95 protein-coding genes, 1 pseudogene and 2 riboswitches (2 of these 98 running past the window's edge) are annotated in these 113,802 nt (G+C 70.3%); of the genes and pseudogenes, 39 read left to right on the forward strand and 57 right to left on the reverse strand.

Translation table 11 applies throughout. The features are described 5' to 3' along the window. The 5 genes from TA3x_RS08190 to TA3x_RS08210 all read right to left on the reverse strand — a co-directional run. On the reverse strand, window positions 1-279 hold the 5' portion of the coding sequence (locus tag TA3x_RS08190; protein ID WP_435020084.1) for a hypothetical protein. 45 nt of this gene lie to the left of the window's left edge; the window shows 279 of its 324 coding nt (coding positions 1-279); the start codon lies at window positions 277-279; its stop codon lies off the left edge, out of view. A gap of 34 nt (window positions 280-313) precedes the next feature. Then, entirely contained in the window at window positions 314-1,324 is a 1,011-nt protein-coding gene (locus TA3x_RS08195) for an AAA family ATPase (RefSeq protein ID WP_435020086.1), read from the reverse strand. A 120-nt stretch (window positions 1,325-1,444) separates the two neighbouring features. Further along, a complete protein-coding gene (locus TA3x_RS08200) occupies window positions 1,445-2,284 on the reverse strand; it encodes a DUF4465 domain-containing protein (protein ID WP_435020088.1) in 840 nt (279 codons plus the stop codon). 338 nt (window positions 2,285-2,622) lie between these two features. Beyond that, window positions 2,623-2,824, reverse strand: a riboswitch (cobalamin riboswitch). A gap of 65 nt (window positions 2,825-2,889) precedes the next feature. Next, window positions 2,890-3,918, reverse strand: a complete 1,029-nt coding sequence (locus TA3x_RS08205) for a PEP-CTERM sorting domain-containing protein (protein ID WP_435020090.1) — start codon at window positions 3,916-3,918, stop codon at window positions 2,890-2,892. 58 nt (window positions 3,919-3,976) lie between these two features. Further along, a complete protein-coding gene (locus TA3x_RS08210; protein WP_435020092.1) occupies window positions 3,977-4,912 on the reverse strand; it encodes a DUF4465 domain-containing protein in 936 nt (311 codons plus the stop codon). A 355-nt stretch (window positions 4,913-5,267) separates the two neighbouring features. Beyond that, window positions 5,268-5,465, reverse strand: a riboswitch (cobalamin riboswitch). Between the two features lie 147 nt (window positions 5,466-5,612). Between TA3x_RS08210 and TA3x_RS08215 the strand changes: the two genes are divergently transcribed. Both TA3x_RS08215 and TA3x_RS08220 read left to right on the forward strand, forming a co-directional pair. Next, window positions 5,613-9,755, forward strand: a complete 4,143-nt coding sequence (locus tag TA3x_RS08215) for a serine/threonine-protein kinase (RefSeq protein ID WP_435020094.1) — start codon at window positions 5,613-5,615, stop codon at window positions 9,753-9,755. A gap of 10 nt (window positions 9,756-9,765) precedes the next feature. Then, on the forward strand, window positions 9,766-11,133 hold the full coding sequence (locus tag TA3x_RS08220) for a serpin family protein (protein WP_435020096.1): 1,368 nt from the start codon (window positions 9,766-9,768) through the stop codon (window positions 11,131-11,133). A gap of 57 nt (window positions 11,134-11,190) precedes the next feature. Here the strand turns inward: TA3x_RS08220 and TA3x_RS08225 are convergent, their stop codons facing one another. The 3 genes from TA3x_RS08225 to TA3x_RS08235 are packed head-to-tail and all read right to left on the reverse strand — an operon-like array spanning window position 11,191 to window position 12,373. Then, on the reverse strand, window positions 11,191-11,589 hold the full coding sequence (locus tag TA3x_RS08225; protein WP_435020098.1) for an HNH endonuclease: 399 nt from the start codon (window positions 11,587-11,589) through the stop codon (window positions 11,191-11,193). A 3-nt stretch (window positions 11,590-11,592) separates the two neighbouring features. Further along, the gene (locus TA3x_RS08230) at window positions 11,593-11,865 is read right to left on the reverse strand and encodes a hypothetical protein (protein WP_435020100.1); all 273 of its coding nucleotides are present in this window, start codon (window positions 11,863-11,865) and stop codon (window positions 11,593-11,595) included. 58 nt (window positions 11,866-11,923) lie between these two features. Beyond that, the gene (locus tag TA3x_RS08235) at window positions 11,924-12,373 is read right to left on the reverse strand and encodes a response regulator (RefSeq protein ID WP_435020102.1); all 450 of its coding nucleotides are present in this window, start codon (window positions 12,371-12,373) and stop codon (window positions 11,924-11,926) included. Window positions 12,374-12,814: 441 nt separating this feature from the next. Here TA3x_RS08235 and TA3x_RS08240 point away from each other — a divergent pair, with 441 nt between their 5' ends. Next, window positions 12,815-13,207 carry an H-X9-DG-CTERM domain-containing protein gene (locus TA3x_RS08240; protein ID WP_435020103.1) on the forward strand — a complete coding sequence of 131 codons (393 nt, stop codon included), beginning with the start codon at window positions 12,815-12,817 and terminating at the stop codon, window positions 13,205-13,207. Window positions 13,208-13,248: 41 nt separating this feature from the next. Here TA3x_RS08240 and TA3x_RS08245 read toward each other — a convergent pair whose 3' ends face one another. Further along, window positions 13,249-14,640, reverse strand: coding sequence for a sigma-54-dependent transcriptional regulator (locus TA3x_RS08245; RefSeq protein ID WP_435020105.1), 1,392 nt, complete (start codon window positions 14,638-14,640; stop codon window positions 13,249-13,251). Continuing rightward, window positions 14,637-16,046 (reverse strand): two-component system sensor histidine kinase NtrB, encoded by a 1,410-nt coding sequence (locus TA3x_RS08250; RefSeq protein WP_435020107.1) that lies wholly within the window; start codon window positions 16,044-16,046, stop codon window positions 14,637-14,639. The genes TA3x_RS08245 and TA3x_RS08250 overlap by 4 nt, the downstream gene beginning before the upstream one ends. A 497-nt stretch (window positions 16,047-16,543) precedes the next feature. On the opposite strand from TA3x_RS08250, the gene TA3x_RS08255 reads away from it, so the two are divergent. Then, on the forward strand, window positions 16,544-17,404 hold the full coding sequence (locus tag TA3x_RS08255) for a hypothetical protein (protein WP_435022319.1): 861 nt from the start codon (window positions 16,544-16,546) through the stop codon (window positions 17,402-17,404). A gap of 55 nt (window positions 17,405-17,459) precedes the next feature. Here the strand turns inward: TA3x_RS08255 and TA3x_RS08260 are convergent, their stop codons facing one another. Together TA3x_RS08260 and TA3x_RS08265 are read right to left on the reverse strand one after the other, a co-directional pair. Then, complete coding sequence (locus tag TA3x_RS08260) at window positions 17,460-18,668, reverse strand: aldo/keto reductase (RefSeq protein ID WP_435020109.1); 1,209 nt, start codon at window positions 18,666-18,668, stop codon at window positions 17,460-17,462. 100 nt (window positions 18,669-18,768) lie between these two features. Then, on the reverse strand, window positions 18,769-19,788 hold the full coding sequence (locus TA3x_RS08265) for a DUF3500 domain-containing protein (protein WP_435020111.1): 1,020 nt from the start codon (window positions 19,786-19,788) through the stop codon (window positions 18,769-18,771). Between the two features lie 255 nt (window positions 19,789-20,043). Between TA3x_RS08265 and TA3x_RS08270 the strand changes: the two genes are divergently transcribed. Then, window positions 20,044-20,463, forward strand: coding sequence for a hypothetical protein (locus tag TA3x_RS08270; protein ID WP_435020113.1), 420 nt, complete (start codon window positions 20,044-20,046; stop codon window positions 20,461-20,463). Between the two features lie 390 nt (window positions 20,464-20,853). Further along, entirely contained in the window at window positions 20,854-21,636 is a 783-nt protein-coding gene (locus tag TA3x_RS08275) for a gamma-glutamyl-gamma-aminobutyrate hydrolase family protein (protein WP_435020115.1), read from the forward strand. A gap of 62 nt (window positions 21,637-21,698) precedes the next feature. Here the strand turns inward: TA3x_RS08275 and TA3x_RS08280 are convergent, their stop codons facing one another. From TA3x_RS08280 to TA3x_RS08290, 3 genes are all read right to left on the reverse strand, one after another. Further along, entirely contained in the window at window positions 21,699-22,637 is a 939-nt protein-coding gene (locus tag TA3x_RS08280; RefSeq protein WP_435020117.1) for a hypothetical protein, read from the reverse strand. 158 nt (window positions 22,638-22,795) lie between these two features. Next, entirely contained in the window at window positions 22,796-23,287 is a 492-nt protein-coding gene (locus TA3x_RS08285) for a hypothetical protein (protein WP_435020119.1), read from the reverse strand. Between the two features lie 11 nt (window positions 23,288-23,298). After that, a complete protein-coding gene (locus TA3x_RS08290) occupies window positions 23,299-23,766 on the reverse strand; it encodes a hypothetical protein (RefSeq protein ID WP_435020121.1) in 468 nt (155 codons plus the stop codon). A gap of 218 nt (window positions 23,767-23,984) precedes the next feature. Between TA3x_RS08290 and TA3x_RS08295 the strand changes: the two genes are divergently transcribed. Both TA3x_RS08295 and TA3x_RS08300 read left to right on the forward strand, forming a co-directional pair. Further along, window positions 23,985-25,493, forward strand: coding sequence for a radical SAM protein (locus tag TA3x_RS08295; protein ID WP_435020123.1), 1,509 nt, complete (start codon window positions 23,985-23,987; stop codon window positions 25,491-25,493). Further along, a complete protein-coding gene (locus tag TA3x_RS08300; protein ID WP_435020125.1) occupies window positions 25,490-26,722 on the forward strand; it encodes an alpha/beta hydrolase family protein in 1,233 nt (410 codons plus the stop codon). Before TA3x_RS08295 ends, TA3x_RS08300 begins: the two co-directional genes overlap by 4 nt. A 45-nt stretch (window positions 26,723-26,767) precedes the next feature. Here TA3x_RS08300 and TA3x_RS08305 read toward each other — a convergent pair whose 3' ends face one another. From TA3x_RS08305 to TA3x_RS08345, 9 genes are all read right to left on the reverse strand, one after another. Further along, window positions 26,768-27,334, reverse strand: coding sequence for a hypothetical protein (locus tag TA3x_RS08305; RefSeq protein WP_435020127.1), 567 nt, complete (start codon window positions 27,332-27,334; stop codon window positions 26,768-26,770). A 229-nt stretch (window positions 27,335-27,563) separates the two neighbouring features. Further along, a complete protein-coding gene (locus tag TA3x_RS08310) occupies window positions 27,564-27,989 on the reverse strand; it encodes a hypothetical protein (protein WP_435020129.1) in 426 nt (141 codons plus the stop codon). 17 nt (window positions 27,990-28,006) lie between these two features. Continuing rightward, complete coding sequence (locus TA3x_RS08315; protein ID WP_435020131.1) at window positions 28,007-28,294, reverse strand: hypothetical protein; 288 nt, start codon at window positions 28,292-28,294, stop codon at window positions 28,007-28,009. A gap of 30 nt (window positions 28,295-28,324) precedes the next feature. Continuing rightward, complete coding sequence (locus TA3x_RS08320; protein ID WP_435020133.1) at window positions 28,325-31,300, reverse strand: PVC-type heme-binding CxxCH protein; 2,976 nt, start codon at window positions 31,298-31,300, stop codon at window positions 28,325-28,327. Continuing rightward, window positions 31,297-32,250, reverse strand: a complete 954-nt coding sequence (locus tag TA3x_RS08325) for an amidohydrolase family protein (RefSeq protein WP_435020135.1) — start codon at window positions 32,248-32,250, stop codon at window positions 31,297-31,299. Before TA3x_RS08325 ends, TA3x_RS08320 begins: the two co-directional genes overlap by 4 nt. A gap of 129 nt (window positions 32,251-32,379) precedes the next feature. Then, window positions 32,380-33,165, reverse strand: coding sequence for a choice-of-anchor M domain-containing protein (locus TA3x_RS08330; protein WP_435020137.1), 786 nt, complete (start codon window positions 33,163-33,165; stop codon window positions 32,380-32,382). A gap of 121 nt (window positions 33,166-33,286) precedes the next feature. Beyond that, window positions 33,287-33,736 (reverse strand): hypothetical protein, encoded by a 450-nt coding sequence (locus TA3x_RS08335; RefSeq protein ID WP_435020139.1) that lies wholly within the window; start codon window positions 33,734-33,736, stop codon window positions 33,287-33,289. 1 nt (window position 33,737) lies between these two features. Continuing rightward, on the reverse strand, window positions 33,738-34,853 hold the full coding sequence (locus tag TA3x_RS08340; protein WP_435020141.1) for a DUF1559 domain-containing protein: 1,116 nt from the start codon (window positions 34,851-34,853) through the stop codon (window positions 33,738-33,740). A 142-nt stretch (window positions 34,854-34,995) separates the two neighbouring features. After that, the gene (locus TA3x_RS08345; RefSeq protein WP_435020143.1) at window positions 34,996-36,378 is read right to left on the reverse strand and encodes a sulfatase-like hydrolase/transferase; all 1,383 of its coding nucleotides are present in this window, start codon (window positions 36,376-36,378) and stop codon (window positions 34,996-34,998) included. A gap of 211 nt (window positions 36,379-36,589) precedes the next feature. Between TA3x_RS08345 and TA3x_RS08350 the strand changes: the two genes are divergently transcribed. The 5 genes from TA3x_RS08350 to TA3x_RS08370 all read left to right on the forward strand — a co-directional run bounded on the left by TA3x_RS08350 (window position 36,590) and on the right by TA3x_RS08370 (window position 41,282). Beyond that, window positions 36,590-37,537 (forward strand): DUF1559 domain-containing protein, encoded by a 948-nt coding sequence (locus TA3x_RS08350; protein WP_435020145.1) that lies wholly within the window; start codon window positions 36,590-36,592, stop codon window positions 37,535-37,537. Between the two features lies 1 nt (window position 37,538). Next, complete coding sequence (locus TA3x_RS08355; protein WP_435020147.1) at window positions 37,539-37,997, forward strand: hypothetical protein; 459 nt, start codon at window positions 37,539-37,541, stop codon at window positions 37,995-37,997. 141 nt (window positions 37,998-38,138) lie between these two features. Next, entirely contained in the window at window positions 38,139-39,164 is a 1,026-nt protein-coding gene (locus TA3x_RS08360; protein WP_435020149.1) for a DUF1559 domain-containing protein, read from the forward strand. Continuing rightward, window positions 39,154-39,603 carry a hypothetical protein gene (locus TA3x_RS08365; protein ID WP_435020151.1) on the forward strand — a complete coding sequence of 150 codons (450 nt, stop codon included), beginning with the start codon at window positions 39,154-39,156 and terminating at the stop codon, window positions 39,601-39,603. Before TA3x_RS08360 ends, TA3x_RS08365 begins: the two co-directional genes overlap by 11 nt. 11 nt (window positions 39,604-39,614) lie before the next feature. Then, window positions 39,615-41,282 carry an arylsulfatase gene (locus TA3x_RS08370; RefSeq protein ID WP_435020153.1) on the forward strand — a complete coding sequence of 556 codons (1,668 nt, stop codon included), beginning with the start codon at window positions 39,615-39,617 and terminating at the stop codon, window positions 41,280-41,282. 96 nt (window positions 41,283-41,378) lie between these two features. On the opposite strand, the gene TA3x_RS08375 is transcribed toward TA3x_RS08370, so the two are convergent. Further along, window positions 41,379-41,849, reverse strand: coding sequence for a hypothetical protein (locus tag TA3x_RS08375; protein WP_435020155.1), 471 nt, complete (start codon window positions 41,847-41,849; stop codon window positions 41,379-41,381). Between the two features lie 269 nt (window positions 41,850-42,118). On the opposite strand from TA3x_RS08375, the gene TA3x_RS08380 reads away from it, so the two are divergent. The 4 genes from TA3x_RS08380 (at window position 42,119) to TA3x_RS08395 (ending at window position 44,738) form a co-directional block, all read left to right on the forward strand. Next, window positions 42,119-42,355, forward strand: coding sequence for a hypothetical protein (locus TA3x_RS08380; RefSeq protein ID WP_435020157.1), 237 nt, complete (start codon window positions 42,119-42,121; stop codon window positions 42,353-42,355). Window positions 42,356-42,446: 91 nt separating this feature from the next. Further along, window positions 42,447-42,857: an RrF2 family transcriptional regulator gene (locus tag TA3x_RS08385; protein ID WP_435020158.1), complete on the forward strand. Its 411-nt coding sequence runs from the start codon at window positions 42,447-42,449 to the stop codon at window positions 42,855-42,857. Window positions 42,858-42,944: 87 nt separating this feature from the next. Beyond that, window positions 42,945-44,105 carry a sulfite oxidase gene (locus tag TA3x_RS08390; protein ID WP_435020160.1) on the forward strand — a complete coding sequence of 387 codons (1,161 nt, stop codon included), beginning with the start codon at window positions 42,945-42,947 and terminating at the stop codon, window positions 44,103-44,105. A 3-nt stretch (window positions 44,106-44,108) separates the two neighbouring features. Then, complete coding sequence (locus TA3x_RS08395) at window positions 44,109-44,738, forward strand: c-type cytochrome (RefSeq protein WP_435020162.1); 630 nt, start codon at window positions 44,109-44,111, stop codon at window positions 44,736-44,738. A gap of 23 nt (window positions 44,739-44,761) precedes the next feature. Here TA3x_RS08395 and TA3x_RS08400 read toward each other — a convergent pair whose 3' ends face one another. The 8 genes from TA3x_RS08400 to TA3x_RS08435 form a co-directional block, all read right to left on the reverse strand. Next, window positions 44,762-46,069, reverse strand: coding sequence for a PhoPQ-activated pathogenicity-related family protein (locus TA3x_RS08400; protein ID WP_435020164.1), 1,308 nt, complete (start codon window positions 46,067-46,069; stop codon window positions 44,762-44,764). Between the two features lie 154 nt (window positions 46,070-46,223). Further along, window positions 46,224-47,267, reverse strand: a complete 1,044-nt coding sequence (locus TA3x_RS08405; RefSeq protein WP_435020166.1) for a DUF1559 domain-containing protein — start codon at window positions 47,265-47,267, stop codon at window positions 46,224-46,226. Between the two features lie 176 nt (window positions 47,268-47,443). Beyond that, the gene (sugE, locus tag TA3x_RS08410) at window positions 47,444-47,764 is read right to left on the reverse strand and encodes a quaternary ammonium compound efflux SMR transporter SugE (protein WP_435020168.1); all 321 of its coding nucleotides are present in this window, start codon (window positions 47,762-47,764) and stop codon (window positions 47,444-47,446) included. A 189-nt stretch (window positions 47,765-47,953) separates the two neighbouring features. Continuing rightward, window positions 47,954-48,685 (reverse strand): tyrosine-protein phosphatase, encoded by a 732-nt coding sequence (locus TA3x_RS08415; protein ID WP_435020170.1) that lies wholly within the window; start codon window positions 48,683-48,685, stop codon window positions 47,954-47,956. A gap of 98 nt (window positions 48,686-48,783) precedes the next feature. Beyond that, window positions 48,784-52,335: an AAA family ATPase gene (locus TA3x_RS08420; protein ID WP_435020172.1), complete on the reverse strand. Its 3,552-nt coding sequence runs from the start codon at window positions 52,333-52,335 to the stop codon at window positions 48,784-48,786. After that, complete coding sequence (locus TA3x_RS08425; RefSeq protein ID WP_435020174.1) at window positions 52,332-53,606, reverse strand: metallophosphoesterase family protein; 1,275 nt, start codon at window positions 53,604-53,606, stop codon at window positions 52,332-52,334. Before TA3x_RS08425 ends, TA3x_RS08420 begins: the two co-directional genes overlap by 4 nt. 128 nt (window positions 53,607-53,734) lie before the next feature. After that, the gene (locus TA3x_RS08430) at window positions 53,735-55,969 is read right to left on the reverse strand and encodes a hypothetical protein (protein ID WP_435020176.1); all 2,235 of its coding nucleotides are present in this window, start codon (window positions 55,967-55,969) and stop codon (window positions 53,735-53,737) included. Window positions 55,970-56,178: 209 nt separating this feature from the next. Then, a complete protein-coding gene (locus TA3x_RS08435; RefSeq protein WP_435020178.1) occupies window positions 56,179-56,904 on the reverse strand; it encodes a hypothetical protein in 726 nt (241 codons plus the stop codon). Window positions 56,905-57,426: 522 nt separating this feature from the next. Here TA3x_RS08435 and TA3x_RS08440 point away from each other — a divergent pair. Beyond that, complete coding sequence (locus tag TA3x_RS08440; RefSeq protein WP_435020180.1) at window positions 57,427-57,630, forward strand: hypothetical protein; 204 nt, start codon at window positions 57,427-57,429, stop codon at window positions 57,628-57,630. 278 nt (window positions 57,631-57,908) lie between these two features. Here the strand turns inward: TA3x_RS08440 and TA3x_RS08445 are convergent, their stop codons facing one another. Next, window positions 57,909-59,192, reverse strand: coding sequence for an AAA family ATPase (locus tag TA3x_RS08445; RefSeq protein ID WP_435020182.1), 1,284 nt, complete (start codon window positions 59,190-59,192; stop codon window positions 57,909-57,911). An 868-nt stretch (window positions 59,193-60,060) separates the two neighbouring features. Between TA3x_RS08445 and TA3x_RS08450 the strand changes: the two genes are divergently transcribed. The 3 genes from TA3x_RS08450 (at window position 60,061) to TA3x_RS08460 (ending at window position 63,255) form a co-directional block, all read left to right on the forward strand. Continuing rightward, window positions 60,061-60,900, forward strand: a complete 840-nt coding sequence (locus TA3x_RS08450; RefSeq protein WP_435020183.1) for a hypothetical protein — start codon at window positions 60,061-60,063, stop codon at window positions 60,898-60,900. A gap of 352 nt (window positions 60,901-61,252) precedes the next feature. Further along, window positions 61,253-62,308: a DUF1559 domain-containing protein gene (locus TA3x_RS08455; protein WP_435020185.1), complete on the forward strand. Its 1,056-nt coding sequence runs from the start codon at window positions 61,253-61,255 to the stop codon at window positions 62,306-62,308. 215 nt (window positions 62,309-62,523) lie between these two features. Continuing rightward, window positions 62,524-63,255, forward strand: coding sequence for an SDR family NAD(P)-dependent oxidoreductase (locus TA3x_RS08460; protein WP_435020187.1), 732 nt, complete (start codon window positions 62,524-62,526; stop codon window positions 63,253-63,255). Window positions 63,256-63,277: 22 nt separating this feature from the next. Here the strand turns inward: TA3x_RS08460 and TA3x_RS08465 are convergent, their stop codons facing one another. The 9 genes from TA3x_RS08465 to TA3x_RS08505 form a co-directional block, all read right to left on the reverse strand. Next, window positions 63,278-63,766: a methylated-DNA--[protein]-cysteine S-methyltransferase gene (locus tag TA3x_RS08465; protein WP_435020189.1), complete on the reverse strand. Its 489-nt coding sequence runs from the start codon at window positions 63,764-63,766 to the stop codon at window positions 63,278-63,280. A 47-nt stretch (window positions 63,767-63,813) separates the two neighbouring features. Next, window positions 63,814-64,230 carry a cyclic-phosphate processing receiver domain-containing protein gene (locus tag TA3x_RS08470; protein WP_435020191.1) on the reverse strand — a complete coding sequence of 139 codons (417 nt, stop codon included), beginning with the start codon at window positions 64,228-64,230 and terminating at the stop codon, window positions 63,814-63,816. A gap of 43 nt (window positions 64,231-64,273) precedes the next feature. Continuing rightward, window positions 64,274-64,816 carry a peptide chain release factor family protein gene (locus tag TA3x_RS08475; RefSeq protein WP_435020193.1) on the reverse strand — a complete coding sequence of 181 codons (543 nt, stop codon included), beginning with the start codon at window positions 64,814-64,816 and terminating at the stop codon, window positions 64,274-64,276. Then, entirely contained in the window at window positions 64,813-68,346 is a 3,534-nt protein-coding gene (locus TA3x_RS08480; protein ID WP_435020195.1) for a PVC-type heme-binding CxxCH protein, read from the reverse strand. The genes TA3x_RS08475 and TA3x_RS08480 overlap by 4 nt, the downstream gene beginning before the upstream one ends. Next, window positions 68,343-69,587 (reverse strand): SGNH/GDSL hydrolase family protein, encoded by a 1,245-nt coding sequence (locus TA3x_RS08485; protein ID WP_435020197.1) that lies wholly within the window; start codon window positions 69,585-69,587, stop codon window positions 68,343-68,345. The genes TA3x_RS08480 and TA3x_RS08485 overlap by 4 nt, the downstream gene beginning before the upstream one ends. A gap of 294 nt (window positions 69,588-69,881) precedes the next feature. Continuing rightward, entirely contained in the window at window positions 69,882-72,068 is a 2,187-nt protein-coding gene (locus TA3x_RS08490; RefSeq protein WP_435020198.1) for a DUF4041 domain-containing protein, read from the reverse strand. A gap of 185 nt (window positions 72,069-72,253) precedes the next feature. Next, window positions 72,254-72,835: a DinB family protein gene (locus TA3x_RS08495; protein WP_435020200.1), complete on the reverse strand. Its 582-nt coding sequence runs from the start codon at window positions 72,833-72,835 to the stop codon at window positions 72,254-72,256. 25 nt (window positions 72,836-72,860) lie between these two features. After that, complete coding sequence (locus TA3x_RS08500) at window positions 72,861-73,478, reverse strand: flavin reductase family protein (protein ID WP_435020202.1); 618 nt, start codon at window positions 73,476-73,478, stop codon at window positions 72,861-72,863. Next, window positions 73,435-74,721: a WD40 repeat domain-containing protein gene (locus TA3x_RS08505; RefSeq protein ID WP_435020204.1), complete on the reverse strand. Its 1,287-nt coding sequence runs from the start codon at window positions 74,719-74,721 to the stop codon at window positions 73,435-73,437. Before TA3x_RS08505 ends, TA3x_RS08500 begins: the two co-directional genes overlap by 44 nt. Window positions 74,722-75,199: 478 nt before the next feature. Here TA3x_RS08505 and TA3x_RS08510 point away from each other — a divergent pair, with 478 nt between their 5' ends. Beyond that, a complete protein-coding gene (locus TA3x_RS08510) occupies window positions 75,200-77,725 on the forward strand; it encodes a DUF6797 domain-containing protein (RefSeq protein WP_435020206.1) in 2,526 nt (841 codons plus the stop codon). 401 nt (window positions 77,726-78,126) lie between these two features. Beyond that, complete coding sequence (locus TA3x_RS08515) at window positions 78,127-80,334, forward strand: hypothetical protein (RefSeq protein WP_435020208.1); 2,208 nt, start codon at window positions 78,127-78,129, stop codon at window positions 80,332-80,334. Window positions 80,335-80,374: 40 nt separating this feature from the next. On the opposite strand, the gene TA3x_RS08520 is transcribed toward TA3x_RS08515, so the two are convergent. Both TA3x_RS08520 and TA3x_RS08525 read right to left on the reverse strand, forming a co-directional pair. Next, a complete protein-coding gene (locus TA3x_RS08520; protein WP_435020210.1) occupies window positions 80,375-81,442 on the reverse strand; it encodes an alpha/beta hydrolase in 1,068 nt (355 codons plus the stop codon). 136 nt (window positions 81,443-81,578) lie between these two features. Continuing rightward, complete coding sequence (locus TA3x_RS08525) at window positions 81,579-82,346, reverse strand: alpha/beta hydrolase family esterase (RefSeq protein WP_435020212.1); 768 nt, start codon at window positions 82,344-82,346, stop codon at window positions 81,579-81,581. Window positions 82,347-82,572: 226 nt separating this feature from the next. Between TA3x_RS08525 and TA3x_RS08530 the strand changes: the two genes are divergently transcribed. The 3 genes from TA3x_RS08530 (at window position 82,573) to TA3x_RS08540 (ending at window position 85,483) form a co-directional block, all read left to right on the forward strand. Next, window positions 82,573-83,283 (forward strand): Crp/Fnr family transcriptional regulator, encoded by a 711-nt coding sequence (locus TA3x_RS08530; protein WP_435020214.1) that lies wholly within the window; start codon window positions 82,573-82,575, stop codon window positions 83,281-83,283. Between the two features lie 500 nt (window positions 83,284-83,783). Beyond that, complete coding sequence (locus tag TA3x_RS08535) at window positions 83,784-84,512, forward strand: TIGR03067 domain-containing protein (protein WP_435020216.1); 729 nt, start codon at window positions 83,784-83,786, stop codon at window positions 84,510-84,512. Then, a complete protein-coding gene (locus tag TA3x_RS08540) occupies window positions 84,425-85,483 on the forward strand; it encodes a CBASS cGAMP-activated phospholipase (protein ID WP_435020218.1) in 1,059 nt (352 codons plus the stop codon). The genes TA3x_RS08535 and TA3x_RS08540 overlap by 88 nt, the downstream gene beginning before the upstream one ends. Before the next feature lie 55 nt (window positions 85,484-85,538). Here the strand turns inward: TA3x_RS08540 and TA3x_RS08545 are convergent, their stop codons facing one another. The 5 genes and pseudogenes from TA3x_RS08545 to TA3x_RS08565 all read right to left on the reverse strand — a co-directional run bounded on the left by TA3x_RS08545 (window position 85,539) and on the right by TA3x_RS08565 (window position 91,352). Next, window positions 85,539-86,816, reverse strand: coding sequence for a lactonase family protein (locus TA3x_RS08545; protein ID WP_435020220.1), 1,278 nt, complete (start codon window positions 86,814-86,816; stop codon window positions 85,539-85,541). A 19-nt stretch (window positions 86,817-86,835) separates the two neighbouring features. Further along, entirely contained in the window at window positions 86,836-88,119 is a 1,284-nt protein-coding gene (gene hemA / locus TA3x_RS08550; protein WP_435020222.1) for a glutamyl-tRNA reductase, read from the reverse strand. Beyond that, window positions 88,116-89,009, reverse strand: a complete 894-nt coding sequence (locus TA3x_RS08555) for a cytochrome C assembly family protein (RefSeq protein ID WP_435020224.1) — start codon at window positions 89,007-89,009, stop codon at window positions 88,116-88,118. Before TA3x_RS08555 ends, hemA begins: the two co-directional genes overlap by 4 nt. 121 nt (window positions 89,010-89,130) lie before the next feature. Beyond that, window positions 89,131-89,994: pseudogene (locus tag TA3x_RS08560) on the reverse strand (alpha/beta hydrolase); the annotation flags it as partial. Window positions 89,995-90,020: 26 nt separating this feature from the next. Beyond that, a complete protein-coding gene (locus tag TA3x_RS08565; RefSeq protein ID WP_435020226.1) occupies window positions 90,021-91,352 on the reverse strand; it encodes an FHA domain-containing protein in 1,332 nt (443 codons plus the stop codon). Between the two features lie 299 nt (window positions 91,353-91,651). On the opposite strand from TA3x_RS08565, the gene TA3x_RS08570 reads away from it, so the two are divergent. The 8 genes from TA3x_RS08570 to tssG all read left to right on the forward strand — a co-directional run bounded on the left by TA3x_RS08570 (window position 91,652) and on the right by tssG (window position 100,542). Next, window positions 91,652-92,539, forward strand: a complete 888-nt coding sequence (locus TA3x_RS08570) for a type VI secretion system accessory protein TagJ (RefSeq protein WP_435020228.1) — start codon at window positions 91,652-91,654, stop codon at window positions 92,537-92,539. Between the two features lies 1 nt (window position 92,540). Next, on the forward strand, window positions 92,541-94,385 hold the full coding sequence (gene tssA / locus TA3x_RS08575; protein ID WP_435020230.1) for a type VI secretion system protein TssA: 1,845 nt from the start codon (window positions 92,541-92,543) through the stop codon (window positions 94,383-94,385). Window positions 94,386-94,487: 102 nt separating this feature from the next. Continuing rightward, window positions 94,488-95,006 carry a type VI secretion system contractile sheath small subunit gene (tssB, locus tag TA3x_RS08580; RefSeq protein ID WP_435020232.1) on the forward strand — a complete coding sequence of 173 codons (519 nt, stop codon included), beginning with the start codon at window positions 94,488-94,490 and terminating at the stop codon, window positions 95,004-95,006. Between the two features lie 3 nt (window positions 95,007-95,009). Further along, window positions 95,010-96,515 carry a type VI secretion system contractile sheath large subunit gene (gene tssC / locus TA3x_RS08585; RefSeq protein WP_435020234.1) on the forward strand — a complete coding sequence of 502 codons (1,506 nt, stop codon included), beginning with the start codon at window positions 95,010-95,012 and terminating at the stop codon, window positions 96,513-96,515. Between the two features lie 123 nt (window positions 96,516-96,638). Then, entirely contained in the window at window positions 96,639-97,124 is a 486-nt protein-coding gene (locus TA3x_RS08590; RefSeq protein WP_435020236.1) for an Hcp family type VI secretion system effector, read from the forward strand. Window positions 97,125-97,191: 67 nt separating this feature from the next. Beyond that, window positions 97,192-97,686 (forward strand): type VI secretion system baseplate subunit TssE, encoded by a 495-nt coding sequence (gene tssE / locus TA3x_RS08595; RefSeq protein ID WP_435020238.1) that lies wholly within the window; start codon window positions 97,192-97,194, stop codon window positions 97,684-97,686. Window positions 97,687-97,690: 4 nt separating this feature from the next. After that, window positions 97,691-99,520, forward strand: a complete 1,830-nt coding sequence (tssF, locus tag TA3x_RS08600; RefSeq protein WP_435020240.1) for a type VI secretion system baseplate subunit TssF — start codon at window positions 97,691-97,693, stop codon at window positions 99,518-99,520. Further along, on the forward strand, window positions 99,484-100,542 hold the full coding sequence (gene tssG / locus TA3x_RS08605; RefSeq protein ID WP_435020242.1) for a type VI secretion system baseplate subunit TssG: 1,059 nt from the start codon (window positions 99,484-99,486) through the stop codon (window positions 100,540-100,542). Before tssF ends, tssG begins: the two co-directional genes overlap by 37 nt. Window positions 100,543-100,703: 161 nt before the next feature. Here the strand turns inward: tssG and TA3x_RS08610 are convergent, their stop codons facing one another. Beyond that, window positions 100,704-101,576 (reverse strand): hypothetical protein, encoded by an 873-nt coding sequence (locus TA3x_RS08610; protein WP_435020244.1) that lies wholly within the window; start codon window positions 101,574-101,576, stop codon window positions 100,704-100,706. Window positions 101,577-101,629: 53 nt separating this feature from the next. Next, a complete protein-coding gene (locus tag TA3x_RS08615) occupies window positions 101,630-103,081 on the reverse strand; it encodes a serine/threonine-protein kinase (protein WP_435020246.1) in 1,452 nt (483 codons plus the stop codon). 413 nt (window positions 103,082-103,494) lie between these two features. Here TA3x_RS08615 and TA3x_RS08620 point away from each other — a divergent pair, with 413 nt between their 5' ends. Continuing rightward, complete coding sequence (locus tag TA3x_RS08620; protein ID WP_435020248.1) at window positions 103,495-105,558, forward strand: prolyl oligopeptidase family serine peptidase; 2,064 nt, start codon at window positions 103,495-103,497, stop codon at window positions 105,556-105,558. A gap of 10 nt (window positions 105,559-105,568) precedes the next feature. Beyond that, complete coding sequence (locus TA3x_RS08625) at window positions 105,569-106,345, forward strand: 4'-phosphopantetheinyl transferase family protein (protein WP_435020250.1); 777 nt, start codon at window positions 105,569-105,571, stop codon at window positions 106,343-106,345. A gap of 86 nt (window positions 106,346-106,431) precedes the next feature. Here the strand turns inward: TA3x_RS08625 and TA3x_RS08630 are convergent, their stop codons facing one another. Together TA3x_RS08630 and TA3x_RS08635 are read right to left on the reverse strand one after the other, a co-directional pair. After that, window positions 106,432-107,424, reverse strand: a complete 993-nt coding sequence (locus tag TA3x_RS08630) for a PEP-CTERM sorting domain-containing protein (protein ID WP_435020252.1) — start codon at window positions 107,422-107,424, stop codon at window positions 106,432-106,434. 368 nt (window positions 107,425-107,792) lie between these two features. Further along, window positions 107,793-108,083, reverse strand: a complete 291-nt coding sequence (locus TA3x_RS08635) for a response regulator transcription factor (protein ID WP_435020254.1) — start codon at window positions 108,081-108,083, stop codon at window positions 107,793-107,795. Window positions 108,084-108,143: 60 nt separating this feature from the next. Between TA3x_RS08635 and TA3x_RS08640 the strand changes: the two genes are divergently transcribed. After that, on the forward strand, window positions 108,144-108,686 hold the full coding sequence (locus tag TA3x_RS08640) for a hypothetical protein (protein WP_435020256.1): 543 nt from the start codon (window positions 108,144-108,146) through the stop codon (window positions 108,684-108,686). 57 nt (window positions 108,687-108,743) lie between these two features. Here the strand turns inward: TA3x_RS08640 and TA3x_RS08645 are convergent, their stop codons facing one another. The 3 genes from TA3x_RS08645 to TA3x_RS08655 form a co-directional block, all read right to left on the reverse strand. Continuing rightward, window positions 108,744-109,133: a hypothetical protein gene (locus TA3x_RS08645; protein WP_435020258.1), complete on the reverse strand. Its 390-nt coding sequence runs from the start codon at window positions 109,131-109,133 to the stop codon at window positions 108,744-108,746. 94 nt (window positions 109,134-109,227) lie between these two features. Beyond that, a complete protein-coding gene (locus tag TA3x_RS08650) occupies window positions 109,228-110,556 on the reverse strand; it encodes an SGNH/GDSL hydrolase family protein (RefSeq protein WP_435020260.1) in 1,329 nt (442 codons plus the stop codon). Window positions 110,557-111,039: 483 nt separating this feature from the next. Beyond that, window positions 111,040-112,578, reverse strand: coding sequence for a hypothetical protein (locus TA3x_RS08655; RefSeq protein WP_435020262.1), 1,539 nt, complete (start codon window positions 112,576-112,578; stop codon window positions 111,040-111,042). Between the two features lie 326 nt (window positions 112,579-112,904). On the opposite strand from TA3x_RS08655, the gene TA3x_RS08660 reads away from it, so the two are divergent. Further along, the gene (locus tag TA3x_RS08660; protein ID WP_435020263.1) at window positions 112,905-113,279 is read left to right on the forward strand and encodes a hypothetical protein; all 375 of its coding nucleotides are present in this window, start codon (window positions 112,905-112,907) and stop codon (window positions 113,277-113,279) included. 78 nt (window positions 113,280-113,357) lie between these two features. Next, window positions 113,358-113,802 carry the 5' end (the start) of a serine hydrolase domain-containing protein gene (locus tag TA3x_RS08665; protein WP_435020265.1) on the forward strand. The gene runs 821 nt beyond the window's last position, so 445 of the gene's 1,266 nt are visible here — the first part of the coding sequence; it begins with the start codon at window positions 113,358-113,360; its stop codon lies beyond the right edge, outside the window.

A 113,802-nucleotide genomic window follows, 5' to 3' on the forward strand; every position in this document is an offset into this window, starting at 1 on the left:
AGATCGGGAAGATTGATCGGGAGGCAGGCCGGGGACCTCGATCGAGAAGTCGTCGACGAGTCGTTCGCCGCAGTAGACACGCATCGTGGAACCGGGCCAGGCATAGACGACGATCCGCGATCCATCCTCCACGATCTCCAACTTGCCCGGTTGCGCGGAGACGGCCACGATGCGGAGCGACTGGCCGGGGGCGAGCGGATGAGGCATGCCCCACGGCTCGAACCAAACCTCTGCGGGCTCGGGCAACGGGTTGGATATGATCTCGACCGCCTCGAACATCAGGGGCAACCTCCCGAGGAGCATGGGGGCCGGATCAGTTCTCCTTCTCGGTCTCCTCGATCAGGCGGCGGACGATGGCCTTGGCGTCGATCCCCTCCGCCTGGGCGGCGAAGGTGGTGATGACGCGGTGGGTGAGGACCGGCGCGGCGACCTCCTGGACGTCTTCGAGCCGGACCATGTAGGAGCCCAGCAGGGCGGCGCGGGCCTTGGCCCCCAGGATGAGGTACTGGACGGCGCGGGGGCCGGCCCCCCAGGAGACCAGGGGCTTGAGCCAGGCCGGGGCCGTGGCGCCGTTGGGGCGGGTCTTGCGGACCAGCCGGGCGGCGTAGGTGTAGATGTGGTCGGGCACGGGCATCCGCCGGACCAGTTCCTGGTGGCGGATGATGTCGGCCGGCGTCATGAGGTGTTCGAGCGAGGGCAGGGGGCCGCCGGTGGTGGTGCGGGCGATCCGCACTTCCTCGGCCTCGTCGGGGTAGTCCAGCTCGATCAGGAACATGAAGCGGTCGAGCTGGGCCTCGGGCAGGGGATAGGTCCCCTCCTGCTCGACCGGGTTCTGGGTGGCCAGGACCACGAACGGGGGCTCGAGCTTGAACGTCTTGCCCACGACGGTGACGTTCTGCTCCTGCATCGCCTCCAGCATCGCGGCCTGGGTCTTCGGTGGGGCGCGGTTGATCTCGTCGGCCAACACCATGTTGGCGAACACGGGGCCGTAGATGAACTGGAAGCTGCGCCGGCCGTCCATGTCATCCTGGAGGATGTCGGTCCCGGTGATGTCCATCGGCATCAGGTCGGGGGTGAACTGGATCCGGCTGAACTTCAGCGACATCGTCTCGGCGAGCTTGCCGACCAGCAGGGTCTTGGCCAGCCCCGGCACGCCCATCAGCAGGGCATGGCCCCGGGCGAACAGGCAGATCGACAGCCGCTCGATCACCTCTTCCTGGCCGACGATCACCCGGCCCAGCTCCTGGCGGAGCCGGTCATAAACCTGCCGGAGGTGGTCGATCGCCTGGACGTCATCTTCGCCGAGCGCCTCGGGCTGCGTCATCGACCCCGCTCCCTGTTGCCGATCGGGCCGGGCCGCCCTTCCGCCCGGGCGGCCCGCCGTTGATGCCTTGCATGCTCCCAGATCATGAGCGATCGGTCATGCTGATGCCAGCGAATTGTTTCAATGACCCGCCGACTTCCTCCGGGCGGCGATCGCCACGCCCGCCAACCCCGCCGCGACCAGCGCCAGGCTCGCCGGCTCGGGGACAGACTGCGGCGTCGCCACGATGACGTTGTCGACGGCGAAGTAGGCGGGGGTGTTGAGGCCGTCCCGCCCCACGTCCGACCCATAGACGTTGAAGTGGATCTGGCTGGCCCCGGCCAGCGCCGACAGGTCCATGTACCGCCAGTCCCGGACGATGTAGTCCTGCGAGCTGTCGGAGGCCCGGTAATCGGCCAGGAAGAAGTCCACCACGTTGCTGAGGAGCTGCCCGGCCGCGTCGGTGCCGTAGGCGGTGATCTTGAAGAAGTCCGGGTCGGTCCCGGAGGCCCCGCCGAACTTCTTGGCGAATTGGTCGCCGTTCAGCATCGAGAATGCGGCATAGGTCGTGTTGGTGACGAACATGCCGGCGATCGACGTGCCGGCGGCCAGGGTGATCGTCGGCAGCTGGTTCAACTGGTCCAGCGTGGTGGGCACCGCGCTCAGGTAGCCGGTGGCCACCGCATAGTTGCCCGACCCGCCGATCCCGGTGCCGGTGATGGCCGCCGTGGGGTTTTGGAAGCCGCCCTGGGTGGGGGTGTTGATGTTCGAATAAGCGAACCCGCTGTTCCAGAACTGGTCGTAGTTGTTGCTGAAGCCGACGCCCTGGCTCTGGAAGGCGCCGTTGGTGTGGGCCGAGTTGGGGGCGAGCGCCAGCTCGTCGAAGGTGACGGTGAAGTCGGCGCGGGCGGCGGCACCGGTCAGGGCGAGGGCCAGCGTCAGGATCACGAACCGGATTGCGTGGACGGGCGGGGTCTTCATCGGAAGGGCGTTTCTCTTCGCTCAAGGATGGAGGCGCGGGGCGACCCGGCCCGGGGCATCGGGCGACGGACCATCCGTCGCGGCCCGGCCGGGGTGGGGATGGCGGGAGTCGCGGCTCAGGGCGATGGGCGCACGCCGACCGGGCGTGGCCGATGCCGGCCGCGTGGGGAGCCCCGGGCTCGCCGGGATGGGGGGAAGGAGGGGGGCGGGCGGACGGGCATGGGCGCGGGCCTTCCTGCCGGGCCGGGCATGAGGGGACGCTTCGACCCCGATCCCGTGCGTGCCCGTGCAGACGACCTGCCCGTATTGCCCGCGCGGATGCTCGTGGCCGGAGCATCGCAACGAAACCTCGACGGGCAGGTCTTCTGGCTCTCGGCTCCTCCGGCCCCGGACCGCCTTCCCGCCCGAAGGCAGTGGCTGATGTGTCCGGGGGCCTGGCCGATCACAGCGGCGGCCCCGCGCCGGATTCTCACCGGCTTCCCTATTCTCCCCCCGCATCGGCCGGGCCGGCCGGGGGGCACCCATCGAGGAAGGCGATTAGAACCGCTGGGCCGGGTCCCGATCAAGGGGAATCGCGGCGCGGGGGGGGGCGGGGGCCGGATCGGTCAGCGCGGGGCGGCCGATCGCGTGCGGACGCGGCGGGACGCGAGGCCGACGGCCGCCATCCCCGCCGAGCAGAGGAGCCACGTCCCGGGCTCGGGGACCGCGTTGATGACGCCGACCGCGCCGACGTTCAGGCCCAGGTAGTCGAACCCGGCCGAGTCGTAGGTGACCCAGTTGTCCAGGATCGGGTTGCCCAGCGAGTCGCGGGCGATGCCCTGGACGGCGGCGCCGGTCGGGTCGAACAACGGTCCGCTGCCCACCACGTCGACGAGCCGGACGTACGAGATCCGCGACAGGTCGAGCAGGCCGGCCGCCACCAGCGCGTCGTTGCCCAGCTGCGACAGGTCGAAGGGGGTCCCCCAGCCGCTCGCGTGCTTGCCCGCCAGGTTGTAGACGTTGGTCATGTCGTACCCCTGGAACGCCCCGGACACGGTCGTCGGGGCGGTATTCAGCGAGATCGAGGCGAACCGGGCGAAGTCGGTCCCGTTGCTGGACACCTCCACGTAGGCCAGCTCGGCGAGCAGGCTGTTGGCCCCGCCGAAGCCGAACCCGTTCTCGAAGACGGCGAAGTCGGCGCCGGCCCCGTCGGTGATCGGGGTGTCGAAGCCCAGGGTGATCGAGCCGGGCCGGTCGATCCCGATGAACCCATAGGTGTCCGAGGTCGAGCGGATGTCGCCGCCGAATGGGCTGAAGCTGGCCGATCCGTTGTGGAACGAATTCGGCTCGGTCCCCACCGCCGGCTGATAGTTCCGGTCGAACGGGACGTTGGTCCCGTTGGGATTGAGGACGGGGCTGTAGAGTTCGCCCAGGGAGGCGAGGCCGGTGGTGGGCGATCGGAACCCGGCGCCGACGCCGGGGGCCGGATCATACGAGACGACGCGGCTCTCGAAGGCGAGGAGCTGCGACCGGGCGATCGGGTTGTCGATCGCGCCGGGGGTCACCCCGGAGATCCCCGAATAGATCCCGGCGGACGCCGGCCCGGCGAGGCCGAGGCAGAGCAGGACGAACAGGAGGCCGATCGGACGATTCATGGCGGAGGCACCCTTCGAGGATCCGAGACTGTTGAATTCGGGAGATCGAGCACACCGGTCAGCGGGTTCGCCGGCCCCGGCGCAGGGCGAAGGTCGCCGTCCCGGCGCCGGCGAGCACCAGGGCGAGGCTCGACGGCTCGGGCACGGCCTGCGGCCCCGGCGCCAGGACGATGTCGTCCACCGCGAAGTAGGCGGGGGAGTTCAGCCCATAAGGGCCGACGTCCGACGTGGAAATGTTGAAGTGGACCCGGCTGGCGCCGGCCAGCGAGGAGAGGTCCATGTACCGCCAGTCGGTGACGACGTAGTCCTGCGCGTTGTCGGCGAACCGGAAGTCGGCCAGGAAGAAGTCGACCGAGTTGGCCAGGGCCCGCCCGGCGGCGTCGGTGCCGTAGGCGGTCAGCTTGAAGAAGTCCGGGTCGTTGCCGGTGTCCCCGCCGAACTTCTTGGCGAAGCCGTCCCCTTGCAGCATCGACAGGGCCGCATACGTCGTGTTGGTCACGTACATGCCCAGGATGGCGGCCCCCGCCGGCAGGTTCATGGTCGGCAGCGCCATCAGCTCGGCGGGGTCGGTCGGGTCGAACGGGGTGGGGTCGAAGGTCGTCGGGGTCGTGTCGGCATAGCCGGACGCCACGCCGTAGTTGTCGGCCCCCGGCCCGCGCCCGGTGCCGGTGATGGCGCTGTACTGGTTCCGAAGTCCGGGCGTGGTGGTGTCGGAGGTGTTGGAAACGGCGAACCCGCCCCAGCTGCCGTAGGTCAGGTCGTAGCGATTGCCGAACGTGGCCCCGCCGCTCTGGAAACTGCCGTCCCGCACGGGCCCATAAGGGCCGGGGATGATCGGGCCGTTCGAGGTCCCCCCGTTGTAGAACGAGTTCGGGGCCAGCGGCAGGTCGTCGAAGTTGACGGTGTAGTCGGCCAGGCCGGTCCGGCCTCCGGCCAGGCAGAGGGCGAGGGACAGGGACGCAAGGCGCAGCGCGTGGAGGGGCTTGGCCGCCATGGGCGGTGTTCCTTTCGATCCAGAAATGCAGGCGCGTGGGGGCACGGCCGGGATGCATGCCGGCGGACCATCCGCCGGCCGCCCGGGCGGCCTCAAATCAACCGTCGATCATCGATCAGGGGGACCAGGCCCCGTGGCGCGGGCGCGGCGGGACGGCCCCGGCGCGTGCCGGGGCGGCGAGGCCGGGGGCCTCGGATCGCGGGCGGTGGTCGAGATGGATCGGGGAGGGGTCGGGCATGGGCGCAGACCTTCCTGCCGGGCCGGGCATGAGGGGACGCTTCGACCCCGATCCCGTGCGTGCCCGTGCAGACGACCTGCCCGTATTGCCCGCGCGGATGCTCGTGGCCGGAGCATCGCAACGAAACCTCGACGGGCAGGTCTTCTGGCTCTCGGCTCCTCCGGCCCCGGACCGCCTTCCCGCCCGAAGGCAGTGGCTGATGTGTCCGGGGGCCTGGCCGATCACAGCGGCGGCCCCGCGCCGGATTCTCACCGGCTTCCCTATTCTCCCCCTGGCCCGAGACCGGGCGGGGGCACCTGTCGAGTCCGGAGATTAGAGCAGTTCCCCGGCCTTCCTTGCAAGGCCAACCCGGCGCGGGCCGGGGCCGGCCGAGCTTGCAATGGCCGGCCGTCGCGGGTCAACTGGAGTCCGGGCTCGCCCGCCCATCCCCCGAAGGCCCATGTCCGTCCAGGAGCCGCCCCCATGTCCGAACCCTCGACGCTGCGCGAGCCGGGGGACGCCCCCGATCCGGCGACGATCGTCCGGACGCTGATGACCGAGCAGCGGTTCCTGTTCCGGGGCGGCTACGGGATCTCGGTGGAGGACTACATCGACCGGCATCCCTTCCTGGCCCAGGACCCCGGGGCGCTGCTCGACCTGGTCCGTAACGAGATCAGCCTCCGGGGCGAGGGGGGAGAACACGCGACGCTCGACGACTACCGGTCCCGCTTCCCCGGGCTCGAATCGTCGCTCAGCGACCTGTTCTCCGCCCCGGAGACGGCGCCGGGCCCGCCCGACGACCTCCCCTCGACCGACCCGGCCCCGCCCACCCGGCCGGCGACGCCCGCCCCGGCGGACCCCTGGTGGCCGGCGCTGGACGGCTACGAGGTCCGGGGCGTGCTGGGGCAGGGGGGCATGGGGATCGTCTACCTGGCACGCGACCTGCGCCGGGGCGTGGACGTCGCGGTCAAGACGATCCGCAACGTCGACGCGGCGGCGGTGTCGCGGTTCAAGCGGGAGTTCCGCTCGCTCCAGGACCTCTCGCACCCGAACCTGGTGGCGCTCCACGAGCTGATCTCCGACGGCCACACCTGGTTCATCGTGATGGAGTACGTCGCCGGCCGGACCTTCCTGGACCACATCCGCCAGGACACCGGCCCGAAGGCCCCGGCCGCGCCGATCGGGCCCGACCCGGCGACGCGGGCCCGGCTCCGGGGGGCGTTCCGCCAGCTCGCCGAGGGGCTGATGGCGGTCCACGCCCGGGGCAAGCTGCACCGCGACATCAAGCCGTCCAACGTCCTGGTGACGCCCGAGGGGCGGGTCGTGCTGATGGACTTCGGCCTGGTGACCGGCGGCGACGACGACTCGCGCAGCCGGAGCACCGGCGGAGGCGGCGTGGTGGGCACCCCCGCCTACATGGCCCCCGAGCAGGCCACCGGGGTCGGCACGACCGAGGCCAGCGACTGGTACAGCGTCGGCGTGATGCTGTACGAGGCCCTGACCGGCCGCCTCCCGTTCCTGGGCGGGATGCTCCAGATCCTGATCGACAAGCAGAGGTTCGAGCCGCCCCCGCCCCGCGAACTCGCCCCGGACCTGCCCGGCGACCTGGACGTGCTGTGCGAGGAATTGCTCCGCCGCGACCCGCACCAAAGGCCGACCGGCGCAGCGATCCTGGGCCGGCTGGGCGGGCCGAGCCCCGACTCGGGTGACGACTCCCGGCCGTCGTCGGAGCCCCGCTCGTCGCGCGGGTCGGACTCGATCTTCGTGGGCCGCGCCGCCCACCGCGCGGCCCTGGAGGACGCCTTCGCCGCCCTGGGGCGGGGCCGGCCCGTGGCGGTGTTCCTCCGGGGGACTTCCGGTGTCGGCAAGAGTTCCCTGGTCCGCCGGTTCCTGGACGGCCTGGGGGGCGACGCGCTGGCCCTGGCCGGTCGGTGCCACGAGCGCGAGTCGGTGCCGTACAAGGCCCTGGACGGCCTGATCGAGTCGCTGGCGCAGCACCTCCGGCGGCTCCCCCCCGATGAACTCCACGCCGCCCTGCCGCGCGACGTGGCCGCGCTGGCCCGGGTCTTCCCGGTCCTGCGCAGGGTCGAGGCGATCCGCAACGCCCCCGGCCGGGGGACCGACATCCCCGACCCCCAGGAACTCCGCCGGCGGTCGTACGCGGCCCTGCGCGAGATGCTGGCGCGGATCGGCGACCGGAGGCCGCTGGTCCTCTGGATCGACGACCTCCAGTGGGGCGACCCGGACAGCCTGCCGGTTCTGTCCGAGGTCCTGCGCCCGCCCGACCCGCCGGTGCTGCTCCTGCTGTGCGGGTTCCGCAGCGAGGAGGTCGAGGCCAGCCCGTTCCTCCGGGGCCTGCTGGCCGACCCGTGGGAGGGCGTCGATTGCCGGCACCTGGAGGTCGGCCCGATGGCGGCGGCCGAGGCGTCGGTGCTGGCCCGGCAGATGCTGGGCGACTCCGCCACCGAGCGGCAGGTGGCGGCCATCGCCCGCGAGTCGGGCGGCAACCCGTTCTTCGTCGCCGAATTGGCCCGGTCGCTCCAGGCCGGCGGGCCCGACCTCGCCGAGGGGGCGCCGGCCACGCCGATCACCCTGGACGACGTCCTCTGGTCCCGGATCCGCCGCCTGCCCGACGACGCCCTGCGGATGCTCCAGGCGGTGGCCGTGTCGGGCGGGCCTTTGTCGCCGTCGGTGGCCTGGCGATCATTGGGCCTGGCCGGCGACGAACGGGCGGCGCTGGCGGTCCTCCGCGCCGGGCGGATGATCCGCGCCGCCGGGGGGCCGGCATCCCCGGACGGAGAGCGGGTGGAGACCTACCACGACCGGATCCGCGAGGCCGTGGTGGCCCGGCTCGCCCCCGAGGACCTGACCGCCTGCCACCGCCGGCTGGCGCAGGCGCTGGAGGCGGTGGCCGGGTCCGACTTCGAGGCGCTGGGCGTCCACTTCCGGGGGGCCGGCGAGCCGGAGAAGGCGGGCGCCTACTTCGCCCGAGCCGCCGAGGGGGCGGCCCGCGCCCTGGCCTTCGACCGCGCCGCGAAGCTCTACCGGCTGGCCATCGAACTCCTGCCGATGGGCCGGGAGCAGGAAAGGGGCATCCGGGTGGCGCTGGGCGAGGCCCTGGCCAACGCCGGTCGCGGGGCCGACGCCGCCCGCGAGTTCCTGGCCGCGTGCGACGGGGCGACCGTGGCCGAGGCGTTGGAACTCCGCCGCAAGGCGGCCATGCAGCTCCTGATCAGCGGGCACATCGACCGGGGGCTGGAGACGCTCCGCGACGTGCTCGCGGCGGTCGGCCTGTCGCTGCCGGCCACGCCCCGGCGGTCCTTGATCTCGCTAGTGATCCATCGCGGCCTGCTGCGGCTCCGGGGGCTCCGGTTCCGCCCGCGCGACACCAGCGAGGTGGCGGCCTCGGACCTGACGCGGATCGACGTCTGCTGGTCGGCGGGCATCGGCCTGAGCAACGTCGACTGGGTGCGCGGGGCCGACTTCCAGACCCGGGGCCTTTTGCTCGCCCTCCGCGCCGGGGAGCCCCGCCGGATCGGCCGGGCCCTGTCGGTCGAGGCGGCCCAGTCGGCCACCGGCGGCCTGGCCACCCGGGCGCGGACGGCCCGGCTCCTGGCGCAGGCCGAGGCGTTGTCCGAGGGCGACAACCACCCCTACGACCCCGGCATGGTGATCCTGGCCCGGGGCGTGTCGTCCTACCTGGAGGGCCGCTGGGCCGACGCGGTCGAGCACTGCGACCGCGCCGACGCCCTGTTCCGCGACCGCTACACCGGCGTGGCCTGGGAGCGCGACACCGCCCACGCCTACGCCCTGTGGGGGCTTAGCCACCTGGGCCGCTGGGGCGAATTGTCCCGCCGCTTCCCGGTCCTGATCGCCGAGGCCCGCGAGCGAGGCGACCTGTACGCCGAGATGAACCTGAGCACCTACATCCTGGCCATCGTCCGCATCGGGGCCGACCGCCCGGGCGAGGCCCGCGAGGAGATCCGCCGGGTGATGTCGCACTGGTCCGGCGACGGCTACCACGTCCAGCACAACGACCAGGTCTGGGCCACGATCCTCCTGGACCTCTACGAGGGGGACGGCCCGTCGGCGTGGCGGGCGATCGTCGGCCACTGGCCGACCTTGTCGCGGTCGCTCTTGCTCCAGGTCCAGTTCATCCGGGTGGCCATGTACGGCCTCCGCGCCCGCTGCGCGCTGGCCGCCGCCGGCCGCGCCTCCGACCCGAACGGCGGCCCCTGGCTCCGCTCCGCCGCGCGCGACGCCGCCCGGCTCGATCGCGAGGGCACCCCCTGGGCCATCGCCCAGGCCCGCCTGGCCCGCGCCGGCATCGCCGCCCTGCGCGGCCGCGCCGACCTCGTCCCGAACCTGCTGCGCGAGGCCCGCGACCGCTTCCGCGCCGCCGACATGGAGATCTGCGCCGCCGTGGCCGACCTCCGCCTCGGCGAAACCCTCGACGACGACGCCCTCCGCCAGGAGGCCCACGCCCGCCTCGTCGACCGCTCCGCCCGCCGCCCCTCCCGCGTCGCCGACCTGTTCGCCCCGGGCTTCGGCCGGCCCGACCGGCCCGAGTTGGGGGTCATTCCGTCACCACCGAATGCCTTCGATCAAGGACCACGCGAACGGTGAGGACAGGCCCATGATCCGACCGATCTTCGCACGACGGCCACGCCCTTCGGGACTATCGGGACGATCGCTCGCCCTCCTGCTGACGGTGGCCGCGCTCGCCGGTTGCGAGCGGTCCAGGAAGCCCGTCGCGATCATCCCTCCTCCGGCCGCGCCCGCGTCGTTGCCGCTGTTCCGGCCCGCGATCGAGGCGCGAGAGGATCTGCCTGCGATCGTCCGGGCGAACAACGCCTTCGCCGTGTCGCTCTATCAGAAGCTGAGGGATCGCCCCGGCAACCTCCTCGTCTCGCCCGCTTGCCTCTCGGCCGGGCTGGCCTTGCTCCATGCCGGGGCCCGGGGCGAGACGGCCGAGCAGATCGCCCGCGTGCTCCACCTGCCTGGCAACCTCGCACACCCCGACCGGGCCCATGCCGCATTGATCCGGGCCCTCAACGCCGACGCCGAGGATCGTTCCTATCAGATCCGCCTGGCCAACGCCGCCTGGATCCAGGAGGGGCAGCCCCTGCTCGACTCCTATCGATCGACGGTCGAGGATGTCTTCGCGGCCGGATGCGACCGCGTCGACTTCACCGGCCATCCCGCCGAGGCCTGCCGCACCATCAATGCCTGGACGGAATCGCGGACCGGCGGGAAGCTCGCCGGGATGCTCCGGCCCGCCGACCTGCCATCACGCACCCGGCTGGTCCTGACGACCGGCCTCTTCCTGCGGGCCAACTGGAGAAGGCAGTTCCACCGGGAAAGCACGAGGCCGGAATCCTTCCGCGTGTCGGCTGCCGAGTCGATCGACGCCCCCATGATGCACGATCATTCTTATTCATCGATCCAGGGATACTTCGACGGCGGGACATTCCAGGCTTTGGACCTGCCCTGCGGGACTCGCGGCGAATTCGCGATGACGGTGCTCCTCCCCCGGGAGGTCGACGGGTTGGCCGACCTCGAAGCCTCGCTCACGCCGGAGGCCCTGGCGTCGTGGTGGCCCCGGTTCCGTCGGCCCGAGGAGATCATCATCGCCCTGCCGAAGTACCGGATCCGCGCGGACCTGATGCTCGCCCCTTTGCTTTCAGCCCTGGGGATGCCCGCGGCGTTCGCCGAGGGCCGGGCCGACTTCTCGGGCATCGACGGCAAGGGTAGCGACCTGTACCTCGCCGCGGCGAGGCATGCGACTTTGCTCGACGTCAACGAAGAAGGGATCGAGGCGGCGGCGGTCACTCACTTCATCAACCCCGATGCCTTCGGGGAGGAGCCGCCGGTCATCCGCGCCGACCACCCGTTCCTGTTCCTGATCCGCGACACCCGGTCGGGGTGCGTCATCTTCCTCGGCCGGGTCGCGAACCCGCTGGATCAGGGAGGCACGGGAGCGGGATCAGAGGAAGGGCCATAAGCAATTCGCCCCGTGCCGCCGCGCGATACGACCGCTCCGACTCGGCAGGCAGACGGATCAGAGGCTCTCGCCCGCGGCGATCAGCAGGGCGCGGAGTTCGAGTCGCCTCGTCTCGTTCATGCCGAGGACGTGGACGGTCGCGCGGCCGATCGGTGTCAGGCCGACGAGCCGGTAGGCCTGGAACGCAAAGTGCTCCTCCCATACATGGCGGCGGGGATGGAACAGGGGGACGTGCTGCCCGCGGTCCGGGTCGATCCCGCTCAGGTTCGGCCCCTTGAATGAATTGCAGCGGGCGCAGCTCAAAGCCAGGTTGTCGAGGGAGTCATCGCCGCCGTGCTGCCTGGCGATCACGTGCTCGATGTGGTGGGCGATCGCGACATGCACCTGGTGGAGGCGGCAGTATTCGCAGCGGTTCCCGGCACGCTCGCGGATGAATGCCCGGACATCCGCATTCATCGATCAATCGCCGTCCTGCATCGCCAGGAATCGCTTCGCCTTGAGCTTCAGGATGGCGATGATATCGGCGATCTCGACGTAGCTCTGATACTCGTCCCGTTCCTCGCCGGTGATCGACCCCTGGTTGGCTTTCTCACCGAGCGTTTCGACGCGGGCCTCGGTCTCGGCGTCCATTTTCCAGGCGAGCACCCGGCGGGCCGCCTCTTCATTGAGGCAGCCGCTGAACTGATCCAGCATCCGGTCCATCGCCGTGACGGCGGCCACGCTGTTTCCCATGAGTGACATCCTACCAATCGGACCCCAGGCCGGCGAGGGACGATCGGATCGGCTCCCGTCAGCCCGCCGCGCGGGCCGGGCGGTGGCGGTCGAGGAGGTCGATCAGGGCCTCCGGGTCGACGGGCTTGACCAGGTGGTGGTCGAAGCCGGACTCGCGCGAGCGGCGGAGGTCGTCGTCCTGGCTGGCGCCGGTCACGGCGACCAGGAGGACCGGGCGCGCGGCATGCCGTTTCCTGAGCCGGCGGGCGACCTCGTGGCCGTCGAACCCGGGGAGGCCGATGTCCAGGAGGATCACGTCCGGGTCGTGGGCCGCCGCCGCGTCGATCGCCCCCGGGCCGTCGTGGGCCAGCGACATCTGGTGCCCGCAGCCCTGGAGGAGCCGGGACATGAGGCGGGCGCCGACCACGTTGTCGTCCACCACCAGCACCCGGAGCGGCGACGGCACGGGCCGGTTCTCGACCCTGGCCGGCGGGGCGATGGTCAGGGGGACGTTCAAGTTCGCGATCATGGGCTCACCTCCATGTTCCTGGGACAGATCGTCGTCCCCGCCCGATCCGGTCGGGCCCGACGCCGCGACGGGATGATCCCGCCCCGGTTCTGTCCTCGGCCACCTCGCCATCCCGTCCGGAAACCTTACCGACCATCGGCCCGCGGAAACAAGCCCGGGCCCCCCCCGACCGAGGGGCTCGCGCCTCCCCGACGATTCGTTATCGCCGAAGTCTCTTCGCTTTCGGTCGAATCCAAAACGGCACGAAACCGCACGAATTCGCCCCCCCCGGACGACGCAGCGACCTCCTCGCGGGGCAAACTTCCTTGACCCGGTCATTCTTGGCTTTTCTTCATGCGACTTTCCCGTCATGCATCAGGAGCCATCCATCTTCCCGCCCGATCTCGGCCTCCCCGGGATGCGCCGCACGACGGGCCGGGCCACGCCGTCAGGACCGACCCCATGCTCAGGGCGAAATCACTCCGCTCCTTCATCGCCGGGATCTCCTTGGCCGGGGCGGCGACCGGGTGCGGGGAAGGCCCGCGCGACGACCTGCCCCGCGAGCTGATCGCCCTGCTCCTGCCCAACAACCCGCTCACCGACGTGTTCACCTCGGCGACCTGCGTCCCCCCGCCGCCCGGGTCGCCCAGAAACCCGCTCAATCCGCCCTGCATCGTCTGGCTGACCGCCGCCGCCCCGTCGGTGTATGGCGCCCGCAGCCGCCACACCGGCGGGCTGAACGTGGTGATGGCCGACGGCAGCGTCCGGTTCATCAAGAACACGATCAGCTACAACACCTGGATGGCCCTGAGCACCACCCAAGGGGGCGAGATCATCAACGCCGACGCCCTCTGATCCGGCCGACCGGGGGGCCGGCCCCCCGCCCCCCGATCGCCTCACGGCTGCAGGTCGTACTCGCGGATCTTGTCGAACAGCTGGCGGCGGCTGATCCCGAGCCGCTCGGCGGTCTGGGTCCGGTTGCCTCCGCAGGCCAGCAGGGCGCGGCGGATCGCCCGCCGCTCGACCTCGGCCAGCATCGCCCGCAGCGGGACCGACTCGCCCAGGTCCCCGGCCGCCGGGACGGCCGGGCCCGCGTCCGTCTCCGGGTCGGATTCCAGGTGCTCCGGCAGGATCGGCCGGCCCCTCGATGCGATCGCGGCGCGGGCCAGGGCGTTCTCCAGCTGGCGGACGTTGCCCGGCCAGGGCCGGCCGGTGATCGCCGCCAGGGCCTCGGGCGACAGCGACAGCCCGGCCCACCCCTGGCGCTGCTCGACGCGGCGGAGGATCTGCTCGGCCAGCGGGGCGATGTCCTCCGGGCGGTCGCGGAGCGGCGGGATCGCGATCCGGGCGACGTTGAGCCGGTAATACAGGTCCTCGCGGAACCGGCCGGCGGCGACCTCCTTGGGCAGGTCGCGATGGGTGGCGGAGATCACCCGGGCGGTCGAGCGGAGCGTCTCGGTCCCGCCCACGCGTTCGAACTCCTTCTGCTGGAGCACGCGGAGGATCTTGGCCTGGGCCGACGGAGGGAGTTCGCCGACCTCGTCCAGGAAGATCGTCCCGCCCGCCGCCCGCTCGAACCGGCCGGGACGCTGGCGGTCGGCGCCGGTGAAGGCCCCGCGCTCGTGGCCGAACAGCTCGCTCTCGATCAGCCCTTCGGGCAGGGCCCCGCAGTTGACCCGGACGAACGGGCCGGCGGAGCGGTCGGAATGGCGGTGCAGGGCCGACGCGACGAGTTCCTTGCCGGTGCCGCTCTCGCCGACGATCAGGACCGTGGCGTCGGTCGCGCTGGCCATGCCGATCGCCTTGAACACCGCCCGCATCGCCGCGCCCCGGCCGATCAATTCGGGCTCGGCATCGGCGGGCGAGGCCGGCTCCTCGGCGGCCTGGGAGCGGAGTTCCCGGACCTCGAAGGCCAGGGCGCGCTGCTTCAGGGCCCGCCCCAGGGTCAGCAGCACCTCATCCAGGTCGAACGGCTTGGAGAGATAATCATACGCCCCGCGCCGCATCGCCTCGATCGCCGGGGCCGACCCGCCGAACGCGGTGACCACGATCACGGGCAGGTCGGCGAGCATCGGTCCCAGCTCGGCCAGGACTTCCAGGCCGTCGCGGCCGGGCATCTTGAGGTCCAGGAGCACGGCGTCGGGCCCGCCGTCCCGGATCCGGGCCAGCGCCTGCTCGCCGTCGGCGGCCTCCAGGGTGCGGTAGCCCTCGGATTCGAGGAGTCGGATCAGGTTGCGGCGGATCGTCCGATCGTCGTCGGCGACGAGCACCGTGGCGGGGGCATTCATCGGGGGGATTCTCCGTCGGTCGCGGCCGGCAGGATGATCGTGAAGGCGGCCCCGGCCCCGTCGCCCCGGTTGGCGCCCCGGAGGTCCCCCCGGTGGGCCAGCGCGATCTCGCGGGCGATGGCCAGGCCCAGGCCCGTGCCCTCCGCCCGGGTCGTGTAGAACGGCTCGAACAGGTGGGCCATCGCGTCGGCGTCGAGCCCCGGGCCGGTGTCGGCCACGCACGCCTCCACCCGCGCGCCTTTCGCGTCCCGGCTGGTGGACAGCCGCAGCACCCCGCCTTCCGGCATGGCGTGGATGGCGTTGGTCGTCAGGTTGCGGAAGACCTGGATCAGGGCGGGCCAGGCCATCGCCACCGGGGGGAGGCCCGGGTCCAGGTCGAGTTCGACCCGCACCCCCTGCGCCTCGGCCGGGGCGCGGGCCAGGCGGGCGGCCTCGACCACCACGGCGTTGAGGTCGCCGGGGGCCAGGTCCTGGGAGTCGGCCCGGGTGAACTGGAGCAGCCGGCCCACGATGCCGTCGAGCCGATCGACCTCGGCGAGAACGTCGTCGATCGATTCGTCGTCGGGACCGATCCCGCGCCGCCAGAGCTGGGCCGACGATCGGATGCCGGCCAGGGGGTTGCGGACCTCGTGGGCCACCCCCGCCAGCAGCTTGCCCAGGGCCGCCAGCCGCTCGGACCGCCTCAGCTCGACCTGGAGCCGGGCCCGATCCGCGGCCTGCCGGCGGACCGTCCGCGTCAGCCCGAGCGTCATGAGCAGGGCCAGGGCCAGCCCCCCCAGGGCCAGCCCGGCCGCGAGCTGGAACCCCCGGAACGACCGGTCCAGGAACAGCGGGTCGGCCAGCCGGGTCATGGTCCAGGTGGCGGCCACCGGACGGCCGTCGATCCGCACGGGGGCGGTGCGGATGGCCACGATGCTCGGGGGCACGTCCTCGACCACCAGCAGTTCGCGGCCGAGCCGGATCGACGCATCGGCCTGGATCTCGATCAGGTCGGACTCGCGGGGCGGGGGGCCATCGGGCCCGCGCCGGTTGTGTCGGCGCTTCCCCGGGGGATGGGGCGGCTCGGTCGGGAACGCGGCCCCGAGGAACCTCCGATGATCGCGGAGGAAATAGCCCCCCTCGACGCCCTCGAACGGCCGGAGCGCGTGGGCGGACACCTCGCGGAGCCGCCGATCCAGCTCATCCCATTCCTCCCGGTCCAGCTCGAAGAACCCCCGGGGGACGTCCCGCAGCAGGTCCTTCCCCTGATCGGCCAGCCCCACGCCGGCCCGCGCCAGGACGGTCCCCGCCGTCGCCCGCCGCCGCTCCCGGCCGACCACCGCGGTGCTGGTGGTCAGCAGGGCCGCCAGCGCGGCGACGAACAGGGCGACCACCACGCCGACCTGGATCCGAATCGGCACGCGCATCGTCTCCGGCCCCCTTCGCCCAGCCTTCCAACCCCCATCGTACAGGTGCAACCGCCGGACCGGGGGAGGAATCTGCCCCGATGGGTGTGCCTTTTGATTTTGGCGATGTGGTCTTCGGGTGGCTGTGGTTGGCTTGCCAACCACGGCGCCGACGAGCCCTCCTCGGCCATCGTCGGCCGGCATGGAAGATCCGCGACCCGGTGCCTCGCGGGCCATCATCTCGGGATCGTGGGCGCCGGCGCCGTGGTTGGCAAGCCAACCACAGCCACCCAGGACCGCCAAGGCGATTACCAAAATCAAAGGGCACACCCTCCCCGATCGCGGGCGGAGGCGGCCCGCCGGCCGGGCGATCGGGCGGAAAGCCCCCGCGGGGCGGGGGGGATCATGCCCAGGATCGGGGGCGGCCGGGGCCGAAACCGGCCGAATCGCGGGGTTTTCGCCCCGGCACGACGTCTGCAATGGTCCTCACCGGAGCGTTCGGATCGAACGCCTTGAATGTGACGCACGACCACAGCCCCGGAGAACGGACCATGATGCTGCTCAAGCTCCTCACGCTGGGAACGACGAGCCTGCTGGGCGTCGCCCTGGCCTCCGCGATGCCGCCCGGCGGTCCCGACGACGATCCGCCGCCCCCGCCCCACAAGGCGAAGAAGGAGGACCGGGCCAAGAAGGATGGGCCCGGACCCGGCGGCGAGCTGCGGAAGACCTACGACCTGCTCCGCCGCCTCCGCGCCGACGGCCGCCCCGCCGGCCGCCCCGAAGAACGCCTCAAGGACTGGACCGAGCGATCGGTCAAACTGTATCGCGAGGCCATCAAGGCCTCCGAGAAGGGCGACGAACGGCGGTCGCACGAACTCGGCATCGCGGCTCACGACCTGGCCCGCGCCGTCGACCACACCCGGAACGCCTCCACCTATGCCCCGGACGACGAGTTGCCCCCGCCCCCGGGCCCCGGCGGCCCCGAAGGCGAGGATGATCGGATCCGCCACGACCTCCGCCGCGCCCACGAGCGGATCCTGGCCCTGGCCGACGGCGACGAGATCGAAGCGAAGTTCTTCTACGACGCCTCGAAGGACCTCTACAACGCCGCCCGCCGCGACGCCGAGGCCGGCCGCATGGGCCGCGCCGGGGAACTGGCCCGCGCCGCCGAGGCCCTGACCCACGTCCCCGAGCACCTCACCGCCGCCAACGACGAAAACGGGCCCAGGTTCGGCCCCAGGGAGAAGCGCGACCGGGATGATCGGCCCGAGCCGCCCAAGGGGAAGCGTGACCGAGGCGACCGCCCCGAGCCGCCCCGCGAGAAGCGCGACCGGCCTCGCCCCGACGGCGATCGCGAGCTTCCGCCCCCGATCGACTGAACCCGGAACGGCCCGCCCCCGGCGCCACCGCGCCGGGGTGCGGGGACTCCGGCGATCAGGCCGGGCGAAGCTCGACCTTGATCCCGGCCAGCGACAGGTTGTCCTTGACGTGGGATTCGTCCCAGAGGTTGGAGATGACCGCCGCGATCCTCGGGTCCTGCAAGGCCCAGAGGTACGCCTTCCTCGGGGCGTTCCAGTCGCCCTGGACGATCCGCTCGACCTTGGCGACCCGCCATTCGGGCACCGGCTGGAGCGGCTTGTGGTGGGTGGCCACGGCGTGGGCCGCCTTCATGGCGATGATGCCCACCCCCTTCGCCGAGGCGTGGCCGATGGCCGCGTCGACGTAGCCCCCGTTGATGACGTTATACGCCACCATCGCCGCGTCGTAGCGGCCCGAATCGGCCGCGGCGCGGAGGGTGCCGGCCGGGTCGTTGTGCGAGGTCACGCCCAGGAACCGGACCTTGCCCTGCTGCTTCAGGTCGGCGAAAGTCGCGTGGATCTCCGGCGAGGCCAGGTCCTCGGCCACGTCGGCGCCGTGGGGGCACATCAGGATGTCGAAGTGGTCGGTGCCCAGCCGCTTCAGGCTCCCTTCCAGCGACTCGACGATGGTCTTCCGCAGCTCGGGGCTCCCTTCGACCTTGGAGCCGAACTCCGGCTGCATGGCCGCGCGGAGGTAGGCCCCCTCGAACGCGCCCGGCTGGCCGGGGAAGTAGGTGAGGAAGTAGCCGGGCTGCTCCAGCCTCCGCTCCGCCTTGATCTGCTTGGCCCGCTCGCGGATCGCCGCCTGCTTCGCCTCGGGCAGCCCCTTGAGGATGTCGCGGTAGAGCCGGGTCCGGACCCGGTTGTAGTCGCTGACCTTGGTGGTCAGGAAGACCTTGTCCCGTTTCGAGGGGGATTCGGCCAGGAGCTTGCCGTAGGCCTTCTCGGTGTCCCCCTTGTTGTAGGCGGGGGCCATGTCCAGGTAGTTGAGCCCCATCTCCAGGGCGCGATCGAGGTGTTTGTAGTTCTCCAGGGTGATCGGGTCGCCGCCGCAGACCACCTCGGAGATCATCAGCCCGGTGCGGCCGAGCCGGCGATAGGCCATGTTGGGCTGGCGGTTCCGCCACTCGACGCCCGGCGCGTCGTCGGCCGGGGCGGCCTCGGCGCGGCCGGTGCGGGCGGCCGGCGACGCGGCCCCGAGCAGGAAGGCGGTCGTCCCGGCCTGGAGGAAGTGGCGGCGGTTGGGCCCGGACGGGTCGGGCGTGGGGGGTTGGGTGCGATCCATGGGGGATTCCTCGGGGATGGCGTGGTTGACGCGGATGCTGGGCCCTTGTGCCCCTCCAACCGGCAAACCCCGGGCCGCCACCCCCGATCTCCGGGCCGGATCAGGCGGACGGCGGGGCCTTGCGGGCGATGTTGACCCAGGTGTGGACGTGCGGCGAGCCGTGGAAGAACCAGGCGAAGGCCGGCCCTTCCAGCTTCCAGATGTCCCAGACCTTGTCGTCGCCGATGTCGCCGTCCTTGAAGAAGGTGAGGCGGAGCTTGTCGGCCCCCCCGTTCTCGCGGAGGCATTCGTTGACCTCCTCGACGTCGAAGGCGCGGAACGGGCTGGTCAGGTCCTTGAGAAGCTTCTGGACCATCTCCTTCTGCTGGCCGTCGAGGTCGGCGACCGCCAGCCCGGGGGCGTCGGGCCGCTCCCCCCGGAGCCGGATCGAACGCGGGGAGTCGGGCTCGGCGGTGGAGACCAGGGCGCGGTCCTTCTCCTTGTCGTCCAGGCTGGCGAAGATCGCGTTGGCCTGCTGACCCTGATACCACCACACGTTGTCGGTGTGCTGGCTGTCGTCGTTGCCCGAGCCGGTGGCGTCGTGGCCGTAGAAGATCGGCCCGCCGAAGGCCACGCCGTCCACGCTGTTGCCGTCGGCGCGGACCGTGACGTGCCGACCGGTCAGCACCCATTCGAACGGCTTGGCCGTCCCCGGCTCGCCGAAGACGGCGACGTGGTAGTTGTCGAACCCGCCGGCGTCGTCCTCCATCTGCTTCTCGAACCTGCCGAAACCTTCCTCGCTGCACAGGCCCTTGAAGACCTCGCGGCACAGGGCCTTCTGCTCGGTGGAGAGGTCGCTGATGGCCGGCTTGACGATCGCCCAGTTGTTCTGGACCTGCGACCGCTTGGGGTCGTCGAACGGGAAGCAGATCAGCTTCCTCTGCTCATCCTTGAGCGTCGCGTAGAACCGCGACACGGCGGTTTCCGCCGGCGCCTTGGGGGTCGGGCCGACCGCGACGGCGGCCCCCCCATCGCCCCGCGCCCAGTTCGGCAGGATCAGGGGGCTGGACGCGGCCACGGCGGCCTTGACGAAATCGCGGCGCGAGACGGCCGCGCCCGGGCTCGGATGGGCCTGTGCCATGAGCGGAACTCCTGGATTCGATCCGGACGAGGAACGGCCATCGATTGCGACCTTGCGCCGCACGACCTCCGTCCACGGTATGTCGGCGGTCGGGACCCGTCAAACAGAATCCCGGCCGTCGCGCCCCCCCGCTTGCCCGCCGCCCCGCCTCCCCGGAGAATCGGCAGAAACCCCGGATCATCCCGCCCGGAGACGGCCGCCGCTCACCCCGAGGGCGGATCGGATCGACCGGCCGGGCCCGATGGAGTTCAGCCCATGCGCCTGCCCCGCCCGCGGATCACCGTGCGACGCCTGATGATCCTCGTGGCGGCCGTGGCCATCCTCCTCGGCGCCCGGGCCGAGGTCGCGCGGCTCCGACGCATGAGCCGCGATTACTATGTCGAAGCCATGCTCTTCGGGATGCAGGAGCAGATCGCGCAAGCCAACGCAGGCCGCACCCGCGAGGCCTGGCTCGCCGAGGTCCGGGAGATCGAGCGGGCCAACGGCGAGGGCGGCATGCGGATGGGGAGGCGCAATTTCGACCTGTTCCCGCCGCCGCCCCCCGCCGTCGAGAAGCAGTCGGCCGAGTATTACGGGAAGATGAGGGCCAAGTACGAGCGGGCGTCCCGCTACCCCTGGCTCCCGTTGCCGCCCGACCCGCCCGAGCCCCGGTGGACATCGGATCAAGTCCCCTGAATGTTTCCCAATCCGGGGGAGTGGGAGGCCGGCTTCCGATTTCCGGGGGAACCGAAAAACCACTTATTTTTGGCCTTGTTCGCGGATTTTCGCTTGAGTCGGGCTTGCCTGATCGATAGACTCCACCCCATCAGAACGACGCGGCCGCCGAGACGCAAAGGATTCGTCGAGGCCCCGCGGGTTGACCCGACATCCCGATGACGGGATGACATCGAGCTCTCCGATCGCGGCGAGGCCCCCCGGGGTTCGCCGACCCGATGACCCCCACCCCGCCCCCAAGATGGTGGCTTCTTGCGGACGGCCGAGTTGCTCGGGCGTCGCGACGCAGGAATGCATGGGATGGTAAGGACGAACGGATTTCGATCGAGCCACGCAAGCACCAAGGAAGGGATGCCCACGATGGTCACCAACCGCCCCCTCATCGGGATCAATGCCGAGCACCTCGCCCCCGCCAAGGGAGGCGCCCCGCGCTCGATCGTGCACTCGGGCTACTACGAGTGCCTGCTCAGCGCCGGCGCCCTGCCGATCATCATCCCGCCGCTGACCAAGGAGCATGACCTCGCCCACGTCCTGGATCGCCTCGACGGCGTGGTCCTGGTCGAAGGCGACGACATGAGCCCCACCCGGATGGGCATGACCCCCCACCCGTCCATCAAGACGATCAGCGATCGCCGCGAGAACCACGACCGACTGCTCTGCCGGATGGTCGCCGAGCGCAAGATGCCGACCCTGGGCGTCGGCCTGGGCATGCAGGAGCTGAACGTCGTCCACGGCGGCACGCTCTACCAGCACCTGCCCGAGGACCTCGCCCTCAAGGGCTTCCCCCACCGCGACCCCCAGGGCGGCGCCCACCGCCACATCGTCGTGATGGAGAAGAACTCCAAGCTCAAGGCGATCTACGGCGAAGGCGAGATCTGCGTCAACAGCTACCACCACCAGGGCATCCGCAAGGTCGCCCCCGGCTTCCGCGCCGCCGCCCTGGCCCCGGATGGCCTGATCGAGGCGATCGAGTGGACCGGCAAGGATTGGTTCTGCGTCGGCGTGCAGTGGCACCCGCAGAACGAAGGCAACATCTCGCTGGACACCCAGCTGATCGACGCCTTCGTCGCCGCCGCCTCGCAGGGCACCCCGGCGGTCGCCGAGAAGACGCTCAAGCTCGCCAAGGCCGGCTGAACCGACCGATGCGAACGGGCCGACGCCGCGATCCCTCCGGATCGTGACGCCGGCCGGTCGCCTCACGGTTCGGAATCGAGCAGCGCCTCGGCCACCTTGTTGGCCGTGGCCGACAGCGCCTTGTGGGCCTCGTCGGGGGTCTTGTCCCCCGCGTCGTCGCGGGCCAGCATCGCCACGAAGACGATCAACTTGCCGTCCGGCGTCTCGCGCCAGCCGGAGCGGACGCTGGTGATCGGGACATTCTCCAGCTCGCCATCCTTGAGGTAGGTCCGGCCCCGGTGGGGATCGGCCTTGACGATGATCGACCCGCGGATGGCGTCGATCGTCGCCGGAGCGACCCCGACGAGGCTGCGCGACGCGATCCGCTGGAACACGGCGGCCAGCGCGGCCGTGGTCGCCTCGTTGTCGCCATACGTCTTGCGATTGGTCAGCATGTAGCGCCGGACCCGGATCGGCTCGAAGGCGGCATCGCGCGCCGCGATCGCGCGGGTCGTGGCCTCGGGTCCGCCCAAAAGGGCGATCGAGGCGTTGGCGGCGGCGTTGTACACCAGGTTCGTCGCCGGGATCGCGCCCATCATGACCCCGCCGATCCGGCGGACCGTCGCCCCCGCCAATCCCTGGCGGATCTCGTCCCGCTGCTTGGGCGGGAAGTGGGCGATCGCCGGATGGTCATCCTTCAGGATCGCGTCCAGCCCCGGCGCCGGCCGATCCAGCGCATCGGCGTATCGGGCGAACAGCTCGACCAGGATCGCCGTCTTGATGGCGCTGGCCGTGGGCATCACCGCGTCGGGCTCGCTGGCGAACCGCGCCGGCCCCGTCGCCCCGCCCACCCACAGCCCGGCCCGGATTTTCCCGTCGTGCTTGGCCAGCACCTCCCGCGTCGCCTTCTCGACCGCGGGCGCACTCTGGGCTTCGATCTCTCCGATCCCGCCGCCCAGAACCAGGGCCGCGCCGAGGATGCGGGGCGACCAACGCTTCACTTCCGACCAGCGTGCAATCATCGGCATCATTCCTCCGGGTCGCATTGCATCGAGCCACCCGGGCAATGTACCTCCCCCCGCCGCGTGGCGACACCATCCTGCATGCGAGTCCCCGACCGATGCGACCACGGCCGCGGGCCCAACCCCGCCTCCGATCGGTGCGGCCCATCGGCCGTGGATCAAAGATCCTGGCCGGCCCCAGATCCACCGCGGCCCGACGTCGGCTTGGAGTCTCTACCGGAGAGAAATCGCCACATGAACGAGTACCAAATTGTCATCCAAACAACCATGAAAACGGATTGCCCCATGCTTTCAGCGAGCAATGACCGGAATGGACCGGGCGTGTTCGACTTGATCACCGGGTTCAGGAACAAGAATATCAGGATGAAAAATGATATGGGTTTCTGAGAATCCCTCAGCCGGTTGATCAGGAGGAAGATGGCCCAGCCCGCCATCCCGGAGAGGGTGGCGGCGGTCGCCTTCCTCAGTGCTAACGCCTCGCCACAACCATAGAAAAGGCTGGACGCAAACCCATGAATCCACAGGAGAAAGGGGAGGACCAGCGTCATGAACCGATCCGCCGCCGGATCCACGCGACGATCGCCATCCCTCACATCGTCTCCCCTGCGTTCCGGAAGGCTGATCGTCCGATCCGAGTCGCTCGTGACCATCAGCGTCATTCCTACGGGTGGCCTGGGATCTCGCCCATCTTCGGATCACGATCCGCCCGGGATGCCGGCGATGCACGGCGGCCGGACTGCACGGCCCGCCCTATCAGGCGATTCATCACGCTCAAAATGACGGCGAGCAAGACGGACACGACGACGCCGTGGGCCAGCATGGGCAGGAACGGCCAGGGCGTCCTCGTCGGGTTGAGCAACGACACATTGGCGGCCGCACAGCCGATGAAGGAGTTCAGCCAGTAGGTCTGCGGATTCCTCGACCGATTGATCAGGAGATAGGCAAGCCAACCCGCCATCCCGGAGAGAGCGTAGGCGGTCGCCTTGATCAGGGCCGACGGCGTTTCGCAGCCCATCAGGAACCGACTGCCGAGAAATCCCTGGCCCCACAGCAGGATCGGGAGACTCCAGGTCAAAACCCGGAGCGGAGGGAAGATCGCCACCGGATCCGCGCGTCGCTCGCCATCCATCGAAGGATTCCGCTCCCCAGAACCGCCAGCCCGGGCGTCCGACCATCGATCCGGCATGGCTGCGATCTTGGATGGTACATCCATCTCTCGAAACAATCGACATCTCGAATTCGCACCGACCTCCGAAATCCCGGTTAATCCTCGGCGCGCGATGCGGCCCGGAGGGAAGGGCGGGCCCGGCCCGCCGCGATTTCCTCGGATCGACCGGAGCGGATGCGATGCGAATCCTCCTGATCAACCCGCCGTACCAGACGATCACCTCGAACCACGGGGTCGGGCATCAGGTGCCGCTGGGGCTGCTGATGGTCGGCGGGCCGTTGATCGACGCGGGGCATGAGGTGCGGCTGCTCGACGCCGAATGCCGCCGTCTGGGCGATGCGGCGATCGTGGCCGAGGTCCGCCGATGGGGGCCGGACGCGGTGATGACCGGCCATGCCGGGTCGACCCCGGCGCACCCGTCGTGCATGGGCATGCTGCGGGCGATCAAGCGAGAATGCCCCGGCGTGGTTACGATCTATGGCGGCGTTTATCCGACCTACCATGCCGCCCAGATCCTCGCCGACGAGCCGGCCGTCGACCTGATCGTCCGCGGGGAAGGGGAGGCCACGGCGCTGGAATTGGTGCGGGCGCTCCAGGACGACACCCCGCTGCGCGAGGTCGCCGGGCTGGCGTTCCAGGACGGGGAGGAGGTCGTCCTCACCCCGACGCGGCCCCCGATCGCCGACCTCGACGCCTGGCGGACCGGGTGGGAACTGATCGAAGATTGGGACGCCTACCAATGCTTCGGGCTGGGCCGGGCGGCGATCGTCCAGTTCTCGCGGGGCTGCCCGCACCGCTGCACCTACTGCGGCCAGCACGGGTTCTGGGTCAAGTGGCGGCACCGCGACCCGGTCCGGCTGGTCGACGAGATCGAATGGCTGTGCCGCGTCCACGGCGTCCGGTTCATCACCCTGGCCGACGAGAACCCGACCACCTTGCCCGGCGAGTGGCGCCAGTTCCTGGAGGAGCTGGCCGCACGCCAGCTTCCGGTTCGCTTCTTCGCCACGATCCGGGCGTCCGACATCGTGCGCGACCGCGACATCCTCCCGCTCTACCGCGAAGCGGGACTGCTGTACGTCCTGATGGGAATCGAGTCGACCAGCGAGGAGGTGCTTCGCCAGGTCCGCAAGGGCTCGACCACCCGCGACGACTTCCGCGCCTGCCGGCTGCTCAAGGAGCACGGGATCTTCTCGATCATCGGTCACATCGTCGGCCTGGAGGACGAGACCCGGGCCACATTCCGCACCGCCCTCCGCCAGCTCCGGCTCTACGACGGCGACTACCTCAACGCCATGTACGTCACCCCCCATGCCTGGACCGCGTTCGGCCAGGAATCTTCGGGCCGCCGGGTCGTCCAGCCCGACCAGTCGAAGTGGGACTACCGCCACCAGATCCTATCGCAAACCCACCTCAAGCCCTGGCAACTATTCCTGGAGACCAAGTGGCTCGAACTCCGATTCCACCTCACCCCCGCCCGGGTCTGGGCCCTGCTCTGGGACCGCGACCGCGAGCGGCGCCAGCAGCGCCGCTGGGTCGTCCGCCACATCGGCCGGGTCTGGCTCGCGGAACTGCTCGAACTCTGGCCCCGGCCGGGGTCGACCCCGTTGCCATCGCCGATCCCTTCTGTTCCCATCAGGGCCGGTCGATCGGGTGAGGCGGTCTCCGCGGGCCTGGGTGGTGTTCCATGACGAGCCTTCGATCCTTCCTCATCGCGGCAACGATCGGCGGCGCGGCCTGGTCCGCGCAAGCCGACGGCCCCCCGGCGCGTAAAGCACCGGCCGACCTGCCCGAGATCAAAAAGCTGCCCGACCCGTTCACCTTCCAGGACGGCTCGAAGGTGAAGGACCGGGCCGACTGGCCGCGCCGGCGGGCCGAGTTGCAGGGGCTGTTCCAGGACTACGAGTACGGCCACCTCCCGCCCAAGCCCGAGTTCATGACCATCCTCCGGGGCGAGCCCAAATCCGACGAGACCGCGAAGGTGGTCCGGCAAGACCTCGACGTGACCCTCAACCACGCCGGCAAGTCGCTGACGTTCCATGTCGCCCTCACCTTGCCGGCCGGGGCCGACGGCCCGGTGCCGGCGGTGATCCAGAGCACGTTCGGCCCGCCCCGGGGAGCGACGCCCGCCAAGGCGCAGGGCAAGGCCCAGCCCGCCCCGCGACCCGACCGGCTGGCGGTGTTCACCGACCGGGGCTACGCGGTGGCGGAGCCGAGCTTCGTGGAGTTCGCCCCGGACCGCAAGGACCACGACCGGACGGCCGGCGTCTACGCCCTGTTCGGCCCGGACATCGACTGCGGGGCCCTGATGGCCTGGGCCTGGGGCGTCTCGCGGACGATCGACGCGCTGGAGCGGGACGACCGGATCGACGCGAAGAAGATCGTCGTCACCGGCCATTCCCGCTACGGCAAGGCGGCGCTCCTGGCGGGGGCGTTCGACGACCGCGTGGCGCTGACCGTCCCCAGCCACTCGGGCAGCGGCGGGGCGTCCCCCTATCGCTTCATCTTCGGCAAGGCCGAGCAGCTCCACAACGCCGCGACCGCCTTCCCCCACTGGTTCCGCCCCGGCTTCGCCGAGTTCATCGGCCACGTCGACCGCCTCCCGATCGACCAGCACGAACTCCGGGCCCTGGTCGCCCCGCGCCCCCTGCTGGCCACAGAGGGAACACAGGACACCTGGATCAGCCCCCAGGGCTCGCAGCTCACCCACCAGGCCGCCCGCAAGGTCTACGACTTCCTGGGCGCCCCCGACCGCATCAGCATCCGCTTCCGCCCCACCGGCCACATCCCCAGCAACGAAGACCTCGTCGACTTCGCCGACCATCTCTTCCGCAACAAGCCCCTCCCCCCCGAGTTCAGCCAGCTCGCCTACCCCGAAGAAACCAACGCCTTCGACTGGGATGTTCCCCAACCGAGATGATCCCGCGGCATGATCGAGCACATCGGGGATTGCATCATCAGGAGATCATGCCTCGCCCCGGATGTCTTCCAGGAACCAGACCGAGCCGGGCAGATACAGTCCCGCTGCTTCGACAATCCTCGCTTCGACCCTCTCGACGCTGCCCTCCGGCGGCCCCCACAGTTGCTCCATCCGTTCGGCACACTCCCAGGCCGATCGCCCGCCCCAGAATAGATCGTTCACCGCATCCGAATCGGCGTGGATGGCCATGAAGCTGGCCCCGAGCACGCGGGCGATCGTCCGGAAGGCGAGCAGATGGACTCGTCGCATCGCCTCGTTTGCGAGGAATCCCCGCCACCTGCCCCCGGTGCGGACTCGCGCCGCCGAGGCCGTCACGCTCAGAGAAAGGCTCCCGGGCCCGTCGAAGCAGCGCAAGCCCGGCCGCCGCGGAGACTCCGGGATGGCCTCCCAGGATTTCTGCGGGATGTGGGAGCCATCCGGCTCCGACGTCAGCCAGAAATCACACACCGCCCCTGCGGCTACGAGCGTGGCCTCCAGCCTCGCGAGGATCTCGCCCACGTCTCGGAAGTCGGGCAGGTCATGGTCGATCAGCAGGTTGATCCTGGTGCCCATGGTCCTTTGCCACCCCCGGCGACACCGTCGGTTCGACACGGCCGACGAAGTCATGAAAGGCCAGCCCGGCCGAGCTTCACGGCCGGGTGGCAGGGGTTTCGGCGCAGCCGACCCCGGTCGATGAGTCGTCAGAGGGGGCGGTCGGCGGTCGGGCGCCGGGGTCGGCTGCGCCGAAACCCCTGCCACCCGGGCGCATCAATCAGCACAATCCGTCATATCCAGACAGGAACTAGGAATTATCGCCGGAATTTCCGAGGAATATCGCGATCGACTTCTCGACCCATGAGTATCTGGTCTCGATCCGTCGGGCCTCCGCGATGAATTCCGCATCCCCCAGGAACTCCGGATCGCCCACGACCTGATCGAGGATTGCCTCCAACACCTCGTCCTTTGATGTGCGGAATGGCAGGCGCAAGACTTCCAGAATGGCCCCCACGCGGCCGGGCAGTTGGGATCGAATGATCAGTTCCGCCCCATATCGAGCGATCGACTCATCGGTCTCGTCAACCTGGGTCTGCAGAATCTCGACGATCTTCCGGAGCCCTTCCTCCCCGCAGCCCCGGACGAAGTCGACGTAGAACTTGTCATCCGTCTGCTGAGAAATCATTGCACCGTCGCGGATCATCTCCAACATCAGATCCGGATTGGGTTGCATCGACGTTCTCCCTTTCGCTAAACCTCGCCCAGGTTGAGCCAGGTGCGGCCGACGGACTCGGTGACGAGGACCGAGAACCGCCGGCCGGATTCGTTGGCCGCGCGGCAGGCGCGTTTGAGGACCTTCTGGGTGGTCATCTCGGCGACGAAGTTGTATTCGCCCGAGGGGAGCCGGAAGGCGGCGCGGGTGTTGGCCTCGACGACGGTGCGTTCGAAGCCCTCGCGTTCCATCGCCGCGTGGAGCCGGGCGAAAGCCTGGGGGTCGGGCTTGTCGAGCAGCTCCACGCGGACGGTGAAGGTGGCCATCGTCGGCCTCCGCGGGCGGATCGGGTCACGTCACTTGGGCTGGAGGGTCCGGAGGTAGGCGATCAGGCCGGCGAGGTCCTCGGGGGCCAGGCCGGCCTCCAGGCCTTCGGGCATGAGCGACGAGCCGTTGGAGGTGATGGCCTCGATCCGGTCGCGGGGGACGACATCCAGCAGGCCGCCGCCCCGCTTCAGGGTCACGGCGCCGGCGGATTCGGTGGCGATCACGCCGGTGATCACGCGGCCATCCTTGGTGGCCACCGAGTAGTTGAGGAACTGCGGGGCGACCTCGCGGTTGGGGTCGAGGACGTGGATCAGCAGATCCTCGGGCGACCGGCCGGCGACCGTGGCGAGGTCGGGCCCGACGTCCTCGCCCTGGCCCTCCGCCTTGTGGCAGGCGGCGCACGCCTTGAGGAACACGCCCCGGCCCCGCTCGCGGTCGCCGGTCAGCTTGAGCGACCCTTGCAGGGCGGCGATCACCCGGTTGCGGTCGGCACTGGGGTCGGCCCCGAGCAGGGCCTCGGCGCGGCGGCGGATCTCGGGGTTCTTGTGGGCGAGCAACGCCTTGCGGCGGGCCGGCTCGACATCGCCCGGGGCCAGGTCCTTGGCCTCGATCGCGTCGAGCAGAGCGTTCAAACGCGCCGGGCGGGCGAAGATGACCTCGGCGGCCTCGCGGCGGACGGAGGGGCTGAGGCTGTTCCAGCGGGGCACGATCAGATCGGCCACCGATTTGTCGGGCAGGCCGGACAAAGCCTGGAGCGCCGCGAGCTGGACCTCGCCGGGCTGGCGGGCTTCCAGCAGGTCGGGGAAGACCTCCAGGACGGCCGACTCGGGGCCGACGCCCAGGACCCGCGTGGCGGCGACCCGGGTCGGGACGTCGGCGGCGTCGCTGGCCGCGTCGTCGCGGGCGGAGGCGAACAGGGGGGCCAGGGCGTCGAAGGCCGGCCCCTGGAAGTTGGCCCGGAACGACTTCCCGGCCTGCCTCAGCCCCCGGTCCAGGCCGACCGCCGCGGCGCGGCGTGCGGCCGTGTCGGCGTCCGCCGAGGCGAGGAAGCCCTGGATCGTCCCGGCCAGTCCCGGCACCTTGCCCGAACCGGCGAGCGCGGCCAGCTCCTCGATCCAGCCCCGGCCGTCGGTCGAGGCGGCGAAGCCCGGCACGCGGGCCAGGGCGGCGAAGAACTCGGGGAACCGCCCGGTCAGCGAGCTGAGGACCGCCCACCGGGTCCACAGGCTCGACCGATCCTGGTCGGCGATCGCCGCCAGGGCGGCCGTGGTCCGCTCGTCAGAGCACTCGCCCAGCGAGAACGCGGTCTGGAACCGGACCATCGGCGACGGGTCGCGGGCCAGGGCCAGCAGGGCATCGCGGAGGGCGGGGTCGGACAGCCGGGTTTCCGACAGCCTGGCCGCCTGCTCGCGGACGCCCGGCTCGGGGTCGGCGAAGGCGGGCAGGAGGTCGGCGGCGTCCAGCTGGCCCAGGGCGTCCAGGGTCCAGCAGGCGTGGGCGCGGGCCAGGGCGGTCGGGCGGTCGCGGGCCAGGGCCTTGAGCAAGGGCAGGGCGGCGGCGTCCCGGCGCTCGATCAGGAGCCGTTGGGCCGTGTCGCGCCACCAGGCGTCGGGGTCGGCCAGCAGGGCGACCAGCTCGGCGGTCGGGGCCTTCGAGAGCCTGGGAGCCGGGCGGCGGGCGGCGAAGCCGTCCGGGAGGAGTTCATAGAGCCGGCCGCGATCCTTGCCGCTGGTCAGGTCCAGATGCTTCTTGATCGGCTCGGGGATCGAGAACGGGTGCTCGATCGTCTCGCGGTACATGTCCAGGACCATCAGGGTCCCGCTGGGCGTGCCGGCGAAGTTGACCGGGCGGAACCAGTTGTCGGGCGACTGGAGGAACTCGTCCTTGCGGTCGGGCTCGGCGCGGGTGGCCTGGTAGATCGGACCGTCCAGGGCCATCGTCTTGCGGTGGACGAGGTTGCCCCCCACGTCGCCGACGAAGGCGTTGCCCTTGTACTCGGCCGGGAACGCCGACCCGCGATAGATCGTCACCCCGGTGGCCGAGGTGAAGTAGCCGATCACCTGCCGCTCGGAGGCCGAGAGCTTGGCGGCCAGGGCCGGGTCGGCCAGCCGCTGCCGGGTGCGCACCACGCGCCAGGGCTCGGCCGGGCTGAGCCGGAACACCGGCGCGGCCGGCCCCTCGGCGGCGATGTCCACCACCGCCGCCGGCGCGGCCAGGGACGGGACGCGGTCGAGGTAGCGGGCGGGCAGGACCACCTGGCGGATGTGGTTCGAGTTGTTGCAGACGAACCGGTGGCCCCAGTCGTCGACCGTGTGGCCGAACTGGCCGCCGCCGCTGATCGCCTCGAAGGCCGATCCGTCGGGCCGGAACCGGAAGTCGCGGCTCCGCAGTGCGACCGGCTCGGCGTCGGGCTTCGTCAGGTTCTTGATCGTCCCGCCGTTGGCCGCCGCGGCGCCGTAGATCCAGCCGTCGGTGCCCCAGAGCAGCCCGTTCAGGAGCGCCTGGACGTTGCCGGTGCCGAACCCGGTGAACATGACCTTGCGGATGTCGGCCTTGCCGTCGCCGTCGGTGTCCTTGGCGTAGATCAGGTCGGGCGCGACCGTGATGAACACGCCGCCGTCGTACGGGACCACGCCGGTGGGCCACGACAGGCCATCGACGAAGATCGTGCTCTTGTCGAACACGCCGTCGCCGTCGTTGTCTTCCAGCAGCGTGACGTTGCCGCTGGGCTGGTTCTCGGGGTAGGGGTAGCCGCGCATCTCGACCACGTAGAGCCGGCCGTCGGCGTCGTAGCAGGCGGAGACCGGGTCGGTCACCAGGGGCTCGGTCGCGGCGGCCTTGATCTGCATCCCGGGGCGGAGCCGGAACTGGGCCAGGGCCTCGGCGGGCGTGGAGGCGGGGATGCGCGGGAGTTCCTTGGCGAGGTCTTCGTCGGCCGCGCGGGCCGGGGCCATCGGGGCGAACGCGGCGAGCAGCCCGGCCAGGATCGAGCGTCGGAGGGTCATGACTTGGCGGTCTCCTTCAGGCCGAGCAGGCGGATGGCGTTGCCGCGCTCGATCTTCGTGCGAACCTCGGGCGGAAGCTCGATCTTGGCGAGGACGTCGAACTGGGGGACGGCCTGCCCGGGCTCCAGGTAGTCGGTCCCGAACAGGAGCCGCTCGGAGCGGCGGATCAGGAAGGGTTTGGCGAAGTCGTAGTCGCGCGACAGGGCGTTGGCCCCCGAGCCGGCCGACAGGTCGCCCCACAGGTTGGGGCAGGCGTCGAACAGGCGATCCAGGGCGCCGCCGGGCACCACCGGCCCCTTGGGGTAGGCCCCCAGGCCGCCCGGCACCTCGGCCGAGATCGACGCCCAGAAGCCCGGCCCGTGGCCGATGAAGTTGACGTTGGGGAACCGCTTCAGGACCTTCTCCAGCCCGGGCAGGCCGACCACATCGGTGCCGCGGAGGTCGTCCATGTGGAACAGGACGGGGAGCTTGAGGTCGTCGCAGGCCTCATAGATCGCCATCATCCTGGGCTCGTCGATGGGCAGCCCGGCCTTGTGCTCGCCGAGCCCCTTGGCCCCCTGGTCGACGTATTCCTTGAGCATGGCCCGCAGCCCGGCGCGGCCGCCCCGGTAGGAGGTCCGGGGGTCGATGCAGCAGAACGGGATCAGCCGGTCCGGGTGCTGCTTGGCGGCCGCGAGCGCCGTCTCGGTCAGGGTGATGTAGCTCGACGACTCGGGCGACACCAGCGGCAGGGCCACCGACCGCTCGACGTTGTGCTCGTCCATCCAGGCCAGCAGGCCGTCCGGGGTCAGGGGCTTGGCCCCGTTCCAGGTCCGGTTCAGGTGGGTGTGGACGTCGATGTAGGGCCCGCCCGGGGCGACGGCGCCGGACGCCCGCCGTGCGGGGAAGCAGGCCGGGGCCGCCGCCGCGGCGAGGGCCCCGCCCAGGAAATCTCTGCGAGAAATCGCCAACGCATGCTCCTCCGTCGAAGTCTGCCCCTGGCTGGGCGAGAGTCCGGGGACGAGCTTATCCGATGCCGGCCCGGCGTGCGAGGGGCCGGGCCGGCCCATCCGAACGGGTTCGGGGACGGGGGATGGGGCTCAGCCGGACCGGCCCGCGCGGGCCTTGCGGCGCGACAGGAACAGCCCGACCGAGCCGAGGCCGAGGCCGACCATCGCCAGCGAGGCCGGCTCGGGGACGGCGGCGGGCGAGGCGTTCACCGCGAAGCGGAAGGTCTCGGTGGTGCTCAGCGTGCCGCCCCCGACCAAAGTGCCGGAGGCCCTGAAGGTCAGGTCGTAGACGCCGGCGGAGGTGAAGCCCAGGTTGAAATGGTCGTGCCCGAGGGCGAACACGTCGATCCCGTCGGCCGAGGTCAGGCCGTCGGCCGAGTTGATCGCGGGCGAGCCGAGCGAGCCGTTGGTGTAGAGGACGACGTCCCCGCCGGCCGGCGGGGCCAGGGACACCAGCGACAGCCGCAGGGTGTCGCCGACGAAGATGTTGGGCTCGATCGACTCGGCCCCAAAGCCGAGGAACGGCCGGCTCGCCGCCCCGACGCTGGTCTGGCCGAGGACATACAGGGGATTGCCGGCGAACGGGGCGGGGAGGCCCGCGTTGCCGGTCGTCAGCACGTTGGCGCCGACCACCGTGGTCACGTCGCCCGGGGCCACGTCGCGCCCGGCGGCCAGGGGCGAACCGTTGATCACGGCGTTGGTGGCGAACTCGTAGGACAGCGTCAGCGCCCCGGCCTCGTAGCCGATGCTGACGTCCGCATGGCCCGCCGTGTAGAGGTTCGTGCTGAACGCGGCGCGGGCCGGGGTCGCCGGGGCGGCCAGGATCATCGCGGCGAAGGCGGCGAGCAGGGTCCGGCGTGACGGTCGCAGGTTCATGGGGATCATCCCTCGGAGGAAGTTCGGACGATGGGTGAAACAGGGCGCGCGGGCCCCCGGGCGGGGGATCCCGCGACTTCGAGGCGGACGTCGTGGCGATGCGGCGGCCATCCCGGCCGGGCTACATCCGCACCCTTTCCACGCTGGCGAACCAACCGCGATCGGTGAGGATCTCGCGGACCTGGATCTCGGCGCCGTCCGGGGCCGTCCAGTGGGTGTAGCGGCAACGCTTCTCGCGGGGCGTCCCCCGGTCCAGGCCGGGGAGCCGCGAGGCCAGGATCGTTTCCAGGGCCGAGGGGGGCATGTCGTGCCGCTCCGGCCCGCCCTTGCCGGCCGGGAAGGCGAGCCAGGTCCCGGCCGGGTCGCGGAGGATCCACTGGTGCAGGGCCCCGTCGTGCCTTTCCTCGTCGAGGCAGAGGATGGCCCCCTCGGGGATCAGCCCCGCGACGGACTCGGGCAGCCGCCCCCGGGCTTCGGGGCCGGACAGCTCCAGGCTGGCGACGCCGAGCCCGCCGCCGCAGCCGGACGCCGCGGCCAGGAGGATCAGTAGACGGACGAATCGAATCTTCATTTCAGAACGCATCCCCGGAGACGACCTCGCCGCCGTCGCGGGTGCCGATCGCCCACCAGACGGGGAGGGCGACCGTCTCGCGGACGAACCGGACGCTGCCGTCGCCGAACAGGGCGTTGATCCCGCCCGGGTGGTGGCTGCCGGGGGTGATCAGGTTGTTCGCATCCATCTCGCCGCCGTAGAGGTGGCAGCTCCGCCCGTTGATCGGCATGACCTGCATGTAGGTCCCCCCGGCGTGCCCCCAGCCCGAGATCCAGGCGCGGCCCTGATACACGGTCCAGGCCGGGTCCGGGAAGCTGACCGACTTGCAGAACCTCTGCCAGTAGTTCAGGGACCGCCCCGACCCGGCGCTGCCGCCGCAGTAGGACCGCGTGGCCTCGGGCTCGGCGAACATGGCGTCGACGTCGTCGGGGTTGCTCGACCGGGGGAGCCTTCGCTCGGCCACCGCCACCGTCTGGGAGAGCCCATCGGTGACCATCGCCGGGGCGATCGGCCCGACGTGCCAGTCGGCCCGCGCCGCCGGGCTCACCAGCCCGATGAAACCGTTGTGGCGGCCGAGCCGTCCCCCGGAGTCGGGCCCGGAGGTGTCGGGCGTCCAGCCGACGTTGCCCGAGTAGTTCTGCGACGCCGGCCGCGACGGCCCCATGGCCTCGCCGGGCGGGGACGCGTCCGACGGGCAGAGATACGCGGCGATCGTGGTGCGGGCCGCCGTGCCGTTGGGGTGATCCCGGCCGATCGTGGCCGCATACAGGATCGCGTTCGGGTCGCCGCAGTTGTCGGCGTTGCCCACCGAGAAGTTGATCGCGTTGAAGGTCGCCTGCTGCTCGACCTGCGGCAGGATGCCCGCGTGCCAGCCGAACAGGCCGCTCTGGCAGGCCCCGCCCGGCCCGGCCTTGGCCGAGGTCGTGCTCATCGGGAACACGCCATTGGCGTCGGCGTAATTGTGCAGCGCCAGGCCGATCTGCTTGAGGTTGTTGGTGCATTGGGCCCGCCGGGCCGCCTCGCGGGCGGCCTGCACCGCGGGCAGCAGGAGGGCGATCAGCACCGCGATGATGGCGATCACCACCAGCAGCTCGATCAGGGTGAAGCCCCGGCGCGATGGTCGTGGCCTGTCCATGTGCGTTCGCCCTCCCGGAACCCTCCCGAACCCCGCCCCGCGGCATCCCGGCCGCGGGCGGCAACCCCCTCACGCACAGAGGAGGTGCCGCCCGGCCGGGCGGAGTTCCACCGAATTCGTTAAGCGGGCGGGGAGGATCGGGTCAGCGAGAGGCGTTGCCGTCCATGCCCCACAGGGGCGGGACGAGCTGCTTGTCCCACTCCTTCCAGGCGGCGAGCAGTTCCGCGACCTTCTCGGGATGCTGGGCCGACAGGTCGCGGGCCTCGCCCGGGTCGTCGGCCAGGCGGTAGAGCCGTCGCGGGGTGGCGGTGATCCCCCGGTTGGGCCGGGACGGCTTGCCCGAGTCGACCGAGTCGTCGTAGCGGACCAGCTTCCAGCCGTCCTTGATGATCGCGTCCTGCTCGCCGAACCGCCAGAACAGGGCGTCGTGCGGGGAGCGGCCCTCGGCCTGCCCGGCCAGGAACGGGAGGATGTCGACGCCGTCGAGCTTCCAGTCCGGCTTCGGGGCCACGCCGGCCGCCGCGAGCGCGGTGGGCAGGATGTCGAGCTGGATCACCGGCTTGTCATAGACCCGGCCCGCCGGCAGCTTCCCCTTCCAGCTCGCCACGAACGGGACGTGGATCCCGCCGTCCAGGGTGGTCCGCTTGGAGCCCCGGAGCGGGAGGTTGATCGAGCCGTTCTGCGCGGTGCCCAGCAGGGTCGGGCCGCCGTTGTCGCTGAAGAAGAAGACCAGGGTGTTCTCCTCCAGCCCGGCGTCGCGGAGCTTCGCCGTCACGGCGCCGACCGCGTCGTCCATCGCCACCATCATCGCGGCATACTTCCGGCGCCTCTCGTCCTTGATCGATTCGAACCGCTTGAGCCGGTCGTCGGTCGCGTCCATCGGGGTGTGGACGGCGTTGAAGGCGACCTCCAGGAAGAACGGGTGCCCCTTGTGGCGGTCGATGAACGCGACCGCCTCGCGGCCGAAGGCGTCGGTCAGGTAGGCCGACTCCTTCACGACCTCGGTGCCGCGATAGACGTTCTGGGTCTTCTCGGCGAAGTAGGTGTGCGCCCCGCCCAGGAACCCGAAGAACTCGTCGAACCCGCGCTTCTGCGGGTGGAACTGTGGGGCGGACCCCAGGTGCCACTTGCCCACCAGCCCGGTGGCGTAGCCGGCGTCCTTGATCCGCTGGACCAGCGTGGTCTCCGAGGTCGGCAGCCCGAGCTTGCCCCCGCCGGCCTCGCCGCCAGGGTTGAACTCGTGGCCGAACCGCTGCTGGTATCGCCCGGTCAGCAACCCGGCGCGGGTCGGGCTGCAATACGGCCCGGACACATAACCATTGGTGCACCTCACCCCGCCCCGGGCCAGGGCGTCCAGGTGGGGCGTGGGGATGTCCTTCACCCCCTGGAAGCCGACGTCGGAATACCCCATGTCGTCGCCGATCACGACGACGATGTTGGGCCGGCCGGCCTCGGCCGCGAGGGCGGGCGTCGCGAATCCGAGGGCGAGCGCGAAGGCCAGCCCGGCGAAGCGAAAACGATGCACGTTGGTGACTCCTGGCCAGGACGACGGGGAGGGCGGCGAGCCCTCATGATCCCAGGTTGCCCGGGCGGCCGGAAGCACCGACCCCCGCCCGGGCTCCCGACCAAAGTTCATCAACTCCGTGAACAAAGTCAAGTTTCATTCTTGACAAACCCGATCAACAAGACAAAATAAGGCCGCAAGACCGCACTGACCGCCTTTCGGAGCCCTGACGATGACCCGTTCCCGACTGCCCCTCATCCGCCCTTCATCACCGGCCCGGGGGAGGGCCGGCTTCACCCTGATCGAGTTGCTGGTGGTGATCGCGATCATCGCGGTGCTGATCGCGCTCCTGCTGCCGGCGGTGCAGGCGGCCCGCGAGGCGGCCCGGCGGATCCAGTGCACCAACAACCTGAAGCAGTTAGGGCTGGCCCTGCACAACTACCACGACACCCACGGCCGGTTCGCGCCGGGGTCGATCGCGCCGGCGGTCACCGGGGCCCCCAACTACCGCCAGCCCTTCGTCTCGTCGCTGCTGCCGTTCCTGGAGCAGGGGAATCTGTCCAACAGCTTCAACTTCAACCTGAGCTTCGAGACGAACGCCAACAGCACGACCCGGGCGGCGCGGGTGGCCGCCTATGATTGCCCATCGGACCAGGCGGTCGTGTTCGCCAACAACGCCGGCAAGGTTTTCGACGTGAAGGGGAACTACGGGATCAACTGGGGCCAGAACGTCTACAGCGACCAGGGGCTGCCCGCCCCTTTCGCCCTGAACTACGGGGCCAGCCTGGCCGAGATCACCGACGGGACTAGCCAGACCCTGCTGATGACCGAGATCATCCAGGCGCCCCAGCCGCCCGGCGATGACATCTCGGTGATCGACCGCCGGGGCCGTGTCTGGAGCGACCAGGCCTCCTCACACCAGGTCTCCGCCAAGCTCGCCCCCAACAGCTCCTTGCCCGACTACGGCGCCTGCTGGCCCGGCATCAAGATTCCCTGCAACCGGAACACCGGCGACGGCCCCAACCACTACATCGCCTCGCGATCCAAGCACCCGGGCGGGGTGAATTCCCTGCTCGCCGACGGGTCCGTCCGTTTCATCAAGGATTCGATCTCCCTGCCGTCGTGGCGTGCCCTGAGCAGCCGGGCCGGCGGCGAGGTTCTGAGCGCAGAGGCCTACTGATATGCGTCCGACCCGACGATTCGCGTCCTTCCTGCTCGCCCCGGCCCTGGCCTTCCTGTCCGTCGGCTGCGGGGGCGAAGCGGGCGCCCCCCGCCAGGCCGCCTCGGGCACGGTCACGCTCGACGGCAAGCCGCTCGAATCGGGCACCATCACCTTCATCCCGACCGAGGGCGGCCCCGGCGCCTTCGGCACGATCCAGGCCGGCACCTACCGCTTCGGCACCGGCGACGGGCCGACCGCGGGGCGTTACGCGGTGGAGATCGTCGACGTCCGGCCCACCGGCCGCACGATCCCCAATCCCGACGCACCCGGCACCACGATCGCCGAGGTCCGCAACGCCATCCCCCCGCGCTACAATGCCCGGACCGAGCTGGTGGCCGACGTGAAGCCCGATGCCGAGAACTCCTTCCGCTTCGATCTCTCGACCCGGAAGCCGAACACCCGCCTCACCCGACGCTGAGCGATGCCACCCCCCCGGCCGCCCGGATCGGGGACGCATCACCTCTGATCGGGATCTTCCCTCTTGACGGCGCCGGCCTTTCGACGAAGACTGGCGCCGAATCCCTTCCTTAATTAAGCCGACCAAAGCAAAGGGGCTGCCATGAGCGGGTTCACGCCGCCGTACCCCGTCGCGCGCACTGCGGACGCCGCCCGAGCGAAGGGCATCCGGGGCCGCGAGGGCTTCACCCTGATCGAGCTGCTGGTGGTGATCGCGATCATCGCCGTGCTGATCGCCCTCCTGCTGCCGGCAGTGCAGGCGGCGCGGGAGGCCGCCCGGCGGATCCAGTGCGTGAACAACCTCAAGCAGCTCGGGCTGGGGCTCCAGAACTACCACGACATCAACCAGAGGTTCCCGATGGGCGGGCAGGGGCGCGACCCGGCGACCGGGCTCTACCCCTCGCCCAACTATCGCCAGCCCTTCGTCGTCTCGCTGATGCCGTTCTACGAGCAGACGGCCCTGTACAACTCGTACAACTTTTCGCTGGTCCTGTTCGAGGACGCGGCCAACCTCACCACGCGGCTGACGAAGATCAACGTCTACATCTGCCCGTCGGACTCCCCCCAGGTGTTCGGCAAGGTCGTGGGCGGCCCCCTGTTCGACATCAAGGGGAACTACGGGCTGAACTGGGGGGTGAGCACCTTCTACAACCAGGGGCCGATCACCGCGACGCCGACCGCCACCGGCGCCGCCCCGTTCTACCTGCGCTACGGGGCGTCGATGGCCGACATCGTGGACGGGACGTCCAACACGATCTCGATGCTGGAGATGATCCAGGCCCTGTCGCCGAACGCGACCTTCGGCAACGCGGCCGACCTCGACCGCCGGGCCCGGATCTGGAACGAGGATTCGGCCACCTACCAGATCTCGACCCGGCTCGCCCCCAACAGCAGGGCCCCGGACTATGGCCGGTGCGTCAACGACCCGGCCAACGGGCTGCCCTGCACCAATGACGCCAGCAACGGGCGCGACTATTATCTCGGGTCGCGGAGCCGCCACCCGGGCGGGGTCAACTCGCTGTTCTCCGACGGCTCGGTCCGCTTCCTCAAGAACACGATCAGCCTGCCGGCCTACCAGGCGCTCAGCACCCGGGCCGGGGGCGAGGTGATCTCCGCCGATGCGTATTGATCCCAGATGCCTCGGGCTCGCCCTGGCCCTGGCGGGCCCGATCCTGACGATGGCCCCCGGCTGCGGGCCCGCCGACCCCTACCAACGGGTCGCGGTATCGGGCAAGATCACGGTCGACGGCCGTCCCCTGGAATCGGGCCAGATCGGATTCCTGCCGATCCTGGACGGGCCCGCCGCGCAGGCCGAGATCGCCGCCGGATCCTACAGCATCGGCCGGGCCCAGGGACCGGCCGCCGGGCCGTACCGGGTGGAGATCCGGAGCATCCGCCCCACCGGGCGTAAGGTCCCCGACCACGACAACCCGGGCCAGATGATGGACGAGACCCGCGACGCCATCCACGCGATCTACAACATCCAGTCCCGTTTGCAGGCCGAGGTCAAGCCGGGCGAGGCCCAGGCCTTCGACTACGCGATCGACACCAGGACGCAGAAGAAATGAGGCCGGACGCGATGCGACAGACCCGCCGGTTCCCGAGGCTCGCCCTCGCCCTGTTCGCCGCGATCGCCCCCGGGGCCATCGCCCGGGGCGCGGCGCCCCAGGCGGCGAAGGCGAAGCCCAACGTCGTGGTGATCCTGGCCGATGACCTCGGTTATTCCGACATCGGCTGCTACGGCGGCGAGATCCGCACGCCGAACCTGGACCGGCTGGCCAGCAACGGCCTGCGGTTCACCCAGTTCTACAACACGGCCCGGTGCTGGCCGTCGCGTGCAGCCCTGATGTCCGGCTACTACGCCCAGCAGGTCAACCGCGACCCCCAGGGCGTCCGCCCGGCGTGGGCCGCGCTCCTGCCGCAGTTGATCAAGCCGGCCGGCTACCGCTCCTATCACTCGGGCAAGTGGCACATCGACGGCCCGGTGCTGGCCGGGGGATTCGAGCGGTCCTACGAACTCGTCGACCCGGACCGGAACTTCGGCCCGAAGCAGCACCACGTCGACGACCAGCCCCTGCCGCAGCCGCGCCCGGCGGACGGGTACTATTCGACCCGGACGATCACGACCCGCGCCCTGGAATGGCTCGGCCAGCACGAGAGAGGCCACGACGACGAGCCGTTCTTCCTCTACCTGGCCTACATGTCGCCCCACTTCCCGCTCCACGCCCTGCCCGAGGACATCGCCGTCTACCGCGACCGCTACGTCGCCGGCTGGGACAAGCTCCGCGAGGAGCGGCTCAAGAAGCAGAAGGAACTGGGGATCTACGACGGCCCGCTCTCGGCCCGCGACCCGGAGACGGCCCCCGGCTGGAACCCCTCGGCCGAGGCGCTCCGCAACAAGATCGGCCCCGGCGAGGTCGACCGCGCCGTGGCCTGGGACAGCCTGACGCCCGAGCAGAAGAACCTGCAGGCCGCCAAGATGGCCGTCCACGCCGCGATGGTCGACCGGATCGACCAGGAAGTCGGCCGGGTCCTGGAGGCGCTCCGCGCGTCGGGCGAGCTGGAGAACACGGTGATCCTGTTTGCCTCGGACAACGGCGCCAGCGCCGAGCTGCTGGTCCGGGGCGACGGCCATGACCAGACCGCCCCGCCGGGTTCGGCGAAGACCTTCCTGAGCCTCGGGCCGGGCTGGTCGACCGCGTCCAACACCCCGTTCCGGCTCCACAAGTCGTGGAACCACGAGGGGGGGATCGCCACGCCGTTGATCGTCCACTGGCCGGCCGGGATCGCCGCCAAGGGGGAGATCCGCCACACCCCCGGCCATCTCGTCGACGTCGTGCCGACCGTCCTGGCCCTGGCCGGGGCCACCGCCCCCGCGACCTTCGACGGCGAGGCCCGCCCGCCCTTGCCGGGCCGCGACCTGGCGCCCGCCTTCGCCCAGGACGTGACGATCCCGCGCGACTCGATCTGGTTCCGCCATGCCGGCAACCGCGCCCTGAGGGTCGGCGACTGGAAGATCGTGTCGGCCACCCCGTCGACCCGGTGGGAGCTATACGACCTGGCCACCGACCGCGCCGAACTCCACGACCTCGCGGCCCAGAAGCCCGAGAAGGTCAAGGAACTCGCGGCGATCTGGGAGCGGGACGACGCCGAGTACGCCGCCCAGGGGGCGACCGGCAAGCCCCTGCCGGGCGCGGCCGCCAAGGCCGCCAAGAAGGCCGCCCGCAAGAAGGCCGCGGGCCGGTGATCGAGGGGACGACGGAGCGATGAAGACGGGCGGCCCGGCCTCGCGGTGATGCGAGGCCGGGCCGCCCGGATCGTTTCGAAGCCGATCTCTCGAAGCTCAGCAGCCGCAGCAAACCGGCATGTTGTTCATCATCAGGCAGCAGGTGCAGCCGGCCTTCATCATGCCCATCATGCAGTCGCAGCAGGCCTGGATCATGGCGCAGCAATCCTTGTCGCCGCTGGTGCAGGTCATGCGCACACCCATCTCGGTGGGCTCGCACTTGCACGAGGCCATCATCATGTTGCAGCAGCAGGCCATCATCCCGTTCATCATGACGCAGCAGGAGCACATCCCGCCGGCCATCATGGCGCACAGGTTCTGGACCATCGCGGCCGTGGTCTTGTCGTCGCACACGCAGTCGATCGTCATCCCGCCGTCGCACTTGGCGAGGGTCATGGTGCACTTCGGCACCATCATCATGTTCATGGTCATGCCGGCCGGGGCCGACTGGCCCATCATGCCCGGCTGGCCCATCATGCCCATGCCGGTCATCCCCATCGCGCCGCGTTCCATCATCATCGTCGACATGCGTCTTCCCCCTGTTTCTGATCGCGGCGGAGGGCCGATCCGGCCCCCCTCCCGTCCCATTCCTGGGGCTCATAATAAAGCACGACCGGAGGAATGCAAGAAGATTACCCCCGAAGCATCAACATTCTATCATGATAATGTTGATCATCTTCGGTCCATCGTGTCGGATTCCCGGCCAAAATCTTTCGCGGCCGACTGTTGACCCGATGACACCAAGCCGATAAAGTTAGTCAAGAATGCTTCGCAGACCCGACGCCGGAGCCTCGCTCATGAACGGCCCTCGCTTCTCGCTCGCGTCCGAGATCATCGAATCCCGCCTGGACGACGCGTCCACGCCCTGGCCGCTGGCGTTGCCGACGCCGGCCCCGTCCCTGTTGGTCGCCTGCCCGGTGCACCCGATGGCGATGGCCAGCATCCAGGACATCTACCGGATCGCCTACGAGAACGCGGTGGCCGCCACCCGGACGAGTCGGTTCGAGCTGGCCTCGCAGGCCTGCCCCAACTGACCGGACTGCCGGCCGGGCCGCCCCAACCCCGGCCATCGGGCCCGCACGAGGCGGGCCCTCGACCCGAGGCCCGAACCTCCATAGGCCCGCGATGAAGATCTCCGCCAAGGCCGAATACGCCTGCCTCTCGGTGATCGAGCTGGCGCGATCGCAGGCCGAAGGCCGGCCCCGCCGGGTCCGCGAGATCGCCGAGGCCCAGGGCATCCCGGAGCGCTACCTGGTCCAGATCCTCCTGCTTTTGAAGGCGGCGGGTCTGGTCCAGAGCACCCGGGGCGCGGTCGGCGGCTACGCCCTGACCCGCCCGGCGGCGGAGATCACCGTGGCCGACGTGGTCGCGGTGATCGACGGCCCCGGCGACCCGCCGCGCCGGGCCGTGTCCCCGGCCGGTCGCGACCTCGGCGACCTCCTGGCCCGCGCCCGCGACGCCGGGCAGGGGGTGCTGGCCGAGGCCCGGATCGCCGAGATGGCCGGCCCCGACCCGCTGGCCGATTACGTCCTCTGATCCGAGGCCGAACTCGTCGCCCCGGCCCCGAACGAGTACACTGGGGGAAAGGCGAGGCAACGCGGCCGGGAACAGGTGGGGTCGACGATGGGCGAATCGAGCCGGCGGGAGTTCCTGCAACGGGCGGCGGCGGGCGCGGCGATCCCCTGGATCGCGGGCCACGCCGGCGCGGCCGAGGACGAAAGTCCGAAATTCATCGTCCGGAGTACCCGGCCGCTGGATGCCGAGACCCCGGTCGAGGTGTTCGACCGCTTCCTCACGCCCAACCGCCTGTTCTTCGTCCGCAGCCACTTCGGCCCTCCGGTGGTGGGGCTGACCCCCTGGAGCCTGGCGGTCGACGGGATGGTCGACCGGCCGCTGACGCTCGGGCTCGACGACCTGAAGCCGGCGGCCCCGGCGGCGATCCCGGCGGTGCTCCAGTGCTCGGGCAACGGCCGGGCCCTGTTCCGGCCCCAGCCCCCGGGCGTGGCCTGGGAGCGCGGGGCCGTGGGCAACGCCGAGTGGGGCGGGGTGCCCCTGGCCGACCTGCTCCGCCGGGCGGGGGTCCAGGCCGGCGCCGGGCACGTGATCCTCCACGCGGCCGACGGCCCGCCCAACCCCAAGACGCCCGCCTACCTCCGCTCGATCCCCCTGGACCGGGCGATGGACCCCAGCACGCTGGTGGCCACCACGATGAACGGCGAGCCTTTGCCGTGGCTCCACGGCGGGCCGATCCGGCTGGTCGTGCCGGGATGGTCGGGCAATCATTGGATCAAGTGGCTCCGGAAAATCACCGTCTCCCGCGACGAGGCCCCCAGCTTCTACCAGCAGACCGGCTACAAGGTGCCCAAGGTCCCCACGCCGCCCGGCGTCGACGTCAAGCCGGCCGATCAGGTCCCGGTCACCACCCTCAACGTCAAGTCCCTGATCGCCCGGACCCACGACGGCACCTCGCTGGGCACCGGCCGCCACCAGGCCCGCGGCGTCGCCTGGACCGGCGGGGATGCCACGATCACCCGGGTCGAGTTCGCCGCCGGGCCCGAGGGAGGCCCCGACGCCCCGTGGGTCGAGGCCACCCTGCAAGGCGAGCCCCGCCCCTATGCCTGGCGGCTCTGGACGGCCACCTGGGAGGCCCCGGCCGCCGGCCGCTACCTGCTCCGATCCCGGGCCACCGACTCGCGCGGCGACTCGCAGCCCGAGACGCCCGCCTGGAACAAGTCCGGCTACCTCTGGAACGGCATCGACCGCGTCACCCGGGAGGTCCGCTGACCCATGATCCGCGCCCGCTTCTTGCTCGCCCCCGTCGCGGCCGCCCTGGCCCTGGCCTCCGCCGTCCCGTTCGCCGTCTCGGCCGACGATGATGACGACGAACGTCAGGCACGGATGGCCGAGGCCAGGGCCTCGGTCGTCGGCAACTGCCTGATGTGCCACGGCGAGGACATGATCTCCAACCACCGGCTCTCGGCCAAGCAGTGGACCGCCGAGGTCGAGAAGATGATCGGCTGGGGCGCCCCCTTGCCGGCCGACCAGAAGGCCTCGGTGATCGAGTACCTGGCCGCCACCTACCCGGACACCCAGCCCGCCCCCGCGCCGATGCAACTCACGCCCGACGCGGCCCTGGCCCTGGATCGCCCGCCGGCCTTCGACCCGCCCGCTCCGGCCTCGGCCGAGGTGCTGGCGCGGGGCCAGGCCCTGTTCGCCCAGCACTGCGCCACCTGCCACGGCCCCGAGGCCCGCGGCGGGGACCTCGGGACCAACCTCGTCGAGAAGCCCTACCTGGCCCGCGAGGACGAGTACCACGCCCTGCTCAAGGACGGCCGGCGCCGGATGCCCAGCTTCGCCCCGGTCCTGGACGCCCGGGACGAGGCCGACCTCCTGGCCTGGCTCCGCGCCCGGCGCTGAGCCGGGCGTCGGGCCGCTCGCGTTCACGGGGCCGGCTTGGTCATGGTCTGGTGGACCTGGGTCGAGAGGTGGTAGGAGAAGCCGTCGACCTCGTATTGGAGGTCGGCGAACAGGCCGACGTTGCCCGCCTCGGGCTTGCGGACCGACGCCTTGAGCGACGAGTCCAGGGGCATCGCGGTCCAGGGGGACTTGCGGAAGTCGAGCGTGTCCGACGTGGCCGTCCAGGCCTGGGCCGTCTTCGGGGCCGGGTCGGAGGCGACGGCCAGCGTGACCTGGCCGTCGGCCTCCGCGAACGTCCACGACAGCTTCGGCAGGGGGGTCTTGCCGATCGCGTGGCGGAACAGGGCGCCGATGCCGCTCACCGCGTAGTCGCGGTGCTGGTCCAGGCCGTGGCCGGCGTTGGGCAGGTAGACCACCCACTTCGGGCCGGACAGTTCGTCCCAGAACAGGTTCATCGAGTCGAGCGTCCAGTACGGGTCGTTGGTCCCGTTGATCTGGAGCTTGGGCAGCGCCAGGCGGTCGCGATAGGTGAACGGGTCGACCATGGTCAGCAGGGCCTTGGCGGTGGGGTCGTCCCGGCCCACGATGCCGCGCTCGGTGTAGTCCTGGATCTGCTCGCTGTACTTGCCGGCGAACATCTCCAGCTGGTGATCGGTCTGGGCGTTCAGGTTGAGCGTGGGGATCACCATCGGCGCGATCGCCTTGACCCTCGGGTCGACCGCCCCGGTCAGCCAGGTGGTCCAGCCGCGCTTCGATGCCCCGGTGACGACGAACTCCTCGATCGGCCGGCCCTGGCCCGCGGCGAACGCCTGGGCGGCGTCCATCGCCTTGACGGCGCTCTTGACCATCGGGAACAGCAGGGGCCAGTTCGCGTCCTTCGTCTCCAGGTAGCGGACGAACGTCTCGGCGATCAGGGCGTCCTCGCGCTTGTCCCCCAGCAGGGGCTGATTCGGGACCTGCGGCAGGACCACCACCCGCGCCCGGCAGGCGTTGGCCAGGGCCAGGCCGGTGGCCAGGTCGCCGTCGCGGGGCTTGTCGCCGACGGCCCCGCCCGTGATCAGCAGGGCCGCCGCGTTGGGGTAGGCGATGTCGGCCGGCTCGACGATGGAGACCTGGTGCGTCCAGGTGATCCCCTGCCAGACCTGCGAGGTGACCTTGATCCGGTGGAGCGTGGCGGGGCCGACCTTCTGGGTCGAGACCGGCTCCCAGGCATAGGCGGGCTCGGGCCGCTTGAGGTAATCGTCGAGCCCCGCCCGCGCGGCGGGGATCGGTGCGGCCAGCGCGGCGAGGATCATCAGGGTCGGGCGGAGGCCCGTGAGGCGTGTCGTCATCGGTGCGGATCTCGGTGGATGTGTGGAACCTGGCACGGAGCGGGCCCGCCTACGGGACCAGCCCGGAGGCCCGGCGTCAAGCGGGCCTCGGGCATGGATTCCCGGGATGCGGGAATCCCGCGGGATTTGCAATCGCCGGATCGTCGGTCGGGCGTCAGTACGAGTCGGCGCCGACGATCTCGCCGCCGCTGATCGTCCCCAGGGCCACCCAGTTGGTCGCGTTGATCGTGTTCTTGACGAACCGCACCGACCCGTCCCCCATCAGGGTGTTCACGCCGCCGGCGTGGCGGCTCCGCGACCCGGCAAAGGCGTCGTTGTCCCCGGCGCCGGGCTGGCAGGGGAGCTGCTGCACCGGCTCGCTGGTGCAGAACAGCCCCGGGTCATTGTTGAGATAGTCCCCGCCGGTCCGCAGGCCCATGGCGTCGGTCGTGCCGTTGGGCGTGTAGCGGGTCATGAACGACGACCCGCCGCCGACGGTCGACCACATCGTCCCCCGGATGTCGTTGAGCGCCCCCTGGAGGACCTCGGCGACGAAGACGGTGTTGCTGGTGCCGTCGGTGATCGACCTCAGGCCGATCTTGCCGTCGTGGCCGAACGGGGACGCGAGGAACCTCGCCCCCAGGGTCGAGCTGCGCTGCTGGCCCCAGTCGGTGTTGCCCCAGTTCGCCGCGTAGTTCCCCTTGGTCACGATCACCGGGCTGAGGGCCCCGCCCTGGTAGGAGGTGGTGATCTGGAACTTCCCCTCGCGATCGCTCGGGCACTGGAACGAGGCGATCTTGGTGGCCATGACGGTCGAGTTGCCGAACCAGCCGGCGGCGATGGTCAGCCCGCCCCCGGGGTATCCCTCGCCCCCGAGCGCGTAGTTGAAGGCGTTGGCCAGGTTGGACTGCTCGATCATCGGCAGCATCAGGCAGAACCACGTGGTGTTCGGGCTGCCGGAGAAGATCTTGGGGAAGTCGGCGTCCCCCTTGCCGGGCCGCGGCGCCCAGATCCGCCCCGGCGGGAGGCCGCCGTGGACGCTCTCATAATTGTGGATCGCCAGGCCGAGCTGCTTCAGGTTGTTGACGCACTGGGCCCGCCGGGCCGCCTCGCGCGCCGCCTGCACGGCGGGTAACAGCAGGGCGATCAGCACGGCGATGATCGCGATGACAACCAACAGTTCGATGAGCGTGAAACCCGGCCGTCGAGTCCGATTCATGGCGGAGCCCCATCGCGTCCGGGCGGCATCGCCCGGGCGACAATCCGGAGAGATCGAGGTGAAATGGAGGTGAGATAGAACTATGGCAAATCCACGTGAAGAAGACGATCCGGATCCGGGGAATTTTGCACGAATTTTTCGGAGGCCGCCGGAAGGGGGTCGGGTCGGCCCGGCCATCAGTGCGGGGCGACGACCTTCAGGCCGATGATCCCGGCGACGATCAGCCCCAGGCAGACCAGGCGCGGGAGGTTGGCCGGCTCGCCCAGGAAGGCGATCCCGACGATGACCGTGCCCACCGCCCCCACGCCGGTCCAGACGGCATAGGCGGTGCCCAGCGGCAGGGTCCGCAGCGCCACGCCGAGCAAGAACAGGCTCACGCCCATCGAGGCCACCGTGGCCACGCTCGGCCACAATCGGGTGAACCCCTTGGAGTAGGACAGGCCGACCGCCCAGCCCACCTCGAACAGCCCCGCCACCAGCAAGATCAACCAGTCCATTCCGGGTGCCTCATCAAGATCCGGGAAGTGTCGCGGCCCAACGTGGGGCGAAGGCCGGCGGGAATCGCCCGGCCATCGGCCATAAGGCGAGGGCCGGCGTGGTGAAAGGGGACGGGCTCCCGCTCGCTCCTCGCGGGGCCCCGTCGCCGATCACCGGTGCCGGGCCCGGCGAACGGCCTCACGCCCCCGTCAGCGGGGGGTCGGCTCGCCGGCCGCGGCATCCTGGGCGACGCGCGGGGGGCGGGGGCCGGGAGTCACGGGGCGGAAGGCCACCAAGGGGTCGTCGGAGCGGTAGTCGCGCTCGACCCAGGCGCGGAACAGGGCCGGGGTGTGGGCCTGGCCGTGGATCCGGAGCCAGTCGGCGTATTCGTCGAACGGGTCGTGCATCCGCCTCGTGTCGAGGATCGGGACGTGGCCGTGGACCAGGGTCAGGGCCCGCTCGGCCTGCTCGGGCGGCACGCCCCGGCGGGACAGGAGGTAGAGGCCGGCCACCAGCCCGGTCCGGTCCGAGCCCGACTTGCAGTGGATCAGCAGCGGGTAGCGGCAGCGGTCCAGCAGGTCGAGCACCGCGAGCAACTGGCGCCGGGGCGGGCGCGACGTGGCGTTCATCGGGAAGTCGTAGAAGTCGAGCCCGAGCCGGGCGGCGTCGGCGACCTCGGCCTTGTACCACGCGTCGGAGTCGGAGCCGCCCCGGAGGTTCAGGACCGTGGCCAGCCCGTGATCCTTCGTCAGGTCCGCCAGCCGGTCGCCGGTCGGCTGGGCCGACCGCACCACCCGGCCGGGGTCGACGATGCCGACGTTGCCCCGGAACAGGGGCCGGTGGAAGTAGGCGGAGAAGACGGCCGCGAAGGCCAACGACCCCGCCAAGAACACCTTGCGCCGGGCCTTGCGGCGGGGCGTTGCTGCGAACCATGAGGCCAAGGGCGGGCATCCTTTCCCGAGGGGAGGCCGGGGCGAACGCGGGACGCCCGGGCGGCCCACTGTAACGGAGGGGGCGGGGGGGTCAAGGCCGGTCGGCATCAGTCGTCCCCCAGCAGCGACGCCTGGACGGCCTTCTTCCGCTTGCCGCCCCGGGCCGAGGCGGAGGGGGTCGAAGCCGGGGCAGCGGCCGGGGCCTCCGGCGGGGCCGAGATCGTGCGGTCCAGGCGGTGGACCGTCAGCACGTCGCCGGGCAGGGTGGCGCGGGCCAGGTCCACCAGGTGCTCGTGGTGGGTGAAGAACAGGACCTGGGTCCGGGCGGACAGGTCGGCCAGCGCCCGGAGCGCGGCGGCCGACCGGGCGTTGTCGAAGTTGACCAGGATGTCGTCCACGATCAGGGGCATCGGCTCGTGGTGGTCGATGTGGGCCGACAGGCTGGCCAGGCGGAGCGCCAAATAAAGCTGGTCGGCGGTCCCCTCGCTCATCCCATCCACGCCGACCAGTTTCTCGTCCCCCCGCTGCCCGTAGAGGAGGCTGGTCCCCTTCTCGTCGACCTCGGCCCGGAGCCGGGGGAACGACCCCAGGGTGAGCCGGGCGAACAGCTCCTCGGCCCGGCCCAGGACCGGCCCCTGATGCTTCTTGCGGTGCTGCTCTATGGCCGATTCCAGGGCGGCCGAGGCCAGGCGGAGCCGGACGTAGCGGGCGATGTCCTCGGACAGGTGGGCGGCCTTCTCCTCGGCCACCTGCTGGGCATCGGCCGCCGCCGACCCGCCGTCGATCTTGTCGAACCGCTCGGCGGCCCGCCCCAGGTCCCGCGCCAGGTCGTCCCGGCGGCACTCCTCGGCGGCGAGCCGGTCGGACAGGTCGGCGAGCCGGTCGTCGATCGGCGTGTCCCCCGCCAGTTCCTCCTGGACCTCGTCGCGGAGGCGGTCGACGCCGCCGAGGCCGGCGAGGTCGGCCAGCTGGTCGTCGAGGTCGGCCAGCTGGTCGCGGCGGCGGCGGGCCTCGTCGGAGGCGGCCTCGGCGGCGATCAGGCCGTCGGGCGAGTCGACGCCGGCCTCGCGGACCAGGGTCGCGAGCATGGCGTCGGCCCGGTCGACCTCGCGGCGGGCCTCGTCGCGGCGGGCTTCCTGCGCGGCCTTCAGCCGGAGCCGGTCGGCGCGGCGGGCCTCGGCGGCCTGGGCCCGGTCGAGCCGTTCGAGCAGGGCCCGGGCGGCGTCCTCGGCCCGCCGGCCCGCGAGTTCGGGGGCGATCCGCCCGGCCGGTCCGGTCGCGGCGGCCTCGAACCGGGCGCGGTCGCGGTCGATCGCGGCGATCGCGTCCCGCTGGTCGCGGATCTCCTGGGCCCGGTCGGCCAGGTCGTTGATCCTCTGGATGTGGCCGACGGCCCGCGTCGTGGAGATGCCCGAGCCCAGCCCCAGGGGGGCGACCGCCTCGGCCCAGCGCCGGGACCAGTCCGCTTGGGCGGCCTCGGCGGCCTCGCGCTCGTCGCGGGCCCGGGCCAGCGCGGAGGCCCCGGCCACGCGGTCGATCGCGGCGCGGGCCCGGTCGATCCGGGCGAACAGGGTTTCGGCCGGGTCGGCATCGGGGCAGCCCAGCCCGGCCAGCCCGCGCCCGAGTTCGTCGCGGGCCTCGGCCAGCCGGCGGGCGGCCTTCTCGACCTCGCCCCGGAGCTTCTGCAATCCCTTGGCCTGCCGGATCAACTCGGCCCGCTTCTGGGCGATCCAGTCCTTCATGGCCCGGGGGGGCAGGGGGTCGACGCCGGCCGGGGCCCAGAGCGCGGCCCACTCGCGGGCGATCGCCGCGCGGTCGTCGCGGAGCCGGGCCGCCTCGGCGGCCAGCTCGTCGATCCGGATCGAGAGGCCGATCCGCCGGAGGTCGCGCTGGGAACGCTCGGCGACCCGGTCCGCCTCGCGGCGGAGGCGGTCGGCGTGGTCGTCGGCGGCGAGGATGGTCGCCTCGAACCCGGCCGCCAGGTCGATCGACGGGCCCGACCCGGCGGGCTCCCCCTCGGCCCAGGCGCGGCGGATCCGGAGCCAGGCCTCGCCCCGCGCGGCGCGGCGGGCGACCAGCTCCGACTCGGACGGGGGCGCCGTCTCGGCCCGGGCGTCCTCGGCGGCCGCCTCGCGCTCCAGCGTCCGGAGCGCCTCGGCCTCCCGGGCCCGGTCGGCCTCGACGCGGGCGATCGCCTCGTCGGCCCGGTCGAACCTCGCCTCGAACTGGTCGAGGTGGGCCGTGGCGGGCAGGGGCATCCCGACCAGATCATCGAGCGTGCCCGACCAGGGGGCGAGCCCCTTGAGGTCGATCTCCGCCTGGGCCTCGGCCACGGCGAGGTCGGCGCGGGCGGTGGCCAGGTCGTCCTCCGGGTCGCCCAGCTTGCGGGCCCGGTCCACGGCCTTCTCCAGGGCGTCGGCCCGGGCCGACGCGTCGGGGGGCAGGCCGGCGAGGTCGGCCGGGGCGAGCGCCGCGAGCTTCTTCGCCGCCTGCTCCACCTGGGCCTCGATCCGGCCTCGTTCCTGGACCAGCTCCTGGATCAGCCCGGCGCGGTCCGGGGAGACGCGCGACGGGTCGGCCCGGCCGTCGAGCCCGAGACCGGCGCGGAGGGCCTGGGCCTCGTCCTCCAGCCGCGCCAGCCGGTCGGCGGCCTGGGGCCGGTCGGCCTCGGCCTGGAGGTAGAGCGGCAGCGCGTCCCGGAGGTCCCGGATCGCGTCGGCCTCGGCCAGCGCCGGGTCGGGCGGGCCGAGTTCGTCCAGCTCGGCGTCGAACCGGGCGATCTCCAGCCCGGAGTCGCGCCCGGCCTTGAGCCCGGCCTCGCGGGCCGAGGTCGCCTGGCGGCGGCGCTCGGAGAAGCCTTCGGCCAGGATCGGGACCGCGCCGATCTCGGCCAGGGCCCGCGCCGCCTGGTCGCGGCGGGCGAGCAGGGGCAGGGCCCCGCGTAGCGATTCGAGCCGGCGTTTCTCGGCCGCCAGGCGGCGGCACTCGTCGGCGGCCCGCTTGTGGTCGGCGTCGGCCCGGAGGTACTGGGCCTCGGCCTCCAGCCAGCTTTCCGTCGGGGTCGACCTGTCGCGGGCCAGGTCGCGGGCGGCCTTCCAGTCGGCCAGTCCCTGGTTGATCCGGGGGTTCTTGCCCTGGCGGAGGAACAGGGCGGCCATCTCCTCGTCGAGCGCCTTGCGGACCGCGTGCAGCCGGGCCAGCCCGGTGCCGGCGGCGAACAGGATCGACCCCAGGTCCCCGCCCCCGGTCGCGATCGCCCGGCCGCCGTCCACCAGTTCCGCGTGGTCCAGCGAGAACAGGTCGTTGAACCGCTTGGCGTCGATCCCGTCCAGGAACGGCCGGAGCGCGTCGTCGGGCAGGCCCGAGGCGTCGTCGGCCGTGCGGAGCGACTGGGTGTTCCGCTTGCGGCGGAGGAACGAGAGTTCCGCCCCGGCCGCGTTGCGGAGGGTCGCCCCGATCCGGAGGTCGGCGTAGGCGTGGCGGTGGTCGTCGCCGGTCCGGGCCGGGAAGCCGAACAGGAGGTTGCGGATCGCCCGCAGGGTCGAGCTTTTGCCCGCCTCGTTCGGGCCGTGGATCAGGTGCAGCCCGTCACCGAGGTGGAGCGGCGGGGCATCGGCGAACGGGCCGAAGGCGAGCAGGTCCAGGCGGAGGATCTTCATCGGGCCGCCTCCGCCGCCGCGTCGAACCGGGCTTCCAGCAACGCCCGGGCATGCTCCAGCTCGTGGCGGAGCCAGCGGGGGTCGGCCAGGTCCACCGCGTCGGAGCGGATCAGCTCCGGCGGCAGCTTCTTGCGGAGGTCGCCGAGCTGGTCCCCGGCGAAGGCCACCAGCCGGGACTCGTCGCCCAGCAGGTCGGCGATGATCAGGTCGAGTTCCGCCAACGGCCCGTCGGCCCCGGGGTCGCTGCCCTTGGCCCGCCTCGGCGGCGAGGTCCGGACCTTCACCGACTCGACCCAGATCCGGTCGGCGCCGTGGCTGATGGCGACGGAGCGGATGTCGTTGGACCAATCCTCGGCCCTGGCGACGAGCACCGAGTGGGCCGCGGTCGCCCCCGAGACCCGGACCCGCACCGCCAGGTGGCGGCGGTCGGCGGCGTCCAGCAGCCCCGCGATCTGGTCCTGGAAGGCGTCCACCACGTCGTCGGGGGAGCGGGCCGCCGAGGCGTCGATCCGGCACATGGCCCAGCGGAGCACGTCGAGCGGGCGGAACTCGGTGGTCGCCGCGCCGGCATCGTCCACCGTCACCAGCATGCACCCCTTCGCCCCTTCTTCGCCGATGTGCCGCCCCTGGACGTTGCCTGGAAAGACGATCGGGGCGTCGCGGGCGTCCAGCACCTCACGGGCGTGGACGTGGCCGAGCGCCCAGTAGCCATATCCCTTGGAGCGGAGCGAATCGACCGTGCACGGGGCGTACCGCTCGTGCCCTTCGCGGCCGGTGGCGCTCGTGTGGAGCATCCCGACGTTGAAGCAGCCCGGGACGGCCGCCGGGTAGGTGGCGGAAAGATCCTCGGTGACGGCCGCCGTGGCGAACCCCTGGCCGTGGATCGCGGCCGACCCGTCGCGGGTCCGGCGGCTCTCGGGGCGGTCGGTGGACAGGGTGGTCACGTTGTCGGGGAGCCGCAACTCCCGGGTCATCTTGTTCTTGGCGTCGTGGTTGCCGCTGATCAGGAAGACGTCGATCCCGGCGTCGCGGAGGATCGACATCTGCCGGACGAACCAGAGGCCGGTGTTGTGGTCGCGCCAGTCGCCGTCGTACACGTCCCCGGCGATCAGGACGAAGGCGACCTTCTCGTCGATCGCCAGCTTGACCAGGTTGGCCAGGGCGCGGCGGGTCGCCCCCCGGATCTCGTCGGCCGGGCAGCCCTCGTACCGGTCCAGCCCGCGCAGGGGGCTGTCCAGGTGGATGTCGGCGGCGTGCAGAAACGTGAACATCGACCGGCTCCATCCGCCCATCCGTCCGCCCGGGCTTCCGTGGGACGCCCCCGCCCGGCCCTTCCCACCATAACCCGGATGCCGGCCGCCTCCTAGGCGACCTGACCGGCGGGGCGTCCCCCCGCCCCCTATGCGGGCGGGAATCCGGCGGGCCTCGGGCCGGGGTCGCGGCCGAGCAGGACGTTGAACCAGTAGCGTTGGTTGTCCACGGCGGTCAGGAAGGTGCCGCGGTGGTTGCCCCCGGCGACCGGCACCGGCTCGATGGGGTTCCGGGCGTTGATGGCCTCCTGATAGACGGAGGGGATCAGGGCGACGGCCGGCGAGAAGGCCTCGTCGTCGGTGCCGTAGTTCAGCTGGACCGGCGTCTGGATCACCCACTGGAAGGAGCTGGCCTCCCGCAGGAGCCGGGCGAACTCGCCGGACGGGTAGAATCGGGGGCCGGGGCCCGAGGCTTTGGCCGGGTCGAAGACCTCGGGGCGGATCAAGGCCCGCAGGTCGGCGGGGATGCGGGCCGGGTCGGCATCCCCCGGCGACGCGTAGACCAGGAGGTCGCCGGCGGATGGGTCGAAGCCGAGGTGGTCGTACTCGCGGGCGTAGACCCGGCGGCAGGCGTCGTAATACTGCGGGTTGAAGAAGTCCAGGGCCAGGCCGGGCCGGTCGTAATAGGTCTCGTAGGAGAACGCCGCGATGACGAAGATCGTGTTGAGCCACACGGCATCCGGGACGGGGTCGGTCGCGCCCCGGCGGTGGAACAGCATGGCGGAGGTCGCGGCCAGCACGTCGGAGGGGGCGGAGGCGGTCGAGGCCCCCGCGACCTTGATCCCCCGCTCCTCCAGCTTCTGGAGGAACGACATCGTCACCAGGCCCCCCTGCGACCACCCCGAGAGCAGCAGGTCGGTCGCCTCGACGCCCCGGGATCGGACCAGCCCCGACGACCGGAGGAGCAGGTCGAGGCAGGCCTGCTGCTCGCTCTGCTTGACCGCGTAGGAGTCCGCCTCGGGGGAGTCCCCCATGCCGAAGTAGTCGGCCGCGATCACGACGAAGCCCCGGCCGGCGAACTGGGCGACGGCCAGCCGCGTCTCGTAGGACCCCAGGTCGGACGGCCCCCCCGCGACGGCCGGGAACGCGTACGACGGGACCTGGTGCAGCCCGTAGACGGTCCCGTGCTGGTAGGAGACCATCGGCCGGGCGATGGCCCCGCCGGCCGCCGATTCCTGGGCGGTCGGGACCGGGATCGCCGCCAGGCCGGTGGCCAGGGTCGCCCGGCCCCCTTGCTCGGGGATCGTCGAGTTGTAGGTGACCTTGTACAGGTCCACGGCATGCGTCGCCTGCTGGTAGGCGGGCACCCGGTAGGACTCCGGCGGATCGGACGCATCGACGAAGGCCCGGGCGTCGACGTTCAGGGCCTGATTCAGCTCGTCGACCCCGACCCGGCGGAGGAGTTGATAGTGCGCCCCGAGGACCACGATCCGGCGGCCGCCCTCCTCCAGGATCTCGCCCGATGGCCCGCGCACGTAGGACGCCTCGTTGCCGCGCCGGTCGCGGATCGCCGCCTTCGGGCCGGACAGCTCGATCACCTCGCCGAGCCCCTCGCGGAACGCGACCGCGCGGGGGTCCGTGTCCGCATCGGCCCGGTATTCGAATCGGAGGGTCCGGGAGCCGGAGCCGCCGGCGTAGGCGAGTTCGAGCGGGCGATCGCCGATGCGGAACGGGATGGTCGCCCGGCCGGCCACGGTGACGGGCCGATCGAACTTCACCTCGGCGACGATCCGCCGACCCGCCCGGATCGTGCCGGCGTCGAGCCCCTGGAACCCGAAGCTGCGCACGCCGGGGGCGACCGCGTCGACCAGGACCCGCCCCGCCCCCAAGGTCGGCAGGGCGGGGTCCGCCGCGTTGCCGGCGCGGTCGCGGATCCCGTCGGCCCCGGCCAGCAGCCGGACCACCGACCCGTCGCGCACGCCCACCGTGCCCAGCGCGATGCCGTCGGCGTCGCTCGCCCCGGCGTCCACCGTCGTCCGGAAGTCGAGCGAGCGGGCCAGGGTCCGTCGTGGCCCCCCGACCAGCTCGGCCTGGCGCACCGCGAGGCCGATCTCCACCGGGAGGGTGGGCGACCCGGTCACGCGCACCGGCTCGTCGAAGACCACCCGGAATGTGAGCGCTTCGCCCGAAGCGTAGGTCCCGGCGGCCGGCCCGCGGATCGCCCGCACGGCCGGCCCGCGCGCATCGGCGATCGCCGCCCGCATCGGGGCCGGCACCGCGTCGGCGGCCATCATGAGCCGGGATTCCAGGGCCTCGGCCGAGGGGCGGAGCGCGGCGGATTTCCGACGGGCCCGGGACGGGGCGGATCGCGACTGGGGTCTCATGGAGCGGCCTTCCCCGGCCGGGGCCGTCCCGGAGGGCGCGGGAGGATCGTGGGACAGCCCCGAACCCGCGCCGACGCCGATGGCCCCGGCGAATCCTCCCGGGCGGGCCCACTCCCATCGGGGGCCGGGATCGCCCGGGATCCGGGAAGCCTAGGACAGCTTCGCGCCCCCGGATCCCCGCGTCGCGAAAATCGGCGCCCCCGGCCCGGTCAGCGGGCCCGGCCGATCGTCATCGGGATGTCGCTACGGCCGTCCGGGGCGGGTTCCCAGCCCGTGCGAGAGGGGGTCGGGAGGGCCGCCGACGGCCGCGACGGGGCCGGGATCGGGGCCGGAGGTGCCTGGAAAAACGAAGCCAATTTCCCGGTCGGTTCCGATGACGCCTCGACCGCCTTCGCCACGGCCGCCGCGATCGCCTCCTCCTCCACGGCAGCCATGTCGGCCTCGGCCCGCATCCGCCGCAACTCCTTGAGGGCGGCGAGGAAGCCGCGTTCGGAGGCGGCCTCGTACTTCCGCGCCAGGATCGCCCCCGGCGAGTCGTCGAACAACGCCCGGTTGGCCGCCTCGTTGCGGAGCGTCCGGGCGTTGTCGGCGTAGCGGTCCGGGCCGGCCATGAAGGCTTCCTTGGCCTCGCGGACGTGGGTGGACAGGGCGGCGGACTCCTGGACCACCGCGCGATCCATGCGGACGGCGTGCACGGCCATCCGGCGGGCCAGCACGCCGCCCACATCCCCCTCGGCCTTCAACTCGGCGCGGAACGATTCGGTGAGCCGGTCGACCTCGGCGGCGTCCTCCTTCGGGAGCACGATCCCGGCTCCGGTCATCCCGTGCTTCAGGGCATTGCCCCGCGAGCGGGCCTTGCCCTCCTCGCTGGTCGGCCCGGTGCTCTTGAGGCTGTTCCGGCGGTTGGCCTCGATCTGCGCGGGGGAAGCGGGCATCGGCGTGTCCTCGTTGGCGTCGCGTCGGCCGGGTCGGGTCTCCGCCCGATATATTCAGGATCGAGGGGGTGCCCTTAGCATAGTTTTTCCCCGGATCGGCGAATTTCGTCCCGAATCGGGGATCGGCGACGCGACTTCGGGGCCGGGCGGGGCGCGATCTTCGGGTTTCGATGCCTTATGCCGAAGAATCCGACCGATGGCGAATTTTCCCTCATTGACGGAGGGAAAACGCTCGATTATCCTCTTCTACCCTCGAACAGGCCCGACGCGGGGCGCGACTCTCCTCTTTGTGCCCTCCCGGCCGACTCTCCTTGCATCAACCTCCTGCGACGAGGCGTGGATCGCTCCGGCATTGGGGACACGACCCGGCCGGTTCCGGTTCGCTCGAACGGCTTGTGGCGCGCGGCGAGGAGGTTCGCCGGGGACGCCGAGGGATCATGGGCCGTGCCCACGATCCCGTCGCGAAGCGCGAGGCGCCTTGATGTCGAGGCGGCCCGCGGTTTACCAGGAGCATCCCGACCGATGAGCGTCTCGAACTCGAAGAAGCCGGCCCCCCTCCATTCCGGCTTCGAGTGGGCGGGCACCGTCGCCCGCATGCATCGCGGGACCAAGTCGAGCCGGTCCGGCCGCCGCTCGGCCCTGCTGGGCGTCCTGACCTCCGTCTATGCCAACTCGACCCGCGGCGCCCGCCCCGCCGAGTCCCGCGGCGGCTCCGACCGCGCCTGACCCGCGCCCCGGCCCGTCCCCCCCGATCACCACGACCCGCCGGCCCCGCGTCCCGACGCGAAGGCCGGCGGTTTCGCTTTACTCATTACTGAGGCCTCGACTCTGATTCTCCCGGGTCGATTAACGGAACCGAATGATCTGAATGCTGAATTCGAGTTTGGCTTGTCAAGAATCGACTCCTGACCCCTTTTGCCTCGTTTGAATTCGAGTCAAGAATCGACTCCTGACCCCTTTTGCCCATTGACCCCTTTTGCCCATGATTCCTTTTCAACAATGCATCACTTCTCCTTGGCATCCTCTTCTCTCATGACTTGCATCCTGATAAATGCCTTAAGCGAGGCGTCGACGAACGTAGAATAATTCATCACCCTTCCGTCGCCACCCGGACGATCAACATCGCTGAGAAGAGGGCCAAATCTCGTATCTTTCAATTCACGCAGTGGGCCAGATAGAGAGGAACTGGGCACTTCCTTGCCACGGTAAACCGAGACACGGCTTCTAATCTCCTCCATTGTGACATATTCGTCTTCTGCCTCAGCGACGGCTCGGAGAATTTGCTTCCTATATTTCACTGGCCCGACGGTTTCGATACCCTTCTTGTACATCCCGTACAGACGCGCCTCCTTCCTTTCAATGTATTCACTTAAGGCATGGGCAACGTCTCCCTCTGTTGCCATCTTGGGAGCCCTGGCATGAGCAGCCTCAGCGGTCTCAAGGCATAGGTATTGGAGAATATTTGGAGAACCTACGCTTGATTTGATCAGCTTGTCGACGCCGCCCGAGTAAAATCTGATGCCCAAGGCATTCATGCCAGTTAAAACCACATAACGAGCTTCCTCTTCACTCATCGCTTGCAAGGGGACCTCTTGAATCAAGCGGTCAATCCCAGGGTCCCTGCGAACTAGTCGTGTAGCATCCGAAGATGTCCCGAGCAATACTATCCGGAATCTGCGACAATTAGCGTTACCATATGCCTTCAAGAATTTCGCCAACTCATCCAAGAAATTCGATGTCGATCTGTGCACCTCGTCGATTATTAGAATCAATCCCTCCGTTTCACAGATCTCAATTATCTTCGAATCCGTGGGAGATGTGACGACTAATTGCTCCTCTTGCTGTTCCGTAGCCGTAGCGGTCTTACCACGCTTGTACGCAATTAATGATTTGATTCCGGTAATTGAGGCTTCCGCTCCTCCGCTTTCCTCGACCGACGCCGCTTCTGAACTGCCCGTTGTCCGTTTCATTTGAATAGTGTAGCCAATTTTCTCAAGACAACGCGAGAAGATATCTCTCATAGTCTTGTCTGCGGCACTCTCTATATTGACAAGTTTGCCTCTTTCGTCGTCCCCTCTCACCGAATACCTCGCCATCGAGGTTTTCCCCACTCCGTATTCGCCGTACACAAGGGGGACAAGCCCGCGGGACAAAGCCTTGTTGAAGTCTTTCTCCGCCTCTCCTCGACTTGCGTATACGTTGCCCGGTCTAATCGGAAGTTTTCCCGGGGTGAACACATCATTAGGGTGAAGGCTTTTAACCTCGCCTTCTCGCGATTCCACCATCATAACCCCTTTCTGAAAACACGATTCAGAGGAACTTCTATAACGTGTTACCTAAAAATCGGGAGAGGAGAAAGGGGTCAGAGAAAGCCCCGTAGGGTGGGCATCGCCCACCGACTCCATCCATAGTCCACGATGCGGTGGGCGATGCCCACCCTACGAAACTGACCCCAAAGTATCTTCCGGAAATCCGCACATCCGGATCTGTGAGGGCCCGGGGGATCGATCCCCCTGGGCGACCCGGCCCATGGGAATGTCCTCATGGAAAACCGGGTGCCCCCTGACACTGAGTATTTTCCCGAAGGACGAGAGGTTTATAATCTAGGATGCCGTGAATCCCCCCCAAGCAGATCGACCCCGGCGAGCCGGGAACGATGGATTGGCATTGCCTCCCTCGGACCAATCCGGAGTGTGCCCGATGGGGCTTGCTTTCGACTGCCCTTCGTGCGGCCATCCCTATACCATCTCGCGGGCACTGGGCGGCAAGATGGCCCGCTGCAAGCATTGCTACACGGTGTCCCGGCTGCCCGACCCGGCCCCGGAGCCGGCCCGGCCGGTCGCGCGGGCTCGACACGAGGCCAGGGTCCGGCCGTCGGCGGAGGATCGGTTCGGGCTGGACGATCTGGACGAAGCCCGTGGTCTTGCGTCGGCCTCGGTGGAAATGTGGGCAAGTGAGAATGAGCAAGACCTTCTCCCCCCGCGACGGGCGAAAGCCCGGTCGACGTCGGCCCAGGGCCGGTCCCGAGACGGCGCTCCCTGGGGGCTTGGGGTGCGGCGGATCGGCGTGGCCTTCATGGCCGTATTCATGTTGCTCGTCGCGGCGAAGCTAATCTTCGTGGGGCCGCATACCCCGAATTCTCCGACGATGACCCTCGTGAGCGGAGGAGCCGGGGTCGTCGGGATCGTGTGCACGCTGATCTCGCTCGCCGGCGCCGGGATCAGTCGCGCGGGGGGGAACCGCCGGGCGTTCGAGGGGGAAAACGCTCTGGAACAATTCGCCTGGTTCGGGTCGATGGCGATGATGGTGATGATGGTCGTCCTTCCCATCGTGGCGGTCCGATACCGCGGCCGTGTCGTCTCCGACTTGCCCCGCACCGACCTGGCGACATACCAGCGGCTCCTCGACGACTTCATCGTCCCGCTCGAAGATTTCAGCGACCGCATCGCGGAGGCCGTGGTGGACGACACCCCGGGAGCGACCAGTGTCGTATTCCACGACCTCAATTCGCGGGTCGCGGCGATCCAGGCCCGGGCCGAGGCCCTGCCGACCCCGACGCGGTCGCAGGTCGAGCAGCTCAGGGGCCGGTATTTCGACAAGATCCGAACGACTCTCGTCCGCTACCGCGACGCGGCGCGAGATGCCGGGAGCCGGGTTCCGGCCGGTACGCCCGTGTCTGCAGGCTTGCGCCGGATCGAGACGGCTACTGACCAGGCGCTGGCGGAATACGATGCGGCCCCCGCCTCGCTCTGGTATTATTCCGTCTTCAGCAAGGCCGCCGGCTCCCGGTCCCCCGGGTCCTCGGCCCACATCCTGCCCGGCCCCCCCCGGCCGGCAATCCCCGCTGGTCCGTCCCCCGAACCCGCGACCCCGACCAACGAAGCCCGGGGCTGGCGCCCGCCCAGGCCGCCGATTGGGCGGGGCCGGGGCCTCCCGCCAAGGCCCCCGTTCGGCCCCGCGGTGCCGGGCCGACGAGGAGAAAACTCAGTCCCGTAGGGTGGGCATCGCCCACCGGCTCAATCCATTGGCCTCAATGCGGTGGGCGTTGCCCACCCTACGGGACTTTGTTTTGCGGCGAATCCGATCGCCTTCCCTGGCCTCATCATGATCGAGTGAACGAATTTCTTGGGAGTTCGTCCGCCCCCTCCATTCATCGATGGCAGATCGAGGGATGTAAACCCTTGAAGGGGTCAGGCCGGGGTCGTAATCTCTCGTGACGAGGGGTCGATACCGAGTGCCGTTCCGACGCGTCCTCAAGGTTCCCGGGATGCTGGGTGGCCCCGTCGCCGGACTCGGGACTCGATCATCCTCGGACGAGCCTCCGTCGCCTCATCGGAGAAGTGATTGAATGAGAAATCGTGATCATCGCCGGGCCTTCACGCTGATCGAGCTCCTGGTCGTCATCGCCATCATCGCCGTGCTGATCGCGCTGCTTCTGCCGGCCGTCCAGGCCGCGCGCGAGGCCGCCCGCCGGATGCAATGCACCAACAACCTGAAGCAGCTCGGCCTGGCCGTGATGAACTACACGGACGTCCACGGCGTCCTGCCCCCGACCTCGTCGCCGACGAGCGGGGTCGAGACCGGGACATCGATGAATGATTTCTCGATGAAGGTCCGCCTGCTGCCCTTCCTCGAGCAGGCGAACCTCTACAACACGTTCAATCAGGCCCTGCTCTACAACGCGGCCCACAACGGCACGGCGTCATCGACGAAGGTCAACACGTTCCTCTGCCCCTCCGACGGGACCATCATCGCCCGGGGGATGGGCAGCTATCCCGGCCACGACTTCGGCGACACCAACTACACCAACAACCTGGGGACCATCCTGACCTTGTACGGCCTCCAGTTCGACGGGCCGGCCTATACCCTGGGCTCCAACCCGTTCGGGCCTCCCGTCTCGCTGGCCTCGATCACCGATGGGACCTCCGGCACCGCGATCTTCAGCGAATGGGTCAAGGGGCGGAGCGTCGCCCAGGACGGCAAATTCATGGTCTATCTCTCGCCGACCTCGTTCGCCTGGACGGGCACCATCTCGCCGGCCGTCGTGGGGAATGTCCCCTCCACCCTCCAATCGCTCGCGGCGGGCTGCCAGGCGTCCACGAAGTTCAGCAAGTTCGTCACCAAGGGCTATTCCTGGTCCGATCAGAAGGTCGGTTCCGGCGGCGGCTACTCCCACGTCCAGACGCCCAACAAGAAGGCTTGCTTCTTCTCGAATCATGACCATGTCTCGGGCGTTTCGGTGGTCGCCTCGATGGTCGGGGCCAGTTCGAACCACCCGGGAGGGGTGAACGTGACCTTCCTGGACGGCTCGGTCCGGTTCGTCAAGGACACGGTCAGCCCGGCGACCTGGTGGGCCATCTCCTCCAAGGCCGGGGGCGAGGTCGTCAGCGCCGACGCCCTGTGATCGGGCACGCCCCGGCACCTCGACCGCCGATCATCCCTGGGCGGGCGCGATCGCGCCCGCGGCACCGCTCGCCGGGCCATCCCGATCGGGGAGCCACCGCGATGCCTACGCGGCCCGGGCCCGGGCACCGACGAAAAGGTGCGTACTTGCCCCGCGCGAGGCCGCCCCTACCATGCCCACCGTTCCGATCCGATCCACGGGAGCGGGGGTGAGTCATGGGCAAGCTCGCGGGCAAGGTGGCGGTGATCACGGGCGGGACGTCGGGCATGGCGCTGGCCACGGCGAAGCTGTTCGTCGAGGAGGGGGCCTACGTCTTCATCACCGGGCGTCGCCGGAAGAACCTGGACGAGGCGGTGGCGGCGATCGGCCGCAACGTCACGGGGGTGCAGGGGGACGCCGGCAACCTCGATGACCTCGACCGGCTGTATGAGGCGGTGGGGCGGGAGAAGGGGAGGATCGACGTCCTGTTCGCCAGCGCCGGGACCGGCGAGTTCGCCCCGATCGGCCACGTCACGCCGGAGCAGTTCGACAACACGTTCGCGGTGAACGTGCGGGGGACGCTGTTCACGGTCCAGAAGGCGTTGCCCCTGTTCAACGACGGCGGGTCGATCATCCTGAACGGGTCGATCGCGGGCTCGATGGGCTTCCCGGCCTTCGGCGTCTACAGCGCCAGCAAGGCCGCCGTGCGGTCGTTCGCCCGGACGTGGACGCTGGACCTGAAGGCCCGCAACATCCGGGTGAACGTCTTGAGCCCCGGCACCATCGACACGCCGATCCTCGACGGGGTGCCGAAGGAGATGATCGACGAGTTCGTGAAGCTGATCCCCCGGGGCACGATGGGCCGGCCGGAGGAGATCGCGACCGCCGTCCTGTTCCTGGCGTCGAGCGATTCCAGCTTCGTCACCGGGAGCGAGTTGTTCGTGGACGGCGGGGTCGCTCAGATCTGACCGGGCTCCGGGCGGCCCGGGCCTATGGCCGGTGCATCGCCTCGTGGGCGAGCAGGAATTGCTTGGCTTCGAGCCCCCCCGCGAAGCCGGTGAGCTTGCCGCCGGAGCCGACCACCCGGTGGCAGGGGGCGATGACCGAGATCGGGTTCCGTCCGTTGGCGGCCCCGACCGCACGCACCGCGGTCGGCCGGCCGATCCGGGCCGCGACCTGCCCGTAGGTTTGCGTCTCGCCGTAGGGGATGGTCAGGAGCGCATCCCAGACCCGCCGCTGGAACGCCGTCCCACGGAAGTCGAGCGCGACGGAGAACGCCGTCCGACGCCCCTCGAAGTACTCGCGGAGCTGGCCCTCGGCCTCGACAAGGATGGGATGCCCGGGCGCCTCCTCGCATGGCCCGAGCGGGACGCGCCTCGGGTCGTCCCGCTCCCACAAGACGGCGAGCAGGCCGAGGTCGCTCGCGACGAGCTTGAGCTTCCCCACGGGGGAGTCGATCTCCCTGGACGCAAGGTTCACGACGGTTGGCTCCCTGATCGAAGCGGGCGGCGGCCGGTGTCGGGCCTTCAAGCATGCCGCCCGGCGAGGAGTTCGCGCACGACGGATCGCCAGTATTCCTCGATCCACCGCTCCCCGATCGGGGCGACGCGGCGATACTCCCACCCGCCGAGTTCGAACTCGCCCGCCATCCAGTCCGACCGCGTGCCGTTGCTGCTGTGGATGATGACGGGGCAGGGTTGCGGGAGCAGGGCGAGCGCCCGGGCGACGACCATGCCGTCGCCGAGGTCGGGCGGGTCGCCGGGCAGCGGTTCGAGGTCGTGGTCGAGCGAGATCAGCCGGGCCGAGGGCAGTTCGGCCGCGACCTCCCGGCTCATCTGGTGGGCATCGCGCCAGACCCGGAGGGTCAGGCCGGGGTCGATCGACCGGAGGGCCCGGGTGAACCGGCGGATCCGGTCGGCCTCGTCTTCGAGCATGAGGATCATGCCGTCACCCCTTGCGCCGGGCGGGTCGATCATCCCGGCGTGTTCATAGGAATGTCCGCATCCCCCGCTCGGCGCGGAGGCGGTTGACGAGGGCGAGGGCTTTGGGTTCGAGCTTCAGGAGCTTGATGAGCTGGGACGAGCTGCAGGCCAGGACGTCGGCGGCGGCCTTGAGGTCGAGGTCGCGGTCGTGGATGACGTCGAGGGCCTCGGCCAGCATCGAGGGGACGTCGGGGTGCTCGGGGTTGAGCTGGATCCGGCCGGAGCGGAGCCGCGATTGCCACAGGGGGCTGGGCGGGGCCAGCGGGTCGACGGGGCGGCGGACGGTCAGGGCCAGGAGGAAACGGAGGCGGCGGAGGGCCTCCAGACGGTTTTCGGACTGGCTCCGGCGCTCGTTGGCCTCGGCCGACAGGCCTGAGGGGCGGTGGTGGAGGATCACCGCCGTCTCGACCTTGTTGCGGTTCTGACCCCCCGGGCCCGAGCGGCGGAGGAACTTCTGGTCGCACTCGGCCAGCAGCCGGTCGTCGTCGAAAGAGGCGGGATGGGGCGGCGACGGGTGATCGCCGCCCCCCGGTGCTCCGACGCTCATCGGCCGAGGACGGGCTGGACGCGGGCCGGGGAGCCCGGGACCTCCTGGACCTCGCACCGCAGCGGGCCGGGGCGGCCCTCGACGGCGAACGTGATCCAGTGCCGGCCGGTGAGGAGATCCTGGTCGATCGCCGCGGCGGGCGGCACGGGCCGGCCGTCGATCCAGAGGGCCTTGACCGGGCCGGGGGCGATGGCCAGGCGCACGGCGCCGGGCGTGGTCACCTCGATCTCGGTGCGGGCCAGGGCCGGGCCGGTGCCGGCGGGGAGATCGGCGGCGGGCAGGGTGCCGGCCACCGTGGCATAGGCCGGGGCCCACGCGAGCTTGGCGTCGGCGGCGGCGGCGTCGAGGTTGGCCCCCGATTCCACCGCGGCGACCTGCCAGCGGCGGGCGACGCGGGCCGGGGAGACGGCGTAGGGGCCGAGCTTGCCGAGTTCCGAGAGGAACCGGACCAGGTCCACGAGTTCGCCCCGGGGCAGGGGGTCGACCAGCCCGGCGGGCATCAGCGAGCCGCCCATGGATTGCTCCTCGATGGCGCCGGCGGGGATCGAGACCTCGCGCCCCTCGGCGTCGCGGAGGACCAGCTCGCGGTCCGACTGGCGGACCTTCAGGCCGGTGACGACCCGGCCGTCGGTGGTGGCCACGACCGTGGCATGATAGCCTTCCTTGACCGCCTTGCCCGGCTCCAGGAGGGAGTCCAGCAGGTAGTCGACCGGGGCGCTCCCGCCGATGCTCTCCAGCCCGGGGCCGACCTCGCCCCCGGCGCCGGCGATGGCGTGGCACTTGAGGCACTGCATCGCGGCGCGGCGGAAGACCGCCTCGCCCCGCGCCGGGTCCCCCTTGCGGGCGACGTCGGCGAGGATGGCGGCGCGGTCGGCCGCCGATCGGGCCACGGTCATGGTCGCGCCGGACGGCCCGGCGGCCTTCTCCAGCGCGGCCAAAAGGGCGGCGTCGGGCTTGTCCGTGGCCTTCGCCACCCGGGTGCCGGCCTGGACGACCTCGGCGGGCAGGGTCGTGCCGGCCAGGGCCTTCGCCAGCGCGGCGGGGCCGCCCTGGCGGCCGACCAAGGCCTCGAAGAACGGGGCGACCGGGTCGCCGGGCTCGGCCTGGACCAGCGCGGCCACGCCGCGCTCGGCGGCGAGATTCGCGTCGATCGAGGCCAGTGCGGCGGCGGCCTCCAGGCGGAGCCGGGCGGGGCGGGTGCCGGTGGCCAGGCGGGCCAGGGCGTCGCGGCCGGCCGGGCCGCCGAACGCCGCCAGGCCGGCCACCGCCGACGGGCGGATCGGGTCGGCCGGGTCGTCGATCCGGGCCAGGGCCTCGATCCGCTCGCGGAGCGGCTCGACCTTCCACGAGCCGGCCACCAGGGCCGCGGCGGCGCGGGTGGCGGGATCCTCGGAGTCGAGCAGCGCGGCCACCCGGCCGAGGTCGCCCGAGGGGGCCACCTGGCGGCGGGCCGACGCCTGGGCCAGCGCGTCCAGCAGGGAGGCGCGGCGGGCGGCCGGCGTGGCGGGGTCCAGGGCCAGGTCGAAGATCATGGCCAGCTCGCCGGGGCCGCCCAACGCGGCGATCAGCGACCGGACGCGGTCTTCCTCGGCCGGGCCGACCTTGCCGGCCTTCAGCGCCGCGACCAGGGGAGGCACCGCGGCCGTCGAGCCGACCGCCTCCAGCGCGAAGATCAGGCGGCGGGCGTCGCCGCCGTAGTCGAACTTGCCCTCGCTGAGCGCCGGCATCCAGAAGCCCTGCAAGTCGCGGAGGGTGAGCCAGAGGGCATAGTCCAGGAACTTGTCGATCGGCTGCCCCATCGCGCGGAGGGCGATCTCGGCGGACCGGGGTTCCGGGGCGTGGGCCAGGGCGCGGACGGCTTCCAGCCGGACCCGGGGGTCGGGGTCGATCACGCGGGCGGCCAGGCGATCGTGCGGCGAGTCGATCCGCCCGAGCCAGGCGGCGGTGACCCGGACGGCGGCGGCGCGGGCGTGCGGGTCCTTGGCCTCCAGGAGCCGGGAGAGGAGCGCGGGCTCGACCACGTCGAGCGTCTGGTAGGTCCAGAGGGCTTCGAGGCGGTGATGCTCCAGGTCGGGGTCGGCCGGGTCGAGGCCCTCGACCCACCTGGCCAGGGCCGGGACGACCGCCGCCTTGCCCTTCTCCAGCAGCTCGCGCTTGGCGAAGTGGCGGGTCCAGTCCTCGGGGGCCTTGAGGGCGTCCAGCAGTTCGACCACGCTGGCGCCGTGGAGCTTGGGGCGGGCGACCAGGGGGCGGCCCTTGGCGGTGATCCGCCAGATCCGGCCGCGGGTGTGGTCGCGGCGGGGGTCGCGGAAGTCGACCTCGCCGTGCTGGATGATCGGGTTGTACCAGTCGGCGACGTAGATGGCGCCGTCGGGGCCCATCTTGACGTCGATCGGCCGGAACGCGGAGTAGCGGGTCTTGATCAGCTCGGGCATCTCGCGGGAGGCGAACCCGGAGCCGTCGTCGCCGACCACGAACCGGCAGACGCGGTTGGCGCGGAAGTCGTTGGTGATCAGGTTGCCGCGCCAGTCTTCGGGCAGGTGCCGGCCGCTCAGGACCTCCACGCCGGAGAACTTGGGGCTGCCGGGGTTCAGGCCGTCGACGAACCGGGATTCGCCCACGGCGGTCGCGTAGGCGCCGCCGGGCACGACGTAGTTGATCCCACGGCCGCCGGCGCCGTCGGTCACGAACGACTGGCCCCAGCGGTCGAAGTGGTGGCCCCAGGCGTTGACCCAGCCCCGGGCGAAGACCTCCAGGTTGGCGTTCTCGGGGCGATACTGCCAGATGCCCCCGCCGGGCAGGCGGCGGACGCCCCAGGGGGTCTCCACATGGCTGTGGATGTAGATCGACTGGTTGAAGTAGAGCGTCCCTTCGGGCCCGCGCCGGAGGGTGTGGACGATGTGGTGGGTGTCCTCGGTGCCGAATCCGGAGAGGACCACGCGGCGGCGGTCGGCCTTGCCGTCGCCGTCGGTGTCCGACAGGTGGATCAGCTCGGTCCCGGCGCCGACGTAGGCGCCGCCGTCGCCGGGCTCGACCCCGGTGGGGATCAGGAGCTTGTCGGCGAAGACGGTGGTCTTCTCGGCGTGGCCGTTGCCGTCGGCGTCCTCCAGGATCACGATCTTGTCGTCGGCCTCCTGGCCCGGCTTGATCTGGGGGTACGCCTCGGCGCAGGCGACCCAGAGCCGGCCCCGGCTGTCGAAGTTCATCTGGGTCGGCTTGGCCAGCATCGGGTCGGAGGCGAACAGGTTGACCTCGAAGCCGTCGGCCACCTGGAACGAGGCCTTCTCGACCTCGGAGTCGGGATCGATGGCCGGCGTGTTCTTCTGGAACGCCGGCACCATCCCCAGCCCGACGGTCCCGCCCAAAATCAGCCCCTTGCGGAGCCAGCGCCGCCAGGGGGGCAGGGGGCCCCGCAAGGCCGGCCGGGTCGGCGGCTTGGCGCCCGACCCGCCCGGCCCGAGGACGTACGGGCGGCGGGGGCCGGCCCCGGTCGCGACCTGCGCCGGGGAGATTCGCTTGGTCGTGGTCATCGGCCCGCCTCCGCGTCGGCTCGGCTCAGCTCGTAGGTGTGCCCCTCGGGGACGCGCAGCCGCGCGATCTCCGCCTCCTTGGCGGAGACCAGGGGGTCGAACTCGGGGATCTCGCGGGCGTTCTGGCCCTGCTCGTGCTTGCGGAACCCGTACAGATACGTCTCGTTCTGGGGCCGCCAGCGGTGGAAGTACAGCAGGTTCTTGGCGATGATCGCCCCACGCAGGGCCTCGACCTGGTCGAACTCGGGGCCCCTGGCCAGGGTCACGCCCGAGGCCCAGGCCCGGGCGTCGGCCGTGGCCACGACGTGGCCGTCGATCTTCAGGGCATGCCGGCCGGGGGCGAGCCCCGAGGCGCGGAGGACGCGGGCGTCGGCCGCCCGGGCGGGGCTGCCGTCCGGCGCGGGCGGGGCCGGCAGGACGGCGTCCTGGAGCCGGAAGGTGATGCCGCCGTCGGACTTCGCCACGCCGAAGACTTCGGCCCCGTCGGCCTCGACCTTGCCGTCCTTGACCCGGACCGCCCAGGGGGCCGGCTCCAACCCGAGCCCTTCTTCCACGGCCGCCGCCATCCGCCAGTAGCCGTAGGCGTTGAAGTGCAGCCCGTTGTCGGTCAGGGGGTGCGGCGGCTTGGACCGGGCGCCGTCGTCGAGCCGGGCGAACAGGTCGACGAACGGCTCGCCCCGGCGTGAGGCCGCGTCGCGGAGCACGTCGCGATACCGGGCCAGGTCGGCGTTGTGCCGGGCGGGGTCGGGCATGGGGGGGGCCAGGTGTTCCTGGCGATTCGGGCCCAGGATCACGACCCGCGCCTTGGTCGGGGCGGCCAGGGCCAGGACGCCCTCCAGCCCCTGCGCGAACGCGGCCAGGCCGGGCTCGCCGTCGAACGAGTCGGCCCCGCCGTAGCCGACCACCAGCACGGTCGGCCGGAGGGTCTCGACGTGGGCCTTGAGGTGGTCGAACCCGGTGCCCAGGGGCCCGGAGTCATTCCTCTGCCGGGGCCGCGACACGCCCCTCACGGTGTCCGCGCTCCAGCCCAGGTTGCGGAACGTGACCGACTTGCCCGGAGATCGGGCCGTCAGCCGGGTCTCCAGATAGCCATAGGTCGGCTCGCGCTCGACCAGGGTGCTCCCCACCAGCACCACCCGATCGCCGTCGGCCAGTTCGAACCGGGGCGGGTCGCCGGACGCGGAGGCCCCCCCCAGGGAGGAAGCCAGGATGCCGCACCAAAGGAAGATCGAGCGTCTCACGGGCGCACTCCGACACCGGGGCCGTCCGGGGGGCGGAGAGACCCCCGGGGCTGCAATGTATTCGGTCCCGGCCATCCCGTCGAGACCATCGCCATCCCGGGGGCCCCACCTTATCCCGGACATGGCGTGACGACCCGGCCGCAGGCATATCTTCGTTTCGGCCCGACTCCGACGGATCGCATCAAGCGGAGCCTCCCCACAGGATCATCATCGCCGGATCAGGTTCGCGGTAGCACGTGGCAAGATCAAGACCTACCCACGAGAGCCAGAGGCCCCAAGGATGGCGCGACGGATTCAGCGAGCCTCATCGATCAGCGCGACCTCATCATCATGCCTCTCCGCCTCGTCATCATCTTCGAAGATGTGCCTCTCCTCGTAAGCGGCCTCTGACTCGGCCCATCGGCGGCGGAATTCGGGGTCTTCCAGGAGATGCTGATCCATCGCGAGCGAATCTCGGTAGTCCCTGGCCTCGGCCACCATCGTCCACTTCACCTGGGGTGCCAACTCTTCGACCACCCGGCGGATGTCCTGGAGTTTGAGCCGGAAGAACTCCTTCCGGCGACTCACCTTGTTGACCTGATTCTGCAGGAATCTCCGATGCAAGGCCAGTTCGAGGGCTGGCGCATCATCCGACCGGATCATGGCATGGACGTCGAAGGAGAAGGGCACGCTCGCGTCGCCCAGTTCCTTGACCCGATCGAGCGGGTCCAACCTCCGGGTCAGCCCGATCTTGAAGACATCCTCGCCGAACGACCCGATGTTGGAAATCACGTAGACGTGGCCGACCCGGGTCTGCTGTGCCATGGAGAGCGCCCGCTTCTTGTCATCGTATTCGCCGAGTTTCGTCGAGATCACCTCGATTCGGGCCTCGTATTCACGCTGTCTATCCTCATTCTCTCGGGCCTGCTTCTCCGCTTCCTGCTGGATCTGCCGGAGCATCTCGGCGGAGGACTCCTTCTCCGCCTCCAGTTCCAGGCGATGGAGCTTCTCCTCGAGTTCCCTCCGCTCCGCCTCGTATTTCAGCCGGGCCTGGGCATCCGCGGCCTGGTATTCGAGCCGTGCCCGTTCCATCCCCTTGGCCAAGGCGGCCTCCTCCTTTTCCGCCTGCTTGATCGCCCTCTGGAATTCCTTCTTCGCCTTCTCCTCGTCGCGGAGCTGTTCCCGGATGGCCCGCTGTTCCTCTCGTTCCTTCTCCTTGATCCGCTGGACCGCCACCGCCCACTTCAACTCTTCCAATCTCGCGTCCAGATATTCCTCGTGGATCCTGGCATTTTTGAACACCTCGCCATTGTGGTTGGACAGGGCATAGACGTCCTTGATCTCCTGGATCAGTCTGCCCTGATTGGCGGGCTTGAGCCGGGCGAGGATCGAGTCGACTCTCCCGTTGAATGCGCCGAGCACGAACGAGATGGCATAATCCCGCTTCCATCCTGCGGGATAATTGCAGGTGGCGGCCAGCCCGTTCTTTTCCATCACCCTCGTCCGATCCCGGGCCGTCTTCAATCGCTCCCCCGCCTTGTGGAACCCATATTCCTCGGACAGTTCGTCGAGCATATGAGAGGCCGACAGGACATATGTCCCCGCATATCCTTCGATGACGTTCTGCTTGGCTTTGGCCGCGGCCTCGTAGAATTCATAGCGACGCAATGCATCGTGGGCCTGCCCGGCGATCTCCCTGGCACGAGCTTCCGCCTTCTCGCGAATCTCCAGGGCATTTGCCGACGCACGGGCAAGGGCCTCATCCACCTCTTGGACCTTCTCCTTCGCTTGCTTTCGTGCCTGCGAGGTGATCTGGCGAGCCTGGACTTGTGCCTCCTCGACGAGGCTCGCGGCTTGGCTTTCCGCAATCCTGAGCGAATCCTTGGCCTGCTTCGCATCCGAGTCCATTTCGGAGAGAATGCGATGCTTGATGTTCGAGGCTTCTCGATTCGCCGCCTGGATGATGTCGTAAGCTTTCTGCTCGGCTTCTGCCAATTTAACGCCGATCCGAGCCTTCATCCGTTCGGCATCTTTGTGAGCGATCAAGACGGTTTCGTCGGCCTGACGTTGGGCCTGTGCGAGCCTCGCCGCGATCTCTGACTCGAGATGATTGGATTTCTCGATGACGTTGGGGATGTGCCTGAATTTCTCAAGTGAGGCCAACTCGGTTTTGAAGGCCTCGATTGCTCGGGAATGGCGATCCGCCAGTTCCCAATCCTCCTTCCGCTTGAGGGCTTCGAGCCGCGCCAGCCTCGCCAGGTTCTCTTCCCGCTCCCTGCCGAGGAGGTCAGCCCGTACGCGAAGCTCCTTCTGATGGGCGGCGTTCCTGGATTCCAACTGGCCCTTCAGGCTCTCGATCTCGGCAGCATAGCCGGCTTCCATCCCCTCGGAGGCTTCCCGAAGGGTGGCAAGTTGGGCGGCCAGTTCACCGTTCCTGACCAAGGCATATGTCGCCAAACCGATCAACGTGAGGCCGATCAGGCCCACGATCGCATAAAGCATCCGAGATACCCCGTTGTATCGATGTCGGACAATGACAGCGATATACCTTAGGATAACCCATAGATGCATGCAAGTAGACGCTACTGTGTGGTCGAGGATTCGGCGCGGGCCGACCTCGTTTGGTGATTTAACCCGAGAGCGGACGGAGATCGGGCGCCGGGGCGGGCAGGGGCCCCGTCCGCGACCTATGCCCCCCGATCGGCCGCCTCCACCGAGTAGGTGGGGTCGTCCTCGTCCCACCGGACGTCGCCGGAGGGGCCGTAGATGGCCGGGACGTGGCAGCCCGCCAGCCGGAGCCAGGTCTGGACCTGGGTCCGGTGGTGGCAGGTGTGCAGGACCCGTCGCCAGAAGGTCCAGATCCGCTGCCTCCGGAGGCCGCCGAAGAACGGTCGCTCCTCCAGCCACCACGCGGCATCCGCCGAGGCGAGTTGGGGTAGGCGGGCCTTCGCCAACGCGACGTAGCGGTCCAGGTAGGCCCGCACGGCGGGCCGCTCGCCCGGGGGGAGGAGTTCCGCGGCGGGCGGCTCGTCGGTGCCGACGAACTGGGCGAAGAACCGGCGCTCCGAGAGGATCTGGTGCTCCAGGATGGCCCGGATCGTGTTCGTCCGCTCGTCCGGACGGAAGTCCAGCCGGTCGTCCGGGACCGCACGCCACATGGCGGCGGTCTTGTTGATCTCGCTGATATACGTCGTGACGAGGTGCTGGAACAGCGGGTCGCGGGCCGGGGGCACCTCGGCGTCCGGGATGGCGGTGAACTCGTATCTCATGGCTTCACCGGCATGGGTGGTGCGATCAGGGCGCGGTGTGGCGGGCTTCGAAGCGGTCGCGGGTGCGGACGTAGTCGTTGCCGGACATCCGGCCGATGGCGGCGAGGCGGTCGGGGTCGACCTGCATCCGGTCGTCGATGATGTCGTCGCGGACGAAGATGTGGACGACCCGGCCGACGACGAGGTGGGCGTTGCCGACCGGGACGATGTGGGTCGTCACGCACTCGAAGGCCACGGCGGCCTCGGCGATCCGGTGGGGGCGGACCGAATGGGCCGGGGCGGGGGTGAGGCCGGCGTGGTGGAACTCCGATTCCCCGTAGGGAATCGGCTCGCCGGTGCGGGTGATCTGGAGGGCGTAGGACTCGTCGGCCACGTGGACGATGAACTCCCCGAGGCCGCCTTCGGCGGGGAAGCGGGCGTTGCGGAGGGTGTCCTTCTCGACCCCCTTGGACTTCGGCCCGCCCACGCAGAAGGTCAGCGAGAGCGGGTCGTGGCCGGCGATCGTGAAGTAGGAGAACGGGGCGACGTTGGGATGCCCCTCCGGGGAGAGGGTCGAGACCACGGCGATCGGCCGGGGCACGACGCAGCCGACGACCAGCCTATAGCTCCGGTCGCCCGGCATCTCCTGGGGATCGATCTCCATGGTCGTCGAGGCTCCGAGGCTTCCGGGCGGGCGCGATCGCGACCGAGAGTTCGTAGATCAGCATAAGGTCGTCGTCGGACGGGTCAAGTGCCAGGAGCCGCGAGGCCTCCCCGGCCGACGGCGCGGCCGGCGCGGGGGCGGGGGCGGGCAGGCCGGCCAGTTGCCGGGTGCTCAGGTCCCAGAGGCCGGAGATGGTGTCCTCGCCGCCGGAGGCGAGCCAGCGGCCGTCCGGCGAGAAGGCGACCGAGGCCACGTACCCCTCGTGCCCGGCCAGGGTCGCCCGACTCGCCCCGGTGGCGACGTCCCAGAGCCGGATCTCCCGGTCGACGCTGCCCGTGGCCAGGGTCCGGCCGTCCGGCGAGAAGGCCAGGGAGGTGATCGAGCCGCGATGGCCGGAGAGGCGGAGGCGGCCGGCCCCGGTGGCGACATCCCACAGCACCGCCTCGCCGCCGGGGTGCACGGGGTCGTGCGAGGCGCCGGAGGCCAGGGTCCGGCCGTCCGGCGAGAAGGCCAGCCCCATGACCCGCCCCCGGGGGCCCTCCAGGCGGAGCCGCCCGGCCAGGGTCTCGACGTCCCAGGTCCGGATCGAGCCGGCCCCGTCGCCGGAGGCCAGGGTCCGACCGTCCGGCGAGAAGGCCAGGGACCGGATCTCGGCGAGGTGGCCCCGGAGCGAGGGCCGCCGGCGGGGCACGGACAGCTTCCAGAGCCGGACGGCCCCCTCCTCGTCGCCGGTGGCCAGGTACCGGCCGTCCGGCGAGAAGGCCAGGCTCAGCACCGGGATCTTGTGGGGCAGCACGACGGTCTCGCCCTCCCCGTCGTCGCGGACATCCCAGAGCCTCATGCCGCAGGCCGAGTCGGCGCAGGCCAGGGTCCGGCCGTCCGGCGAGAAGGCCAGGCTCAGGATCGTCGTCCCGGGCCGGGCCGCCGGGCCGGGGTCGAGCAGCCGCGTCCGGCCCCGGTCGTCGGTCAGCCGGACGGCGGCGCCCCGATGGGCGATCGCCAGCGTCCGGCCGGAGGGGGTGAACGCCACCGCCCGGACCGCCCCGGACTGGTGGCGGATCCGCCCCCAGTCGGCCGGCTCGTCCCGCTCCGCCTCCTTCGGCGAGATGGCCAGGAACCCGGCGCCGAGGGCCAGGGCGAACAGGGCCCAGCCGAACAGCCTCGGGAGACGACGCGGGCGGCCGGCGGGCCCTCCCGGCCCGGGGTCGAGCGATCCGGCCTCGTCGCTGATGCGCTGATCCATTCCGGGGGTCCTTCGCTGAAGAATCTGGGGGTTGGGGCACGCGGGGCCGCATCGCCCTGCCTGTTCGTTCCCGCCGGGCCCGATTCCTTCTCCACTCATCTTCGCGGCGAGTTCCCGCGGAGGGGTGCCCGGGCTCCCCCCTTGGCCGGCGTCGGGGGACGATCTATAATCGGTCGCCCACCGGTCCGACACCGAACGACGCCGCGCGACCTTCCTCCGCACCCGCCCGGGGAGCCGAAGTCGCATCGGTGGATGCGGGGCCGAACCCGGCCTCGCCCCTCGTCGAGCGAGGATCATGGCGACTCCCCAGGGAATTCGCAAGTCGCATCCCGATATTTTGCGACGAATGCGAATATCTGACCGGTGGTCGCCGACCGTCCCGCCATCCCGCCCGCGGGATGATCGGAATCCGGCCCGCGAGCCCGCGACGCCCCCGTTCCCCTCCGCCCTAATCTTCGCCAATCACGAGGTCGCCTTGATGAGTCGCACCCCGGTATCTCCCGCATCCCCCCGGCCGACGCTCCTGCTGGCGTTGGCGGTGCTGGTGGCGGGCTCGATGGCCCGCGCCCAGGAGCCGGCCGACGCCCCGAAGGACGAGCCGGCCGCCAAGAAGAAGGCGGCCCGCCCGAGGCGGGAGAAGAAGCAAGAGCCGCAGCGGTGGGAGGAGATGGATTACGGCCGGTTCCTGTCGGCCACCATCAAGGCCCCGGAGCCCAAAGACAACAATGCGATGAAGGGCATCGCCATCAAGCTCGGTTCGGGCGATGGCCCCACCGCGGCGATCTGCTTCGACACCGACCTGCTCCGCGTCTCGGCCGGCTGGACCGGCGGCTTCGTCAAGCTCCGCGGCACGCCCTATGACGGCAGCCACGGCACCTGGCCCGAGGTCGACGGCAAGCAGGCCTTCGGCACGAAGGTCGGCCCCGGCTGGGCCCGCGGCGACGACTGGAAGGACCCCCGCCCCGAGCCCTACGGCCCGCTGCCCGCCGACTGGGCCAAGTACAAGGGCCTTTACGTCAACGGCGACCATGTCGTCCTGTCCTACACCGTGGGCGAGACGTCGGTCATGGAATCCCCCTGGATCGAGGGGACCGAGGCCGCTCCGATCTTCACCCGCACCTTCAACGTCGGCCCGACCGCCAAGCCGCTGACGATGGTGATCGCGGACGTCGAGGGGGCAACCCCGGCCCTGCCAGGCACCGACAACGCCAACGGGAACCGGATCGAGGCAGATGGCATCGTCCTCAAGTATAGCCCCGGCACACCGGGCGGCTCGATGGCCCTCAAGAAGGGGGATCGGCTGACAGTCGCGAGCGTCGCCGGGGCGCCGGCAGGCACCATCCTGAATGCGTCGAATTCCCGGATCACGCTGACCATCCCCGCCTCGGACAAGGTCACTTCGTTCCGCCTGGCGATCGGCACCGGGTCCGAGGAGGACGGCAAGGCGCTCGCCAAGTTCGTCGCCGAGGACAAGGCCCCGCTCGACCTCACGGCGCACCTGAAGGGGGGCCCGGCCCGCTGGGCCGAGAATGTCGAGACCAAGGGCGTGCTCGGCACCGGCGACGGGGCCTACGTGGTCGACACGATCACGGCCCCGGACGAGAACCCGTACAAGTCCTGGATCCGGTTCGGCGGGCTGGACTTCTTCGCCGACGGCACCCGCGCGGCGCTGCCCACCTGGAGCGGCGACGTCTGGACCGTCTCGGGCGTCGATGACAAGCTGGAGAAGCTGACCTGGCAAAGGATCGCCACCGGGCTATTCCAGCCTTTGGGACTGAAGATCGTCGATGATCAGGTCTACGTCCTGGGCCGCGAGGGGATCACCCGCCTGGTCGACCTGAACGGCGACGGCGAGGCGGACTTCTACGAGGCGTTCAACCACGACATGGCGGTGACGCCCAGCTTCCACGAGTTCGCCTTCGACCTCCAGACCGACCCCGAGGGGAACTTCTACTTCGCCAAGGCCGGCCCGGTGCGCGGCGGCGGGCGGGGCTTCGACTACATCGCGGCCAACAGCGGCACCGTGATGAAGGTCTACAAGGACGGCAAGACGATGGTGACCTACGCCACCGGCCTGCGCGCCCCCAACGGCATCGGCGTCGGCCCCGAAGGCCAGGTCACCTCGGGCGACAACGAGGGCACCTGGATGCCCAAGAGCCGCCTCAACATGATCAAGCCGGGCGGGTTCTACGGGGTGGTCGACACGGCCCACCGCGACGAGAAGCCGACCATGTACGACGAGCCGATCTGCTGGTTCCCCAAGGACGTGGACAACTCGGGCGGCGGCCAGGCCTGGGTCACCTCCGACCGCTGGGGCCCGTTCCAGGGCCGCCTGCTCCACACCTCCTACGGGACGTGCTCGCTGTTCCTGGCGCTGGTCGACCAGTTCGGCGACCACATCCAGGGGGGCGTGGCCCGGTTCCCGGTGAACTTCCTGACCGGGATCATGCGGCCGAAGTTCAACCCCCGCGACGGCCAGCTTTATGTCGCCGGCCTCCGCGGCTGGCAGACCTCCGCCGCGATGGACGCCGCCTTCCAGCGGGTCCGCTACACCGGCAAGCCGGCCAACATGGTCACCGGGCTGAAGGTCACCAAGACCGGCCTGGACCTCTCCTTCACCGACCCGCTGGAGCCCGAGGACGCCAACGACCCGGACAGCTACCAGATCGAGCAGTGGAACTACCTCTGGTGCAGCGAGTACGGCTCGGACGACTACTCGGCCAAGACCCCCGACTTCCAGGCCAAGGTCATGGAGCTGAACCGGCTCCGCGAGGACCGCGAGAAGAACGCGGCCGCCATCGAGGAGCTGACCAAGCAGCTGGCCAAGGGGCGTGACGAGGTCACGGTCAAGTCGGCCAAGCTCTCCGAGGACGGCAAGACGGTCTCGCTGGAGATCGAGGACCTCAAGCCCGTCATGCAGATGCACATCCAGGGTCGGCTCAAGTCGGCCGACGGCAAGCGCGTCCCCGTGGACGTCTACAACACCATCAACGCGATCCCCTGATCGGTTCGCGGATACGGTCCGCTTGTTTTCTCCTGATCGACCGCGACCCCGACGTCTCTCCGGAGGCGGCCGGGGTCGCGGCGTCCCCGGTCCTCCCTCTCCCTCTCTGTCTCGGCAGTCCGCCCCCAGGTCCGGGTGGCTGTGGTTGGCTTGCCAACCACAGGGCCGGCGAGCCTGACGTCATCGATCGCCGGCCGGGTGATCGATGAGGTGGGGCGATCAGCTCCCGCTCGACCCAGGGCGCCGGCCCTGTGGTTGGCTTGCCAACCACAGCCACCCCAGCTGTTCCCCTCGAGCCAAGGCCATCGGCGTGGCCCAGCCGGCCAGGATCCCCTGGTCCGAGGGCCACATCCATCCACCCCGACGGGTTATCGATAATCAGGTCGTCCGGAGCCATCCCCATGAGAGGTCGCATCGCCGCCTTGATCCTGGCCGGGGCCGTGCCCTGGCTGCTCCCCGCGTCCGACGCCCGATCCGCACACCCGCCGATCGCCGCCCCGGCCGACGACGATGATGACGAGGTGGAAGGGGCCTCCAAGGGCCCCCGGCTCGCCCCCGGGCAGGGGCTCGGCCTGATCCTGACCCTCTCGCGCGGCGCGACCGCCGATGCCCGCCCGGCGCGGCTGGTGGCGCTGGCCGTGCCCGAGGGGACGCCGCCGTCGGCCTTCCTCGCGCCGGGGCCGTTCCGCGCGACCTGGGAAGGGAACCTGGCCAGCCCGTTCCGCAGCGAATACGACTTCATGGCCGCCGGCCGGGGCACGATCAAGGTCGAGGTCAACGGCAAGGTCGCCCTGGAAGGCTCGGGCGACGACCTGTCGAAGCTCAAGGGCAAGACGGCGAAGCTCAAGAAGGGGGCCAACGCCCTCGTCGTGACCTACGACAGCCCCGAGAAGGGGGACGCCTCGATCCGCCTGTCCTGGGCCTCCGAGGACGAGGGCTTCGTCCGCGAGCCGATCGCCCCCTACGTCCTGAGCCACGACCTCGCCACGCCGAGGCTCGTCGACGGCAACCGGCTCCGCGAGGGGCGCGAGCTGCTGGCCGAGCTCCGCTGCCTCCGGTGCCACGCCGCCCCGGCCTCGGCCCCCACGCCGGGCGGGATGCCCGAACTGGCGATGGACGCCCCCAACCTCGACGACGCCGGCGCCCGGCTCCGGGCCGGCTGGATGGCCCGATGGATCGACGACCCCCGATCGCTCCGGCCCGCCGCGACCATGCCCCGGGTCTTCCACGGCAAGCCCGCGATCGCGGCCGGTTCCGACATCGCCGCCGCGCCCGCTCCGTCCGACGCCGCCCGCGACCTCGCCGCCTTCCTCGCCTCCCAGGGCGGGGCGAAGGGGGAGGCCGCACCGCCCGCGCCGGACGCCGAGGCCGTCGCCGCGGGCGGCCGGCTGTTCGCCGGGCTGGGCTGCGTGGGCTGCCACACCCGCCCCGATCGCGACGACTGGGCGGCCGACCCGGCCCGCATCCCGCTCCGCTACGTCGCGGCGAAGTGGAAGCCCGAGGCGTTACGCTCGTTCCTGCTCCAGCCTGACCGGCATTACGCCTGGATCCGCATGCCCAACTTCCACCTGTCGCAGGACGAGGCCGCCAAGCTCGCGGCGTTCGTCGCCTCCGGGCCGGCGGCCGACCTCGACCCCGGTGCTTCGGCCGGCGACCCGGCCAGGGGCCAGGCCCTGTTCGCGTCGGCGGGGTGCGTCAACTGCCACGCGGCGAAGCCCGCCCCGAACCCCACGGCCCCGGCCCTGGCGGCGATCCCCGCCGACGGCTGGTCGCGGGGGTGCCTCGACCCCGAGTCGAAGCCGGATCGCAAGGCCCCCGACTTCGGCCTGGCCGACGGGCCCCGGCAGGCGATCCGGTCGTTCGCCACGGCCGAGGCCGCCCCGGCATCGCTGGCCCGCGACGCAGCCCCCGAGTTCGCCGAACGGCAGATCAAGGCCCTGCGGTGCGCCTCGTGCCACAAGCGCGACGGCTACGAGGATGCCTGGAGCAGCCTCGCGCCCGAGGTGGCCAACCTCGCGGCCGACGCCAACGCGGGCGCCGTGGAGGTGGACCCGGACGGCCACCCGTACCCGGCGCTCCAGTCCCGGCCGCCCTTGACCTGGATCGGCGAAAAGCTCAAGCCGGAATGGTCGAACACGTTCATCGCCGGCACCCTGGACTACAAGCCCCGGCCCTACCTCAAGGCCCGGATGCCGGGCTTCCCGGCCCGCGCCGAGGGGCTGGCCGTGGGCCTGTCCTTGGAGCACGGCTACGCGGCCGCCAGCCCGCCCGACGCCGCGCCCGATCCCGCGCACCTGGCCGACGCCAAGGCGCTGGTCCGGAGCACCGGGCTGAACTGCGTGAGCTGCCACAAGGTCGGCAACGTCGCGGCGGTCGGGGTGTTCGAGGCCCCGGGCATCAACTTCATGCACGTCAAGGAACGGTTGCGCAAGGATTACTACGACCGCTGGGTCCGGGCCCCGCTCCGGGTCGACCCGGATACCAAGATGCCCAGCTTCTTCAACGGCGAGGCCAGCGTCCTGCCCACGATCCTCGACGGCCGGGCCGACCGCCAGGCCGAGGCGCTCTGGAACTACCTGCTCCAGGGCCGCGCCATCGAGGCCCCGTGACGCCGGCGGCCCCTTCGAATGCTCCCCCCCTCCGGCCCGGTCAGCGGGCCGAGGGCGGGGGCAGGCGGGCGGCCAGCCAGCGGAAGGCGTCCTGGTGGTGCGCCTTGAAGAAGGGGAGGTTGTGGCGGCCTTCGGGGTCGCAGGCCACCTCCACGTCGATCCCCAGGCCGGAGGCCAGCCAGGCGAACGACAGGTTGTGCGAGTCGAAGTTGTACTCGTCCAGGGCCCCGAACCGGAGGTAGATCGCGAGTTCCCCCGGCCGCAGGCCCGAGCCGAACAGGAGGTCGGCCGGGTTGTCCCGGGCCATCCGCGCGAGCGCGTCGGGGCCGTCGCCGTAGATCGGCCCCAGGACGCTCTTGGCCTTCACCCGCCTGAGCCCGTGGTAGAACGTCGCGATCACGGTCTCCGGGTCATACCGCTCTACCCAGCGATAGGTGGCCGGGTCGAACTGCTGGCCATAGATCCCGTCGGCGTTGGTATAGCGGAGGTTGATCGGGCTGGCCAGCGTGGCCGAGGCCGCGAAGAAGTCGCGGTGCTTGATCGCCATCCCTAGCGCCCCGTAGCCGCCGGCCGAATCCCCCAGGACCGCGTGGGCCTCGCGGTTCGGCAGGATCGAATAGTGCCGCTGGACGAACGGGATGACCTCCTGCATGACGTGGTCTTCCATCCGCCCCCCGTCGCCGTTGACGAACAGCGAATGCTTGGCGAAGACCCAGTTCCGGCCGCTGTAGTTGCCGTCCGGGCAGGCCACGACCACCGGCGGGCATTCGCCCCGCAGGATCATCGCGTCCAGTTCTTCGAGCAGCCCCATGCCGATCAGGGCATGCTCGTCGAAGTCGGCCGAGTGGAAATAGACGATCAGGGGATAGGCGACGGCGGGGTCGTACCCGGGCGGGACGTACACGTACAGGTCGCGCTTCATGCCCAGGATCGGCGAGCAGGCCCGCAGGTCCTGGCCGTGGTTGTGGGTGTAGTCGTCGACTCGCCCGGCCAGCCGGCCGTTGACCTTGCGGAGGCTCACGAAGTCCCAGATCTGGGCATGGCCGGTCGCCGGGGCCAGGACCGTGGCCAGGACGACCAGGGTCGGCAGGGCTCGTCGTAACATCATCGTCAGGGGCTCCGCCCGGGTCCGGTCCATCCTCATGCCTGTGGATCGACCGTCGCAACCCCGGCCTCGCCCCCAATCCCGCCGTCCGGGGCGCATCGGCCGTCGCCATCGTCCCGACCCGTCCAGTTTCCCCGGCCTATTGCACCGCCTCGCGGAAGAACCGGACGATCAGCGCGGGCGCGGCCCGGGGATACTCGTGACCGCCGTCGTGGGTGTAGACCACCACGGGCGTCCCTCCCTTCGACGGGTGCCGCTCGCACCCCTCGGCCCACGGCTCGGCCGGCCCCTCGCAGCCGTTGAGCCGCTCGACGCGGTCCAGCGTCCTCCGCTGCATGGCGTACCGGACCAGCGGGTCCTTCCGGCCGACGACGTGGAGCACCGGCTTGGGCCGGGCCTTCTGGAAGTAAAGCCCGGCGGCGGCCGCGACCGGGGCGCAGGCCGCGATCGAGTCGCCCCGGGTCGCCCAGAGCAGGTAGGTGAACGCCCCGCCGTTGGAGTGGCCGGTGGCGAACACCCGGCGGTCGTCGACCGGGTAATCCCGCTTCATCGACGCCAGGACCGCGTCGAAGAACCGGAGGTCGCGGTCCCCCTGGTCGCCCGGGGACCTCTGCCAGCCCGCCTTCTTCCCCTCGGGGTCGGTCAGGTTGCCCGGGGACTTCAGCCCCTGCATGTAGACGACCACCGCCTCGGGCCAGGCCTCGTGGAGTCGGTGCGCCCGGGCGGCGTGGGCCGCCGTGCCGCCGTGGCCGTGGAAGTCGAACACCAGGGGCACCTTCCCCTCGGTCTTCTTCGAGGGCGCGTGGACGATGGCCTCGCGCGTCACGCCATCGACCTCCCAGGTGCGGGGGGTCGAGGCGGGCGGGGCCTGGAGCAGCAGGGCGGCCGCGATCGTGAGCAGGGTCATGGGGCATCTCCTCCGGGGTTTCTCCCCCGGCACTACCCCCGAGAGGGCCGGGATGTTCCGCCGATCCGGCCGGCCGGAGGGGTCGATCCCGCCGGATTATCCCCCGGCCCGCCCGCATTCGGGCATCGCAATTTGTGAGACCCGGCTATGATCGAATGGACCTCCGAGTCCCGGCGGCCCGCCCCGAGCCACCGACTCCGGGCCTGCGCGACGATCGAGGAGACCCATGGACGCTCCACTTCGCTTCAGGGACTCCGGCAACTGGCTCCTGGATCGCATCCCGACGGACGAGTACGGCCTGCTCGCCCCCCACCTGCAGCGCGAGGGGATGGAACTCAAGCAGGTGATCCACCAGATCGACGAGGACGTCGATTTCCTGCAATTCCCGACCTCGGCCCTGGCCTCGGCGCTGCTGGTGCTGGAGGAGGAGGATCCGATCGAGGCCGCCACCGTGGGGCGGGAAGGGATGCTCGGCGTGGCGGCCGCCCTGGGGGTGGCCGAGAGCCCGCACCGCGTCATCTGCCAGATGGCCGGGGAGATGATCCGCATCCCGACCCGCGAATTCCTGCGCGCGATGGCCCGGGGGCCGATCATCGCCCGGCTGATCCGCCGCTACGCCGTCTTCTCGATCCGCCACGCCGGCCAGGGGATCGCCTGCAATGCGCTCCACCTCTCCGAGGCCCGGGCCTGCCGCTGGCTGCTGTCGATCCACGACCAGGCCGGCAGCGACGAGTTCCCCCTCACCCAGGAATTCCTGGCCCTGATGCTGGGCCTGCGCCGCCAGGGCGTGACGGTGATCGCCGGGACGCTCCAGAATGCCGGGATCATCTCCTACCATCGGGGGCGGATCCGGGTTCTGGACCGGCTCCGGCTGGAGGACGCCGCTTGCGAGTGCTACGCGGCATCCAGGCGCTATTACGAGCAGATCATGGCGTGAACGCACCGAAGGGCGGCCCCATCGCGGCGACCCCGGCCGTTCCCCTTTCGAGGATCTCCGAAGCGGGCCGGCGACGATCTTCCCGGAGATCCGCGGAGTCTCCGGCGCCCCGAACCGGGCGTGAACCAGGGTCACGCCGGGTCCGGGACGCGGGGGTGAGTTGGCCGTCGGCGGGCGTGACGCCCGTATCCGGGCGTCGAAGGTCCGCATCCTGATTTCTGAGGATGCGGACGGCCGTCGACGGGCGGGCGGCGTGGCATCGGCGCGGCGCCACGTCCGACAGTCTGTTTATATGCAAGTTCCTCGGACCGAAAAGAGGATCGATCTATTTATTTAGCGCCCCCGGCCGGGCATCCCGGCCGGATCGGGGCCAGCAATCGGCGACGGGCTGCCGTCATGGGGAAGCCGGCCTTCCCGGCGTTGTGGCCGGCATCCCACCCGGTTAAGATGCCCGGCAATTCCCGGGGTTGACGACCCCCCTGATCGAGGCGGAGCTCCCGATGAGAATGCCCAGGATCCGGAGAGTTGCGATCGCGTTGCTGCTGGCGTCCTTGCCCGTCGCGGCGGCCGTCTGGCTGCGGCCCCGGCAGGATTCCCGCCCCGGGATGGCCGAGTTCCAGGGCCGATGGACCCTCCTCATCAACCGCGAGGACGCCGCGTCCTATCCAAAACCACTTCTCGATTCCATGGCGTTGTTCGTCACCCTTTTCGATGGCGATCGGATGATGGTCATCCCCCGGAATCAACCCTACGTCGTCGGGCTTCTGGACCAGATTTCCTCGCCATCCATCGCTTCCACCATCAAGGTCGACCCGTCCACCGACCCGAAATCGATCGATCTCACCAACTTCCGGGGGAAGACCACCAGGGGCATCTACGCGTTCGACGGCCCGAGGCTCAAGCTTTGCCTCCCGAAACCCGGGGCCAAGCGCCCGGTCTCCTTCTCCGACGAGGGCTGCCGACTCAAGATCTACGAGCGTGACGCGGCCGCCCCCGATCGTAGGAACGCCGACCGGGCGGGCGAAAGCCGATCGATATTAGGACAGGAAACACGGGGCAGGCCGGGACTGCCGACGACCGGGCGGGCCGGGCCGAGTCGCCCGCCGCAGGACGGCACCCCGGCGGAAAAGGACTTCAAGGCATGCATCCCTTCCGGATCCTCACCCTCAACGGTGGCGGCATCCGCGGCGCGTTCGGCGTCGCGTTCCTGGCCCGGCTGGAGGAGTTGATCGGCTCGCCGATCATCGGCCAGTTCGACCTGATCGCCGGCACGTCGACCGGGGCCATCATCGCCGCGGGCCTGGCGCTCGGCCTGCCCGCGAGCGAGTTGGAACGCTTCTACCGCGAGGACGGCGGGGACATCTTCCACCCGCGCGACCCGTACCGGGCGCGGGGGCTGATGCGGCCGATCTACCCGCTGGCCTCGCGCGTCCTCCGCCGCCGCACGGGGCAGGGGATGGACGCCTTCTTCCGCGCCCGCTATTGCCCGTTCCGGCTCCGGGATGCGCTGACCCGGGTCTTCGGCGAGACGACCCTGGGCGACCTGGGCGCGACCCGGCTGATCATCCCCTCGGTGAACCTGTCGCTGGGCCGGGCGCACATCTTCCGGACGCCCCACCTGCCAGGCGCGATGGACGAGGCCGGGCTGACGGTCGTCGACGTCCTCCGCGCGGCCACGGCGGCCCCGACCTACTTCCCCCACCAGGTGATGCCCGACGGCCACGCCTACTGCGACGGCGGCGTGTGGGCCAACGCCCCGGCCGTGGTCGCCGTGGCCGAGGCGATGAAGATCCGCCAGGACTGCCGGCGGCCCGGCTGCGACCCCGCCTACGACACCGCGTCGCTCCGGCTCCTCTCGATCGGCACCGGCCGGGCCACCTACTCGCTCAAGCCGCCGGGCGCCGACGCGGGCCTGCTCTACTGGGCGGGCCGGATCGCCGACGTGATGGGCATCTCGCAGATGCAGGGCGTCCAGCTCCCGATGGAGTTCGTCCTCGGCGACCGCTACCGGTGCGTCGACTTCGAGATCCCCGACCGCTCCTGGAGCCTGGACGGCGTGACGCATATCCCCGCACTGATGAAGCTGGGCCGCGAGGCGGCCGAGGCACAGGCCCCCGAGATCGCCGACCGCTTCCTCTTCGGCCCGGCGGCCGCCTACGTCCCGTTCGCGGAAGCCCAGGATCCGCAGGCGGTCGCCTGAGGGGTTACCCCGCGGCGACCCGCCACTCCATCGGGCCGCCCGGACGCCCACCGCTTCAGGATGGCTTCGCTGCCAGGTCGAGATAGACGATCATCGACGGGTTGCCGACCGGGCAGTAGTGCCCGGTGAAGGCCAGCCCGCCCGTCTCCTGGTTGACCCGGAAGACGGCGACGTTGTCGCCCCGCTGGTTGCAGCAGGCGAGGAACCGGCCGGTGGGGTCGAAGGAGAAGCTGCGGGGATAGTTGCCCCGGGTCCACTCCTCGCCCACGAACCGGAGGTCGCCGTCCGGGCCGACGGCGAAGATCGCGATGCTGTCGTGGAGCCGGTTGCCGGCGTAGACGAACCGGCCGTCGCCGGAGACCAGGACCCCGGAGCAGAAGTTGCTGCCGGCGAACCCGGGCGGGAGGCTGGAGATCGTCTGCCGGGCGGTCAGCCGGCCGGTCTGGGCGTCGTAGTCGAACCGGACGAGGTTCGAGCCCTCCTCCTGGATCGAGTAGAGCCAGCGGCCATTGGGGTGGAAGTGGAAGTGGCGGGGGCCGTCGCCCGGGGGCAGGGCCACCGCGGGCGGGTCGTTGGGGGTGAGGATCCCCGCCCGGTCGTCGAACCGCCAGGAGTAGATCCGGTCCAGGCCGAGGTCGACGTGGAGCACGAACCGGCCCGAGGGGTCGGCCTGGATCATGTGGGCATGGGTCCGGTCGTGGCCGCTGAAGGCGAACGTCCCGGGCGGGGCGTTGGTCGCCCGCGCGGGGCCGAGCTTGCCGGCATCGACCTGGACGTCCGTGGCATCCCCCAGGCGGCCGTCGGGAAGGATCGGCAGGACCGCCACCGACCCGCCGAAGTAGTTGGCCACCAGCAGGAACCGCCCGGAGGGGTGGACGCTGACGTAGGTCGGCCCGGCGCCGCCGGATCGCACCGTGTTGAGCTTCTGCAGGCGGCCGTCGGCCCGATCGATGGCGTAGGCGGTGACGGTGCCCTGCTTGTCGTCGCCGACCCGGTCGGTCTCGTTGGCCGAGTAGAGCCGGGTCCCGGCGGCGTTCAGGGCCAGGCAGCTCGGACTGACGCCCGACTCCTCGACGTCCAGGGCCTCCATCGCGCCGGTCTCGCGATCGACCCGGAACCGGTGGATGCCGCGCCCGTTGCCGGGGGGCAGATCCACCTGGGTCGGCAGGACGTCGCGGAGCGGCGAGCTGAACGTCCCGACGTAGGCGATCAGGGGTGCATCGGCCTTCGGGGCCTGGCCCAAAATCGACCCGGGATGGGCCAGCGGGGCGGCGCCCGCCAGGAGGGCCGAGGACTGGAGGAACGAACGGCGGGAGCGGTGGGTGGGTGTCATGGCATTCCGATCGGCCGGCTCACGCGTCCGCCAGGCCGAACAGGGCGCGGACGGCGTGGAGCAGGGGGTGGGGGTGGTCGGCGGGGGGGTCGGCGGCGGCCGACCGGAGGGCGACGCGGGGGTGGTGGAGGAACTGGTTCTGGAGCCGCCGCATGGCGTGGGCGATGTCCTCGCGCTGGGCCGGGGTCAGGTCGGGCTGGCGGGCGAACAGGGTGTCCAGCTCGCGGAGCCGGGCGGCGTCGGCGGTGTCGCCGAGCTGGCGGAGCACGGCGCCGGCGTGGGTCCGGTGCCGCAGCGCGGCCAGGGTGGCGGCCACCTCGCGGTCGATGATCGCCAGGGCCGGGTCGATCCCCTTCTGCCGCTTCTGGCGGTTCTCCTCGGCCTGGACGCGGAGGTCGTCGACGTTGTAGAGGTGGACCATGTCCAGGTCGCCGATCCGCGAGTCGAAGTCGCGCGGGATGGCGATGTCGAGGATCAGCGCCAGGCGGTTGCGGCGGGCCCGCTGGACCCGGGTGTAGGTCTCGAGGTCGACGATCGGCCGGTCGGAGGCGGTGGTGCTGACCACCACGTCGGCCTCGATCAGGGCCCGATTCAGGTCTTCGAACGGCACGGCGCGGCCGTTCCAACGCCGGGCGGCCTCCTCGGCGCGGGCCGGGTTGCGGTTGGTGACCAGGATCGTCCCGGGCTTCAGCGCCGCGAGGTGCTGGAGGGTCAGGTCGCCCATCTTGCCGGCGCCGATGACCAGCACCGTCTTGTCGGAGAACGTGTCGAAGACGTCCTTGGCGACGTCGACCGCGACGCTGGCCACGGACAGCTTCCCCTTGTCCATGCCGGTCTGCTCGCGGACCAGCTTGCCCACCCGGAGGGCGTGGTCGAAGACCGCGTGGAGGATCGGCCCGACGGTCTTCCTCGCGTCGGCCGCCTTGTAGGCGTCGCGCACCTGGCCGATGATCTGGCCTTCGCCCAGAACCAGGCTCTCCAGGCTGGCGGCGACCTTGAACAGGTGGGCCACCGCGTGCTCGTCGTGGTGGTCGACCAGGTGGGTCGCGAACCCCTCGGCGGGGATGGCGTGGAAGTGGGCCAGGAAGTCGATCATCGCCCCGGTCTGGGGGATCGCCCCACCGGCGCCGGCGGCGTACAGCTCGACCCGGTTGCAGGTCGAGAGGATGACGAACTCCCCCCCGGGGAACGCCCGGGACAGGGCGTCGAGCGCCTCGTCCCGCTTCCCCCCTTCGAACGCCAACGCCTCGCGCACCGAGGCCGGGGCGCGGCGGTGATCGACGCCCAACGCCAGGAGATTCACGCCGACCTCCCCGGGGCCTTCGTCCCGGGATCGGCCGCGGGCGGGGCATCCCCCCGCCTCACGCCGTGCGACGTGATGTCCATCAGGTCCACCCCCACGGTGGCGAACGCCAGCGACAGGAACGCGACCACCGTCAGCAGCATCACCTTGCGGCCCCTCATCTCGGGCCGGAACCGGGCGTGGAGCAGGACCGCGAACAGGAGCCACATGATCAGGCCGCTGAGCACCTTGGGGTCGGTCCATTCGATCTGCGACCGGCCCGCCCTCCGCAGCGACGCCTCCATCACCAGCCCGATTCCCAGCCCCGCTGTCAGGAACGGGAACGCCACGGTGATCCCCGCCCGATTGAGCTTCTCGGACTGCTCCAGGCTCGGCATCACCAGGCCGAACCGGTTGGGCCGCTTGTGCTTGAGCCGGGACGACTGGATCAGGTACATCAGCCCGGCGACGAAGGCCACGCACGACCCGGCCGCCCCCACCAGGTAGAATAACCCATGGGTCACGCCCCAGAAATAGGTGGCCCCACCCCAGGCCGCCCAATCATCTCGGGGCGCCCAGATCCCCGCCAGGCCCACCAAGCCCACGACCCCCGGCAGGATGAAGACCCCGACCGCGACCGGCTTGGGCGACCGCGCGATCAGGTACAGGCCCACCGCCGCCAGGACCCAGGAGACGACCAGCAGCGACTCGAACACCGTGGTCACCGGCAGTTGCCGGGTCCGGACGGCCAGGTTCGCCAGGTACAGGGTCTGGACGACCCAGGCCAGGGCGAACAGGGCCAGCGTCGCGTACCACCGGGCCACGCCCCGCACCGCGAACCGGGCCAGGTCGCACGCCAGCGCCAGGCCATAGGTCCCGCCGAAACAAAGGACGCTCAAACCGTCTGCCATCGACCCGCCGGCCCTCATCCCGCCATGTCCTGCTCGCCCGGGTTGATTGTACCCGCCCCGCGACGGCCGGCCCAGGGGGACGGGCCGGCATCTGCCGGGCCCCGGGGGCCCGCCGGCCTCAGCGGAACAGCTTCTGGGCCAGCAGATACAGGTTGTTCCGCCAGACCCGGAAGTCGTGCCCGCCCTGGTCGACGTGCCAGATGTGGGGGACGCCCTTCTCCTTGAGGTAGGCGTGGGTCCTTTGGCTGATGTTGATCAGGCCGTCCTTGTCGCCGCACGAGATCCAGAGCAGCTTGAGCTTGGCCTTCGCCTCCTCGGGGTTGGGCACCAGCTGCTCCGGGGCCCGGGTGTTCGGTGCCGACGAGAACCCGCCCACCCAGGCGAACGTGTCGAGGTGGCCGAGCCCGAAGTTCAGGGACTGGCCGCCGCCCATCGACAGCCCGGCGAGGGCGCGGGACTCCCGATCCTTCTTCGCCGGGTAGGTCTTCTCGATGAACGGGATGATGTCCTTCAGGAGATCCCCCTCGAACGTCTCGAATGCCTTGGCGTGGCGGAAGACGTCCCCCTCGGCCCGGTCGTTGGGCTGGGCCCGGCCGTTGGGCAGGACCACGATCATCGGGACGGCCTTCCCGTCCGCGTAGAGGTTGTCCAGGATATCGGCGGGCTTGCCGTCCCGGTTCCACTCGTCCTCGTCGCCGCCGATCCCGTGCAGGAGGTACAGGACCGGGTAGGTCTGACCTTTCGAGAACCCGGGCGGGGTATAGACCTTCATCTTCCGCTTGGTGCCCACGGTCGTGGAGTCGTACTCGACCACCTCAACCTTGCCGTGGGGGATGTCGGCCCGATGGGAGCTGAAGCCCTCCGGGGCGGCCGGGAATGCGGCCTTGTCGTCCGGCCCGAGCACGATCGGTGCCCTCGGCCTCTGTGCCGAGGCGACCGAGACGGCGATGGGCAGCAGGAGGGCGGCGATCCAGGCGCGTTTCATGGTGGACTCCCGGTGACAGGGCGGATTCATCGCGAGGCGCCCCAGCGCTCCCCGGCCTGAAACGGCCCGGAGGAGGCGACCACGCGGAACAGGACGCGGCCGGCCAGGATCACGGCGCCGGGGGGCAGGGGGGCGGAGCCATCGACGCGGAGGTAGGTGCCATTGCTGCTGCGGAGGTCTTCCAGGCGGAACCGGCCGGCGTCGTGGCGGATCAGGGCGTGCTGGGTGCTGACCACCGGGTCGCCGGCCAGGACGATGTGGGCCTCGGTCCCCCCCTTGCCCGCGCCGCCCCGGCCGATGATGGTGAAGTCGGGTCGGGTGATCGGGAACCGGAGCCCCGGGCGGCCGTCGGGCCGGATCAGGTCCAGGAAGGCCAGGGCGTTCAGGTCGCGGCTGAAGAACTCCTCCCCCTCGTCCGATCGGGCGGCGGGCCCGGGGCCGATCGGCTCGGCGCGGCGGAATTCGATGACGTGGCTGCCGGCGCGGAACCGCGCCCCGTCGCTCAATTCGGCCGGCTCGGTGACGCGGAGGAACACCCCGTTGAGCGCCCCGAGGTCGCGGACGGCCGGCGCCCCCCGCTCGAAGAACAGCTCCAGGTGGCGCGGGGCCAGGGTCTCCATGTCGGGGAAGTCGCTGGTCTTCCTGGCGCCGACCCTCAGGCCCTTGGCCGGGATCTCGGCGAATTCACGCCAGACCCCGGTCTTGTCCAGGATGTGGAGGTGGTGCGACACCCTCGGCACGCTGATCCGGCCGACATCCACGCCCTGATAGAAGACCGTCCCCTCGTCGGTGCCCTCGGACTGATAGGGGGGGTTGGCCGGGTATTCGACCGGCCGCGACGCCCACTCCGGCACCGGCGGGGCCGGGGCTGCGGGGGGCGGGGCCGGCGCCGGGACGGCGGCCGGCGCGGGAGGCCCGGCATACGCCGGCGCCGGGGCGGGGGCCGCCGGCTCGTCCCCCCCGCGCAGGATGTTCCAGATCTTGCCGATCTTGCCGATCGAGGCCGGGGCCGGGGCGGGCGGGGCGGGCGGCGCCTGCTGGTAGTAGTGCGGGGCCGTCGGGGCCTGTGGCGCCGGAGGTGCGGGCGGGGCCGGCGGCGCGGGCGGGGCCGGCCGGGGCCGGGGCCGAGGGGCGGGGTCCGCCTGGATCGGCGCGGGCGGGGCCGGGGGCCGGGCCGGCCGGGGCTTGGCACGGGGCGGGGGGGCCGCCGGGGCCGGCTGGAACGGGTTGGGGGGCGACGGGCCTCGCGGGCTGGGCGGGAGGATCGTCCCGAACGGGTCGGAGGCGACCCCGCACGATGGGCAGCGGCCCCCGTCCTCGGCCATCGTCGCCCGACAGTGAGGGCAGGTCACTCCCATCGTCGGTCGCCTCCCGGAGCCCGATCGATTCGAGGGCTCTCCCGTCCCGTGATCCGCCTCCCGACCGGCTCCCACTATAGCGCGTCGGCCCGGGGGCGTCAAAGACGCGGGCGGAATCGGCGCGGGCGGCCCCGGATGGGCGGGCCGCGCACGATCGATTCGAAACCTCTGATCGATCCACGCGCGGGCCGCATGGATTGTCCTTGGAGGCGTCACCGGGACGGCGTAAGTTCGTAGGTCGGGTTGCCGAGGGGCGGGGATCGGCCGGCGCCCCCCGGGATCCGCGAGAGGCCACGTCAATGACCGTCGATGAATTGCTGTCCGAAGGCAAGCTGACCCAGGCCGTGGCGCGGGCCAAAGCCGACGCGGCGGAGAAGGCGGGCGACCCGGCGGCGCGCCGGCTCCTGTTCGACCTGCTCTGCTTCGCCGGGGACTTGGCGGGCGCCGAGGGGCTGCTGGGCGCCCCGGTCGCCGCCGGGCCGGCCGACGACCCGGTCGCCCACGCCTGGACGACCATCAGCCGGTCCTTGCTGGAGGCCGAGAAGGCGCGCAACCGCCTGTTCGGGTCGGGCGTCCGCCCCCGGTTCCTGGACGGCCAGCCGACCCCGGCGATGGTGCCCCACCTGGAGGCGGTCGACGCCATCCGCTCGGGCGGCGTGGCCACGGCCCGCAAGGCCCTGGATCGCGGCTCCGAGGCGATGCCGATCGTCTCCGGCACGATGGCCGACGGGACGGCGTTCGCCGACATCCGCGACGCCGACGACCTGCTGGCCCCGGCCCTGGAGGTCTTCGCCCCGGCCGGGTACTTCTGGGTGGGCTGGGACCAGATCCAGTTCCTCGAAGTCGCCACCCCGACCACGCTCCGCGACCTGATCTGGGCCCGGGCCAAGCTCGCCACCTTCGACGGCCAGCTCGGCGAGGTGTTCCTGCCGGTCCTGTACTTCGGCACGGCCTATTTCACCGAGGACGACCCACTCCGCCTCGGCCGCAAGACCGACTGGATGGAAGCCGGCTCCGGGATCGTGCGTGGGGTCGGCCGCAAGGTGATCCTGGTCGGCGAGGAAGGGCCGTCGGTCCTGGAGCTGGGCACGCTCCAGTTCGCCGCCCCGGCGGGGTCCGAATCGACCGCCCTCGAAGGCGCCGAGCCGCCGCCCGACCTGGAATCGCCGCCCCAGGGGGCGTTCTGACATGGCCACGGCCGTCGGCATCGACCTCGACGCCCTGCTGGCCCCGATCTCGGACGCGAGCCCGGCCGGGGAGGACCTGGCCTACGCGCCCGAGTACGACGACCTGCGCGAGGCCCGCCGCAGCGAGGACGATGCCAATCAGGGGGACTGGAAGCGCAAGGCCAAGGTCGCCAACTGGGACCGCGTGATCGCCCTGGCCACCGACATCCTGACCCGGCGATCCAAGGACCTGCAGGTGGCCGCCTGGCTCGCGGAAGCCCTGGCCCACCGCCGGGGCTTCGCCGGGCTCGCCGAAGGGTTCACGCTCCTGAAGGGCCTGCAGGATGCCTTCTGGGAGACGTACTACCCCCAGGTTGAAGACGGCGACCTGGAGATGCGCTACGGGCCGTTCCTGTTCATCAACCGGAACTTCCCGCTCCTGATCCGGTCCCTGCCCCTGACCGACGACCCCGACAAGGCCCGCTACTCGTTCCTCCGCTGGCAGGAGTCCCGCGCCGCGCGGCGGCCGGCCGGCGACGACGACGCCCCGCCCGACGAGCGCCTGACCGCCGAGGAGTTCGACGACGCCGTCAACAAGACCCGGCGGGCCTTCTACGAGACGCTCGCCGCCGACGTCGGGGCGGCCCTGGAGGCGTACCGCGAGTTCGACCGCTCGTCCGACGCCCACTTCGGCCGCGAGGCCCCGGGCATGACCGAGGTGGGCCGGGCGCTGGAGGAAGTCGAGCAGCTGGCCGGACGGCTCCTCGACGCCAAGCGCGAGCAGGAGCCCTCGCCCGACGACGAGCCGGCCGAGGACGCCCCCGAGCCCAGGGCGGATGCCGAAACCGACCCCGAGCCCGCCGCCGAGGCCGAGCCGGTCGCGCGCAAGCCCAAACCGGCCGCCCGAACGGCATCGGGCCCGATCGCCGACGCCGACGACGCCCTCCGCCGCATCCTGGAGGCCGCGGCCTACCTCAGGAAGGAGGCCCCGGGCGACCCGGCCGGCTACCTGGTCGGCCGCGCGGCGCGGATGGCCGAACTCTACCGGATGGCCGACCTGTCCGGCCTCCACGACGCGGCCAGCCCCTCCAGCGACGACCGCCGCGACCTCCGCCGCAAGGCCGCCGAGGGGGACCACGCCGCCCTGCTGGAGGCGGCCGAGGCGGCGCTGGCCCGTCCGGAAGGGATGGCCTGGCTCGACCCCCATCGCCACGCGGTCGCCGCCCTGGACGCCCTGGGCGACCGGCCGGGCGGCTCGTCCGCCGCGAAGGGCTGGCTCCGCGCCATCCTGGCGGACTTCCCGGGCCTGGCCGACGCCTCCCTGGGGGACGGCACCGCCGCCGCCGACGCCGAGACCCGCGCCTGGCTCCTCGCCGAGTTCGCGCCCGCCCCGGCCCCCGCGCCGCCCGAGCCGGAGGCGCCGGCCCCGGCGGTGTTCGAAGCACGCCCCGAACCCGACGCCGAGGCCGGCGAGCCCGACGCCTTCGACCGGGCCCGCTCGCTCGCCGACGAGGGGCGGGCCGACGAGGGGATCGGCCTGCTCCGCGACGCGCTGGGGCGGGCCACCCACGGCCGCGAGCGGTTCGTCCGCTCGCTGCAACTGGCCGAGCTGTGCCTGGCCGCCCGCCGCCCCGACGTGGCCCTCCACCTGGCCGACGACCTGGCCGCGCAGGTCGACGAACGGCGACTGGACGGGTGGGAGGACCCGGCCCTGGTCGCGCGGGCCTGGTCGGGCCTATGCCTGGCCCTGCGGGACGCCAGGGCCGCGGAGGCGGCGCCCGCCCGATGGAAGGCCGCCTTCGCCCGCCTGTGCCGGGCCGACGTCGCCCGGGCCCTGTCCATCGGCGAAGGCGGGCCGCCGTCCTGAGCATCCATCGCCGCGGATTTGACGGAAGTTAGTCGTTGACTCCCCTGTGAATCCGATCGATCCTCATGGGGATCATGCCCCGCTCCCCCCGGAGATGATGCGATGCCGCCGAGCGAGAGCCATCAGCACAAGTTGGACCGGGTCCGCCGCCCCCGCGTGCACATCACCTACGACGTCCACCTGGACGGGGCGATCGAGACCAAGAAGCTGCCGTTCGTGGTGGGCGTGCTGGCCGACCTGTCGGGCAAGCCCGACCAGCCCCTGCCCAGGCTCCGCGACCGCAAGTTCGTGGAGATCGACGCGGAGAACTTCGACAAGATCCTGGCGGGCATGGCCCCCCGGCTGTCGTTCCCCGTGGCCAACGAACTCCAGCCCGGCTCGGGCACCCAGCTCGGCGTCGAGCTGAACTTCCGGCACCTCTCGGACTTCGACCCCGAGCAGGTCGTCCGCCAGGTCCCGGCGCTCCGCAAGCTGCTGGAGGCCCGCGAGAAGCTCGCCAACCTGGCCAACCGGCTGGACAGCAACGAGAAGGCCGCCGACCTGCTCCAGAAGGTGATCGCCGACACCGAGGCCCTCCGCCGCATCCACGCCGAATCCGGCCGCCCCGCCGAGGAGAGCTGAGCGATGAGCACCGCACCCGACCCGACCCAGGCCGCCCCCTCCGCGGCCCCGGCCGCCGCCGAGCCCGCCGGCATCCCCCTGCTGGATCAGATCATCACCCAGGGCAAGCTCGGCCGCGACGAGGAGCAGCGGGCCGTCGCCCGCGACAGCATCACCGAACTGGTCGAGCAGGTGCTGGCCGGCACGATCACCGTGTCCGACGACACCCTGGCGATGATCAACGCCCGGATCGGCGAGATCGACCGGCTCCTGTCCGGCCAAGTCAACGCCATCCTCCACCACCCGGACTTCCAGAAGCTGGAGGCCGCCTGGCGCGGGCTCCACTACTTCGTCAGCAAGTCCGAGACGGGCGAGATGCTCAAGATCAAGGTCCTCAACGCCAGCAAGAAGGACCTGGTCAAGGACCTCGGCCCGGCCACGCCCTGGGACCAGTCGGCCCTGTTCAAGAAGGTGTACGAGGAAGAGTTCGGCATGTTCGGCGGGCACCCGTTCGGGGCGCTGGTCGGCGACTACGAGTTCACCCGCCACCCGCAGGACATCGACCTCCTGAAGGCGATCTCCGGCGTGGCGGCGTCGGCCCACGCCCCGTTCATCTCGGCGGCCGGGCCCGAGCTGTTCAACTGGGACGACTTCACCGAGATGTCCGGCCCGCAGGACCTGGCCAAGATCTTCCAGTCGACCGAGTACGCCAAGTGGCGGTCGTTCCGCGAGTCCGAGGACTCCCGGTTCGTCGGCCTCTGCCTGCCCCACATCCTGATGCGCCTGCCGTACGGCGAGGCGACCGCGCCGGTCGAGGCGTTCCGGTTCGAGGAGTCGGTCGACGGCACCGACCACTCCAAGTACCTGTGGGGCAACGCCGCCTACGCCTTCGCCACCCGCCTGACCGACTCGTTCAGCAAGTACAGCTGGTGCGCCGCGATCCGGGGCGTCGAGGGGGGCGGGCTGGTCGACGGCCTTCCCGTCCACACGTTCGCCACCGACCAGGGCGACGTGGCGATGAAGTGCCCCACCGAGATCGCCATCACCGACCGCCGCGACAAGGAGCTGTCGGACCTCGGCTTCATCTCCCTGGTCCACTGCAAGAACACGGACTACGCCGCATTCTTCGCCGCCCAGTCGTGCCAGAAGGCCAGGACCTACAACACCGACGCGGCCAACGCCAACGCCCGGCTCTCGACCCAATTGCCCTACATCATGGCCACGTCGCGGATCGCCCACTACCTCAAGTCGATCGTCCGCGACCGGATCGGCTCGGCGATGAGCCGGGTGGACACCGAACGCTACCTCAACACCTGGATCAGCCAGTACGTCCTGGAGATGGACGACGCCTCGCAGGAGCTGAAGGCCGAACGGCCCCTGCGCGAGGCGCGGGTCGACGTGATGGACGACCCCGGCCGCCCCGGCTGCTACAAGGCGGTGGCGTTCCTCAAGCCCCACTTCCAGCTCGACGAGCTGACCATCTCGCTCCGGCTGGTCGCCGAGCTGCCCCCGCCGGCCCAGGGTCGCTGACCCGAACGAAGGTGAAATCATCGGGTTTCGATGTCACAATGCCTCCCCCGGTCGTAACTATCCCGGCGGGCGCGGAAGTGGATCCGGGACCCAGGCCCCTCCCCCAACCCGAGGCGCAAGATCATGGCCGTCGACATGTTCCTGAAGATCGATGGGATCGAAGGCGAGTCCGCGAACGCGAAGCACAAGGGCGAGATCGACATCGAGTCGTACTCGATGGCGGCCCACCAGACCGGGACCTTCGCCACCGGCGGCGGCGGCGGGGCCGGCAAGGCCTCCTTCAGCGACATCACGGTCGTCAAGAAGGTCGACAAATCGTCACCCAAGCTGTTCGAGGCCTGCGCCACCGGCAAGCACATCAAATCCGTCGTGATCTCGGTGAACAAGGCCGGCGGCCAGCAGGAGGAGTACATCAAGTACACCCTCTCCGACGTCCTGATCTCCGGCTTCCAGGGCTCGGGCAGCGAGTCGAGCGACTCGGTCCCCACCGAATCGATCTCGTTCAACTTCGCCAAGATCGAGATGGAATACAAGGAGCAGAAGTCCGCCGGATCGACCGGCGGGGCCGTCAAGGCCGGATACGACATCAAGGCGAACAAGAAGGTCTGAACCGGGCCGATCGGGGGCGGGCGACGCGGGCCCGCCCCAGGACCACCGGCCCGGCGAGGCCCCGACCATGCCACCAACGCCATCCGATCCGATCCCGACCCTCTCGATCCTCGACCGCCTCGTCGACGACGCGCCCGCCGCGACGTCCGAGGCGGTCGCCGCGCGCGCCGACCGGGCCAGGATCCTCGCCCGGATGAAGGAGAGCGTCCAGCGCGACCTGGAGTGGCTGCTCAACACCAAGCAGTCGATCGTCGATCGCCCCCCCGGGCTGGCGCACCTCGACCGGTCGCTCCTGGCCTACGGCCTGCCCGACTTCTCCGCGTCGAGCCTCGACGACGGCAAGGAGCGCGACCGCCTGCTCCGGGCCGTCGAGGAGGCGATCCGCCGGTTCGAGCCCCGGCTGGCCGCCGTCCGGGCCCGCCTGGAAGAAGGGCGTGACACCGAGCGGTCGCTCCGGTTCCGGATCGACGCCCTCCTGCGGCTCGACCCCGACCCCGAGGCGGTCTCCTTCGACTCGACGCTGAACCTCGGCACCAAGGCCTTCGTCGTCCGGGAGGCCTGAGCGCGTGGCCGACGAATTGCTGGGCTACTACAACGCGGAACTCGCCTTCCTCCGCGAGATGGGCGCCGAGTTCGCCGCCCGCTACCCCAAGGTGGCCGGCCGCCTCCACCTGGAGGCCGAGAAGTGCGAGGACCCGCACGTCGAACGGCTCCTGGAAGGGTTCGCCTTCCTCGCCGCCCGGCTGCGGAGGAAGATCGACGACCAGTTCCCCGAGATCACCGACGCCCTGCTCGGGCTGGTCGCGCCGCACTACCAGGCGCCGTTGCCGTCGATGTCGGTGGTCCAGTTCGTGCCCGACCCCGCCCGCCGCGACGCCGCCGCCGGGTTCGCCATCCCCCGCAAGTCGGCCCTGCACACCCGGCCGGTGGCGGGCCAGCCGTGCCAGTTCCGCACCGCCTACCCGGTCACGCTCTGGCCGATCGAGGTCGAGTCCGCCCGGCTGGAGCCCGACCGCGTGGTCGCCGAGGACCGGCCCCCCGGCGCGGTGGCCTTGCTCCGCATCGCGCTGCGGGGGAAGGGGGGGACGCGGTTCGACGCCATGACGGGCCTGGACCGCCTCCGGTTCTACCTCGACGGCACCGGCGCCACACCGTTCGGTCTGCATGAGATCCTGCTCAACGACGCCTGCCGCGTGGTCGTCCGGGGCCGGGGGGTGGACGGCCAGCCGATCTCGGTCACGCTCCCGCCCGATGCCATCCGCCCGGTCGGCTTCGGGCGCGACGAGGGGATGTTCCCGTTCCCGGCCCGCGCCTTCCTGGGCTATCGCCTCCTGCTCGAATACTTCGCCTTCCCGGAGAAGTTCCTGTTCGTGGATCTGACCGGCCTGGAGAAGCTGGCCGGGCGGGGGCTGGGAGATGCGGTCGAACTCCTGATCTTCCTGGACAAGCCCCCCCGCGCCGACCTATCCGCGACGGCCGAGAACTTCCGCCTGGGCTGCACCCCGGTGGTCAACCTGTTCTCGCGGCTGGCCGAGCCGATCTCCGTGAGCCAGGCCAAGTTCGAGTACCGGGTGGTGCCCGACGTCCACCGGCCCAACGCCACCGAGGTCTACTCGATCGACGCGGTGACCGGCGCGGCGGCCTACCTGGCTGAGCCCGTCCGCTACGAGCCGTTCTACGCCCGCCGCCACTCCGTCGACGGCCGCGAGGCGCGGGCCTTCTGGCACGCCAGCCGGCGGCCGTCGGGGCGGAAGGGGGACCGGGGGACCGAAGTCTACCTCTCGTTCGTGGACCTCGACTTCACCCCGACCGCCCCGGCCGGCGAGACGGCCACCGTGCGGATCACCTGCACCAACCGCGACCTCCCCGGCAAGCTCCCGTTCGGCGGCGACCAGGCGGACTTCACCCTGGAGGGCCAGGCCCCCGTCGGCCGGATCCGCTGCCTCCGCAAGCCGACCGACCCGCTCCGGGCGCCCGCCGGACCCGGCGCCCACTGGCGATTGATCTCGCACCTGTCGCTCAACCACCTCTCCCTGGCCGACTCGGCGCGCGGCCTCGACGCGCTCCGCGAGGTGCTGGCCGCCCACGACTTCGCCGACACCGACGTGACCCGCAAGCAGATCGCCGGGCTGGCACGCGTGGCCAGCCGCCCCGCCGTGGGCCGGGTCTCGCGCCGGGTGGGCGCCTCGGTGTGCGTCGGGGTCGAGGTGACCCTGGAGTTCGACGAATCCGAATACGTCGGCACCGGCGCGTTCCTGCTGGCCTCGGTCCTGGAGCGGTTCCTGGGCCTCTACGCCTCGATCAATTCCTTCAGCCAGACCGTGGCGAAGACCACCCGCCGCGAGGGGACCTGGAAACGATGGCCACCCCGGGCCGGCGAGCGGACCCTGCTCTGACCGAAACCCTGTTCGAGCACCCCTACCGCTTCGACTTCTTCCAGGCGGTGCGGCTGCTCGCGCGGATCGACCCCGACCGCGTCCCGGTCGGCCTCGACGGCCCCCCGTCGCGCGAGGCCGCGCGGTTCCACGCCCGGCCCGGCCTCGGCTTCCCGGCCAGCGAGATCCACGAGATCCGCCGCGAAGGGCAGGGGGGCGACGACCCCGGGCCCGGCCCGCCCCCGCCCGACGTGACCGTCTCGTTCCTCGGCCTCACCGGCCCGATGGGCGTGCTGCCCCACGCCTACACCGAGCTACTCCAGGCCCGCCGCAAGGCCGGCGACCCCACCCTGGCGGCGTTCCTCGACCTGTTCCACCACCGGCTGGTCTCCCTGTTCTACCGGGCCTGGGAGAAGCACCACTTCGTCGTCCCGTTCGAGCGCGGCGAGCCCGACCCCCTGACCGACGCCCTGTTCGACATGGTGGGCCTGGGCGGCCCGGCCCTGCGCGATCGCCACGCCTTTCCCGACGCCGTGGCCCTGGCCAACGCCCCCTCGCTCACGCGCCGGCACCGCACGGCGGCCGACCTCGAAGCGATGCTCTGCGACTACTTCGGCGTGCCGATCGCGGTCGAGCAGTTCATCGGCCGCTGGCTCGAACTCGACCCCGCCGACCGCTCGACCCTGTCCGCCTCGGGCGGCAACAACCAGCTCGGCGTCTCGTTCGTCCTGGGCGCCCGGGCCTGGGACGAGCAGAGCAAGATCCGCCTCCGCATCGGCCCGCTGACTTTCGACCAGTTCCGCGCCTTCCTCCCCGACGGCCCCGCCGCCCGCCCCCTCGGCCAGCTCGCCCGCCTGTTCGTCGACGCCCCCCTCGCCATCGAGATCGTCCCGGTCCTCAAGGCCTCCGAGATCCCTCCCCCCCAACTCTCCCCCTCCGGACCCGGCGTCCGCCTCGGCCGCCACGCCTGGCTCGCCGCCAAACCCCTCCCCCGCGACGCCGACGACCTCGCCTACCCCGCCCCGGACGCCCCGGCCTCTTGATAGAGTGATTGCGGGAACCAGCAGCTTTGCGTCACCAATTGAACCTATCCCTATACATGAAATTTATAACATACTTCCAAATAAAATTTTTGATAAAACGACCCCAGACAACGGCAACAGAGCTCGGCTACAGCACGATATTCGCTATGTACCCTTTGATCCTATTGGTAGATCCCGAGCTGCTCCAAGTGGAACAGGACATGGGACGCCTCCGCCTTACTCCTCGCCCAGACCTCCGGATTGTCCTCCGCCAATTCCCCGCGGAGGAAATGGATCAAAGCCTGGAGGTGGGAATCGGCCGATCCCAAGACCTGGAGCATCGAATCGTCGCAAACTTGGCGGGAGAGGATCTCGAGCTCATCTTTCAGTTCCATGACCGGGGGGATCAGTTCGTGCACCCTCCCATCCGCGATAGGCATTTTGTCGAACCCCTCGCCAGAACGCCGTACTCTCGCGAGGTAGAACTTCCGGATCGGGGTCCTCCTCTCGATTGGGGTCTGATCCCAGTTGAAGTCCGGGGTCTCGGAGTTGAGTAGCAGGAGCTCCGCGAACTGGCGGCTGGCCTCGATCCGTTGCAAGATGGGCGCCAACTTCTTGTAACTCACAGCCCCCAAGTCGAGCCCCTGGAACTGGAGCCTCGCCCCGTCTAGCTGCCCGATGGCGTTGATCGCCTGGAGCTTGGCGGCGGTCAGCAACGCCTCGGTCTGGCGGGCGAGCATCTCCCTGGTGACCTTCCGCTCCTCCTCCGAATCCCGGTTCTCCTTGCGGGCGATCGTCAGTTCCTCGTGCTGCAAATATACCGCGTAGCCGGCCCCAAGCAGCGTGAGGCCGCTGAACAGCGAGGTGATCACCCCGAAGCTATCCCCGAGCACCCCGGCATCTGCCCGGCTGAAGAAGACGGGCAGAAACCAGACCCCGAGCCACATCCCTACCAGGACCACCGCCGCGAGGAAGAATCCCCTCGCGGGGGCGGAATTCGCCAGCACATCGAAGAACATCTTTCCCGGTTCGTGCACTTCCTCCGATTCCGCCACGATCCCCTCCCGTCGAACATCCAGTCGCCCTGGCCACAGCCGCCCTGTCCATCTCAGAACGGGATGTAATCGTCATCGTCCTCGTCTTGATCGACCTGCGGCCTAGGCTTCATGACCTCTTGATGTGCTGCGAGGATCGCGGGATGTAGACTCTCGGCCGCGATCGTCTTCGCCACTACTCGATAGTGTTCGGCCTCTTCACGGATCATGTCCGCGACCGGCAAGGCCACTCCGACATCTTTGATGCTCCAGAGCAGACGGGCGAAGATACCCATCGCGTTGTAGCGATGGAGGATGTCGGCGGCGACCAAGAGGACCTGCAAGGCCATTGTCTGGACTTCGGGAGACCCGGACTGGGTGAAGAGCTCGCTCATCCGGGCCGCGATGGTGTCGGCATAGGAGAATGCCCGCCCGGCCACCTTAACCCTTATAGCCTCGCGGTAGAGAGTCAGCCCCGGAAGAAGTTCGGCGTCAAAATCCCGGGCGATGAATTTGAGGAGGTCGGTCGGGATCCTGTCGAAATCAGCGATGATCCTGGAATAATCAGTAGGTTCGAGACTTGCCAATATCTCCAGCAGGCGTTGCAAATTCACCGGGTCGATCTGGTTATCGACCAAGAGGGCTTCCGCCTCCTGGGCCAGGTTTTCGTATGCAGCCGCGGAGTCCGTCTCACGCTTCGAGGCCTCATAGTAACTGAGAGCGTCCAGCAGCTGCCCCACCGATTGATATCGGTTGTTGGGCAAGAGGTTGGTCGCCTTCCGGACGATGTGGTCCAGGCCTCTGGGAAGGAGACTCAGTTCCAAGGCCATCGGCGTCCTACCGGTGACGAAGTGATAGAGGAGTCGCCCGAGTTGGAAGATGTCGGTCCGAGCATCGCTGTCGCGAGTCCCACCGAGTTCAAACTGCTCGGGAGCGGCGTACTCCCATGTTCCTAGCTTGTCGGTGGTCTCAGTCAAGGCCGTTGAGTCGCCGTATTCGAGCTTGGCGAGGCCCAAGTCAGAGACCGCAACCCAGCTATCCCTCTGGCCAAATCTGAATCTCAGGAGATTTTTTGGTTTCAGGTCGCGGTGAACGGCCCCTGAGGCGTGCAACGCCGCAATGCCCAGGCATGCCTCCTTGAAGGCGGCCAATGCGGCGGTCTCATCCCTCCTCAAGGTTGCGATCTCGTCATCAAGACAACCTATCGCGAGAGGCATCACGAAGAATGGCGGGTCGTGATCCAAGTTGGCGAAAGCAACGGGGACAACGTGATCATGGCTCACTTGCTGCATGATCTTGACCTCGCGTTTGAAGCGTTTCCGCTCATCTCCGGCTTGGTGGCAAAACTTTAACGCCCTCTCCTTCTCGGCCGAGCGATCCAAGACCTTCAGGACAGTCCCCATCCCACCGGCCCCCAACTTGGCCACCACCACGAATCGCCTGTCGATAACGTCACCCGGATGATATCGGTCCAGGCCGGTCACGGCGGGCCGAGGGGCTTTCGACCCCAGTGCGTCCTCGAACATCGGAGAAACCTCGGAGTGGGGGGCGGGGAGCTAAATCAAGGTGAGGCGGACAATCTACCCTGCATTGCGGCATCCGTCCATGATCGCTGACACCGAGTTCGGCCATCTGGTTCATCCGACCTCTTTATCGGGCCGAGTGTTACCTACGCTCTCGGAGGGCCCCTCAATGAACAACGCATCGGGAGTCGAAAAGGGGCAAAGAGTCGAAAAGGGGACATAGCGATTGTCGAGAGGACAACTTGAGTCGAATTGGAGAGCACACCGCTTTCAGTTGCAGATCACGGCTTGCAAAGAGCTTTTGACACCCCCCGGCCGTTGGCTTAGCATTCGGCTCGGGCCAGGCTTGCGCGTCGAGGGCCGCGGGTCGGGTCCGGATCTCTCCTCCAACCAGTCCTGCACCAGGGTCGATCTCCATGCGATCTCGCCTCATCGGCTTGGGTTTGTTCGGGATCATGTCGGTGGCGATGGCCGACGGGCCGGCGGATAACCGGCCGGAGTCGGTCCGGCGGATCCCGGAGATGGGGGTCGAGGTGTCGGCCGAGGATCGGGCCGAACTGGAGAAGGGGCTGGCCGCGCTGGGGGAGGCGATCGGCAAGCTAGAGGCGAAGAAGGACGCGAAGGTCGACGCGCTCTTGCCCGACGTCCGGATCTATCACCGGGCGGTGCGGGATGCGCTGGCGTATCGCGAGTTCTTCGCCGCCGCCCCGGCCAAGAACGCATCAAAAAAGGCGGCCGACCCCAACCGCAGCCCGGACATCGCCAAGGCCAAGGCGTTGCTGGCGGACGGGCAGGTTCGTGCGAACCAACTCCTCGGCGGGTCGGCCCCGTGGACCACGCAAACCGGGCCGGTGGTGCGGGGGTACACGTCGAAGCTCGACGGCTCGGCGCAGCCGTATGGGCTGGTCGTGCCCGAGACGTATGCGACGCCGGGGGCCTCGCGGCACCGGCTCGACGTCTGGTTCCACGGCCGGGGGGAGAAGCTGAGCGAGGTCAACTTCATCGACGAAAGGGCCCACCGCGTCGGCGAGTTCGCCCCGGCCGATGCCTTCGTGCTCCATCCCTACGGGCGGTTCTGCAACCCCAACCGGTTCGCCGGGGAGGTCGACGCGCTGGAGGCGCTGGAGGCCGCCAGGGCGAGCTATCGGATCGATCCGGATCGGATCGCGGTCCGGGGGTTCTCGATGGGCGGGGCGTCGTGCTGGACCTTCGCCACCCACTATTCGGACCGCTGGTTCGCCGCCAACCCCGGCGCCGGGTTCTCGGAGACGGCGAAGTTCCTCAACGTCTTCCAGAAGGAGACGCTGACGCCGACCTGGTACGAGCAGAAGCTGTGGCACCTGTATGACGCCACCGACTACGCCCGCAACCTGCTCCACTGCCCGACGGTGGCCTACAGCGGCGAGAACGACCGCCAGAAGCAGGCCGCCGACCTGATGGAAGAAGCCCTCCGCGCCGAGAAGATCGACCTCGTCCACGTCATCGGACCCGGCACCGAGCACAAGTACCACCCCGACTCCAAGCGCGAGGTCGAACGCCGGCTGGCCGGCCTCGCCGAGGTCGGCCGCCAGAGGATGCCGGCCTCCGTCGACCTCACCACCTACACGCTCAAGTACAACCGGATGCACTGGGTGACCGTCGACGCCCTCCAGGAACACTGGGCCAAGGCCACCGTCCGGGCCCGGATCGCGGGGGAGGCCCGCGTCGAGGTCGCCACCGGCAACGTCACCGCCCTCACCCTGGACATGGCCCCCGGCCTCTGCCCGTTCGACCTGACCGCCTCGCCGGAAGTGAAGATCGACGGCACCGCCGTCGCCGCGCCCCGGGCCAAGTCCGACCGCTCGTGGCACGTCGAGTTGGTCAAGGAAAACGGCACCTGGAAGGCGGCCCGGCCGGCCCCCGGGCTCCGCAAGAGGCACGACCTCCAGGGGCCGATCGACGACGCCTTCATGGACTCGTTCCTGGTCGTCCGGCCCTCCGGCAAGGCCAAATCCTCGCAGGTCGACGCCTGGGCCAAGGCCGAGGCCGACCACGCCGTCGAGCACTGGCGCCGGCAGTTCCGGGGCGACGCCCGGGTCAAGAAGGATGCCGAGGTGACGGACGCCGACATCGCGGCCCACAACCTGATCCTGTTCGGCGACCCGAGCAGCAACGCCGTGCTCCGGAAGATCGCCGACAAGTTGCCGATCCGCTGGGTCGGCGACCAGGTGGTCGCGGGCGACCAAAAATTCCCGGCCGGGGACCACGCCCCGATCCTGATCTATCCCAACCCGCTCAACCCGGGCCGGTACGTCGTGCTGAACAGCGGGTTCACCTACCGCGAATATGATTACCTGAACAACGCCCGGCAGACCCCCAAGCTGCCCGACTGGGCGATCGTCGACGTCCGGACCCCGCCCGACTCGCGCGGGCCGGGCAAGGTCGTGGCGGCCGACTTCTTCGGCGAGTCCTGGGAACTCCGCCCGCCCCACCGGGATTGACCCACCGACCATGTGGCCGACGCCGATCCCCCGATTCACGCTCGAACCCGACGAGGTCCACGTCTGGACCGCCTCGCGCGAGGCCCCGGACGACCGCGTCGCCGCGTTCCGCGCCCTGCTCAGCGATGCGGAGATCCGCCGCGCCGACCGGTTCGCCTTCGAGCGTGACCGCCGGCAGTTCGCCACCGGGCGGGGGCTGTTGCGGACCCTGCTGGGGGCCTACCTGGGCCTCGACCCCCGCGAACTCCGGTTCGAGGCCAACGCCCACGGCAAGCCGGAGCTGATCCCGGAGCAGGGCGGGGGCCTCCGGTTCAACCTGGCCCACTCCGGAACCTGGGTCCTGTACGCCCTGGCCCGCGACCGCGCCATCGGGGTGGACATCGAGAAGGTCCGCCCCGACTTCGGCGGCGACGCCATCGCCGGCCGGTTCTTCGCCCCCGGCGAGGTCGAGGCCCTCCGGTCGCTCCCCCCGGATCGGCAGACCCTCGCCTTCTTCCACGGCTGGGCCCGCAAGGAAGCGTACATCAAGGCCAAGGGCAAGGGCCTGGCCCTGCCGCTCGACACCTTCGAGGTCGCCATCGACCCCGACGCCCCCGCCTCGCTGCTGGCCACCCACGCCGACCCGCCCGAGGCCGCCACCTGGTCCCTGGTCGAACTGCCCACCGAGCCCGGCTTCGTCGCCGCCGCCTGCGTCGAGGGCCATGCCTGGCGGCTCCGCCGGGGCCGGTGGGGCCCGGATGGAGGCGAGCCCTCGCTTGCCCCATCCGATCCCATCCGCACTCTTTGATATCCCGGTCCGGTTCGCGGCGGTTCCAAGGCTTGCCGCACCGCCCGACGGGAGTCAGGGCCGGCAAAACCCGGTCGTTCCGTCCTTCAAATCCGACGGCGAGCCCGGGCCGACCGGGCCGCACCCCCGGCCACGACCACCGCGCCGAGCCCCATCATGACCAGCGACGACGGTTCGGGCACGGCCGCTGACTGGGCGAACACCACGACCCGATCGTTGGCGTTGTCGGTGACGTAGACGTTGCCCGCGCCATCCAGCGTGATGTCGCCCGCGGCGTCGATAAACCCCCGGCCGAACGTCTCGATCAGCCTGCCGAGGGCGTCGTATACGACGACCTGATCTTCCCCCGAGTCGGTTGCACCGACGACGAAGGACCGTCCGAAGGCATCGACCGCGATACCGCGCGGGTACATCGCGTCAGAAGACGTGAAGAAGGATCGCACGAAGGACCCGCCGGCGTTGAACACGGAGACCCGACCATCCGCGATATGATCGAGGACGAAGACATTCCCTGCGCCGTCCACCGTGACACCGAACGGTTGCCTCAGCTCGCCATCACCCGCATTGAAGCCGCCGGGCGTGCCGATGGTCCGGAGGAACGCCCCGGAGGAACTGAACACCGACACCGGCGACGAACCATAGTAGTTGGAGACGTAGACATTGCCCGCGCCGTCCAGCGCAACCCCGAACGGATAATTGAGTCGCCCGATGCCCGAATCGCCGAATGACCGGAGGAGGTTGCCGGCGGCGTCGAAGACCGAGATCCGGTAATCGACCGAGTCCGCAACGAAGACGTTCCCCGAACCGTCCACGGCCAGACCGATCGGAGAAGAGAGTTTCCCTTCGCCGATGTCCCTGACAAGATTGCCGGCGGCGTCGAAGACCGAGACTCGGCCCATACCTCGATCGGCGACGAAGACGTTCCCTGCGCCATCGACCGCGACGCCAAAGGGCACGACTTCGAGTTGCCCCCCTCCATTGGGATTTGTGCCGAACTGGCGCGAATAGGAATAGGCGGAGTGGGCCGGGCTGGCGGCCAGGAGGCTCAGGCCGGCGACGACCCCGGCAAGTCCGATCATTCGACGTTTCATGACGCTCCGCTCGATCCTGGGTAGTTGGGGTTTCCTACGGCCCCCGGCGGATTCGTTCGCCGCGACGACCCGGCCCGGACCGCCTCGTTGGCAGGGATTCCGGGCCGACCCAAGCGAACAAACGTCCTGGGAGGCGTGTCGGTTGGCGGCGACGCACCTCCAACCGGGTGTCCGGCGCGACGCCCGGCCCGAGACGATCGGCCGAGCGACCGGTCCCACCGGATGGTGACAAGCATGGCGATCACGCATGAGCGGAGGCCACTCCTAGTCCTGGGGAGTCCCCCCCATCCGGCTTCAACCCGGACCCAACCCATCACCGGAGATCCGGGCGGTGGCGCGTCGGACTCCAACTCGCCCTAATCCCTGGGGTCGGCCAGCGACGACTTCCAACCCCGGCGGATCCAGCGGGCCAGCAGTTCCACCCGGCCCCGCGTCCCGAAATGGCGGTAGATCAGCTTGGTGTACTGGTTCACGGTCAGGACGCTCAGGCCCAATCGCAGGGCGATCTGCTTGTCGCTGTCCCCTTCCAGCACGAACCGCAGGACCTCGCGGACCCGGGGCGACAACTCGCCGGGCGACGGCTCGTCGAACCGGGCCAGCGGCCCGCCCACCAGAGGAGTGACGACCTGCTGCGTGAGACCGACCACCGCTCGATCACGGGCGGAGAAGTCGCGATGCCGTTGGGTGCGTAAAACAATAATCCCTGCATGTTCATCATTCTTCGGGTCGCCAAGCGGATGGTAGCAGTAGAGGCGATGGTCGATCCGAAACCGATCGCGCACCCACCCGTTCTCCGGCACATGTTTCCACAACGAGGAGTCGACGAAATCCGTTCGCGCCAGGCACAGGCCCGCGGCATCCTGGGTCAACTCATGATAGCGCCGCTGAAGGGGCCAGTTCGCAGGATCTTGGAGGAACGCTATCTCTTCCGGCGACAGATTGATTGGCGACTGGCATCCGTCCTCCCACCAGAAAACGATCCCGAGATCTTTGAGATCCAGGCTCCGACAGCCGCTCATCTCGCCGATCAGCCCGTACTGGATATCCACCAGCCGCGCCAATCCTCGGGCCAGATGCATTCGCCAGGCCTGCTGGTCGTCACCCAGGTCACGGCATTCCCCGACCAGACGCACGACCGCCATCCGATCGACGGCGCGGATCGAACTCGATTTGGACATGACGATCGCCTGAGCTCCACCCGCGATTGCCTCAACTCGACTTCCCGAAATATTCAGGGCATAAGTCGTTAGTTATGACCGGCACATCCTGGATGTAGGGCCTGGAAGACGCACCCCTCGACGCGCGTACTAATTAAATAAAACATCATCGCCCGAGGCAAGTTTGGGCTGTTGACGACCCACAAACACTCCGGACGAAACAACCGTCGAATCAGCACAACAATTTATCTGCGTTTCACCATCTCGATTCGATTCGCCAGGATTATTGAGGGTCAGGTTTTGCTTTGGATTCCGATGGCATCCGCCCCAGGGCCCTGAAACCTCCGGCCATCCCACGACGATTCCGAACGAGTATCCCGGCGCCAAAGACCACGTCATGGCCCGCGGCAACGAACCAAGGAATGAAGTCCGCCCCTGAGAAATCCGGCCACCCACGCCGACCCGCCCGAGGCCGCCGCCTGGTCGCTGGTCGAACTGCCCACCGGGCCCGGCTTCGTCGCCGCCTGCGTCGAGGGCCATGCCTGGCGGCTCCGCCGGGGCCGCCGGGGCGCGGACGGCGGCGAGCCCACCCCGACCACATCCGATCCCGTCCGAATATCTTGACTTCAATACTTCAAGACATCGAAGCGACGACCGTCTGGTTGTAGGTATCGAGCAGGTGTTTGGCGATGGCCTGCTGCCCCTTGAAGTTGGGATGGAACGCCCCGATCGAGCTCGACTCGTACCTCAACGACTCGCCGAAGCTCCGGACCCACGAGTCCGTCGAAGCATACCCATGCGTGCGGAACTCGTCCCCGTAATCGACGGCCGTCCAGCCATGGGCGGCGGCCGCCGTCTCGATCGATCGATTCAACGGTTGGAGCATGGCCCGGTCGGCGAACTCGACGTTCTCCTTGCTGATCGCGCTCACGCCCATGAGCCGGATCGGCGCATACTGCCCCTTCTGATTCCCGGTGATGTCGGGATACTCCGTGATCAGGACCTTGCCGGGGTTGAGGCCGTCGATGGCCCGGTCGAGGGCGGCGTACTTCTGCGGGAGGTCGGCCAGGTCGGCATTCACGGAGTTCCGGATCTCGCCCTGGCTCATATTCCCCAGGAGCGAGTTCGATGCCAGCTCCTTCAGGCGGGTCGAGAAGCCGATGTCGTTCCCGCCGATCGAGACGGTCAATGCGTCGATCGATCGCGAGCCGATGAGCTGGCGGACCTGATCGATCTGCCCGGGCAGGGTATAGTCCGCATCGACATTGCTCAGCATCGATCCCAACAGCCCCTTGTCGATCCTCGCCCCGGAGTTGGCGACCGAGACGAACGTGACCGACTGGTGCGGGTCGCTCTGCTCGAGCGCCAGGGCGAACTGCGCCGGCGCCGACAAGGTCGAGCGGTGCCCCTTGGCATTCTGGAGCTTCATGGCCGGGTCGGGCGAATACGCCCACTGGGCCGACTTGACGAAGTACACGCCGTTGCTGACCGGATTCCCTTCCCCGGACGCGTACGAATCGCCGATCGAGACGATCAACACGTCATCGACCACGATGTCCTCGCTCGCTACGACCGGGGCCCTGGCACCCCTGACCCCTCCCACCGACAGGTGGACGGTGTAGGAGCCTTCGGGCAGGGTGACGCCCGTTTTCTTGCCCTGGACGGTGGAGATCACATTCCCCGACTCGCTGACCGTCCAGGTGAAGGTCGACGCAGGCCGTAGGCCCGGCGTCTTCGATGCGTCGAGGAGCACCTGGAATCCGCCCGCCGGGCTGACGTAAGCCGGGGTATTGGGGAGGGCGAACGCGTTGCCCCGGCCCCGTTCGACGGCGACCCGCGGCGCCATCTCCCATGAGATCACCGCCGCGCTGAGGAGCGTACGCGTGTCGAGGGTCTCGACGGCCACGGCGCAGCGACGCTTCGGTGCCCGAGGGGAGTTCGACCGTTCCAGGGCTCGCAGCATCTGGGCATTCTCGATGGGACAGGGGGCAAGGCGAAGAATCCGGACCGGTCGAGTTCTCGATTTGCGAAGTCGAGACTGCGGCCAAGCCCAGCGGAAAATCCGCGTGTCATGATTCTTCGGATTGAGCCGACCCTGACGATGAGTCAATCTGGGATGATCGCCAGAATCCGCGACCAGCTCGGCAGCACCAGGGCGATGGACGACCCGCTCCGCGTCACAGAGCGAGCCCACCAGTTCCTGATGAACCGTGGGATCAAGCGAAGGTCCTCCATCGGAATTTTGGCCGCGGCCATCGAGTCTTCTAGCCGGACGGTGCCTGATGGAATACCAAGAACAAAGTCTGACCCCTGGGACCCGGAGACCCCTGGGACCCGCGCCCGGACTCCCATCCATCGGGAGAAAGTTCGGGCGCGGCCCCGCATCGATCGCGGTCCGCCCCGGCCACGGCCTCATCGCGAGCGGCCGAGGGGGGGCGGCCCCGTGTCAATCTCGCTCCGGCGGCACCCCGCCATAGCCCCAGGGCTTCCCGACGAAGGGGGGGTGGAGGGCCCTCGCAGGGGCATCGCCAGGCTTGAGGCTCCGGGCTAGTTCGATCCCCACGTCACGCATCTGGTTGCCGGCGGTGATCTCCAGGTTGCTGTAGCTCGTCAGCCGGGTCTCGTAGCCTCCGCCGTCGGCCCCGAACGACTTCTCGGTCGGCACGTAGCCGACGCAGCCGTTGGCCAGGGAGACAGGGAAGGTGAACGGGAAGCCGCTCCCCGCCTTGATCTCCAGCCCATATTCGCAGAAGTACTCGGCCGGGTCGGAGACGAACACCGCCGGGCCGACCTGGATGGCCTGGACCTCGACCTCGACGTCGGGCTCCTTCTTCAGGAGCGCGTCCAGCATGAGGGTCTCCTTGGCGAAGGTCCAGTCGGTCGCGTCGACCTTGGAGCGATCTCCCTGGACGATCGCCAGGCTCTGGGCAACCTTCTCCGGGCGGGGGACACGCCGCCGGATCGGCCACGTCTTCGAGCGGGCGGCGATCGGGGCGAGCGTGCCCGGCTCCATGGTCAGGAGGACCTTGAGGGCCTCGGCGCCGACCTTGCCGCCCACGATCTGGGCCCAGCGATCGCCGGTAGGGTTCACGTAGGGGCTGAGGTTATCCACCTGGGTGACGTCGCCCGAGGCGCCGGCCACGAAGACGACGACGCAATCCTTGCCGTAGTACCCCTGGATGACCTTCTCCAGGTAATACGGATAATTGGCCGAGATGCCGCCGGGGCTGGTGGTGGCGTGGCAGGAGAAATTGACGATGCAGCCGAGCAGCTTGCCCGGGTCCTTGGCGTCCCACGCTCCGATCACGCCGACCTCCGGGTCCACGGGCCCGGCCGGCTCGACGATGTCGGGGTTGCCCTGGCCGGGGTGGGTGTAGGTCAGGCCGTTCTTCATGCGGAAGCGGCGGTTGAAGGCGACGGTCTCCTCGCGCCCCTTGCCGACGCCGGCCCTGGCCTCCGTGCGGCGGTCGTGGGCCTCGACGATGGCGGCGATCAGGGCCTCCTCCACCCGGGCCAGATACCTGGGGTCGACGCAGGTCGACTGCTCGTAGGCGATCCGCTTCACCAAGTCGGAGGCGTGGTCGAACTCGCCCGGCATGATCCAGACGATGGGGCCCGACGAGTGCGAGTGGGACGCGACGATTTGGATCGCGTCGGGAGGGATGCCGGTCTTCTCAGCGACCGCCCGCCGCACCTTCTGCACGGTCTCGCGGCGGATGCCCAGGGCATCGATCCCGATGATCGCCACCTTGGACCGGCCGTCGTCGAAGACCGACGCGCGGACCTTGCAGGGGTCGTGGACCTCCCGGTGATACACCTTGCCATACCCGCCGGGCGCCTCCATCCCCACCTCCGGCGTGATGTCCTTCTCGGCGAAGCCGGCCTTGAAGGCGGGGGCGGCCGGCTTGCCCTCCTCGGCGAGGCCGCCGGAGGTTGAACCCAGAAGGAGCAGGGCGGCGACGCGGGCGATGCGGTGTCGAACCATCGAGGATCCTCCGTTTCGATTCCAACGCGGGCGGGATGGCGGGCGGGCCCGATCGGCCGATCGATGATCGGGCCGCCCGGGATTTTCTTTGTAACAGATCGCACCCCGAAGTGTTGTATTCTCGGACGACCTTCCGAAGTCGAGCCCCGGGTCGTCGCGGTGGATGGAGGCGAAGCTGGCACGACCGAGCCGTCCGAGTCGCTCCGATGACCAACTCGACACCTGGGTAGCGGCGACCGCGCATCGGGCGCTGGCCTATGCCTCGACCCTGATACGCGACCCCGCCGAGGCCGAGGATATCGTCCACGACTGCTACCCCCCGCCTGATGGCCAGGTCGGGCAATGACGACCTGCCGAACGATGGGACCGAGCTGCTGTTCCGGGCGATCGCGCACGCCTGCATCAATCAAACCCGGCGTCGCCCGCCGGTCGTGGGCCTGGACCCGACCCTGGCCGACAGTTCGGAGGCCGGCCCCGAGCAGCGGGCCATCTGCGGGGAGACGGAAGCCGCCATCGCCGCGGCCCTGGCCGAACTCCCGGTGACCGAACGGGCGATCGTCGAGTGGAGCAGTGATGGAGGCTGGGTCTGGACCCAGCAACGGGTGAGGGCGCGTTCGCCCGCGGATCCCCTAAAGCGTCGGCATATTCTGACCAATGTTGAGTTTCAGCAACAGGTATCTCCGGGGTCCGCGCGGCGATAATCTGGGCAGGCCGCGTCGGGATGCCGGGCCGTCCGTGCCGCCCCGTCCCGGCGCCGGAAACACCCTTGAGCCCCCCTCATGAACGGATTTGCCACGCAAGGACGCCCCCGGCGTGCCCCCCGGTTCGCGCCGGACCTCGATGCCCTGGAGGCCCGGCGCCTGATGGCCGCCACGCCGGCCCAGGTGGCGGCGATGGCCGTCGCCACGCCCGTGGAGACGCCCGGCCAGAACGACATCGGCGACACCACCGGCGGGGGCAAGCCCCTGGCCCCGGTGGTCCCGATCGCGGCACGGACCAAGGCGCGGCTGACGCCCCGGGTCGTGCGTGAGTTGAACGCCGAGATCGACCGGTACGTCGCCGAGAACAACCTGCCCAGCGTGGCGGTGGGGATCTGGGTCCCCGGCTCGGGCCGGTTCCTCGCCACCCGGGGGACGACCAGCCTCGAATCGTCGCGCGAGCGGACCGTGGCCGACCCATTCCGGATCGCCAGCATCACCAAGACGTTCACCGCGACGGCCGTGC

Origin of the sequence: Tundrisphaera macrotermitis (assembly GCF_051175315.1) — a bacterium.
Lineage (GTDB): Bacteria > Planctomycetota > Planctomycetia > Isosphaerales > Isosphaeraceae > Tundrisphaera.

What these genes read in the sequence shown, in the direction of transcription:
- TA3x_RS08195 (WP_435020086.1), bottom strand. Translation starts at nt 1,324, where the DNA reads ATGACGCAGCCCGAGGCGCTCGGCGAAGATGACGTCCAGGCGATCGAC.
- TA3x_RS08200 (WP_435020088.1), bottom strand. Translation starts at nt 2,284, where the DNA reads ATGAAGACCCCGCCCGTCCACGCAATCCGGTTCGTGATCCTGACGCTG.
- TA3x_RS08205 (WP_435020090.1), bottom strand. Translation starts at nt 3,918, where the DNA reads ATGAATCGTCCGATCGGCCTCCTGTTCGTCCTGCTCTGCCTCGGCCTC.
- TA3x_RS08210 (WP_435020092.1), bottom strand. Translation starts at nt 4,912, where the DNA reads ATGGCGGCCAAGCCCCTCCACGCGCTGCGCCTTGCGTCCCTGTCCCTC.
- TA3x_RS08215 (WP_435020094.1), top strand. Translation starts at nt 5,613, where the DNA reads ATGTCCGAACCCTCGACGCTGCGCGAGCCGGGGGACGCCCCCGATCCG.
- TA3x_RS08220 (WP_435020096.1), top strand. Translation starts at nt 9,766, where the DNA reads ATGATCCGACCGATCTTCGCACGACGGCCACGCCCTTCGGGACTATCG.
- TA3x_RS08225 (WP_435020098.1), bottom strand. Translation starts at nt 11,589, where the DNA reads ATGAATGCGGATGTCCGGGCATTCATCCGCGAGCGTGCCGGGAACCGC.
- TA3x_RS08230 (WP_435020100.1), bottom strand. Translation starts at nt 11,865, where the DNA reads ATGGGAAACAGCGTGGCCGCCGTCACGGCGATGGACCGGATGCTGGAT.
- TA3x_RS08235 (WP_435020102.1), bottom strand. Translation starts at nt 12,373, where the DNA reads ATGATCGCGAACTTGAACGTCCCCCTGACCATCGCCCCGCCGGCCAGG.
- TA3x_RS08240 (WP_435020103.1), top strand. Translation starts at nt 12,815, where the DNA reads ATGCTCAGGGCGAAATCACTCCGCTCCTTCATCGCCGGGATCTCCTTG.
- TA3x_RS08245 (WP_435020105.1), bottom strand. Translation starts at nt 14,640, where the DNA reads ATGAATGCCCCCGCCACGGTGCTCGTCGCCGACGACGATCGGACGATC.
- TA3x_RS08250 (WP_435020107.1), bottom strand. Translation starts at nt 16,046, where the DNA reads ATGCGCGTGCCGATTCGGATCCAGGTCGGCGTGGTGGTCGCCCTGTTC.
- TA3x_RS08260 (WP_435020109.1), bottom strand. Translation starts at nt 18,668, where the DNA reads ATGGATCGCACCCAACCCCCCACGCCCGACCCGTCCGGGCCCAACCGC.
- TA3x_RS08265 (WP_435020111.1), bottom strand. Translation starts at nt 19,788, where the DNA reads ATGGCACAGGCCCATCCGAGCCCGGGCGCGGCCGTCTCGCGCCGCGAT.
- TA3x_RS08270 (WP_435020113.1), top strand. Translation starts at nt 20,044, where the DNA reads ATGCGCCTGCCCCGCCCGCGGATCACCGTGCGACGCCTGATGATCCTC.
- TA3x_RS08275 (WP_435020115.1), top strand. Translation starts at nt 20,854, where the DNA reads ATGCCCACGATGGTCACCAACCGCCCCCTCATCGGGATCAATGCCGAG.
- TA3x_RS08280 (WP_435020117.1), bottom strand. Translation starts at nt 22,637, where the DNA reads ATGATTGCACGCTGGTCGGAAGTGAAGCGTTGGTCGCCCCGCATCCTC.
- TA3x_RS08285 (WP_435020119.1), bottom strand. Translation starts at nt 23,287, where the DNA reads ATGGTCACGAGCGACTCGGATCGGACGATCAGCCTTCCGGAACGCAGG.
- TA3x_RS08290 (WP_435020121.1), bottom strand. Translation starts at nt 23,766, where the DNA reads ATGGATGGCGAGCGACGCGCGGATCCGGTGGCGATCTTCCCTCCGCTC.
- TA3x_RS08295 (WP_435020123.1), top strand. Translation starts at nt 23,985, where the DNA reads ATGCGAATCCTCCTGATCAACCCGCCGTACCAGACGATCACCTCGAAC.
- TA3x_RS08300 (WP_435020125.1), top strand. Translation starts at nt 25,490, where the DNA reads ATGACGAGCCTTCGATCCTTCCTCATCGCGGCAACGATCGGCGGCGCG.
- TA3x_RS08305 (WP_435020127.1), bottom strand. Translation starts at nt 27,334, where the DNA reads ATGGGCACCAGGATCAACCTGCTGATCGACCATGACCTGCCCGACTTC.
- TA3x_RS08310 (WP_435020129.1), bottom strand. Translation starts at nt 27,989, where the DNA reads ATGCAACCCAATCCGGATCTGATGTTGGAGATGATCCGCGACGGTGCA.
- TA3x_RS08315 (WP_435020131.1), bottom strand. Translation starts at nt 28,294, where the DNA reads ATGGCCACCTTCACCGTCCGCGTGGAGCTGCTCGACAAGCCCGACCCC.
- TA3x_RS08320 (WP_435020133.1), bottom strand. Translation starts at nt 31,300, where the DNA reads ATGACCCTCCGACGCTCGATCCTGGCCGGGCTGCTCGCCGCGTTCGCC.
- TA3x_RS08330 (WP_435020137.1), bottom strand. Translation starts at nt 33,165, where the DNA reads ATGAACCTGCGACCGTCACGCCGGACCCTGCTCGCCGCCTTCGCCGCG.
- TA3x_RS08335 (WP_435020139.1), bottom strand. Translation starts at nt 33,736, where the DNA reads ATGAAGATTCGATTCGTCCGTCTACTGATCCTCCTGGCCGCGGCGTCC.
- TA3x_RS08340 (WP_435020141.1), bottom strand. Translation starts at nt 34,853, where the DNA reads ATGGACAGGCCACGACCATCGCGCCGGGGCTTCACCCTGATCGAGCTG.
- TA3x_RS08350 (WP_435020145.1), top strand. Translation starts at nt 36,590, where the DNA reads ATGACCCGTTCCCGACTGCCCCTCATCCGCCCTTCATCACCGGCCCGG.
- TA3x_RS08355 (WP_435020147.1), top strand. Translation starts at nt 37,539, where the DNA reads ATGCGTCCGACCCGACGATTCGCGTCCTTCCTGCTCGCCCCGGCCCTG.
- TA3x_RS08360 (WP_435020149.1), top strand. Translation starts at nt 38,139, where the DNA reads ATGAGCGGGTTCACGCCGCCGTACCCCGTCGCGCGCACTGCGGACGCC.
- TA3x_RS08365 (WP_435020151.1), top strand. Translation starts at nt 39,154, where the DNA reads ATGCGTATTGATCCCAGATGCCTCGGGCTCGCCCTGGCCCTGGCGGGC.
- TA3x_RS08370 (WP_435020153.1), top strand. Translation starts at nt 39,615, where the DNA reads ATGCGACAGACCCGCCGGTTCCCGAGGCTCGCCCTCGCCCTGTTCGCC.
- TA3x_RS08375 (WP_435020155.1), bottom strand. Translation starts at nt 41,849, where the DNA reads ATGTCGACGATGATGATGGAACGCGGCGCGATGGGGATGACCGGCATG.
- TA3x_RS08380 (WP_435020157.1), top strand. Translation starts at nt 42,119, where the DNA reads ATGAACGGCCCTCGCTTCTCGCTCGCGTCCGAGATCATCGAATCCCGC.
- TA3x_RS08385 (WP_435020158.1), top strand. Translation starts at nt 42,447, where the DNA reads ATGAAGATCTCCGCCAAGGCCGAATACGCCTGCCTCTCGGTGATCGAG.
- TA3x_RS08390 (WP_435020160.1), top strand. Translation starts at nt 42,945, where the DNA reads ATGGGCGAATCGAGCCGGCGGGAGTTCCTGCAACGGGCGGCGGCGGGC.
- TA3x_RS08395 (WP_435020162.1), top strand. Translation starts at nt 44,109, where the DNA reads ATGATCCGCGCCCGCTTCTTGCTCGCCCCCGTCGCGGCCGCCCTGGCC.
- TA3x_RS08400 (WP_435020164.1), bottom strand. Translation starts at nt 46,069, where the DNA reads ATGACGACACGCCTCACGGGCCTCCGCCCGACCCTGATGATCCTCGCC.
- TA3x_RS08405 (WP_435020166.1), bottom strand. Translation starts at nt 47,267, where the DNA reads ATGAATCGGACTCGACGGCCGGGTTTCACGCTCATCGAACTGTTGGTT.
- sugE (WP_435020168.1), bottom strand. Translation starts at nt 47,764, where the DNA reads ATGGACTGGTTGATCTTGCTGGTGGCGGGGCTGTTCGAGGTGGGCTGG.
- TA3x_RS08420 (WP_435020172.1), bottom strand. Translation starts at nt 52,335, where the DNA reads ATGAAGATCCTCCGCCTGGACCTGCTCGCCTTCGGCCCGTTCGCCGAT.
- TA3x_RS08425 (WP_435020174.1), bottom strand. Translation starts at nt 53,606, where the DNA reads ATGTTCACGTTTCTGCACGCCGCCGACATCCACCTGGACAGCCCCCTG.
- TA3x_RS08430 (WP_435020176.1), bottom strand. Translation starts at nt 55,969, where the DNA reads ATGAGACCCCAGTCGCGATCCGCCCCGTCCCGGGCCCGTCGGAAATCC.
- TA3x_RS08435 (WP_435020178.1), bottom strand. Translation starts at nt 56,904, where the DNA reads ATGCCCGCTTCCCCCGCGCAGATCGAGGCCAACCGCCGGAACAGCCTC.
- TA3x_RS08440 (WP_435020180.1), top strand. Translation starts at nt 57,427, where the DNA reads ATGAGCGTCTCGAACTCGAAGAAGCCGGCCCCCCTCCATTCCGGCTTC.
- TA3x_RS08445 (WP_435020182.1), bottom strand. Translation starts at nt 59,192, where the DNA reads ATGATGGTGGAATCGCGAGAAGGCGAGGTTAAAAGCCTTCACCCTAAT.
- TA3x_RS08455 (WP_435020185.1), top strand. Translation starts at nt 61,253, where the DNA reads ATGAGAAATCGTGATCATCGCCGGGCCTTCACGCTGATCGAGCTCCTG.
- TA3x_RS08460 (WP_435020187.1), top strand. Translation starts at nt 62,524, where the DNA reads ATGGGCAAGCTCGCGGGCAAGGTGGCGGTGATCACGGGCGGGACGTCG.
- TA3x_RS08470 (WP_435020191.1), bottom strand. Translation starts at nt 64,230, where the DNA reads ATGATCCTCATGCTCGAAGACGAGGCCGACCGGATCCGCCGGTTCACC.
- TA3x_RS08475 (WP_435020193.1), bottom strand. Translation starts at nt 64,816, where the DNA reads ATGAGCGTCGGAGCACCGGGGGGCGGCGATCACCCGTCGCCGCCCCAT.
- TA3x_RS08480 (WP_435020195.1), bottom strand. Translation starts at nt 68,346, where the DNA reads ATGACCACGACCAAGCGAATCTCCCCGGCGCAGGTCGCGACCGGGGCC.
- TA3x_RS08490 (WP_435020198.1), bottom strand. Translation starts at nt 72,068, where the DNA reads ATGCTTTATGCGATCGTGGGCCTGATCGGCCTCACGTTGATCGGTTTG.
- TA3x_RS08495 (WP_435020200.1), bottom strand. Translation starts at nt 72,835, where the DNA reads ATGAGATACGAGTTCACCGCCATCCCGGACGCCGAGGTGCCCCCGGCC.
- TA3x_RS08500 (WP_435020202.1), bottom strand. Translation starts at nt 73,478, where the DNA reads ATGGAGATCGATCCCCAGGAGATGCCGGGCGACCGGAGCTATAGGCTG.
- TA3x_RS08505 (WP_435020204.1), bottom strand. Translation starts at nt 74,721, where the DNA reads ATGGATCAGCGCATCAGCGACGAGGCCGGATCGCTCGACCCCGGGCCG.
- TA3x_RS08510 (WP_435020206.1), top strand. Translation starts at nt 75,200, where the DNA reads ATGAGTCGCACCCCGGTATCTCCCGCATCCCCCCGGCCGACGCTCCTG.
- TA3x_RS08515 (WP_435020208.1), top strand. Translation starts at nt 78,127, where the DNA reads ATGAGAGGTCGCATCGCCGCCTTGATCCTGGCCGGGGCCGTGCCCTGG.
- TA3x_RS08520 (WP_435020210.1), bottom strand. Translation starts at nt 81,442, where the DNA reads ATGATGTTACGACGAGCCCTGCCGACCCTGGTCGTCCTGGCCACGGTC.
- TA3x_RS08525 (WP_435020212.1), bottom strand. Translation starts at nt 82,346, where the DNA reads ATGACCCTGCTCACGATCGCGGCCGCCCTGCTGCTCCAGGCCCCGCCC.
- TA3x_RS08530 (WP_435020214.1), top strand. Translation starts at nt 82,573, where the DNA reads ATGGACGCTCCACTTCGCTTCAGGGACTCCGGCAACTGGCTCCTGGAT.
- TA3x_RS08535 (WP_435020216.1), top strand. Translation starts at nt 83,784, where the DNA reads ATGAGAATGCCCAGGATCCGGAGAGTTGCGATCGCGTTGCTGCTGGCG.
- TA3x_RS08540 (WP_435020218.1), top strand. Translation starts at nt 84,425, where the DNA reads ATGCATCCCTTCCGGATCCTCACCCTCAACGGTGGCGGCATCCGCGGC.
- TA3x_RS08545 (WP_435020220.1), bottom strand. Translation starts at nt 86,816, where the DNA reads ATGACACCCACCCACCGCTCCCGCCGTTCGTTCCTCCAGTCCTCGGCC.
- TA3x_RS08555 (WP_435020224.1), bottom strand. Translation starts at nt 89,009, where the DNA reads ATGGCAGACGGTTTGAGCGTCCTTTGTTTCGGCGGGACCTATGGCCTG.
- TA3x_RS08565 (WP_435020226.1), bottom strand. Translation starts at nt 91,352, where the DNA reads ATGGGAGTGACCTGCCCTCACTGTCGGGCGACGATGGCCGAGGACGGG.
- TA3x_RS08570 (WP_435020228.1), top strand. Translation starts at nt 91,652, where the DNA reads ATGACCGTCGATGAATTGCTGTCCGAAGGCAAGCTGACCCAGGCCGTG.
- tssA (WP_435020230.1), top strand. Translation starts at nt 92,541, where the DNA reads ATGGCCACGGCCGTCGGCATCGACCTCGACGCCCTGCTGGCCCCGATC.
- tssB (WP_435020232.1), top strand. Translation starts at nt 94,488, where the DNA reads ATGCCGCCGAGCGAGAGCCATCAGCACAAGTTGGACCGGGTCCGCCGC.
- tssC (WP_435020234.1), top strand. Translation starts at nt 95,010, where the DNA reads ATGAGCACCGCACCCGACCCGACCCAGGCCGCCCCCTCCGCGGCCCCG.
- TA3x_RS08590 (WP_435020236.1), top strand. Translation starts at nt 96,639, where the DNA reads ATGGCCGTCGACATGTTCCTGAAGATCGATGGGATCGAAGGCGAGTCC.
- tssE (WP_435020238.1), top strand. Translation starts at nt 97,192, where the DNA reads ATGCCACCAACGCCATCCGATCCGATCCCGACCCTCTCGATCCTCGAC.
- tssG (WP_435020242.1), top strand. Translation starts at nt 99,484, where the DNA reads ATGGCCACCCCGGGCCGGCGAGCGGACCCTGCTCTGACCGAAACCCTG.
- TA3x_RS08615 (WP_435020246.1), bottom strand. Translation starts at nt 103,081, where the DNA reads ATGTTCGAGGACGCACTGGGGTCGAAAGCCCCTCGGCCCGCCGTGACC.
- TA3x_RS08620 (WP_435020248.1), top strand. Translation starts at nt 103,495, where the DNA reads ATGCGATCTCGCCTCATCGGCTTGGGTTTGTTCGGGATCATGTCGGTG.
- TA3x_RS08625 (WP_435020250.1), top strand. Translation starts at nt 105,569, where the DNA reads ATGTGGCCGACGCCGATCCCCCGATTCACGCTCGAACCCGACGAGGTC.
- TA3x_RS08630 (WP_435020252.1), bottom strand. Translation starts at nt 107,424, where the DNA reads ATGATCGGACTTGCCGGGGTCGTCGCCGGCCTGAGCCTCCTGGCCGCC.
- TA3x_RS08640 (WP_435020256.1), top strand. Translation starts at nt 108,144, where the DNA reads ATGTTCATCATTCTTCGGGTCGCCAAGCGGATGGTAGCAGTAGAGGCG.
- TA3x_RS08645 (WP_435020258.1), bottom strand. Translation starts at nt 109,133, where the DNA reads ATGGCCCTCGACGCAGGCGGCGACGAAGCCGGGCCCGGTGGGCAGTTC.
- TA3x_RS08650 (WP_435020260.1), bottom strand. Translation starts at nt 110,556, where the DNA reads ATGCTGCGAGCCCTGGAACGGTCGAACTCCCCTCGGGCACCGAAGCGT.
- TA3x_RS08655 (WP_435020262.1), bottom strand. Translation starts at nt 112,578, where the DNA reads ATGGTTCGACACCGCATCGCCCGCGTCGCCGCCCTGCTCCTTCTGGGT.
- TA3x_RS08660 (WP_435020263.1), top strand. Translation starts at nt 112,905, where the DNA reads ATGGCCAGGTCGGGCAATGACGACCTGCCGAACGATGGGACCGAGCTG.